General features: G+C 69.2%; 110 protein-coding genes and 3 tRNA genes (1 of these 113 only partly in view). 78 read left to right on the forward strand and 35 right to left on the reverse strand.

Annotation, left to right across the window (positions count from 1 at the left end):
- From tuf to JMO03_RS03155, 31 genes are all read left to right on the forward strand, one after another.
- Positions 1–1,191 carry an elongation factor Tu gene (gene tuf, locus JMO03_RS03005; protein WP_202840109.1) on the forward strand — a complete coding sequence of 397 codons (1,191 nt, stop codon included), beginning with the start codon at positions 1–3 and terminating at the stop codon, positions 1,189–1,191.
- A 545-nt stretch (positions 1,192–1,736) separates the two neighbouring features.
- Entirely contained in the window at positions 1,737–2,048 is a 312-nt protein-coding gene (gene rpsJ, locus JMO03_RS03010) for a 30S ribosomal protein S10 (RefSeq protein WP_005408208.1), read from the forward strand.
- A gap of 10 nt (positions 2,049–2,058) precedes the next feature.
- A complete protein-coding gene (gene rplC, locus JMO03_RS03015) occupies positions 2,059–2,712 on the forward strand; it encodes a 50S ribosomal protein L3 (RefSeq protein ID WP_149104201.1) in 654 nt (217 codons plus the stop codon).
- A 12-nt stretch (positions 2,713–2,724) separates the two neighbouring features.
- Positions 2,725–3,330 (forward strand): 50S ribosomal protein L4, encoded by a 606-nt coding sequence (gene rplD, locus JMO03_RS03020; RefSeq protein WP_202840111.1) that lies wholly within the window; start codon positions 2,725–2,727, stop codon positions 3,328–3,330.
- Positions 3,327–3,626 (forward strand): 50S ribosomal protein L23, encoded by a 300-nt coding sequence (rplW, locus tag JMO03_RS03025; protein ID WP_149104203.1) that lies wholly within the window; start codon positions 3,327–3,329, stop codon positions 3,624–3,626. Before rplD ends, rplW begins: the two co-directional genes overlap by 4 nt.
- A 10-nt stretch (positions 3,627–3,636) precedes the next feature.
- Positions 3,637–4,464 (forward strand): 50S ribosomal protein L2, encoded by an 828-nt coding sequence (gene rplB / locus JMO03_RS03030; RefSeq protein ID WP_202840113.1) that lies wholly within the window; start codon positions 3,637–3,639, stop codon positions 4,462–4,464.
- A 6-nt stretch (positions 4,465–4,470) separates the two neighbouring features.
- Complete coding sequence (rpsS, locus tag JMO03_RS03035; RefSeq protein WP_149104205.1) at positions 4,471–4,740, forward strand: 30S ribosomal protein S19; 270 nt, start codon at positions 4,471–4,473, stop codon at positions 4,738–4,740.
- A gap of 10 nt (positions 4,741–4,750) precedes the next feature.
- Positions 4,751–5,143, forward strand: a complete 393-nt coding sequence (gene rplV / locus JMO03_RS03040) for a 50S ribosomal protein L22 (protein WP_238345857.1) — start codon at positions 4,751–4,753, stop codon at positions 5,141–5,143.
- Positions 5,144–5,896: a 30S ribosomal protein S3 gene (rpsC, locus tag JMO03_RS03045; protein ID WP_149104206.1), complete on the forward strand. Its 753-nt coding sequence runs from the start codon at positions 5,144–5,146 to the stop codon at positions 5,894–5,896.
- A gap of 3 nt (positions 5,897–5,899) precedes the next feature.
- Positions 5,900–6,313, forward strand: a complete 414-nt coding sequence (gene rplP / locus JMO03_RS03050; RefSeq protein ID WP_149104207.1) for a 50S ribosomal protein L16 — start codon at positions 5,900–5,902, stop codon at positions 6,311–6,313.
- Complete coding sequence (rpmC, locus tag JMO03_RS03055) at positions 6,313–6,501, forward strand: 50S ribosomal protein L29 (protein WP_149104208.1); 189 nt, start codon at positions 6,313–6,315, stop codon at positions 6,499–6,501. The genes rplP and rpmC overlap by 1 nt, the downstream gene beginning before the upstream one ends.
- Positions 6,502–6,512: 11 nt before the next feature.
- Positions 6,513–6,776, forward strand: a complete 264-nt coding sequence (gene rpsQ, locus JMO03_RS03060; RefSeq protein ID WP_149104209.1) for a 30S ribosomal protein S17 — start codon at positions 6,513–6,515, stop codon at positions 6,774–6,776.
- A gap of 15 nt (positions 6,777–6,791) precedes the next feature.
- Positions 6,792–7,160 (forward strand): 50S ribosomal protein L14, encoded by a 369-nt coding sequence (gene rplN / locus JMO03_RS03065; protein WP_202840115.1) that lies wholly within the window; start codon positions 6,792–6,794, stop codon positions 7,158–7,160.
- Between the two features lie 16 nt (positions 7,161–7,176).
- Positions 7,177–7,488 carry a 50S ribosomal protein L24 gene (gene rplX, locus JMO03_RS03070; RefSeq protein ID WP_149104210.1) on the forward strand — a complete coding sequence of 104 codons (312 nt, stop codon included), beginning with the start codon at positions 7,177–7,179 and terminating at the stop codon, positions 7,486–7,488.
- A gap of 26 nt (positions 7,489–7,514) precedes the next feature.
- Positions 7,515–8,057 carry a 50S ribosomal protein L5 gene (gene rplE / locus JMO03_RS03075; protein ID WP_202840117.1) on the forward strand — a complete coding sequence of 181 codons (543 nt, stop codon included), beginning with the start codon at positions 7,515–7,517 and terminating at the stop codon, positions 8,055–8,057.
- A gap of 9 nt (positions 8,058–8,066) precedes the next feature.
- Entirely contained in the window at positions 8,067–8,372 is a 306-nt protein-coding gene (gene rpsN / locus JMO03_RS03080) for a 30S ribosomal protein S14 (protein ID WP_149104212.1), read from the forward strand.
- A gap of 228 nt (positions 8,373–8,600) precedes the next feature.
- Positions 8,601–8,996 (forward strand): 30S ribosomal protein S8, encoded by a 396-nt coding sequence (rpsH, locus tag JMO03_RS03085; protein WP_202840119.1) that lies wholly within the window; start codon positions 8,601–8,603, stop codon positions 8,994–8,996.
- A 13-nt stretch (positions 8,997–9,009) separates the two neighbouring features.
- Entirely contained in the window at positions 9,010–9,537 is a 528-nt protein-coding gene (gene rplF, locus JMO03_RS03090; RefSeq protein WP_202840120.1) for a 50S ribosomal protein L6, read from the forward strand.
- Between the two features lie 32 nt (positions 9,538–9,569).
- Positions 9,570–9,923 carry a 50S ribosomal protein L18 gene (rplR, locus tag JMO03_RS03095; protein ID WP_149104215.1) on the forward strand — a complete coding sequence of 118 codons (354 nt, stop codon included), beginning with the start codon at positions 9,570–9,572 and terminating at the stop codon, positions 9,921–9,923.
- A 278-nt stretch (positions 9,924–10,201) separates the two neighbouring features.
- On the forward strand, positions 10,202–10,741 hold the full coding sequence (gene rpsE, locus JMO03_RS03100; protein WP_202840122.1) for a 30S ribosomal protein S5: 540 nt from the start codon (positions 10,202–10,204) through the stop codon (positions 10,739–10,741).
- Positions 10,734–10,931 carry a 50S ribosomal protein L30 gene (rpmD, locus tag JMO03_RS03105; protein ID WP_202840124.1) on the forward strand — a complete coding sequence of 66 codons (198 nt, stop codon included), beginning with the start codon at positions 10,734–10,736 and terminating at the stop codon, positions 10,929–10,931. The genes rpsE and rpmD overlap by 8 nt, the downstream gene beginning before the upstream one ends.
- A 5-nt stretch (positions 10,932–10,936) precedes the next feature.
- Complete coding sequence (rplO, locus tag JMO03_RS03110; RefSeq protein ID WP_238345858.1) at positions 10,937–11,380, forward strand: 50S ribosomal protein L15; 444 nt, start codon at positions 10,937–10,939, stop codon at positions 11,378–11,380.
- A gap of 184 nt (positions 11,381–11,564) precedes the next feature.
- Positions 11,565–12,890 carry a preprotein translocase subunit SecY gene (gene secY, locus JMO03_RS03115; protein ID WP_202840583.1) on the forward strand — a complete coding sequence of 442 codons (1,326 nt, stop codon included), beginning with the start codon at positions 11,565–11,567 and terminating at the stop codon, positions 12,888–12,890.
- A gap of 447 nt (positions 12,891–13,337) precedes the next feature.
- The gene (gene rpsM / locus JMO03_RS03120; protein WP_202840126.1) at positions 13,338–13,694 is read left to right on the forward strand and encodes a 30S ribosomal protein S13; all 357 of its coding nucleotides are present in this window, start codon (positions 13,338–13,340) and stop codon (positions 13,692–13,694) included.
- Positions 13,695–13,709: 15 nt separating this feature from the next.
- Positions 13,710–14,105: a 30S ribosomal protein S11 gene (gene rpsK / locus JMO03_RS03125; RefSeq protein ID WP_149104221.1), complete on the forward strand. Its 396-nt coding sequence runs from the start codon at positions 13,710–13,712 to the stop codon at positions 14,103–14,105.
- A gap of 15 nt (positions 14,106–14,120) precedes the next feature.
- The gene (gene rpsD / locus JMO03_RS03130) at positions 14,121–14,756 is read left to right on the forward strand and encodes a 30S ribosomal protein S4 (RefSeq protein WP_202840135.1); all 636 of its coding nucleotides are present in this window, start codon (positions 14,121–14,123) and stop codon (positions 14,754–14,756) included.
- Between the two features lie 153 nt (positions 14,757–14,909).
- The gene (locus JMO03_RS03135) at positions 14,910–15,908 is read left to right on the forward strand and encodes a DNA-directed RNA polymerase subunit alpha (RefSeq protein WP_149104223.1); all 999 of its coding nucleotides are present in this window, start codon (positions 14,910–14,912) and stop codon (positions 15,906–15,908) included.
- 264 nt (positions 15,909–16,172) lie between these two features.
- Positions 16,173–16,547: a 50S ribosomal protein L17 gene (gene rplQ, locus JMO03_RS03140; RefSeq protein ID WP_202840137.1), complete on the forward strand. Its 375-nt coding sequence runs from the start codon at positions 16,173–16,175 to the stop codon at positions 16,545–16,547.
- A gap of 180 nt (positions 16,548–16,727) precedes the next feature.
- On the forward strand, positions 16,728–17,225 hold the full coding sequence (locus JMO03_RS03145) for a disulfide bond formation protein B (RefSeq protein WP_202840139.1): 498 nt from the start codon (positions 16,728–16,730) through the stop codon (positions 17,223–17,225).
- Between the two features lie 82 nt (positions 17,226–17,307).
- A complete protein-coding gene (locus JMO03_RS03150) occupies positions 17,308–18,702 on the forward strand; it encodes a class II 3-deoxy-7-phosphoheptulonate synthase (protein WP_202840141.1) in 1,395 nt (464 codons plus the stop codon).
- Between the two features lie 141 nt (positions 18,703–18,843).
- Positions 18,844–19,938: a methyltransferase gene (locus tag JMO03_RS03155; RefSeq protein WP_202840143.1), complete on the forward strand. Its 1,095-nt coding sequence runs from the start codon at positions 18,844–18,846 to the stop codon at positions 19,936–19,938.
- A 21-nt stretch (positions 19,939–19,959) separates the two neighbouring features.
- On the opposite strand, the gene JMO03_RS03160 is transcribed toward JMO03_RS03155, so the two are convergent.
- Positions 19,960–20,544 carry a 2'-5' RNA ligase family protein gene (locus tag JMO03_RS03160; protein ID WP_202840145.1) on the reverse strand — a complete coding sequence of 195 codons (585 nt, stop codon included), beginning with the start codon at positions 20,542–20,544 and terminating at the stop codon, positions 19,960–19,962.
- Positions 20,541–22,370 carry a translational GTPase TypA gene (typA, locus tag JMO03_RS03165; RefSeq protein ID WP_202840147.1) on the reverse strand — a complete coding sequence of 610 codons (1,830 nt, stop codon included), beginning with the start codon at positions 22,368–22,370 and terminating at the stop codon, positions 20,541–20,543. The genes JMO03_RS03160 and typA overlap by 4 nt, the downstream gene beginning before the upstream one ends.
- 118 nt (positions 22,371–22,488) lie before the next feature.
- Between typA and JMO03_RS03170 the strand changes: the two genes are divergently transcribed.
- The 4 genes from JMO03_RS03170 (at position 22,489) to prpE (ending at position 27,543) form a co-directional block, all read left to right on the forward strand.
- The gene (locus JMO03_RS03170; protein WP_202840149.1) at positions 22,489–22,983 is read left to right on the forward strand and encodes a peptidylprolyl isomerase; all 495 of its coding nucleotides are present in this window, start codon (positions 22,489–22,491) and stop codon (positions 22,981–22,983) included.
- 203 nt (positions 22,984–23,186) lie between these two features.
- Positions 23,187–24,371, forward strand: coding sequence for an aminotransferase class I/II-fold pyridoxal phosphate-dependent enzyme (locus JMO03_RS03175; RefSeq protein ID WP_238345859.1), 1,185 nt, complete (start codon positions 23,187–23,189; stop codon positions 24,369–24,371).
- Between the two features lie 132 nt (positions 24,372–24,503).
- Complete coding sequence (locus JMO03_RS03180) at positions 24,504–25,490, forward strand: malate dehydrogenase (protein WP_202840153.1); 987 nt, start codon at positions 24,504–24,506, stop codon at positions 25,488–25,490.
- 154 nt (positions 25,491–25,644) lie between these two features.
- On the forward strand, positions 25,645–27,543 hold the full coding sequence (prpE, locus tag JMO03_RS03185; RefSeq protein ID WP_202840156.1) for a propionate--CoA ligase: 1,899 nt from the start codon (positions 25,645–25,647) through the stop codon (positions 27,541–27,543).
- Positions 27,544–27,576: 33 nt separating this feature from the next.
- Here the strand turns inward: prpE and JMO03_RS03190 are convergent, their stop codons facing one another.
- The 7 genes from JMO03_RS03190 to JMO03_RS03220 form a co-directional block, all read right to left on the reverse strand.
- A complete protein-coding gene (locus JMO03_RS03190) occupies positions 27,577–28,035 on the reverse strand; it encodes a cell wall hydrolase (protein ID WP_202840158.1) in 459 nt (152 codons plus the stop codon).
- Positions 28,036–28,352: 317 nt separating this feature from the next.
- The gene (locus JMO03_RS03195) at positions 28,353–30,392 is read right to left on the reverse strand and encodes an NADPH-dependent 2,4-dienoyl-CoA reductase (RefSeq protein WP_202840160.1); all 2,040 of its coding nucleotides are present in this window, start codon (positions 30,390–30,392) and stop codon (positions 28,353–28,355) included.
- A 105-nt stretch (positions 30,393–30,497) separates the two neighbouring features.
- Positions 30,498–31,121: a membrane protein YczE gene (yczE, locus tag JMO03_RS03200; protein ID WP_202840162.1), complete on the reverse strand. Its 624-nt coding sequence runs from the start codon at positions 31,119–31,121 to the stop codon at positions 30,498–30,500.
- Positions 31,122–31,223: 102 nt separating this feature from the next.
- Positions 31,224–32,240 carry a zinc-binding alcohol dehydrogenase family protein gene (locus JMO03_RS03205; protein WP_202840585.1) on the reverse strand — a complete coding sequence of 339 codons (1,017 nt, stop codon included), beginning with the start codon at positions 32,238–32,240 and terminating at the stop codon, positions 31,224–31,226.
- A 5-nt stretch (positions 32,241–32,245) separates the two neighbouring features.
- Positions 32,246–33,112 (reverse strand): PhzF family phenazine biosynthesis isomerase, encoded by an 867-nt coding sequence (locus tag JMO03_RS03210; RefSeq protein WP_202840164.1) that lies wholly within the window; start codon positions 33,110–33,112, stop codon positions 32,246–32,248.
- 23 nt (positions 33,113–33,135) lie between these two features.
- Positions 33,136–34,191 carry an aldo/keto reductase gene (locus tag JMO03_RS03215; RefSeq protein ID WP_202840166.1) on the reverse strand — a complete coding sequence of 352 codons (1,056 nt, stop codon included), beginning with the start codon at positions 34,189–34,191 and terminating at the stop codon, positions 33,136–33,138.
- Between the two features lie 25 nt (positions 34,192–34,216).
- The gene (locus JMO03_RS03220) at positions 34,217–35,422 is read right to left on the reverse strand and encodes an MFS transporter (RefSeq protein WP_202840168.1); all 1,206 of its coding nucleotides are present in this window, start codon (positions 35,420–35,422) and stop codon (positions 34,217–34,219) included.
- A gap of 95 nt (positions 35,423–35,517) precedes the next feature.
- Between JMO03_RS03220 and JMO03_RS03225 the strand changes: the two genes are divergently transcribed.
- The 4 genes from JMO03_RS03225 to cgtA all read left to right on the forward strand — a co-directional run bounded on the left by JMO03_RS03225 (position 35,518) and on the right by cgtA (position 38,505).
- The gene (locus JMO03_RS03225; RefSeq protein ID WP_202840170.1) at positions 35,518–36,462 is read left to right on the forward strand and encodes a LysR family transcriptional regulator; all 945 of its coding nucleotides are present in this window, start codon (positions 35,518–35,520) and stop codon (positions 36,460–36,462) included.
- Positions 36,463–36,551: 89 nt separating this feature from the next.
- Positions 36,552–36,869 carry a 50S ribosomal protein L21 gene (gene rplU / locus JMO03_RS03230; protein WP_202840172.1) on the forward strand — a complete coding sequence of 106 codons (318 nt, stop codon included), beginning with the start codon at positions 36,552–36,554 and terminating at the stop codon, positions 36,867–36,869.
- 12 nt (positions 36,870–36,881) lie between these two features.
- Positions 36,882–37,142 (forward strand): 50S ribosomal protein L27, encoded by a 261-nt coding sequence (gene rpmA, locus JMO03_RS03235; protein WP_202840174.1) that lies wholly within the window; start codon positions 36,882–36,884, stop codon positions 37,140–37,142.
- Between the two features lie 298 nt (positions 37,143–37,440).
- A complete protein-coding gene (cgtA, locus tag JMO03_RS03240; protein ID WP_202840175.1) occupies positions 37,441–38,505 on the forward strand; it encodes an Obg family GTPase CgtA in 1,065 nt (354 codons plus the stop codon).
- Positions 38,506–38,734: 229 nt separating this feature from the next.
- Here cgtA and rpsT read toward each other — a convergent pair whose 3' ends face one another.
- The gene (gene rpsT, locus JMO03_RS03245) at positions 38,735–39,004 is read right to left on the reverse strand and encodes a 30S ribosomal protein S20 (RefSeq protein WP_149104244.1); all 270 of its coding nucleotides are present in this window, start codon (positions 39,002–39,004) and stop codon (positions 38,735–38,737) included.
- 200 nt (positions 39,005–39,204) lie between these two features.
- Between rpsT and murJ the strand changes: the two genes are divergently transcribed.
- The 9 genes from murJ to ispH all read left to right on the forward strand — a co-directional run bounded on the left by murJ (position 39,205) and on the right by ispH (position 50,896).
- Entirely contained in the window at positions 39,205–40,806 is a 1,602-nt protein-coding gene (gene murJ, locus JMO03_RS03250) for a murein biosynthesis integral membrane protein MurJ (RefSeq protein ID WP_273544218.1), read from the forward strand.
- A gap of 114 nt (positions 40,807–40,920) precedes the next feature.
- Positions 40,921–41,874 (forward strand): bifunctional riboflavin kinase/FAD synthetase, encoded by a 954-nt coding sequence (locus JMO03_RS03255; protein WP_202840176.1) that lies wholly within the window; start codon positions 40,921–40,923, stop codon positions 41,872–41,874.
- A gap of 62 nt (positions 41,875–41,936) precedes the next feature.
- A complete protein-coding gene (gene ileS, locus JMO03_RS03260) occupies positions 41,937–44,717 on the forward strand; it encodes an isoleucine--tRNA ligase (protein ID WP_238345880.1) in 2,781 nt (926 codons plus the stop codon).
- 79 nt (positions 44,718–44,796) lie between these two features.
- Positions 44,797–45,300: a signal peptidase II gene (gene lspA, locus JMO03_RS03265; protein ID WP_202840178.1), complete on the forward strand. Its 504-nt coding sequence runs from the start codon at positions 44,797–44,799 to the stop codon at positions 45,298–45,300.
- 101 nt (positions 45,301–45,401) lie between these two features.
- The gene (locus tag JMO03_RS03270; protein ID WP_202840179.1) at positions 45,402–47,597 is read left to right on the forward strand and encodes a TonB-dependent siderophore receptor; all 2,196 of its coding nucleotides are present in this window, start codon (positions 45,402–45,404) and stop codon (positions 47,595–47,597) included.
- 55 nt (positions 47,598–47,652) lie between these two features.
- Positions 47,653–47,985, forward strand: a complete 333-nt coding sequence (locus JMO03_RS20970; protein WP_238345861.1) for a DUF3649 domain-containing protein — start codon at positions 47,653–47,655, stop codon at positions 47,983–47,985.
- 25 nt (positions 47,986–48,010) lie between these two features.
- A complete protein-coding gene (locus tag JMO03_RS03280; RefSeq protein WP_202840185.1) occupies positions 48,011–49,570 on the forward strand; it encodes a PepSY-associated TM helix domain-containing protein in 1,560 nt (519 codons plus the stop codon).
- Between the two features lies 1 nt (position 49,571).
- Positions 49,572–49,844 (forward strand): DUF3325 family protein, encoded by a 273-nt coding sequence (locus JMO03_RS03285; protein ID WP_202840187.1) that lies wholly within the window; start codon positions 49,572–49,574, stop codon positions 49,842–49,844.
- 101 nt (positions 49,845–49,945) lie between these two features.
- Positions 49,946–50,896 (forward strand): 4-hydroxy-3-methylbut-2-enyl diphosphate reductase, encoded by a 951-nt coding sequence (gene ispH, locus JMO03_RS03290; protein WP_202840189.1) that lies wholly within the window; start codon positions 49,946–49,948, stop codon positions 50,894–50,896.
- A gap of 199 nt (positions 50,897–51,095) precedes the next feature.
- Here the strand turns inward: ispH and JMO03_RS03295 are convergent, their stop codons facing one another.
- The 4 genes from JMO03_RS03295 to JMO03_RS03310 are packed head-to-tail and all read right to left on the reverse strand — an operon-like array spanning position 51,096 to position 52,589.
- Positions 51,096–51,314, reverse strand: coding sequence for a hypothetical protein (locus JMO03_RS03295; protein ID WP_202840191.1), 219 nt, complete (start codon positions 51,312–51,314; stop codon positions 51,096–51,098).
- Positions 51,315–51,332: 18 nt separating this feature from the next.
- Positions 51,333–51,602, reverse strand: coding sequence for a hypothetical protein (locus JMO03_RS03300; RefSeq protein WP_238345862.1), 270 nt, complete (start codon positions 51,600–51,602; stop codon positions 51,333–51,335).
- A gap of 11 nt (positions 51,603–51,613) precedes the next feature.
- A complete protein-coding gene (locus tag JMO03_RS03305; protein ID WP_238345863.1) occupies positions 51,614–51,919 on the reverse strand; it encodes a YkgJ family cysteine cluster protein in 306 nt (101 codons plus the stop codon).
- 7 nt (positions 51,920–51,926) lie between these two features.
- Positions 51,927–52,589: a class I SAM-dependent methyltransferase gene (locus tag JMO03_RS03310; protein ID WP_202840195.1), complete on the reverse strand. Its 663-nt coding sequence runs from the start codon at positions 52,587–52,589 to the stop codon at positions 51,927–51,929.
- Between the two features lie 214 nt (positions 52,590–52,803).
- Between JMO03_RS03310 and JMO03_RS03315 the strand changes: the two genes are divergently transcribed.
- Positions 52,804–53,070 (forward strand): hypothetical protein, encoded by a 267-nt coding sequence (locus JMO03_RS03315; protein WP_149104254.1) that lies wholly within the window; start codon positions 52,804–52,806, stop codon positions 53,068–53,070.
- A gap of 224 nt (positions 53,071–53,294) precedes the next feature.
- Here JMO03_RS03315 and JMO03_RS03320 read toward each other — a convergent pair.
- Positions 53,295–53,370 (reverse strand) — tRNA-Thr (locus JMO03_RS03320).
- Between the two features lie 209 nt (positions 53,371–53,579).
- Positions 53,580–55,280: a GMC oxidoreductase gene (locus tag JMO03_RS03325; RefSeq protein ID WP_238345864.1), complete on the reverse strand. Its 1,701-nt coding sequence runs from the start codon at positions 55,278–55,280 to the stop codon at positions 53,580–53,582.
- Between the two features lie 205 nt (positions 55,281–55,485).
- On the opposite strand from JMO03_RS03325, the gene radA reads away from it, so the two are divergent.
- Both radA and JMO03_RS03335 read left to right on the forward strand, forming a co-directional pair.
- Positions 55,486–56,862 carry a DNA repair protein RadA gene (gene radA, locus JMO03_RS03330; protein WP_202840197.1) on the forward strand — a complete coding sequence of 459 codons (1,377 nt, stop codon included), beginning with the start codon at positions 55,486–55,488 and terminating at the stop codon, positions 56,860–56,862.
- Between the two features lie 50 nt (positions 56,863–56,912).
- Positions 56,913–57,443 carry a hypothetical protein gene (locus tag JMO03_RS03335; RefSeq protein ID WP_202840199.1) on the forward strand — a complete coding sequence of 177 codons (531 nt, stop codon included), beginning with the start codon at positions 56,913–56,915 and terminating at the stop codon, positions 57,441–57,443.
- A gap of 59 nt (positions 57,444–57,502) precedes the next feature.
- Here the strand turns inward: JMO03_RS03335 and JMO03_RS03340 are convergent, their stop codons facing one another.
- Positions 57,503–58,663, reverse strand: a complete 1,161-nt coding sequence (locus JMO03_RS03340; RefSeq protein WP_202840201.1) for a PLP-dependent cysteine synthase family protein — start codon at positions 58,661–58,663, stop codon at positions 57,503–57,505.
- A 179-nt stretch (positions 58,664–58,842) separates the two neighbouring features.
- On the opposite strand from JMO03_RS03340, the gene JMO03_RS03345 reads away from it, so the two are divergent.
- A complete protein-coding gene (locus tag JMO03_RS03345) occupies positions 58,843–59,472 on the forward strand; it encodes a hypothetical protein (RefSeq protein ID WP_202840203.1) in 630 nt (209 codons plus the stop codon).
- 24 nt (positions 59,473–59,496) lie between these two features.
- Here JMO03_RS03345 and JMO03_RS03350 read toward each other — a convergent pair whose 3' ends face one another.
- Positions 59,497–60,285 carry a cytochrome C assembly family protein gene (locus tag JMO03_RS03350; RefSeq protein ID WP_202840212.1) on the reverse strand — a complete coding sequence of 263 codons (789 nt, stop codon included), beginning with the start codon at positions 60,283–60,285 and terminating at the stop codon, positions 59,497–59,499.
- Positions 60,286–60,427: 142 nt separating this feature from the next.
- Here JMO03_RS03350 and ffh point away from each other — a divergent pair, with 142 nt between their 5' ends.
- The 7 genes from ffh (at position 60,428) to JMO03_RS03385 (ending at position 66,126) form a co-directional block, all read left to right on the forward strand.
- Entirely contained in the window at positions 60,428–61,798 is a 1,371-nt protein-coding gene (ffh, locus tag JMO03_RS03355) for a signal recognition particle protein (protein WP_202840214.1), read from the forward strand.
- A 194-nt stretch (positions 61,799–61,992) separates the two neighbouring features.
- Positions 61,993–62,799 (forward strand): aminotransferase class IV family protein, encoded by an 807-nt coding sequence (locus JMO03_RS03360; protein ID WP_202840216.1) that lies wholly within the window; start codon positions 61,993–61,995, stop codon positions 62,797–62,799.
- Positions 62,800–62,888: 89 nt separating this feature from the next.
- Positions 62,889–63,149: a 30S ribosomal protein S16 gene (rpsP, locus tag JMO03_RS03365; protein ID WP_149104264.1), complete on the forward strand. Its 261-nt coding sequence runs from the start codon at positions 62,889–62,891 to the stop codon at positions 63,147–63,149.
- 34 nt (positions 63,150–63,183) lie between these two features.
- Positions 63,184–63,696, forward strand: a complete 513-nt coding sequence (gene rimM / locus JMO03_RS03370) for a ribosome maturation factor RimM (RefSeq protein ID WP_202840218.1) — start codon at positions 63,184–63,186, stop codon at positions 63,694–63,696.
- 246 nt (positions 63,697–63,942) lie between these two features.
- Positions 63,943–64,692: a tRNA (guanosine(37)-N1)-methyltransferase TrmD gene (gene trmD, locus JMO03_RS03375; RefSeq protein ID WP_202840220.1), complete on the forward strand. Its 750-nt coding sequence runs from the start codon at positions 63,943–63,945 to the stop codon at positions 64,690–64,692.
- Between the two features lie 379 nt (positions 64,693–65,071).
- Positions 65,072–65,491 carry a 50S ribosomal protein L19 gene (rplS, locus tag JMO03_RS03380; RefSeq protein ID WP_202840222.1) on the forward strand — a complete coding sequence of 140 codons (420 nt, stop codon included), beginning with the start codon at positions 65,072–65,074 and terminating at the stop codon, positions 65,489–65,491.
- Between the two features lie 227 nt (positions 65,492–65,718).
- The gene (locus JMO03_RS03385) at positions 65,719–66,126 is read left to right on the forward strand and encodes an RNA-binding S4 domain-containing protein (protein ID WP_425491767.1); all 408 of its coding nucleotides are present in this window, start codon (positions 65,719–65,721) and stop codon (positions 66,124–66,126) included.
- 67 nt (positions 66,127–66,193) lie between these two features.
- On the opposite strand, the gene katG is transcribed toward JMO03_RS03385, so the two are convergent.
- From katG to mutS, 5 genes are all read right to left on the reverse strand, one after another.
- A complete protein-coding gene (gene katG, locus JMO03_RS03390) occupies positions 66,194–68,449 on the reverse strand; it encodes a catalase/peroxidase HPI (protein ID WP_202840223.1) in 2,256 nt (751 codons plus the stop codon).
- A gap of 153 nt (positions 68,450–68,602) precedes the next feature.
- The gene (locus tag JMO03_RS03395; RefSeq protein WP_202840595.1) at positions 68,603–69,808 is read right to left on the reverse strand and encodes a BaiN/RdsA family NAD(P)/FAD-dependent oxidoreductase; all 1,206 of its coding nucleotides are present in this window, start codon (positions 69,806–69,808) and stop codon (positions 68,603–68,605) included.
- Positions 69,809–69,914: 106 nt separating this feature from the next.
- Positions 69,915–70,550: a DUF937 domain-containing protein gene (locus tag JMO03_RS03400; RefSeq protein WP_202840225.1), complete on the reverse strand. Its 636-nt coding sequence runs from the start codon at positions 70,548–70,550 to the stop codon at positions 69,915–69,917.
- 60 nt (positions 70,551–70,610) lie between these two features.
- Positions 70,611–73,910 (reverse strand): AAA family ATPase, encoded by a 3,300-nt coding sequence (locus JMO03_RS03405; protein WP_202840227.1) that lies wholly within the window; start codon positions 73,908–73,910, stop codon positions 70,611–70,613.
- 50 nt (positions 73,911–73,960) lie between these two features.
- Positions 73,961–76,516 carry a DNA mismatch repair protein MutS gene (gene mutS, locus JMO03_RS03410; protein ID WP_238345881.1) on the reverse strand — a complete coding sequence of 852 codons (2,556 nt, stop codon included), beginning with the start codon at positions 76,514–76,516 and terminating at the stop codon, positions 73,961–73,963.
- 424 nt (positions 76,517–76,940) lie between these two features.
- Between mutS and JMO03_RS03415 the strand changes: the two genes are divergently transcribed.
- From JMO03_RS03415 to JMO03_RS03480, 15 genes are all read left to right on the forward strand, one after another.
- The gene (locus tag JMO03_RS03415) at positions 76,941–79,601 is read left to right on the forward strand and encodes a TonB-dependent receptor (protein WP_202840231.1); all 2,661 of its coding nucleotides are present in this window, start codon (positions 76,941–76,943) and stop codon (positions 79,599–79,601) included.
- Positions 79,602–80,313: 712 nt separating this feature from the next.
- Positions 80,314–80,817, forward strand: a complete 504-nt coding sequence (locus tag JMO03_RS03420) for a CinA family protein (RefSeq protein ID WP_202840233.1) — start codon at positions 80,314–80,316, stop codon at positions 80,815–80,817.
- 31 nt (positions 80,818–80,848) lie between these two features.
- Positions 80,849–82,531: an ABC1 kinase family protein gene (locus JMO03_RS03425; RefSeq protein WP_202840597.1), complete on the forward strand. Its 1,683-nt coding sequence runs from the start codon at positions 80,849–80,851 to the stop codon at positions 82,529–82,531.
- Between the two features lie 146 nt (positions 82,532–82,677).
- Entirely contained in the window at positions 82,678–83,319 is a 642-nt protein-coding gene (lexA, locus tag JMO03_RS03430) for a transcriptional repressor LexA (RefSeq protein ID WP_202840235.1), read from the forward strand.
- A gap of 160 nt (positions 83,320–83,479) precedes the next feature.
- Positions 83,480–84,517: a recombinase RecA gene (gene recA / locus JMO03_RS03435; RefSeq protein WP_202840600.1), complete on the forward strand. Its 1,038-nt coding sequence runs from the start codon at positions 83,480–83,482 to the stop codon at positions 84,515–84,517.
- 8 nt (positions 84,518–84,525) lie between these two features.
- The gene (locus JMO03_RS21455; protein WP_337926348.1) at positions 84,526–85,032 is read left to right on the forward strand and encodes a DUF3224 domain-containing protein; all 507 of its coding nucleotides are present in this window, start codon (positions 84,526–84,528) and stop codon (positions 85,030–85,032) included.
- Positions 84,986–85,102 carry a DUF3224 domain-containing protein gene (locus tag JMO03_RS21340; RefSeq protein WP_337926349.1) on the forward strand — a complete coding sequence of 39 codons (117 nt, stop codon included), beginning with the start codon at positions 84,986–84,988 and terminating at the stop codon, positions 85,100–85,102. The genes JMO03_RS21455 and JMO03_RS21340 overlap by 47 nt, the downstream gene beginning before the upstream one ends.
- A gap of 97 nt (positions 85,103–85,199) precedes the next feature.
- Positions 85,200–85,586, forward strand: a complete 387-nt coding sequence (locus JMO03_RS03445) for a TfoX/Sxy family protein (RefSeq protein ID WP_202840237.1) — start codon at positions 85,200–85,202, stop codon at positions 85,584–85,586.
- Positions 85,587–85,662: 76 nt separating this feature from the next.
- Positions 85,663–85,965, forward strand: a complete 303-nt coding sequence (locus tag JMO03_RS03450; RefSeq protein WP_202840239.1) for a putative quinol monooxygenase — start codon at positions 85,663–85,665, stop codon at positions 85,963–85,965.
- A complete protein-coding gene (gene recX, locus JMO03_RS03455; RefSeq protein ID WP_202840241.1) occupies positions 85,962–86,450 on the forward strand; it encodes a recombination regulator RecX in 489 nt (162 codons plus the stop codon). The genes JMO03_RS03450 and recX overlap by 4 nt, the downstream gene beginning before the upstream one ends.
- A 272-nt stretch (positions 86,451–86,722) precedes the next feature.
- Complete coding sequence (alaS, locus tag JMO03_RS03460; protein WP_202840243.1) at positions 86,723–89,377, forward strand: alanine--tRNA ligase; 2,655 nt, start codon at positions 86,723–86,725, stop codon at positions 89,375–89,377.
- A gap of 152 nt (positions 89,378–89,529) precedes the next feature.
- Positions 89,530–89,736, forward strand: a complete 207-nt coding sequence (gene csrA, locus JMO03_RS03465) for a carbon storage regulator CsrA (protein WP_149104278.1) — start codon at positions 89,530–89,532, stop codon at positions 89,734–89,736.
- 79 nt (positions 89,737–89,815) lie between these two features.
- Positions 89,816–89,908: transfer RNA gene (locus JMO03_RS03470), tRNA-Ser, on the forward strand.
- Positions 89,909–89,986: 78 nt separating this feature from the next.
- Positions 89,987–90,063, forward strand: a tRNA-Arg gene (locus tag JMO03_RS03475).
- A 393-nt stretch (positions 90,064–90,456) separates the two neighbouring features.
- The gene (locus tag JMO03_RS03480) at positions 90,457–92,118 is read left to right on the forward strand and encodes a NosD domain-containing protein (protein WP_202840245.1); all 1,662 of its coding nucleotides are present in this window, start codon (positions 90,457–90,459) and stop codon (positions 92,116–92,118) included.
- 48 nt (positions 92,119–92,166) lie between these two features.
- On the opposite strand, the gene JMO03_RS03485 is transcribed toward JMO03_RS03480, so the two are convergent.
- Positions 92,167–92,877: a class I SAM-dependent methyltransferase gene (locus JMO03_RS03485; protein WP_202840247.1), complete on the reverse strand. Its 711-nt coding sequence runs from the start codon at positions 92,875–92,877 to the stop codon at positions 92,167–92,169.
- A 516-nt stretch (positions 92,878–93,393) separates the two neighbouring features.
- Between JMO03_RS03485 and JMO03_RS03490 the strand changes: the two genes are divergently transcribed.
- Complete coding sequence (locus tag JMO03_RS03490) at positions 93,394–94,506, forward strand: glycosyltransferase family 4 protein (RefSeq protein WP_202840249.1); 1,113 nt, start codon at positions 93,394–93,396, stop codon at positions 94,504–94,506.
- Positions 94,507–94,521: 15 nt separating this feature from the next.
- Here JMO03_RS03490 and JMO03_RS03495 read toward each other — a convergent pair whose 3' ends face one another.
- On the reverse strand, positions 94,522–95,910 hold the full coding sequence (locus JMO03_RS03495; protein WP_337926350.1) for a pyridoxal-dependent decarboxylase, exosortase A system-associated: 1,389 nt from the start codon (positions 95,908–95,910) through the stop codon (positions 94,522–94,524).
- Positions 95,911–96,033: 123 nt separating this feature from the next.
- Between JMO03_RS03495 and JMO03_RS03500 the strand changes: the two genes are divergently transcribed.
- The gene (locus tag JMO03_RS03500) at positions 96,034–97,692 is read left to right on the forward strand and encodes a hypothetical protein (protein ID WP_202840253.1); all 1,659 of its coding nucleotides are present in this window, start codon (positions 96,034–96,036) and stop codon (positions 97,690–97,692) included.
- Positions 97,689–99,509 carry an FG-GAP repeat domain-containing protein gene (locus JMO03_RS03505; RefSeq protein ID WP_202840255.1) on the forward strand — a complete coding sequence of 607 codons (1,821 nt, stop codon included), beginning with the start codon at positions 97,689–97,691 and terminating at the stop codon, positions 99,507–99,509. Before JMO03_RS03500 ends, JMO03_RS03505 begins: the two co-directional genes overlap by 4 nt.
- 33 nt (positions 99,510–99,542) lie before the next feature.
- On the opposite strand, the gene JMO03_RS03510 is transcribed toward JMO03_RS03505, so the two are convergent.
- On the reverse strand, positions 99,543–100,688 hold the full coding sequence (locus tag JMO03_RS03510) for a hypothetical protein (protein ID WP_202840257.1): 1,146 nt from the start codon (positions 100,686–100,688) through the stop codon (positions 99,543–99,545).
- 346 nt (positions 100,689–101,034) lie between these two features.
- On the opposite strand from JMO03_RS03510, the gene JMO03_RS03515 reads away from it, so the two are divergent.
- Entirely contained in the window at positions 101,035–102,159 is a 1,125-nt protein-coding gene (locus JMO03_RS03515) for a glycosyltransferase family 2 protein (RefSeq protein ID WP_202840259.1), read from the forward strand.
- 21 nt (positions 102,160–102,180) lie between these two features.
- Here the strand turns inward: JMO03_RS03515 and JMO03_RS03520 are convergent, their stop codons facing one another.
- The 9 genes in view from JMO03_RS03520 to JMO03_RS03560 are tightly spaced (at most 53 nt apart) and all read right to left on the reverse strand, a layout consistent with a single transcriptional unit that may run on beyond the window.
- Positions 102,181–103,182 carry a glycosyltransferase family 2 protein gene (locus JMO03_RS03520; protein WP_202840262.1) on the reverse strand — a complete coding sequence of 334 codons (1,002 nt, stop codon included), beginning with the start codon at positions 103,180–103,182 and terminating at the stop codon, positions 102,181–102,183.
- Between the two features lie 27 nt (positions 103,183–103,209).
- Positions 103,210–103,989: a polysaccharide deacetylase family protein gene (locus JMO03_RS03525; RefSeq protein ID WP_202840264.1), complete on the reverse strand. Its 780-nt coding sequence runs from the start codon at positions 103,987–103,989 to the stop codon at positions 103,210–103,212.
- 53 nt (positions 103,990–104,042) lie between these two features.
- A complete protein-coding gene (locus tag JMO03_RS03530) occupies positions 104,043–105,245 on the reverse strand; it encodes a hypothetical protein (RefSeq protein WP_238345866.1) in 1,203 nt (400 codons plus the stop codon).
- Positions 105,242–106,450: a glycosyltransferase family 4 protein gene (locus JMO03_RS03535; protein WP_202840266.1), complete on the reverse strand. Its 1,209-nt coding sequence runs from the start codon at positions 106,448–106,450 to the stop codon at positions 105,242–105,244. The genes JMO03_RS03530 and JMO03_RS03535 overlap by 4 nt, the downstream gene beginning before the upstream one ends.
- Positions 106,447–107,100, reverse strand: a complete 654-nt coding sequence (locus JMO03_RS03540; protein ID WP_238345867.1) for a polysaccharide deacetylase family protein — start codon at positions 107,098–107,100, stop codon at positions 106,447–106,449. Before JMO03_RS03540 ends, JMO03_RS03535 begins: the two co-directional genes overlap by 4 nt.
- Positions 107,097–108,254, reverse strand: coding sequence for a glycosyltransferase family 4 protein (locus JMO03_RS03545; protein WP_202840268.1), 1,158 nt, complete (start codon positions 108,252–108,254; stop codon positions 107,097–107,099). The genes JMO03_RS03540 and JMO03_RS03545 overlap by 4 nt, the downstream gene beginning before the upstream one ends.
- Positions 108,251–109,360 (reverse strand): glycosyltransferase, encoded by a 1,110-nt coding sequence (locus tag JMO03_RS21460; protein ID WP_202840270.1) that lies wholly within the window; start codon positions 109,358–109,360, stop codon positions 108,251–108,253. The genes JMO03_RS03545 and JMO03_RS21460 overlap by 4 nt, the downstream gene beginning before the upstream one ends.
- Complete coding sequence (locus JMO03_RS03555; RefSeq protein WP_202840272.1) at positions 109,357–110,712, reverse strand: phenylacetate--CoA ligase family protein; 1,356 nt, start codon at positions 110,710–110,712, stop codon at positions 109,357–109,359. The genes JMO03_RS21460 and JMO03_RS03555 overlap by 4 nt, the downstream gene beginning before the upstream one ends.
- Positions 110,709–111,750: the 3' portion of an oligosaccharide flippase family protein gene (locus JMO03_RS03560; RefSeq protein ID WP_202840274.1), read on the reverse strand. Its footprint extends 509 nt past the window's final position; the window shows 1,042 of its 1,551 coding nt (coding positions 510–1,551); its start codon lies off the right edge, out of view; the stop codon is at positions 110,709–110,711. The genes JMO03_RS03555 and JMO03_RS03560 overlap by 4 nt, the downstream gene beginning before the upstream one ends.

Below are 111,750 nucleotides of genomic sequence, written 5' to 3' on the forward strand. Positions count from 1 at the left end.
ATGGCAAAGGGTAAGTTCGAGCGCACCAAGCCCCACGTGAACGTGGGCACGATCGGCCACGTGGACCACGGCAAGACGACGCTGACGGCGGCGCTGACGAAGATCGGTGCCGAGCGTTTCGGTGGCGAGTTCAAGGCCTACGACGCGATCGACGCGGCGCCGGAGGAGAAGGCGCGCGGGATCACGATCTCGACCGCGCACGTGGAATACGAGTCCCCGAACCGCCATTACGCGCACGTGGACTGCCCGGGCCACGCCGACTACGTGAAGAACATGATCACCGGTGCGGCGCAGATGGACGGTGCGATCCTGGTGTGTTCGGCCGCGGACGGCCCGATGCCGCAGACGCGCGAGCACATCCTGCTGGCGCGCCAGGTGGGCGTGCCGTACATCGTGGTCTTCCTGAACAAGGCGGACATGGTGGACGACGCTGAGCTGCTGGAGCTGGTGGAGATGGAAGTGCGTGAACTCCTGTCCAAGTACGAGTTCCCGGGCGACGACACCCCGATCATCCACGGTTCGGCGCTCAAGGCGCTGGAAGGCGACCAGAGCGAGATCGGCGTGCCTGCGATCATCAAGCTGGTGGAGGCGCTGGACAGCTGGATCCCGCAGCCCGAGCGCGACATCGACAAGCCGTTCCTGATGCCGGTCGAGGACGTGTTCTCGATCTCGGGCCGCGGCACGGTGGTGACCGGGCGGATCGAGCGCGGCGTGATCAAGGTGGGCGAGGAGATCGAGATCGTCGGTATCCGCGCGACGCAGAAGACGACGGTGACGGGCGTGGAGATGTTCCGCAAGCTGCTCGACCAGGGCCAGGCGGGCGACAACGCGGGCCTGCTGCTGCGCGGCACCAAGCGCGACGAGGTCGAGCGCGGCCAGGTGCTGTGCAAGCCCGGTTCGATCAAGCCGCACACCGAGTTCGAGGCGGAGGTGTACGTGCTGTCGAAGGACGAGGGTGGCCGTCATACCCCGTTCTTCAAGGGCTATCGTCCGCAGTTCTACTTCCGCACGACCGACATCACGGGCGCGGTGACGCTGCCGGAGGGCACCGAGATGGTGATGCCGGGCGACAACGTGAAGATGGTGGTGTCGCTGATCAACCCGGTGGCGATGGACGAGGGCCTGCGCTTCGCGATCCGCGAGGGCGGCCGTACGGTCGGCGCCGGCGTGGTGGCGAAGATCATCAAGTGACCTGACACCCCGTGCGCGCCAAGGCGCGCACGGCTGGTGGAAGGTCATCCCGAGCGCAAGCGAGGGATCTCCCCCGGCCCCGGTCCCCGACCGGAACCGGACAGGCAAGGGCGAGGCGGCGAAAGCCGCCGTCGCCTTCACCGGCACCCACGCGATTGCGGGTTGTCCGGGGCAAAAAAGCGGCTGCGCCCCTTGCATCGGGCCGGTGAAGGTTTCATAATATTCGACTCTTCACGGGTGGCAGGCTTCATGGCCGCCCGCGAAACCGCGAAATGAGGTGCAGGATGCGCCTCGTCTTCGCCAGACAGGGACCATGTCGCGCGGCATGCGCTTCGCCCGTTCCGGAGGTCTCCGGGGCACATAGGCGGGGCGTTTCGTTGCGCTCGCTGTTCCCTCTCTGGGCGGACCGGGCGACCGGTCTGCCCTGATTTTTGCAGTCGCCCGAAACTCCCGGGGTCGGTTCTTCCCGGGAGGTCGAAGGTTCAACGGGGTCCTGCGCACCCAGCCGCAGGGCCTGTCGCTCTTTCAACGTAAGGAATTCCGTCATGGCGGACCAGAAAATCCGGATCCGGCTCAAGGCGTTCGATCACCGCCTGATCGACCGTTCGGCCAGCGAGATCGTCGAAACGGCCAAGCGGACCGGCGCGCAGGTGCGCGGCCCGATCCCGCTGCCGACCAAGATCGAACGCTACACCGTGCTGGTGTCGCCGCACGTCGACAAGGACGCGCGCGACCAGTACGAGACCCGCACGCACAAGCGCGTGCTCGACATCGTCGACCCCAACGACAAGACCGTGGACGCGCTGATGAAGCTCGAACTCGCGGCTGGCGTCGACGTCCAGATCAAGCTGACCTGAGGACGCCACCATGACCGCGAAGATCCATTCGTTGGGCATCGTCGGCCGCAAGGCCGGCATGAGCCGGGTGTTCACCGAAGACGGCAAGTCCGTGCCGGTGACGCTGATCGAAGCCACCCCGAACCGCATCACCCAGGTGAAGACGGTCGCGACCGACGGCTACAGCGCCGTGCAGGTCACCGCCGGCGTCAAGCGCGCCTCGCTGCTGACCAAGCCCGAGGCCGGTCACCTGGCCAAGGCCAAGGTCGAAGCCGGCCGCGGCCTGTGGGAACTGCGCGTGGCCGACGACAAGATCGCCGATTTCGAAGTGGGCGGCGAGATCAAGGCCGACATCTTCGAGGTCGGCCAGATCGTCGACGTCCAGGGCGTCACCAAGGGCAAGGGCTTCCAGGGCACGATCAAGCGCTGGAACTTCAAGATGGGCGACGCGACCCACGGCAACTCGCTGTCGCACCGCTCGCCTGGCTCGATCGGCCAGCGCCAGACGCCGGGTCGCGTGTTCCCGGGCAAGAAGATGTCCGGCCACATGGGCGCGGACACGCAGAGCACGCAGCGCCTGCAGGTGGTGAAGGTCGACGCCGAGCGCGGCCTGATCGCCGTCAAGGGTGCTGTGCCGGGCGCACCCGGTGGCGACGTCATCGTGCGTCCCTCGAGCAAGGCATAAGGAGAGATGACGATGGAACTCGCCATCAACGGTAGCAACGACAAGCTGTCCGTCTCCGACGCGATCTTCGGCCGCGAATTCAGCGGCGACCTGGTCCACCAGGTCGTCGTCGCCTATCGCAATGCCGGTCGCGCCGGGACCAAGGCGCAGAAGACCCGCGCCGAGGTCAACGGCACCACCAAGAAGTCGAAGAAGCAGAAGGGCGGCGGCGCCCGCCACGGCGCGCTGACCGCGCCGATCTTCGTCGGCGGCGGCGTGACCTTCGCGGCCAAGCCGCGCAGTTTCGCGCAGAAGGTCAACCGCAAGATGTATCGCGCCGCGATGGCGGCGATCCTGTCCGAGCTCAATCGCCAGGGTCGGATCACGGTGGTCGAGTCGTTCGACGTCGACGCCCCGAAGACCAGCGGCCTGATCTCGAAGCTGAAGGATTTCGAACTCGGCCGGCGTCCGCTGATCGTGACCGAGGACGCCTCGGAGAACCTGTACCTGTCCGCGCGCAACCTGCCGTACGTCGAAGTGCGCGACGTGCAGGGCCTGGACCCGGTGTCGCTGGTCGGTGCCGACAGCGTGCTGGTCACCACCGGTGCGGTGAAGAAGATCGAGGAGTGGCTGGCATGAACGACGCCAAGCTCTATGAAGTGATCCGTGCGCCGCGCGTGTCCGAGAAGACCGCGCGCCTGCAGGAAGTATCCAACCAGTACGCGTTCGAAGTGGCGAAGGATGCGACCAAGGCCGACATCAAGGCCGCGGTCGAGAAGCTGTTCGACGTCAAGGTTTCGGCCGTCAACGTGGTCAACGTGAAGGGCAAGAGCAAGTCCTTCCGTTTCCGCCAGGGCAGCCGCGGCAACTGGCGCAAGGCGTACGTGACGCTGGCCGAGGGCCAGTCGATCGACGTCATCAACGCGACGGCCTGAGGAAGCTCCCATGCCTTTGATGAAATTCAAGCCCACGTCCCCCGGTCGCCGCTCCGCGGTCCGGGTGGTGACGCCCGACCTGCACAAGGGAGCGCCGCATGCCGCGCTCGTCGAGCCGCAGGGCAAGTCCGGTGGCCGCAACCACCATGGCCGCATCACCACGCGCCACATCGGTGGCGGCCACAAGCAGCACTACCGCATCATCGACTTCAAGCGCGACAAGGAAGGCATCCCGGCGCGCGTGGAGCGGATCGAGTACGACCCCAACCGCACCGCGCACATCGCGCTGCTGTGCTACGTCGACGGCGAGCGCCGCTACATCATCGCGCCCAAGGGCCTGAAGGCCGGCGACCAGGTGATCGCGGGCAACGATGCCCCGATCCGCGCCGGCAATACCCTGCCGCTGCGCAACATCCCGGTCGGTTCCACCGTGCACTGCATCGAGATGAAGCCGGGCAAGGGCGCGCAGATCGCGCGCGCCGCCGGTGCCGGCGTGCAGCTGGTCGCGCGCGAGGGCGTCTACGCGCTGCTGCGCCTGCGCTCGGGCGAGATGCGCAAGGTGCCTGCCGAGTGCCGCGCCACGATCGGCGAGGTCGGCAACGTCGAGCACAACCTCGAGAAGCTGGGCAAGGCCGGCGCCAAGCGCTGGCGCGGCATCAAGCCGACCGTCCGCGGCGCGGCCATGAACCCGGTCGACCACCCGCACGGTGGCGGCGAGGCGAAGGCCGGCCAGGGCAACCCGCACCCGGTCACCCCGTGGGGCGTGCCGACCAAGGGCTACAAGACCCGCAAGAACAAGCGGACGCAGCAGTTCATCGTGCGCGACCGCAGGAGCTGATAGACCATGGCACGTTCACTGAAGAAGGGCCCGTTCGTCGACCACCACCTGATCAAGAAGGTGGAAGTGGCGGGCAACACCAAGAAGCCGATCAAGACCTGGTCGCGCCGCTCGATGATCCTGCCGGAAATGGTGGGCTTCACGATCGCCGTCCACAACGGCCGCAACCACATCCCGGTACTGGTCAACGAGAACATGGTTGGCCACAAGCTCGGCGAATTCGCGTTGACGCGGACCTTCAAGGGTCACGGCGGCGACAAGAAGTCGGGCAGGTAAGGAGCGCACGATGGACAAGGCAAAACGAGCCAAGCACGAAGAGGCCAAGCGCGTGCGCACCGAGGCCAACAAGCGGACCGCCGTGCTGCGCACGGCCCGCATCTCGCCGCAGAAGGCGCGCCTGGTCGCCGACCAGGTCCGCGGTCTGCCGGCGGAGCGGGCGGTCAGCCTGCTGAAGTTCTCGGACAAGAAGGCGGCCGCGATGATCAAGAAACTGGTCGAGTCGGCGATCGCCAACGCCGAGAACAACGCCGGCGCCGATATCGACGAGCTGAAGATCGCGACGATCACGGTCGACGAAGGTCCGACGCTGAAGCGCTTCATGGCGCGTGCGAAGGGCCGCGGCACGCGCATCCTCAAGCGCACCAGCCACATCACCGTCGTCGTGGGAGAGGGCAAGTAAATGGGTCATAAAGTTCATCCCACCGGCATCCGTCTCGGCATCGCCAAGGACTGGAACTCGAAGTGGTATGCCGGCAAGAAGGAGTACGCCGACTACCTCGTCGCCGACCTCAAGGTCCGCGAGATGCTGCGCAAGCGGCTCGCCGCCGCCGGGATCAGCAAGATCCTGATCGAGCGCCCGGCCAAGACCGCGCGCGTGACCATCCACACCGCACGCCCGGGCGTGGTGATCGGCAAGCGAGGCGAGGACATCGAGAAGCTGCGCAAGGACGTCAGCACCATGATGGGCGTGCCGGCGCACATCAACGTCACCGAGGTCCGCAAGCCCGAGCTCGACGCGCAGTTGGTGGCCGAGTCCATCGCGCAGCAGCTCGAGCGCCGCATCATGTTCCGTCGCGCGATGAAGCGCGCCGTCGGCAACGCGATGCGCCTGGGCGCGCTGGGCATCAAGGTCAACGTCGCCGGCCGCCTGAACGGCGCCGAGATCGCGCGCTCGGAGTGGTACCGCGAAGGTCGCGTGCCGCTGCACACATTGCGCGCCGACGTCGATTACGGCTTCGCCGAGGCCAAGACGACCTACGGCATCATCGGCATCAAGACCTGGATCTACAAGGGCGAGATCTTCGATTTCAGCCAGGTGGGCCAGGAGAAGCAGGACGATTCGCCGCGCGGCAACGATCGCGGCGACCGTGGCGATCGCGAGCGTCCGCGCGGACCGCGCCGCGACCGTGGCGACCGCGAGGCGAGGGACTAAACCATGCTGCAACCCAAGCGAACCAAATACCGCAAGATGCACAAGGGCCGCAACGACGGCCTGGCCTGGAGCGGAAACGCCGTCAGCTTCGGCGAGTACGGACTGAAGGCCACCGCGACCGGCCAGCTGACCGCGCGTCAGATCGAGGCAGGCCGTCGTTCCATCAGCCGCCACGTCAAGCGCGGCGGCAAGATGTGGATCCGCGTGTTCCCCGACAAGCCGATCACCAAGAAGCCGATCGAAGTCCGCATGGGCTCGGGCAAGGGTGGCGTGGAGTACTGGGTCGCGCAGATCCAGCCCGGCCGCATGATCTACGAGATCGAGGGCGTCGACGAAGCCGTGGCGCGCGAGGCGTTCCGCCTGGCCGCCGCCAAGCTCTCGGTCACCACCACTTTCGTGACCCGGACGGTGCGCTGATGGCGACGATCAAGGAACTGCGCGGCAAGTCCGCCAACGAGCTGCAGAGCCACCTGTTGGAGCTGCAGAAGGAACGGTTCGCGCTGCGCATGCAGAAGGCGACCGGCCAGCTGACCAAGACCCACGAGGCACGTCGGGTGCGCCGCGAGATCGCGCGCGTGAACACGCTCCTCGGGTCGAAGAAGTAAGGCACACGACCATGAACAACAGCGAAAAGAAGCAGAACACGGTCCAGGGCCGGGTGGTCAGCGACAAGATGGACAAGACCGTGACCGTTCTGGTCGAGCGCAATGTGAAGCATGCGCTGTACGGCAAGTACATCCGCCGCTCCACCAAGCTGCACGCGCACGACGCCGACAACGCCGCGAAGGAAGGGGACATCGTCCGCCTGGTGGAAGTGGCCCCGATTTCGAAGACCAAGAACTGGCGCGTGGTCGAGATCGTCGCCCGCGCGGCCGAGTAACGAGGAGGCACTGAAATGATCCAGATGCAGAGCCACCTCGACGTGGCGGACAACTCCGGTGCCAAGGAAGTGATGTGCATCAAGGTGCTCGGCGGCTCCAAGCGCCGGTACGCCGCGATCGGCGACATCATCAAGGTATCGATCAAGGACGCGATCCCGCGCGGCAAGGTCAAGAAGGGCGAGGTCTACGACGCCGTCGTGGTGCGCACCCGCAAGGGCGTGCGTCGCGCGGATGGTTCCCTGATCCGCTTCGACGGCAACGCCGCGGTGTTGCTCAACAACAAGCACGAGCCGATCGGCACGCGAATCTTCGGGCCCGTGACCCGCGAGCTGCGGTCCGAGAAGTTCATGAAGATCGTCTCGCTCGCACCCGAAGTGCTGTGAGCGGAAGGACATAGACATGGCCAATCGAATCAAGAAGGGCGACCAGGTGGTCGTGATCGCCGGACGCGACAAGGGCAAGACCGGCGACGTGGTACGCGTGCTCGGCGACAAGGTCGTCGTCTCGAACATCAACATCGTCAAGCGCCACACCAAGCCCAACCCGCAAGCCGGCCAGCCCGGCGGCGTGATCGAGCGCGAGGCGCCGATCGATGCTTCGAACGTGATGCTGTTCAACCCTGCCTCCGGCAAGGGCGAGCGCGTCGGTACCAAGGTGCTCGAGGATGGACGGCGGCTGCGCGTGTTCCGCTCGAGTGGTGAGGCGGTCTGACCGCCTGATCCTGAGGAATCAAGAAAATGACGACCCGTCTGGAACAGTTCTACAAGGAAGAAGTGGTGCCGAAGCTGATGAAGCAGTTCGGCTACACCAATCCGATGCAGGTGCCGCGCCTGAGCAAGATCACGCTCAACATGGGCGTGGGCGAGGCCGCCGCCAACAAGAAGGTGCTCGAGAACGCGACTGCCGACATGGCCAAGATCAGCGGCCAGAAGCCGCTGGTGACCAAGTCGCGCGTCTCGGTGGCCTCTTTCAAGATCCGCGATGGCTGGCCGATCGGCTGCAAGGTCACGCTGCGCCGCAACCGCATGTATGAGTTCCTGGACCGTTTGGTCAACGTCTCGCTGCCGCGCGTGCGCGACTTCCGTGGCGTGTCGGGCCGGTCGTTCGACGGCCGCGGCAACTACAACATGGGCGTGAAGGAGCAGATCATCTTCCCGGAGATCGATTTCGACCAGGTCGATGCGATCCGCGGCATGGACATCGCCATCACCACCACCGCCAAGACGAATGCGGAAGCCAAGGCGTTGCTCGAAGCCTTCCGCTTCCCGTTCCGCAACTGAGGAAAAGACATGGCGAAGACCTCCATGGTCAACCGCGAGACCAAGCGCACCAAGCTGGTCAAGAAGCACGCCGTCAAGCGCGCCGAGCTGAAGAAGGTGATCAGCAGCCAGACCGCGAGCTACGAGGAAAAGATCGAGGCCGCGACCAGGCTGCAGAAGCTGCCCCGCGACTCGTCGCCGGCCCGGCAGACCACGCGCTGCGCGCTGACCGGTCGTCCCCGTGGCGTGTATGCCAAGTTCGGCCTGGGCCGCAACAAGCTGCGCGAGGCCACCATGCGTGGCGACGTGCCGGGCCTGCGCAAGGCAAGCTGGTAGGAAGCGGGAACCGCCTCCGGTCGCGTTCGCGCGTGCGGGGCAGCGCCCGGTGCCGGTTCGCGCCAGGGGATGTGATGGCAGCCGACGCCGTCCATGCGGCGCCTGGCTGGTATACAATGTGCGGCTCGCCGGCTTTTCGCGGCGGCTCGCAGCAAGCCCGGCCCGGCCGGGGACAACCTGAACAGATTTTCGCGAAAGCGGATATCGGTGCACTCATAAGGAATTTCCATGAGCATGACTGATCCCATCGCCGACATGCTGGTCCGCATCCGGAATGCGGCCGCGGTCGGCAAGCCGACGGTGAAGATGCCGTCCTCCAAGACCAAGGTCGCGATCGCCAACGTCCTCAAGGACGAGGGCTACATCGCCGCCCTGCGCGTGACCGAGAACGGCGCCAAGGCCGAGCTCGAGATCGAGCTCAAGTACTTCGAAGGCCGTCCGGTGATCGAGCAGCTCAAGCGCGTCTCGCGCTCGGGCCTGCGCCAGTACCGCGGCAAGGACGCATTGCCCAGGGTCCTCAATGGCCTCGGCGTCGCCATCATCTCCACCTCGAAGGGCATCATGACCGATGCGCAGGCGCGCCAGCAGGGCGTCGGCGGTGAAGTCCTGTGCTTCGTGGCCTAAGGGAGTAACGCACATGTCCCGCATCGCCAAGAAGCCGGTCGCCCTCCCGAAGGGCGTCGAGCTGAACGCCCAGGCCGAGTCGATCAGCGTCAAGGGCCCGAAGGGCACGCTCTCGATCGCCAAGCCGGCCGACATCCAGGTCAGCATCGAGGACGGCAACGCGTTGCTGTCGGCGAACGATCCGGCCCGGATCGCCCTGACCGGCACCCTGCGCGCGATCGTCGCCAACATGGTTCACGGCGTCGCCCACGGGTTCGAGCGCAAGCTCGAGCTGGTCGGCGTCGGCTACCGCGCCGCCGTCCAGGGCAAGGACCTCACCCTTTCGCTCGGCTACTCGCATCCGGTCGTGTTCAAGGCGCCCGAAGGCATCACCATCACCGCGCCGACGCAGACCGAAGTGATCGTCGCCGGCGCCGACAAGCAGCTGGTGGGCGAAGTCGCCGCCAAGATCCGTGGATTCCGTCCGCCGGAGCCCTACAAGGGCAAGGGCGTGAAGTACTCCGACGAAACCATCATCCGCAAGGAAGCCAAGAAGGCCTAAGGGCCGATCCGCTTCCCGCCAGAGAACAGACCATGGACAAGAAAATCGCCCGCCTGCGCCGCGCCAAGTCGACCCGCGCGCACATCCGCGAACTCGGCGTGCCGCGCCTGTCGGTGCTGCGCACCGGCCAGCACGTCTACGCCCAGGTGTTCAGCGCCGACGGATCGAAGGTCCTGGCTGCGGCCAGCACCACCCAGTCCGACGTGCGCGAAGGCCTGACGAGCGCCAAGAACGCCGAGGCTGCCGCCAGGGTCGGTCGCGCCATCGCCGAGAAGGCGCGGGCCGCCGGCGTGGAGAAGGTGGCCTTCGACCGTTCCGGCTACCGCTACCACGGTCGCATCAAGGCGCTGGCCGATGCCGCCCGCGAGGGTGGCCTGCAGTTCTGATGGATCGGCGGGGGCTTGCCCCTGTCGCTTGAAAATCCGGTCATGGACGCCATCCATGGCGGAACACTGTCCCTTCCGGACAGTCCGGCCCGGCCATCCATGGCCGGGCGTTCGCCAGGGCAGCGCGGCGGTGCCGCGCTGAGCGTGCCTCGACTCACCCTGCCGGTGCGGGCTGCACCGGACGCCCCGCGGCTTCTGCCCGCGGACGCGGGCCACCGCTCCAGACCACAACCATAAGCGGCCAAGCCGCAATTTCCTTCCAAATACGAGACATGGCAATGGCAGAACAACGTGAATCCCGTGGACGCGACCGCAATCGCGATCGCGAAGAGATGGACGACGGCATGATCGAGAAGCTGATCGCGGTCAACCGCGTCAGCAAGACGGTCAAGGGCGGTCGCCAGTTCACCTTCACCGCGCTGACGGTGGTGGGCGACGGCAACGGCAAGGTCGGCTTCGGCTACGGCAAGGCGCGCGAAGTGCCGGTCGCGATCCAGAAGTCGATGGAGTACGCGCGCAAGAACATGAGCAACGTCGACTTGAACGGCGCCACCCTGTGGCACACGGTCAAGGCCGGCCACGGCGCGGCGCGCGTGTTCATGCAGCCCGCGTCCGAGGGTACCGGCGTGATCGCCGGCGGCGCGATGCGCGCCGTGCTCGAGGCGGTGGGCGTGAAGGACGTGCTGGCCAAGGCCGTCGGCTCGCGCAACCCGATCAACCTGGTGCGCGCCACGGTCAAGGGGCTGGAGTCGATGCATTCGCCCGGCAAGATCGCGGCCAAGCGCGGCAAGAAGGTGGAGGACATCGTCCATGGCTAAGACCGGAAACAGCGACGGCACCGTCAAGGTCCGTCTGGTCAAGGGCCTGCGCGGCTCGCAGGCGAAGCACCGCCTGTCGGTGCGCGCGCTCGGCCTCAACAAGCTCAACGACGTCCGCGAACTGAAGGACAGCCCCCAGGTCCGTGGCCTGATCAACAAGGTCCACTACCTGGTCCGGGTCGAGGAGTAATCAAGATGAAGCTCAACACGCTCAAGCCCGCCGACGGCGCCCGCAAGGAGCGCACCCGGGTCGGTCGCGGCATCGGTTCCGGCCTCGGCAAGACCGCCGGCCGCGGCCACAAGGGTTCGTTCGCGCGCGCCGGCAAGGGCAAGATCAAGGCCGGCTTCGAAGGCGGCCAGATGCCGATGCACATGCGTCTGCCGAAGGTCGGCTTCCGCTCGAAGCTCAAGACCGATACCGCGGAAGTGTTCCTGTATCAGCTCGACAAGCTCGAAGGCGACGTCGACCTCGCCGCGTTGCGCGCCGCCAAGCTGGTGCCGCGCATCGCCAAGAAGGCCAAGATCGTCAAGAAGGGCGAGATCTCGAAGAAGCTCGTGCTCAAGGGCCTGCTCGCCACGGCCGGCGCCCGCGCGGCGATCGAGGCCGCGGGCGGCAAGGTCGAGGGCGATCCGGCATAAGCCGGCGCGGCATTGCCGCGCCATGCCGGTGAGCGCCCGGCCATGGATGGACGGGCAGGGCGGTCCGAAGCCCGAAGGGTTGCGCCACGGACGGCGGACACTATGGTTGGCGAAGCTGGGAAACAAGTAAGCGTGCGAATCGATCGATACATTGGAGCGCCTGATGTCACGCAGCAGTAGTGCGATGGGCGGACTTGCGGGCGCAGGCAAGTTCACCGAACTGCGACAGCGCCTGCTGTTCGTGCTCGGTGCGCTGATCGTCTACCGCATCGGCTGCTTCATTCCGGTGCCGGGCGTGAATCCGGACGCGATGCTGCAGTTGATGGAGCAGCAGCAAGGCACCATCGTGGACATGTTCAACATGTTCTCCGGTGGCGCACTGGAGCGCTTCAGCCTGTTCGCGCTGAACGTGATCCCGTACATCTCCGCCTCGATCGTCATGCAGCTGATGGTGCAGATCGTGCCGAGCCTGAAAGCCATCCAGAAGGAAGGCGAGTCGGGGCGGCGCAGGATCACCCAGTGGTCGCGCATCGGCGCCATTCCGCTCGCGATCTTCCAGTCTGCCGGCATCGCGGTCGCGCTGCAGAGCCAGGGCGCCGGGACCGGCATCCCCGTGGTCTATGCACCGGGCCCGGGTTTCGTGGTGACCGCGATCATCGCCCTGACCGCCGGTACCATGTTCCTGGTCTGGCTGGGCGAGCAGGTGACCGAGCGCGGCATCGGCAACGGCGTGTCGCTGATCATCTTCGCCGGCATCGTGTCCGGCCTGCCGAGTGCGGTGATCGGCACGGTCGAAGCCGCACGCAGTGGCGACATGAGCCCGATCGCGGTGATCGTGATCGCGGTGCTGGTGCTCGCCTTCACCTACTTCGTGGTGTTCGTCGAGCGCGGACAGCGCCGGATCACGGTGAACTACGCGCGCCGGCAGGGCGGCCGCAACGCGTACATGAACCAGACCTCGTTCCTGCCGCTCAAGCTCAACATGGCGGGCGTGATCCCGGCGATCTTCGCATCGTCGATCATCATGTTCCCCGCCACCGCGACCACCTGGTTCGGCCAGGCCGGTTCGGCGCAGTGGCTGCAGCGGGTGGCGCAGGCGCTCTCGCCCGGCGAGCCGCTCTACATCCTGCTGTACGCGGGCCTGATCGCCGGCTTCGCGTTCTTCTACACCGCGCTGGTGTTCAACTCGCAGGAAACCGCCGACAACCTCAAGAAGTCCGGCGCGCTGGTGCCGGGCATCCGTCCGGGCAAGGCCACCGCCGAGTACATCGACGGGGTGCTGACGCGGCTGACCGCGGCCGGCGCCGCCTACCTGGTCCTGGTCTGCCTGCTGCCGGAGTTCATGCGCGCGGAGATGGGGGTGTCGTTCTACTTCGGCGGCACCTCGCTGCTGATCGTGGTTGTGGTGGTGATGGACTTCATCGCCCAGATCCAGGCCCACCTGATGTCGCACCAGTACGAAAGCCTCCTGAAAAAGGCGAACCTGAAGGGCGGAGCGAGGACGCGCTAGCGCGGCATGCCGCGCTGTCCTCGCGGAGCGCCCGACCATGGATGGTCGGGCCGGACCATCCGAAGCCGCCATGGCCCCGCCATGGATGGCAGCGGCGTCAAAGACCGAAGCGGTGCCCATGGCGCGCCTTCGGTGGACATGGAAGCCACAGAGAATTCACGCCGGCGCGGAGCCCAGCCTCCCCCGGCACGATGGGCGACCCGTGCGGCAGTCCCGCGCATGGGTGGATCCGGGCCGATTCGCGCACCAGAGTAGTGCGCGTGGCCGGGCGGGGGTAACCCCGTTCAGCCAGCCGGGATCCGTCGCCGGAGCATGGGCACACTCCCCATGCCGGGCCGGGGGCGCTTGCGCCTCCGGCTTCCAACGAAGCCGGGACCCTGTTAGAATTTCGTGTTCACTTCGCCGGGATCAACCGTCCCGGACGACCAACCAGTTGGAGATCCGCGCATGGCGCGTATTGCAGGTGTCAACCTGCCTGCCCAGAAGCACGTCTGGGTCGGGCTGCAAAGCATCTACGGCATCGGCCGTACCCGTTCGAAGCAGGTCTGCGAAGCCGCGGGCGTGTCCTCGAACATCAAGATCCGCGACCTGTCCGAGCCAGACGTCGAGCGCCTGCGCGCCGAAGTCGGCAAGTTCGTGGTCGAGGGCGACCTGCGTCGTGAGGTCGGCATCGCCATCAAGCGCCTCATGGACCTGGCCTGCTACCGCGGCCTGCGCCACCGCCGCGGCCTGCCCCTGCGTGGCCAGCGCACCCGGACCAACGCCCGTACCCGCAAGGGTCCGCGCAAGGCCATCAAGAAGTAATCGAGGACATCCGAAATGGCCAAGCCGGCAGCTGCCAACAAGCAGAAGAAGAAGATCAAGCGCGTCGTCACCGACGGCATCGCGCACGTGCACGCGTCGTTCAACAACACCATCATCACCATCACCGACCGCCAGGGCAACGCGCTCTCGTGGGCGACCTCGGGCGGCGCGGGCTTCCGCGGCTCGCGCAAGTCGACCCCGTTCGCCGCGCAGGTCGCCGCCGAGAAGGCGGGCAAGGATGCGCTGGACTACGGCGTGAAGTCGCTGGAAGTCCGCATCAAGGGCCCGGGTCCGGGCCGTGAGTCGGCCGTGCGTTCGTTGAACAACGTGGGCTACAAGATCACCAACATCATCGACGTGACGCCAATCCCGCACAACGGGTGCCGTCCGCCGAAGAAGCGCCGCGTCTAAGGGGGCGAAAAGAACATGGCTCGTTATATCGGTCCCACCTGCAAGCTCGCGCGCCGCGAAGGCGCCGACCTCTCGCTGAAGTCCCCGACCCGTGCGCTCGACTCCAAGTGCAAGCTGGAGCAGAAGCCCGGCCAGCACGGCGCCGGCACCGGCGCGCGTCGCAGCAAGCTTTCCGACTACGCCCTGCAGCTTCGCGAGAAGCAGAAGGTCAAGCGCATCTACGGCCTGCTGGAGCGCCAGTTCCGCAACTACTACAAGAAGGCGTCCACCAAGAAGGGCAACACGGGCGAGAACCTGCTGCAGCTCCTCGAGACGCGCCTGGACAACGTCGTCTACCGCATGGGCTTCGCGATCACCCGCCCGGCCGCCCGCCAGCTGGTTTCGCACCGCGGCGTCACGGTCAACGGCAAGCCGGTGAACCTGCCTTCCTACCAGGTCAAGGCCGGCGACGCCATCGCCCTGTCCGAGAAGGCGCAGAAGCAGATGCGCGTGCAGGAAGCGCTGAACGTCTCGTCCAGCATGGACCTGGCGCCGTCGTGGATCGAGGTCGACCAGAAGAAGTTCAGCGGCGTGTTCAAGGCGGTCCCGGATCGCGGCGACCTGCCGGCGGACATCAACGAAGCGCTGATCGTCGAGCTGTACTCGAAGTAAGGACTGGCGGCGGGTCGTCCCGCGGCACCAGAGCAACAACTCCCCCGGTCCGTGCCCGCGCACGGGCCACCCCTTGCCAGCAGGCAGGGGGCTCGAAACACCTAGAGCCATCGTGTCGACGGATGCGATGGCGCTGCAGGAGACGCTATCAACATGACAGTTACCGCCAACCAGGTCCTGCGCCCCCGTGGTCCCCAGATCGAACGCCTCGCCGGCAACCGCGCGAAGGTGGTGATCGAACCCCTCGAGCGCGGTTATGGCCACACCCTCGGCAATGCGCTTCGTCGCGTGCTGCTCTCGTCGATCCCCGGTTTCGCGATCACCGAGGTCGAGATCGACGGCGTGCTGCACGAGTACAGCACGATCGAGGGGCTGCAGGAGGACGTGCTCGAAGTCCTGCTCAACCTCAAGGACGTGGCGATCCGCATGGGCACCGGCGAGAGCTCCACGCTCACGCTGAGCAGGTCCGGCCCGGGCGTCGTCACCGCCGCCGACATCAAGACCGACCACAACGTCGAGATCCTCAATCCCGACCACGTGATCGCGCACCTCACCAAGGACACCCAGCTCAACATCCGGCTGAAGATCGAGCGCGGCTTCGGCTACCAGCCGGCCGCCGCCCGTCGCCGTCCGGACGAAGAGACCCGTGCGATCGGCCGTCTGATGCTGGACGCGTCGTTCTCGCCCGTGCGCCGGGTTGCCTATGAAGTCGAAGCGGCCCGCGTCGAACAGCGCACCGACCTCGACAAGCTGGTGCTCGACATCGAGACCAACGGCACGATCGACGCCGAGGAAGCCGTGCGCACCGCCGCCGACATCCTCACCGACCAGTTGAGCGTGTTCGGCGACTTCACCCACCGCGACCGCGGCGGCCAGAAGGCGGCGACCCCGGGCGTGGATCCGATCCTGCTGCGCCCGATCGACGACCTCGAGCTGACCGTGCGTTCGGCCAACTGCCTCAAGGCCGAGAGCATCTACTACATCGGCGACCTGATCCAGAAGACCGAGGTCGAGCTGCTCAAGACCCCGAACCTGGGCAAGAAGTCGCTCACCGAGATCAAGGAAGTCCTCGCCCAGCGCGGCCTGTCGCTCGGCATGAAGCTCGAGAACTGGCCGCCCGCCGGCGTCTCGCAGCACGGGATGCTGGGGTGAGTGGGCGCCGCACAGCCGTTGCCATCAGGCAACGGCTGGCGACCACGAACGCCCGGCGCGCTGCGCCGGGCCGGGAGTGCAAGCGCGGCGCAGCCGCGGCTTCAAGTTGTTGACGTACACCATATGAGTTTCGCCGACGAACCCGAGTTCGCGGCACCCCCGGCAACGGATGCCGGACCGGACCAGCGCAGTCCAATTTCCAACGCCAGGATGGCGACAGCGATACCCAAGGCCTCACACTTCAACCGATAAGGATCCACGACCATGCGCCACCAGAAAGCCGGTCGCAAGTTCAACCGCACCAGCGCGCACCGCGATGCGATGTTCAGCAACATGGCCGCGTCGCTGTTCAAGCACGAACTGATCAAGACCACCCTGCCCAAGGCCAAGGAGCTGCGCCGCGTCGCAGAGCCGCTGATCACCGTCGGCAAGGTCGACAGCGTCGCCAATCGCCGCCTCGCCTTCTCGCGCCTGCGCGACAAGGAAGCGGTGGGCAACCTGTTCACCACGCTCGGTCCGCGCTATGCCGGCCGCCCGGGTGGCTACCTGCGCATCCTCAAGTGCGGCTTCCGCGCCGGCGACAATGCGCCGATGGCGTACGTCGAACTGGTCGACCGCCCGCAGGCCGACGCCGAGTAAGCCGCGCCCTCGGGGTAGCGGTGTAGCAAGCGAAGCCCCGGCCTGACCGGGGCTTTTGCGTTTGGCCGACCTCACCGGTCGGCATGGGGCGGCGACGACCGCCGTCCTGTGGCGGCCCGGCGGTCGAGCGCATGGCGGGCGACGGGGGATAATGTCCACCCGTCCGTCCAACGAGCCCGCATGAATCCCTTCCGCTGGTCGTTCCGCTTCCAGATGCTGTCCGCCGCGACGATCTGCCTCGCACTGATCGGCTTCGCGATCTACAGCCAGTTCGCCTGGGGCCTGAAGCCGTGCCCGCTGTGCATCTTCCAGCGCATCGCATTCGCGGCGCTCGGCCTGGTCCTGCTGCTGGCGGGACTGCATGCGCCGCGAGGGCCGGCCGGGCGTCGCACCTGGGGGGTGCTCGCGCTGGCCGCAGCGATGGCGGGGATCGGTGTCGCCGCGCGGCATGTCTGGCTGCAGATGTTCCCCCCCGAAATTCCTGCGTGCGGCGCACCGTTCGCGTTCATGCGCGAGACCATGGATACCCCCGGACTGATCCGGCAGGTGCTGATCGGCACCGGCGACTGCGGCGCGGTGGACTGGACCTTCCTCGGCCTGTCGATGCCCTGGTGGAGCCTGGTCTGGTTCGTGGTGCTGGCCGCATGGGCGCTGTTCGCCGCGTTCCGGCGGCGCTGAACAAGTTCGCGCGTAGGTTGCAGCTGAAATTGACGCGTCGCAGCAACGGGCGCAACATCCTGCGATCCATCCGAGCACCTCCATGACCAGGCACGACCGACCCCTGCAGGCAGTGAACCTCCCTTCCGAATGGCATCCCGGCAGCTGGCGTTCGCGCCCTGCGCTGCAACTGCCGACCTATCCGGACGCGGACGCGCTCGCCGAGGTGCAGGCCGAACTGCGCTCGCTGCCGCCGCTTGTGACTTCGTGGGAGATCCTCGCGCTCAAGCAGCAACTGGCCGAGGCCCAGGAGGGCAGGCGCTTCCTGCTGCAGGGCGGCGATTGCGCCGAGAACTTCGGCGAATGCAGCTCGGACATCATTTCCAACCGGCTCAAGGTGCTGCTGCAGATGAGCCTGGTGCTGGTGCACGGGATGAAGCTGCCGGTGGTGCGGGTGGGTCGTTTCGCAGGCCAGTACGCCAAGCCGCGCTCGGCAGACACCGAGGTGCGCGACGGCGTTGAACTGCCGAGCTACCGCGGCGATATCGTCAACGGACCCGCGTTCACCGCGCAGGCGCGCGTGCCCGACCCGCGGCGCATGATCAAGGCGCACGCCCGCTCGGCGATGACGATGAACTTCGTCCGCTCGCTGATCGACGGCGGCTTCGCCGACCTGCACCACCCCGAGTATTGGGGCCTGGGCTGGGTGAAGCAGTCGCCGCTGGCGGGCGAATACCAGAAGATGGTGGCCGGCATCGGCGACGCCGTGCGTTTCATGGAAACGCTGGCCGGCGCGCAGGTGCACAACCTCAACCGGGTCGACTTCTACACCTCGCACGAGGCGCTGCTGCTGCCCTACGAGGAAGCGCAGACGCGCCAGGTGCCGCGGCAATGGGGCTGGTTCAACCTCAGCACCCATTTCCCCTGGGTAGGCATGCGCACCGCCGCCCTCGACGGCGCGCACACCGAGTATTTCCGCGGCATCCGCAACCCGATCGCGGTCAAGGTCGGCCCATCGGTGACGCCGGACCAGTTGCTCAGGCTGATCGATGTGCTGAACCCGGACGACGAGCCGGGCCGGCTCGGCCTGATCCACCGCATGGGCGCTGCCCATGTGGCGGCGAAACTGCCCGCGCTGCTCGAGGCGGTGAAGCGCGATGGCCGCCGGGTACTGTGGATCTGCGACGCGATGCACGGCAACACCGAGTCCACCAGCAACGGCTACAAGACGCGCCGCTTCGACAACATCCGCAGCGAGATCGAGCAGTCCTTCGACATCCACGCCGCAGCGGGAACGCGCCTGGGCGGCGTGCACCTGGAACTGACCGGCGAGGACGTCACCGAATGCACCGGCGGCGCCCGCGACCTGACCGAGGTCGACCTGGAGCGTGCCTACCGCTCCGCCGTCGACCCGCGTCTGAACTACGAGCAGGCGCTGGAAACAGCAATGCTGATCGTGCGCAAGCACGCGCAGCTCAATCCTCCGGTCAGCGCCTGAGCGTCGGTTGCCGACGGTCCCCGGGGTGGGGTGGTGTCCTTCCGGCGTCCCAGAGCAGGGCGCCGCGGAGGGGCGAATCCGGGGTCGCAGCGTGTTGAAATAGGCGCATGCCGGCCCCGATCCGGCGAACCGGACATGCGCATGGATCGCCTCAAGACCTGGATCTACCGCAACCGCCGCCACGCCAAGCGATTGCTCGTTGCCGCGGGCAGGGTGTTTCCGGTGCCGCTGACGCGCCGGTTGCGTGCCCTTGCCGAGCAAGTCGCCTACCGCGTGGTGCCGGAGTACCAGGGCGACACGCTGCCGCCGATCTTCGGCTACTGGGCCGGGCGCCACGTGCAGCCCTGCGCCGAGCGCATCGGCATGCCGTCGCCGGACGCGCTGTACTACGCCGAAGCGAAGGCGGTGGCGCTTCGCAAGGGCCAGGTGTCGATCGCCAGCATCGGTTCGGGCGCCTGCTCGCTCGAACTCTCGCTGCTCGAGCGTCTGCGCGGCGAAGGGGTCGACGCGCGTATGCTGTGTGTCGATTTCAATGTCGCACTCATGGAAATGGCGCTGCAGGCGGCGCGCGCGAGGGGTCTGGACGAGTGGTTCACGGTGGCGACGCTCGACTGCAATCGCCCCTTCGCGCTCGAGCGCCGCGACGTCATCGTCGTCAACCAGTTCTTCCACCATGTCGAGGAGCTGGAGACGTTCGCGGCCAGCCTGCGCGACAGCCTCGAGTCCGAAGGCGTCCTGCTGACCTCGGACGTTATCGGCCGCAACGGGCACGTGTTGTGGCCGGCGGTCGACGTGGTGGTGCAGGAATTCTGGCAACGGCTTCCGCAGGACAAACGCTTCGATCGCTATCACTCCGCCCGCCGCGACCGATACGTGTCGGTCGACCACGCCGCGTACTCGAACGAGGGCGTGCGCGCCCAAGACGTGGTCGCCAGTCTCATGGCGCAGTTCGAGTTCGAGCGCTTCCTGACCTTCGGTGGCGCGATCATGCCGTTCGTCGAACGCAGGATCGGGTTCAACTTCGATCCCGGCTCGCCCGAGGACCGCGCCTTCATCGACGAGCTTGCGGCGCTCGACCTGGCCCGGATCGAAGCCGGCGACTACCCGGCGTCCAACATGATCGCGGTGCTCAGGCACAAGGGCAAAGCCGGCGCCCGCAGCTTCGTTCCGGTCAGTCCGGAGCAGCACGTGGCGTCGACGCGGCGCCAGCTCGCGCTTTGCCGGGCTGCACGTTGACGCTTCAGTCCCCGCGGTCGCTCACAGCAGCGAGGCTTGTCGCGGTTCCACCGCAAGCGCGATACCAGTCAGTCGCCACTGTGCCAGCGCTTCGTAGCGGCCGCCGGGATTGAACAGCAGTTCGAAGCGGTCGACGCGCAGCGGTTCGCCCGTACAGTCGATGCCGGCCAGCCAGGGCTGCTCGTCCAGGCCGCGGTCGAGGTAGGCGAGCGTGACGTGCGGCTGGGTCGTGACCTGCGCCGGACGGATGCCGCAACGACGGATGGCGTCGCGCGTCGCATCGCACAGCGCCTGCAGTTCGGTGCAGGCGTGGGGCAGGGCGACGACCGCGCCCGACTGGCGCCAGTAGGCGATGCGCTCGACGGTGAATGCATGCGGGGGGATACGCATCGCCGCGTCGGCGAAGGCGTCGAGCAGGGCGGGCGTGACGAGATGGCGCAGGTCGTAGCCGATGAAGCACAGCGTCGCGTGCCACTGGTCGGGGCGGCGCAGCTGCAGCTTCGGCGCGCCATCCGGACGCGCCGCGACAAGGCCTGCGATGAGCGCTGCAAGCCGTTCCCGCCCATGGGCCTCCGGCCGCCAGCCCGGGAACAGCGCCTGGCTCACGCCGCGCGGCTGGCCCGCTTGCGGTCGCTCTCGGTGAGCATCTTCTTGCGCAGGCGGATTTCCTTCGGCGTCACTTCCACCAGCTCGTCGTCCTCGATGAAGTCGAGCGCCTGCTCCAGCGAATACTTCAGCGCAGGCGTGAGCTTGATGGCATCGTCCTTGCCCGAGGCGCGGACGTTGGTCAGCGGCTTGGGCTTGATGACGTTGACGGTGAGATCGTTGTCCTTCGAGTGAATGCCGACCAGCTGGCCCTCGTAGACATTGTCGCCTTCCGCCGCGAACAGGCGGCCGCGGTCCTCCAGCGGTCCCAGCGAATACGCCGGCGTCACGCCGGGGGCGTTGGCGATCATCACGCCGTTCTGGCGCTTGGCGATCGCGCCGGTTTCCTTCGGGCCGTAATGGTCGAAGACATGGAACAGCAGGCCCGAACCCTGGGTGAGCGTGCGGAATTCGTTCTGGAAGCCGATCAGGCCACGCGCAGGAATCATGTAGTCCAGGCGCACGCGACCCTTGCCGTCGGGCTCCATGTTCTTGAGCTGGGCGCGTCGCGTGCCGAGCTTCTCCATCACACCGCCCTGGTGCTGCTCCTCGATGTCGACCACCAGCTGTTCGACCGGTTCCATCAGCTGGCCGTCGATTTCCTTGATGATGACTTCCGGGCGCGATACCGCCAGCTCGAAACCTTCGCGCCGCATGTTCTCGATCAGCACCGACAGGTGCAGTTCGCCACGGCCGGAGACCAGGAACTTGTCGGCGTCCCCGGTCTCCTCGACCTTGAGCGCGACGTTGTGCAGCGTCTCGCGCTCGAGCCGCTCGCGCAGCTGGCGGCTGGTGATGAACTTGCCGCCGGAGAATTCCTTGTGCCCGGCGAACGGCGAGTTGTTGACCTGGAAGGTCATGCTGATCGTCGGTTCGTCGACGGTCAGCGCCGGCAGCGCCTCGGGCGTGTCCAGCGCGCAGATGGTGTCGGAGATGCTGAGGTCCTGGACGCCGGCGATGGCGACGATGTCGCCGGCTTCGGCCTGCTCGGCGTCGATCCGCTCCAGGCCCAGGAAGCCCAGCACCTGCGCGATCTTGCCCTGGCGCTTCCGGCCCTCGCGGTCGACCACGCTGACCGGCATGTTCTTCCTGACCTTGCCGCGCTGGATGCGGCCGATGCCGATCAGGCCGACGAAGTTGCTGTAGTCGAGCTGGCTGATGCGCATCTGGAACGGGCCATCGGGATCCACCGACGGCGCCGGGACGTGCTGCATGATCGCCTCGTACAGGGGCGTCATGTCGCCCTCGCGCACGCTGTCGTCGAGGCTGGCGTAGCCGTGCAGCGCCGAGGCGTACACGATCGGGAAGTCGAGCTGTTCGTTGGTCGCGCCGAGCTTGTCGAACAGGTCGAACACCTGGTCGATCACCCAGTCCGGGCGCGCGCCGGGGCGGTCGATCTTGTTGACCACCACGATCGGGCGGAAGCCCATCGCGAACGCCTTCTGGGTCACGAAGCGCGTCTGCGGCATCGGCCCGTCCATCGCGTCGACCAGGATCAGCACCGAATCGACCATCGACAGCACGCGTTCGACCTCGCCGCCGAAGTCGGCGTGCCCGGGGGTGTCGACGATGTTGATGCGGTTGCCCTGCCAGGTGATGGCGGTGTTCTTGGCCAGGATGGTGATGCCGCGTTCCTTCTCCTGGTCGTTGCTGTCCATCACGCGCTCGGCGAGCACGGTGCGCTCGCTGAGCGTGCCGGACTGCTTGAGCAGGCAATCGACGAGGGTGGTCTTGCCGTGGTCGACGTGGGCGACGATGGCGATGTTGCGCAGGCGTTCGATGGACATGTCAGCGGGGATCGTGAAGGACGCACCCGCTGCCGGAGGGCAGGGCACGAAGTGGGAAAGGGAAGCCCGGTATTATAGCCGGCCTACCGGCCAGTCCGGCCATCTGGAGCTGAATCCCATGAGCCTTTTCGCCACTTTCGACACCGACCGCGGCGCCATCAAGGTCGAACTGCACGCCGACAAGGCCCCGCTGACGGTCGCCAACTTCGTCAATCTGGCCCGCCGCGGCTTCTACGACGGCCTGGCCTTCCACCGCGTGATCCCGGATTTCATGATCCAGGGCGGCTGCCCCGAGGGCTCCGGCCGCGGCGGCCCGGGCTACCGGTTCGAGGACGAGACCGGTAACGGCGTGAAGCACGACCGCGGGGTGCTGTCGATGGCCAATGCGGGCCCGAACACGAACGGCAGCCAGTTCTTCATCACCCACATCAAGACCGACTGGCTGGACGGCAAGCACACCGTGTTCGGCAAGGTGGTGGAAGGACTCGATGTGGTCGACGCGGTGAAGCAGGGCGACGCGATCCGCTCGGTGAAGATCGAGGGCGACGCCGCGTCCGTGCTGGCGGCGCAGGCCGACCGCGTGGCGGAGTGGAACAGGATCCTGGCCGCCTGAAACCCGTACGCCGGGACGGTTCACCGCCCGGCGCGCCCGATCGGCGGCGGGCGATCGCCAGCCGCCGCCGGACCCCCGGCGGCAGCTGCAACTGCCTGCCCATGTTAAGATTTCGCGCTGCAGCACGGCCGGACCAGGCGTCCTGCGAAGCGTGTGTCCCACCCACCTCAGGTCCGTCGCAGATGCCGCAACTCGCCCGCCGCATGGGTCGTGCCAAGCCGAGCGCGATCATGCTCGTCGCCGAGAAGGCGCGGCAGCTCAAGGCGCAGGGGCGCGACATCATCAGCTTCTCGATCGGGGTCCCGAACTTCCTGCCGGGCGCCCATGTCTACGAGGCCGCGCGCATCGCGCTCGAACGCGACAGCGGGCAGTACGGCAGCAATCGGGGCACCGATGCGCTGCTGGATGCGTTCCTGAAGCACATCGAATCCGCGGGACTGACCGGCTACACCCGGGCCCATTGCGCCACCGGCATCGGCGCCAAGCACGTGCTCTACAACCTGTGCGAGGCGCTGCTCGACGAGGGCGACGGTTTCGCCTTCGCCACGCCCTACTGGACCACCTACGTCGACATCGGCGAGATCGTGGGTGCCCGCATCCAGTTGCTGCCGTGTCCGCCGGAGCAGGAGTACAAGCTGGTACCGGACCAGCTCGAGGCCGCGCTGGCGTCGAAGCCGAAGGTCTTCCTGTTCAACAATCCCGCGAACCCGACGGGCATGGTCTACACGCGCGACGAGATCTCCGCGCTGGCGGATGTCGTCGCCCGGCACCCGGACATCTGGGTCGTCACCGACGACATCTACCACCGCATGGTGTTCGACGGCGTGGGCTACCACCATTTCCTGCACGCGCGTCCCGAGCTGCGCGATCGCGTGATCTTCGTCGACTCGCTGTCCAAGACCTACGGCATGCCGGGCTGGCGGGTCGGCTTCATGGCCGGGCCCGAGGTGGTGGCCAGGGCGGTGACGACGCTCAACTCGAACCACATCACCAACGTGCCGGAAGTGGCGACGGCCGCGGCGATCGCCGCGCTCGCCGGGCCGCAGGACGTTCCCGCCGGCAAGGTCGTCGAGTTCCAGGCCAGGCGCGACCAGGTGATGGCGGCGCTGGAAGCGATCCCCGGCCTGGTGTGCCCGGTGCCGCGCGGCGCGTTCTACGCTTTCCCCGACGTCAGCGTCGCGTTCGGCCGGACGCACACGCCCACCGGCCTGCGGATCGAGAGCGACATCGACCTGTGCAATGCGCTGCTCGAAGCCAAGGGCGTCGCCTGCGTGCCGGGTTCGGCCTTCGGCGAACCGCGCGCACTGCGCATCTCCTACACCTGCCCGGAAGCGCAGCTCGCGCCCGGGCTGCAGCGCTTCCGCGAATTCTTCGCGGAACTGGCCTGAGCCGGAGCGGCCGGTGCGCGTCGTGAACCGACCGTCGGCGGGGCTCGCAGGCGCTGCCGCCATCACTCACCCAGTCGGGCCGCCGCGTGTTCCGCGGCGGTCCCGCATTCCACCTTGCAAGAGGACATCGTCATGAAAGCTCCCGTTCGAGTCGCAGTCACCGGCGCCGCCGGCCAGATCGGCTACGCCCTGCTGTTCCGCATCGCCTCCGGCGAAATGCTGGGCAAGGACCAGCCGGTCATCCTGCAGTTGCTGGAACTGCCGATCGACAAAGCCCAGGCCGCGCTCAAGGGCGTGATGATGGAACTCGAGGATTGCGCGTTCCCGCTGCTCGCGGGGATGGTCGGCACCGACGATCCGGAAGTCGCGTTCAAGGACGCCGACGTCGCGCTGCTGGTCGGCGCGCGTCCGCGCGGCCCGGGCATGGAGCGCAAGGACCTGCTGCTGGAGAACGCCAAGATCTTCACCGCGCAGGGCGCGGCGCTGAACAAGGTCGCCAGCCGCGACGTCAAGGTGCTGGTGGTCGGCAACCCGGCGAACACGAATGCCTATATCGCGATGAAGTCGGCGCCGGACCTGGCTCCGGAGAACTTCACCGCGATGCTGCGCCTGGACCACAACCGTGCACTGAGCCAGCTGGCGAACAAGGCCGGCGTGGCGGTGGGAGAGATCGAGAAGCTGGTGGTGTGGGGCAATCACAGCCCGACCATGTACCCCGACTACCGCTTCGCCACCGTCGGCGGGGCTTCGCTCAAGGACCGGATCGGCGACGACGACTGGAACGCCAACGAGTTCATCCCCAAGGTGGGCAAGCGCGGCGCCGCGATCATCGAGGCGCGCGGCCTGTCCTCGGCGGCGTCCGCCGCCAACGCCGCGATCGACCACGTCCGCGACTGGCTGCTGGGCAGCGACGGCAAGTGGGTCACGATGGGCATCCCGTCCGACGGCTCCTACGGCATCCCGGAAGGCGTGATCTTCGGATTCCCGGTGATCACCGACAACGGAAAGTACACGATGATCAGGGACCTTCCGATCGACGCCTTCAGCCAGGCGGCCATCGACAAGACCCTGGCCGAGCTCGAGGAAGAGCGCGGCGGCGTTGCGCACCTGCTGGGTTGATCGGGACGGTCAACCCGGTTGATCGCCTCGATCAACCTGTGCGGAAAAGGCTGCATTTCCCGGCCTTTTCCGCGTTTTGCGAGGAATCAGACCAAGGTCTTAACGCATTCCGCGCACTGGAGTCCTAGCCTTGCGGGACAACCGGGAGGCAGCCATGCGCTACGAAGACCTGTACCGGCGCTCGATCGAGGCGCCGGAGGATTTCTGGGCCGAGCAGGCCGGCGCCATCGACTGGCACAGGCCGCCGCACCGGATCCTCGACGATTCCAATCCACCGTTCCGCAAATGGTTCGTCGGCGGCGAGACCAACCTCTGCCACAACGCGGTCGACCGCCACCTCGAAGCGCGCGGCGACCAGCTCGCGCTGGTCGGGTACTCGACCGAGACCGGCAACATCCGCGAGCTCAGCTATCGCGAGCTGCATCGCGAGGTGAACGTCTTCGCCGCGGCGTTGCGGTCGCTCGGCGTCGACAAGGGCGATCGGGTGGTGATCTACATGCCGCATACGGTCGACGCGGTGATCGCGATGCTGGCCTGCGCGCGGATCGGCGCAATCCACTCGGTGGTGTTCGGTGGCTTCGCCGCGCTCAACCTCGCGATGCGCATCGACGACGCGCAGCCACGCGTACTGGTGACCGCCGACGCCGGCATCCGCGGCGGCAAGGTGATCCCGTTCCTGCCACTGGTGAACGAGGCGCTCTCGCGGTGCGAACATCCGCCGCAGCAGGTGCTGGTGATCGACCGCGGTCTTGCCGGCCCATTGCCGCTGCGGGAAGGGCGCGACGTCGACTATGCGCAACTGCGCATGGCGCACGAGGACGCGAACGTTCCGGTGGTCTGGCTGGAATCGAACGAGCCCAGCTACATCCTCTACACCTCCGGCACGACCGGCAAGCCGAAGGGCGTGCAGCGCGATGTCGGCGGCTACGCAGTGGCGCTGGCGCTGTCGATGTGGTCGGTGTACGACATCCGCGCCGGCCAGGTGATGTTCTCGACGTCCGACATCGGCTGGGTGGTCGGGCATTCCTACAACGTCTACGGGCCGCTGATCGCCGGCGCCACCTCGATCATCTACGAAGGCCTGCCGACCCATCCCGATGCCGGCATCTGGTGGCGCATCGTCGAGCGCTACGGCGTGCGCACGATGTTTTCCTCGCCGACCGCGCTGCGGGTGTTGAAGAAGCATGATCCGTCATTCATCACCGATCGCGACCTGTCGAAGTTCGAGCACCTGTTCCTCGCCGGCGAACCGCTGGACCAGCCGACCGCGCGCTGGATCTCGGACGTGCTCGGCAAGCCGGTGATCGACAACTACTGGCAGACCGAGACGGGCTGGCCGGTGCTCACGCTGCTGCCAGGCCTGGACATGAAGCCGGTGCGCTTCGGCTCGCCGGGACTGCCCAACCTCGGCTACCACCTGCGCGTGATCAACGAGGTCACCGGCGAGGACGCACCGGCCGGCGAGAAGGGCGTGCTGGTGATCCAGCCGCCGCTGCCGCCGGGCTGCATGACCACGGTCTGGCGCAACGACCAGCGCTTCGTCGACAGCTACTTCAGCCACTTCAAGGAGCTGCTGTACAGCTCGCTCGACTGGGCGATCCGCGACGAGGACGGTTACACCTTCATCCTCGGCCGCACCGACGATGTGATCAACGTCGCCGGCCATCGCCTGGGCACGCGCGAGATCGAGGAATCGGTGTCGAGCCACCCGGAGGTGGCGGAAGCGGCGGTGATCGGCGTGCACGATGCGGTCAAGGGCCAGGTGCCGATCGTGTTCGCGACGCTCAAGCGGGCGCAGTCGGGCGAGGAGGCGAACGAGACCGCGGCGCAGATGCAGAAGGTGGTCGTCGAGCAGCTCGGCGGCGTGGCCAGGCCCGCGCGCGTGTACGTGGTCAATGCGCTGCCGAAGACGCGTTCGGGAAAGCTGCTGCGGCGTTCGCTGCAGGCACTGGCCGAGGAGCGTGATCCGGGCGACCTGTCGACGCTCGACGATCCCAATGCGCTGGAGGAAGTCAGGCGCGCGCTGCTGCGGGGGCCCGAGGCGGGTGGTTGACGCAAGCCGCGCGCCTCCGGCGCACGTCGCGACTCAGCCCTTGCGCGGCTTGAGCTTCTGCACCTTGAGGAAGGTGTGGTCGCCGATCGTCGCGACCTGATAGGCATTGCGCCAGCTCGGCGCCGCGATCGCGTGCGCCATGAAATGACTCGCGCCGGGCACGATCTCGTTGCGCTCGCCGGCAGGCAGCGCCCAGTTGCGTTCGGACTCGATCGCGATGCTGACCGCCTGCGCCCAGGCCTCGGTGTTGTGCATGCGCGTGCGCGGCGAGACGATGGTCGGTGCGAACTGCTTGCGCGCGGTCACCACCTCGCACATCGAATCGCCCCACAGCCCGCTTTCCTCGCGCCGCAGCGCAACCTCGGCCACGGCCTGCTGGCCACGGACGGACTGGTTGCGGGCTTCCAGATACAGGGTGGTGCTCAGGCAGAGCGAATCGGCGGCTTGCGGCGACATCAGCGAGGCCAGCCACAGGATCCAGTCCAACTTCATCGGGGAACTCCTTGCTGCGTTGCGCCCGGTCGCTGCCGGGCCGTTCCCCTGCAGGGGAACAACGCCATCGGCGGCGATGGTCGGACATGGCGTATTGGGGAGGGCAGCACTCTGAGGCGCTTTTGCCCGGGCACCGAAGTCCGCGGAAGCGCGGGCCGGGCCGGTCCCGCCAGTCTGGGCGGGAGAAGGTGCGCGCACGGTACGGGCGCAAGCCCCAATCGTTCCTGAATGATGTCGGGAAGTGGATGATTCGATTGGGGTTTTTGTCGCGTAAGTGCTTGTTGCGGTGCCGCAAATCAATGGCTTGCCGCCGACTCCTACAGCGTCGCGGCCAAGCGGCTGGCCTGCGCGATCGCGCGCTTGGCATCGAGTTCGGCGGCGACATCCGCGCCCCCGACCAGGTGCACGCTTCGGCCAGCTGCCTGCAGCGGCTCCAGCAGGGCGCGGTCGGGCTCCTGGCCAGCGCAGACCACGATATGGTCGACCGGCAGCGTCTGCGGCTGGCCGTCGATGCGCAGATGGAAGCCTTCGTCGTCCAGCGCGACGTACTCCACGCCGCCGATCATGCGCACGCCCTTGTGCTTGAGCGTGCTGCGATGGATCCAGCCGGTGGTCTTGCCCAGGCGCGCGCCGGGCTTGCCGGGGCTGCGTTGCAACAGCCAGACCTGGCGCGAAGGCGGAGCGACGCGCGGTGGCGCCAGTCCGCCGGCGCTCTCGAAGGCCGGATCGACGCCCCATTCACGCATCCACGCCGCGACATCGAGCGTCGGCGACGGCGCTTCCTGCACCAGGAATTCGCCGACGTCGAAGCCGATGCCGCCGGCGCCGACGATCGCCACGCGTCGTCCCGGCACTACCGTTCCGCGCAGCACATCGACGTAGCTCACGACCGCGGGATGGTCGTGCCCGTCGAACGACACCGCGCGCGGCGTGACGCCGGTGGCGAGCACCACCTCGTCGAACTCCGACAGCGCTTCGGGGGTCGCGTCGGTGGCCAGCCGCAGCTCGACGCCGGTCTCGCCGATGCGGTACCCGAACCAGCGCAGGGTTTCGTGGAATTCCTCCTTTCCGGGAATGCGCTTGGCGAGGTTGAACTGCCCGCCGATCGCATTGGCGCGATCGAACAGCACCACGCGGTGGCCGCGCTGCGCGGCGACCGTGGCGCAGGCCAGGCCGGCTGGACCCGCGCCGACGACCGCGATTCGTTTCGGCGCGGTCGTCGGCAGGTAGTTGAGTTCGGTTTCCGCGCAGGCGCGCGGGTTCACCAGGCAGCTTGCGGTCCTGCGCTGGAACACGTGGTCCAGGCAGGCCTGGTTGCAGGCGATGCAGGTGTTGATCGCCTGCGGCATGCCCGCGCGCGCCTTGTCCACCCACTGCGGATCGGCGAGCAGCGGCCGCGCCATCGATACCATGTCGGCGCCGCCCGCGGCGAGGATGCGTTCGGCCACGTCGGGCATGTTGATGCGGTTGGTCGCCACCAGCGGCAGCGCCACGTGCGGGCGCAGCTTGGCGGTGACGCCGGCGAACGCGGCGCGCGGCACCGAGGTCGCGATCGTCGGCACGCGCGATTCGTGCCAGCCGATGCCGGTGTTGAGGAGCGTCGCGCCGGCCGCCTCGATCGCCTTGGCCTGCTGCACGATCGCGTTCCAGTCGGAGCCTTCCGGCACCAGCTCCAGCATCGACAGGCGGTAGACGATGATGAAGTCGCGCCCGCAGGCCTCGCGCACGCGACGCACGATCTCGGTGGCGAAGCGCATGCGTTGCGACACGTCGCCGCCCCAGGCGTCGTCGCGGCGGTTGCTGCGCGCGCTGAGGAACTGGTTGATCAGGTAGCCTTCCGATCCCATGAGCTCGACGCCGTCGTAGCCGCCATCGCGCGCGAGCTTCGCGGCGGTGGCGTAGGCGTCGATGGTGCGTTCGACGCCGCGCGCCGAGAGCCGCCGCGGCGTGAACGGCGTGATCGGCGCCTTGATCCGCGACGGCGCCACCGACAAGGGGTGGTAGGCATACCGACCCGCGTGCAACAACTGCAGGCAGATGCGTGCGCCGTGCGCGTGCACCGCGTCGGTCACCTGGCGATGCTTGCGCGCTTCCCACGGCCAGGCGAGGCGGCTGGCGAACGGCGTCAGCCAGCCTTCGAAGTTGGGCGAGAAGCCGCCGGTGACGATCAGCGCCACGCCGCCTGCGGCGCGTTCGGCGAAGTACGCGGCGAGCTTCGGGAAGTCGCGCTTGCGATCCTCGAGCCCGGTATGCATCGAGCCCATCAGCACCCGGTTGCGCAGCGTGGCGAAGCCCAGGTCGAGCGGCGCGAACAGGTGCGGGTAGGGCGGGGGCGTCGCGGGGCTGGCGGCCGTCATGGTCGGATACGCTGGCGTATGGAGTGCGCACGATGCCGCGAAAGCGGGGCGCGGGCAAGGGCGCGCGGGCGCAAGTGCGACCGCCCGTCGCGCCGGTCGCTGCGCTCAGGCCGGGCTGGGCTGCGGCGCGGCGGCCGGCAGGCGGGTATCGAGCCACGGCAGGGTCCTGCCAACCATCGGCCCGATCAGCAGGGCGAAGGCGAGCGTGCCCAGGCCGACGGTGCCGCCCATCCACAAGCCGGCCAGCAGCACCGAGCCCTCGATCGCCGTGCGCACCATCCAGATCGGCCAGCCGAAGCGCGCGTGGAGGCCGGTCATCAGGCCGTCGCGCGGACCGGGACCGAAGCGCGCGCCGATGTACAGCCCGGTGGCCACGGCCAGCAGCCACAGGCCCGCGGCGAACACCAGCACCTGTTGCCACCAAAGCGCGAAATCCGGCAGCAGCCACAGCCCGAACTGCGCGCTGGGCCCGATCAGCAACACGTTGAGCACCGTGCCCAGGCCCGGCTTCTGCCGCAGCGGCCACCACAGCAGCAGCACCGCCACGCCGATGAAATTGGTCAGCAGGCCGAAGGACAGGCCGGTGAGGTTCGCCGCGCCCTGCGTCAGGACATCCCACGGCGCCACGCCCAGGCCCGCGCGCACCATCAGGCTGATCGCGATGCCGTAGAGGAACAGGCCGGCCAGCAGCTTGGACAGTCGCAGCGGCAGCAGGCGTGATGGGGTCATGTCGCGATTGTCGACCGGATGCGGCGTGCGCGGTGGCGCGGTTCCCGCTCCACAGTGTTCCGGCAACCGGGCGAAGCGTCGCGTGCGTTGCGTGCCGCCACGCTACCAGCCCGCCAGCGCCAGCTTGCCGATGCTGCGACCGGACTCGAGCCGGCGATGCGCCTCGCGCAGGTTGGCGGCGTTGATCGGCGACAGCGTCTCGCGCAGCGTGCCCCGCAGCCGGCTGGCGTCGACCAGCCCCGCCACGCGCGCGAGGATGCGTCCCTGCTCGTCCATGTCGGTGGTACGGAAGCGCGGCCGCGCGAACATCATTTCCCAGTGGATGCCGATGCACTTGGCCTTGTAGGGGTCGCCGATCTTCAGCGCGCCGGCGGGCTCCACGATCAGGCCGACATGGCCCTGCGGGGCGAGCAGCTCGCCCAGCTCGTCCCAGTAGCGGTCGGTGTCGGCGAGGTTGAGCGCGGCATCGACCTGCGCGAAGCCGAGTGCCTGCAACTGCGGCGCGAGCGCATGTCGGTGGTCGATCACGTGGTCGGCGCCGAGTTCGCGGCACCAGGCGATGGTGGCTTCTCGCGATGCGGTCGCGATGACGGTGAAACCCGCCAGCTTCGCCAGCTGGATCGCGATCGAACCGACGCCGCCCGCGCCGCCGATCACCAGTAGCGCCTTGCCATCGCCGCCACCGTCGATCGCGTAGGGCATGCGTTCGAACAGCAGTTCCCAAGCGGTGATCGTCGTCAACGGCAGCGCTGCGGCTTCGGCGAAATCGAGCGACGCCGGCTTGCGCGCGACGATGCGCTCGTCCACCAGTTGCCACTGCGCATTGCTGCCCGGGCGGGTGATGTCGCCGGCGTAGTAGACCGCGTCGCCGGGACGGAACAGGGCGACGTCCGGGCCGACGGCCTCGACCACGCCGGCCGCGTCGTAGCCGAGCACCTTCGGTTGGGGCTCGACCTGGGGCTTCGGCGCGCGCACCTTGGTGTCCACGGGGTTAACCGAGACTGCTTCCACCCGGACCAGCAGGTCGCGTGTACCTGGGACCGGCCGGTCCAGTTCGACGTCGACCAGCGCCCCGGGATCGTCGATGGGCAGGTAGCGGGTCAGGGCGACGGCTTTCATGGTGCTCACGGGGACTCTCCTGGCGGTGATGCATCCGGGATGGCAACGGCATGGCCGGAGACGGCAATTCCTCCATCGGCCGGAACATCGACCTGGATCCGGCCGGGTCGACCCATCGCCTCGCCTTGATACACCGTCAGGCGGGCGGGCGCGGAAAGCAGCCCGGCATCGCGCAGGTACCCGCCCAGCGCGGCGGCCGCGGCGCCGGTCGCCGGGTCCTCGACCACACCGCCGACGGGAAACGGATTGCGTGCGTGGAACACCGTCCCGCTCTCGCGCCACACCAGCTGCAGCGTGGTCAGGCCGTCGGCCAGCATCGCGGCCTTGAGCCGCGCGAAGTCGTAGTCCAGCGCAGCCAGTCGCCCGGCGTCCCTGGCCGCGAGGACCAGGTGCCACGCGCCGGCGTAGGCGCGCGCGGGGGGAAGCGCCGGGTCGAGTTCATCCTCGCGCCAGCCGATCGCGGCCAACGCCTCGAGCAGCAGCGGGCGCGGCGCCGGTTCGTGGCGCGGGGCGACGGACACCAGGGTGGCCATGCGCGCGCCATCGTGCGTCGAAACGGTCACCGCGACGTCGCCCGCCGCGGTCGCGAACACATGGCCACCGTCGCCGTCCCGCTCGCCCAGCGCGACGCCGGCGGCGATCGTGGCATGGCCGCAGAACGGGACCTCGGCTTCCGGGCTGAAGTAGCGCACCGGCCGCCGGCCATCGGTATCCGGCGCGGCGACGAAGGCGGTTTCGGAATCGCCGACCTGCGCGGCGATGCGCTGCATGTCGGCCGGGGCGGGCAGCGCCTCGCCAAGCCAGACGCCGGCAGGGTTGCCACCGGCGGGAGTGCGCGAGAAGGCTGCGTAGCGAAGGGGTCGGGGTGTCACGGGAAGGCCCTCGTGCATGGCGTTCAGGAGGTGGCCTCGCCTTGCGCGGCCACTGGCGGTGGGGCGAGTTCGGAAAACATGCCGTTCCAGTACGGATAGTAGGGATACGGCGGCGTGACGTGGCTGGCGGCATCCAGGCGCGCGATCTGTTGCGGCGACAGCGACCAGCCGGCCGCGTCGAGGTTCTGTTCGAGCTGTTGCTCGTTGCGCGCGCCGATCAGCACGGTCGCCACCGTCGGCCGCTGCAGCAGCCAGTTCAGCGCCACTTGCGGCACGCTCCTGCCGGTTTCCCCGGCGACGGCATCGAGTGCGTCGACGACGCGGTACAGCCGTTCCTCGTCGACCGGCGGCGCGAACGCCGCGGTCTCGTGCAGGCGGCTGCCGTCGGGCAGCGGTTGTCCGCGCCGGATCTTCCCCGTCAGCCGTCCCCAGCCCAGTGGGCTCCAGACCACGGCGCCCACGCCCTGGTCGATCCCCAGCGGCATCAGTTCCCATTCGTAGTCGCGGCCGATCAGCGAATAGTAGGCCTGGTGCGCGACATGGCGCGCGTAGCCGCGCCGGTCGGCGATCGCCAGCGATTTCATCAGTTGCCAGCCGGAAAAGTTGGACGCACCGAGGTAGCGGATCTTGCCGGCGCGCACCAGTCCGTCCAGGGTCGACAGCGTCTCCTCGACCGGCGTGCGCGCATCGAAGGCATGCAGTTGCAACAGGTCGATGTAGTCGGTGCCGAGCCGCACCAGCGACGCATCGACCGCCTTGAGCAGCCGTGAACGCGATGCGCCGACGTCGTTCGGGCCGTCGCCGAGCCGCAGCGTGGTCTTGGTCGACACGATGATCTGGTCGCGGCGACCTTTGATCGCCGCGCCCAGGATCGATTCGGACGCACCGTCCGAATACACATCGGCGGTGTCGAAGAAGTTGACGCCCGCGTCGAGGGCGATGTCGATCAGCCGTGTCGCCTCGGCCACGCCGGTGTCGCCCCAGGCCGAGAACAGGGGTCCCTTGCCGCCGAACGTGCCGACGCCGAAGCCGAGCGCCGAGACCTTCAGTCCCGATGCGCCGAGGAAGCGGTATTCCATGGAAGGTCTCCTTGATGAAAGGGAATCAGGCCGCGTTCGCGCATACAGGCGGGTCGTCGCGCTCGCGCCTGCCGCCGATCGCGAACCAGGCCACCGCGAACGCGGATGCAGGAACGAGCGCCGCGACCCAGGGCAGCGCGGTGAAGCCAAGGCCTTGCGAGATCACCACGCCGCCCAGCCATGCACCCGACGCGTTGCCGAGGTTGAAGGCCCCGATGTTGAGGCTCGAAGCAAGGCTCGCCGCGCCGTCCGCTTTCTGCAGCACCCAGAGTTGCAGCGGGGAGACCGTGGCGAATGCGGTTGCGCCGAGCAGGCCGGTGAACACCACCATGCCCACCTGGCTGTGCAGGACGAACGTCATCAGGCCCATGACCAGCGACAGAGCCGCCAGCGTGCCCAGCAGTGCAGCGGGCAGGCGCTGGTCGGCAAAGCGACCGCCGAGCAGGTTGCCGATGACCATGCCGACACCGAACACCAGCAGGATCGGCGACACGGCTGCGTCGGCGAATCCGGTCACCTGGGTCAGCAGCGGCTGGATGTAGGTGTAGACGGTGAACATGCCGCCGAAGCCGAGCACCGTCGTCAACAGGCCCAGCAGCACCTGTGGGCGGGCGATGATGCGGATCTCTTCACACAAGGCGAGCGGGGTGGGCGCGCTGCGATCGGCGGGGACCAGCGTGGCGATCACCACGCTGGCGAGGATGCCGATGGCGGTCACGGCCCAGAACGTCGCGCGCCAGCCGTATTGCAGTCCGAGCCAGGCGCCCGCGGGCACGCCGAGCAGGGTGGCGACGGTGAGGCCGGTGAACATGATCGAGATCGCCGACGCCTTGCGGTCTTCGTCGACCAGTCCGGTGGCGACCACCGCGCCCACGCCGAAGAACGTGCCGTGCGCCAGCGCGGTCGCGACGCGCGCGACCATCAGCCATTCGTATCCGGGGGCCAGCGCGCAGGCGAGATTGCCGAGCGTGAACAGCACCATAAGCGCGACCAGCACCGCCTTGCGTGGCAGGCGACCGGTGGCGGCGGTCAGCAGCGGGGCGCCGACGAAGACGCCCAGTGCGTAGCCGGAGATCAGCATCCCGGCCGCCGCGATGGACATCTGCAGGTCCGCCGACACCTGCATCAGCAGCCCCATGATCACGAATTCCGTGGTGCCGATGCCGAAGGCGCCGGCGGTCAGGGCGTAGAGCGCCAGCGGCATGCGGGGGCGCGAAGGGGAAGCGGGCATGTGCGGACCGATCGATGGCGTGCTGCAAGGGTGGTGCTTTCTTCGCCTTTGAAAAACAGAGAAAATATCGAATCACTATCAACTAAAGTTTGATAATGGACCGGATCGGCGACTTGGCCCTGTTCCTGCGCGTGCTCGACCTCGGGTCGATCACGGCCGCGGCCCGTAGCCTGGACCTGTCGGTGGCGGTCGCCAGCCAGCGGCTGAAACGGCTGGAGAAGGACCTCGGTGTCCGGCTGCTGCACCGGACGACCCGGCGCCTGCACCCGACCCCGGAAGGCATCGCGCTGGCATCGCAGGGTCGGGTGCTGGTGGAAGAAATGGAGTCGCTCGGCGCCGGGCTGCGCGAAGCCGCGCGCGAGGTCGCCGGGACATTGCGGGTCACCGCGTCGGCCTCCTTCGGCCGGCAGTACATCTCGCCGCTGCTGCCGGACTTCCTTGCGGCGCATCCGCGCCTGCGGGTCAGCCTGGACCTCGACGACCGCGTGACCGACCTGGTCGGCGCCGGCTTCGATCTCGCGATCCGGATCGGCGCGTTGCGCGATTCGACGCTGGTGTCCAGACAGCTGGCGGTCAATCGCCGGGTGCTGTGCGCATCGCCGGATTACCTGCGGCGGCGCGGGGTGCCGCGGGTGCCGGCAGATCTCGCAGCGCATGATTGCGTGTTGCTGACCGGGCGGGATGGTCGCCAGGACGGATGGCGCCTGACCGACCCCGACGGACTGCCGGTCGAGGTCCGGGTGGCCGGCCGGTTCGAAAGCAACTACGGCGAGGCCCTCCGGGACGCGGCGGTCGCCGGGCTGGGCATCGCGCTGCACTCGGTGTGGCACGTCCACCAGGACCTGCGCGAGGGGAGGCTGCAGGTCGTGCTGCCCGACCATCCTGTGCCCGCGTCGGGGATCCACGCGGTCATGCCCGAGCGCCGGCTGGTGCCGCCGCGGGTGCGCGCGTTCGTCGACTACCTGGCGGATCGGTTCGCGCCGCCGCCGTGGGAGGCCGCGGAGCGGCAGGACGGACCCGGCTTGCGGGTAAGTCGCTGAATCCCCTATAATTCCGCTTCTGTCCGCCCTCGATGGCGGCCAGGACCAAGAATAACTACAGAATCAACATCGATATCGAGAGGCTCCACATGTACGCAGTACTGGTCACCGGCGGTAAGCAATACCGCGTGGCGCAGGGCGAAACGCTCCGCGTCGAGAAGCTCGAGGCCGAAGCCGGCAACGAGATCACGTTCGACAACGTGCTGATGCTGGGCGACAGCGACGGCATCAAGATCGGCGACGCGCTCAAGGGCGCCAGCGTCACCGCGAAGGTCGTCGGCCACGGCCGCGCCGACAAGGTCCGCATCATCAAGTTCCGCCGCCGCAAGCACCACATGAAGCGGCAGGGGCATCGCCAGCATTACACCGAAATCGAGATCACCGGCATCGCCGGTGGCGACAAGTAAGGAGAAGCAGTCATGGCACACAAGAAGGGCGTAGGTTCCTCGCGCAACGGCCGCGACTCCAACCCGAAGTACCTGGGCGTCAAGATCTTCGGCGGCCAGGCGATCGATGCCGGCAACATCATCGTCCGCCAGCGCGGCACCCAGTTCCATCCGGGTCCGGGCGTGGGCCTGGGCCGCGACCACACCCTGTTCGCGCTGGTCGACGGCAAGGTGGAGTTCTCGGTCAAGGGTCCCAAGAAGCGCCGCACCGTCAGCGTGCTCGCCGAAGCGTAAGCCTCGCGCCGCACCGAGCGAAAGCCCCGCCGCGTGCGGGGCTTTTCGTTTGGAAGCGGTCCGGGAGCGGGTGTCCGGGATCCAGAGGGGCGCTCGCCTTCGACGTCGCGATGATCGCGATGACCTGGAGGTTGTCATCCCGAGCGCAGCGAGGGATCCCGTGTCCGGTCGCTGCAAGGCGGGATCCCTCGCTGCGCTCGGGATGACAACCCGTTAGGCTTTCCCCGGTCCGCCGTCCCTGCTTCTCCCGCTCTCGCTGTTCGAAACCCCAGACCTCAATCCCCGGTCCCTCAATCCCATGAAGTTGGTCGACGAAGCTGAAATCACCGTCACCGCCGGCAACGGCGGCAACGGCTGCGTGGGCTTCCGCCGCGAGAAGTTCATCCCGATGGGCGGGCCGGACGGCGGCGACGGCGGCGATGGCGGCAGCGTGTGGCTGGAGGCCGACGAGAACCTCAATACCCTGGTCGATTTCCGCCACCAGAAACAGTTCCGCGCCCAGCGTGGCGAGAACGGCATGGGCCGGCAGATGTACGGCAAGGGCGGGCAGGACGTGGTGATCGCGGTTCCCGTCGGCACCGTCGTCCACAACGTCGACACCGACGAGGTCATCGGCGACCTCACCGCCCATGGCGATCGCCTGCTGGTCGCGCGCGGCGGCAAGGGTGGGCTCGGCAACATGCACTTCAAGAGTTCGACCAACCGCTCGCCGCGACAGTCGACGCCGGGCACGGCAGGCGAAGAACGCGCGTTGCGGCTGGAGCTGAAACTGCTGGCCGACGTCGGCCTGCTGGGTTTCCCCAACGCCGGCAAGAGCACCTTGATCCGTGCGGTCTCGGCGGCCACGCCGAAGGTCGCCGACTATCCCTTCACCACGCTCTACCCCAACCTCGGCGTGGTCAGCGTGGAGCCGGCGCGCAGCTTCGTGATCGCCGACATCCCGGGCCTGATCGAGGGCGCGGCCGACGGCGCCGGCCTGGGCGCGCTGTTCCTGCGCCATATCCAGCGTACGCGGCTGCTGCTGCACCTGGTGGAGATCGAGCCGCTCGACGGCAGCGATGCGGTCGAGCAGATCCGCACCATCGAGCGCGAGCTGGCGAAGTTCGACGCCGGCCTGCTCGACAAGCCGCGCTGGTTGCTGCTCAACAAGGCCGACCTGATCCCGGCCGACGACGCGCGCGAGCTCGGCGAACGGATCGTGTCCGAACTCGGCTGGACCGCACCGTGGTTCATCGTCTCCGGCCTGGCGCACACGGGCACGCGCGAGGTGATGATGAAGGTGCAGGCGCACCTGGACGAGATGGGGCGCGAGGAACGCGAGGCCGGGGAAGCGGGCGACGCGGATGCGTCCGATGCAACCTGACGGGGCCGTAACAGCTAGCTCCCGGCATCCGGCGGGCCGGCGGAAAGCCCCCCTGTCATTTCGACCGCAGGGAGAAATCTCTTTCCCCGGCGTCGGACAGCAGATTTCTCCCTGCGGTCGAAATGACAGGGGTTGCTTTTCGTTGTTCCCCGGATCCGGACCGGCTGGGGAATCGACAAAAAAACCGGCTCTCGCCGGGTTTTTCGAAGCGACCGCCTTGGAGCGCGGATCAGGCGGCCTTAAGCGCCTTGATGCGGGCGGTCAGGCGGCTCTTGTGGCGCGAGGCCTTGTTCTTGTGGATCAGGCCACGCGAACTGAAACGGTCGAGCAGCGGCTGGGCGACGGCGAAGGCGGCTTCGGCGCCGGCGGCATCGTTGGCGTCGAGCGCCTTGATCACCTTCTTGACGGCGGTGCGCAGCTGCGAGCGCTGGGCCGTGTTGCGCGCGTTGCGCACGACGGTCTGCTTGGCGCGCTTCTTGGCGGACTTGATGTTGGCCACGGTGGGATCCTGGAAACCTGTATGGAGTTGAACGTCGAACACCGGCGAGGGCCGGGTTTCGGGAAAACGGAGCCGGAAATTATGGGGGTTTCAGGCACTTGGGTCAACAAGGCCGGCCGCCGGGGGATTTCAGGGTGAGCGAGCCCGATCCAGCCCTTCCCCCCGGGCAGGGCGCTGCCGCGCCGCCGCGCCGCGCGGGGCTGCTGCGTTCGACCGCGGTGTTCAGCGCGATGACGTTCATCTCCCGGATCTCCGGGCTGGTCCGAGACCAGGTCTATGCCGCGGTATTCGGCGCCAATCCGGCCATGGACGCGTTCCTGGTCGCCTTCCGCATCCCCAACTTCCTGCGTCGGCTCTCCGCGGAGGGCTCGTTCTCGATGGCCTTCGTCCCGGTGCTGTCCGAATATCGGGAACGCCAGGACCACGCCGCGGTGAAGGCCCTGGTCGACCGCGTCGCCGGCACCCTGCTGGCGGTGCTGCTGGTGCTGACCGCGGCCGCGGTGCTGGCCGCGCCCTGGGTGATGCGCGTATTCGCTCCCGGCTTCGACGCCGAAGGCGAGCAGGGGCGGCTGGCCGCGGACATGCTGCGCATCACCTTCCCCTACCTGCTGTTCATCTCCATGGCCTCGCTCGCCGGCGGGGTGCTGAACAGCTACCAGCGATTCGCCGTCCCGGCGCTGTCGCCGGTGCTGCTGAACATCTCGATGATCACCGCCGCGCTGGCCTTGGCGCCACGGATGGACCAGCCAGTGATGGCGCTGGCCTGGGGAGTGCTGGCGGCTGGTGTGCTGCAGTTCGCCTTCCACCTGCCGTCGCTGGCGCGGCTGGGCCTTTTGCCGCGGCCGCGCTGGGGTGCGGCGCACGAGGGCGTCAGGCGGGTGATGCGGCTGATGGTGCCGACCCTGTTCGGCTCCTCGGTCGCGCAGCTCAACCTGCTGCTCAACACCGTGGTCGCCTCGATGCTGATCGGCGGCAGCGTGACCTGGCTGTACCTGGGCGACCGGCTGCTCGAGTTCCCGCTGGGCATGTTCGGCGTGGCCATCGGCGCGGTGATCCTGCCGCACCTGTCGCGGCGCCACGCAGCGGCCGACCCAGACGGATACTCGAAGGCGCTGGACTGGGGCCTGCGGCTGTGCCTGATGATCGCGGTCCCGGCCTGCCTGGGGCTGATGCTGTGCGCCGAGGCGCTGGTGGCGACCCTGTTCCAGCACGGCCGCTTCACCGCCTACGACACGCAGATGGCGCGGCTGACGGTGGTTGCGCTGTCGACTGCGCTGCCCGCCTTCCTGCTGGTGAAGGTGCTGGCCCCGGCCTTCTACGCGCGGCAGGACACGCGCACGCCGGTGAAGGCGGGTGTGATGGCGGTGGTCGTGAACCTGGTCGCCACGGTGCTGTTCCTGGGGCTGGCGCTGGCGTTCACGGAGGCCGGGCGCGAGGCCTGGGCGCTGGGCGGCGGGCAGGTGCGCGCGGCGCTGAAGGCGCTGCCCGGCACCCACGCCTGCCTGGCGCTCGCCACGGCAGCCGCCGGCTGGACCAATGCGCTGCAGCTGTGGTGGTACCTGCGACGGGCGCGGGTGTTCCGCAGCGAGCCGGGCTGGAGCCGGTTCGCGCGGCAGTTGCTGGTGGCGAGCGCGGCGATGGCGGCGGTGGTGCTGGCCCTGCTCGCGGTCTGGGACGACTGGAGCGCATGGCACTGGAGCGAGCGCGCCTGGAAGTTGGCGCTGGTCGTCGGCCCCGCGGCACTGGTCTACGCCGGCGCATTGGGGGCACAGGGCATCCGCCCGCGTCACCTGCGGCACTGAGGGCGTGGGAACGCGCCACCGCGGACGTGCGCGCGCGCCGCACCGCTATACTTTTCCTGCGCAATCTTGCGTCCGGTCCGCCCCGTGCGCCGCCGGACACCCAACCGAGCATCCATGAGCAGGCTGTTTCGCGACGTCGACGGCGGGCCGTTGTGCCCCAACGGCAGTGTGGTCTGCATCGGCGCCTTCGACGGCCTCCACCTGGGCCATCGGGCGCTGGTGCGGCATGCGGTCGAGCGTGCGCGCGTGCTCGGCGTGGCGGCGGTGGCGCTGAGTTTCGAACCGCTGCCGCGCGAGTTCTTCGCGCCTGGCAATCCGCCGCCGCGGCTGAGCCTGGCGCGGGCGAAGTTCGAGGGCCTGCGCGATCTGGGCGCCGACGTGGTCGGCCTGCTGCGTTTCGGCGACCGGCTCGCGGCGATGTCGCCGGAGGCGTTCGTCGAGCGGGTGCTGGCGCAGCGGCTGCGGGCGCGCGAGGTGTGGGTGGGCCCCGAATTCCGTTTCGGCCACCGGCGCGCGGGCGATCTCCATGTGCTGCACCGCGAGGGCCTGCGTCACGGCTTCGTCGCCGGCGAGATCGAACCGTTGCTGCACGAGGGCGAGCGCGTGTCGAGCACGCGTATTCGCCAGGCCTTGGTGGATGGCGACTTCGACGCCGCCGCCCGCCTGCTCGGCAAGCCCTACGCGATCTCGGGCAGGGTGGTGCGTGGCCGGCAGCTGGGCCGCACGCTCGGCTATCCCACCGCCAACCTGCGCTTCGGCGGCAAGGTGCCGGCGCTGCGCGGGATCTATGCCACGCGCGTCCATGGGGTCGCGGACCTGCCATGGCCGTCGGTGTCGAGTTTCGGCACGCGGCCGACCGTTGGAGGCGTGGAGCCGCTGCTCGAGGCGCACCTGTTCGATTTCGAGGGCGATCTGTACGGAAGCCGGATCGAGATCGAGTTCGTCGCGCGCCTGCGCGACGAGGAGAAGTACCCAGACCTGCCGACCCTGGTCGCGCAGATGCACCGCGATGCCGCCCAGGCGCGTCGCCTCCTGCAACAGCACACCCCACGGCGGGCCACTGCGTGACCGAAACCGACGACAGCCAGCGCTACAAGTCCACGATCCTGCTGCCCGCGACGGAATTTCCGATGCGCGGCGACCTGCCCAGGCGCGAGCCGGGCATCCTCGAGCGCTGGGAGAACGAAGGCCTGTACGCGCAACTGCGCGAGAACGCGAAGGGTCGTCCGCTGTTCGTGCTGCACGACGGCCCGCCGTATGCCAACGGCGCGATCCACCTCGGCCACGCGGTCAACAAGATCCTCAAGGACATCATCGTCAAGTCGAAGTACCTGGCCGGCTTCGACGCGCCCTACGTGCCGGGCTGGGACTGCCACGGCCTGCCGATCGAGATCGCGATCGAGAAGAAGTGGGGCAAGGTCGGGGTGAAGCTCGACGCGGTCGAGTTCCGGCAGAAGTGCCGCGAGTACGCGCAGTCGCAGATCGAGCTCCAGCGCAAGGACTTCAAGCGCCTGGGCGTGCTCGGCGACTGGGACAACCCGTACAGGACCTTGGATTTCCGTTTCGAGGCCAACGAGATCCGCGCGCTGGCGAAGATCGTCGACAACGGGCACCTGACGCGCGGCGTGAAGCCGGTGCACTGGTGCTTCGACTGCGGCTCGGCGCTGGCCGAGGCCGAGATCGAATACGCCGACAAGGTCTCGCCGGCGGTCGACGTGGCCTATGTCGCGCGCAGTCCGCAGGCGGTGGCGCGCAGGTTCGGCGTCGAAGTGCCGGAGGACGTCGAGGTCGCGGTGCCGATCTGGACCACCACGCCGTGGACGCTGCCGGCCTCGCTGGCGATCTCGCTGGGCGGCGAACTCGAGTACGCCTTGGTCGAAGGCCCCGCGCACGGCGGCAAGCGTCGCTGGCTGGTGCTCGCCGATGCGCTGGCGGACAGCGCGTTGAAGCGCTACGGCGTCGACGGGGTGGTGGTGCTGGGCCGTGCGAAGGGGGAGCTGCTGGAAGGCCTGCTGTTCGCGCATCCCTTCTACGACGAACGCGACATCCCGATCCTGCTCGGCGACCACGTGTCCGCCGAGGACGGCACCGGCGCCGTGCATACCGCGCCCGGCCATGGCCAGGAGGACTATGCGGTCGGCAAGCAGTACGGGCTGCTCGAGAAGTACACCGCCGCGCAACTCAACCCGATCGATGGTCGCGGTGTCTACCTGCCGTCGACGCCCGCCGCGCACGGCACCGAACTGGCCGGCTTGCACATCTGGAAGGCCAACGACGAGATCGTGGAAGCATTGCGCAGAGACGGCACGCTGCTGGCGCTGCGCAAGCTCGAACACAGCTATCCGCACTGCTGGCGGCACAAGACGCCGATCGCGTTCCGCGCCACGCCGCAATGGTTCATCTCGATGGAGCAGGCGAACCTGCGCGCCGATGCGCTCGAGGCGATCAAGACCGTCGGCTGGTTCCCGCAATGGGGCGAGGCGCGCATCGCCGGGATGGTCGAAGGACGCCCGGACTGGACGATCTCGCGCCAGCGCACCTGGGGCGTGCCGATCGCGCTGTTCGTGCATCGCGAGACCGGCGAACCGCACCCGCGCGCGACCGAACTGATGCGTGCGGTGGCCGATCGCGTCGAACGCGAAGGCGTCGACGTCTGGTACACGCTGGATGCCACCGAGCTGCTCGGCAGCGAAGCGGCCGACTACGACAAGATCACCGACATCCTCGATGTCTGGTTCGACTCCGGCGTGACCCACGAGGCCGTGCTGCTCGAACGCGGGCTCGGCAAGCCGGCCGACCTGTACCTCGAGGGGTCCGATCAGCACCGCGGCTGGTTCCAGTCCTCGCTGCTGACCGGCGTGGCCATCGACAAGGTCGCACCCTACCGGCAGTGCCTCACCCATGGGTTCACGGTGGACGAGCATGGCCGCAAGATGTCCAAGTCGCTCGGCAACGGCATCGAGCCGCAGGACATCATGAAGACGCTGGGCGCGGACATCCTGCGCCTGTGGATCGCCAGCGCCGACTACAGCAACGAGATGTCGCTGTCGCAGGAGATCCTCAAGCGCAACGCCGACGCCTATCGCCGCTTGCGCAACACCGCGCGTTTCCTGCTCGGCAACCTGCACGGCTTCGATCCGGTGCGCGACCTGCGCCCGCTGGACGACATGGTCGCGCTGGATCGCTGGATCGTGCATCGCGCCTGGGAAGTGCAGGAGAAGGTCAAGGCCGCCTACGAACGCTACGATTTCGCCGAGATCGTGCAGGCGCTGCTGAATTTCTGCAGCGTCGACCTGGGCTCGCTCTACCTCGACGTGACCAAGGATCGCCTGTACACGATGCGCGAGGATTCGCGCGGGCGGCGCAGCGCGCAGAGCGCGATGTATCGCATCGCCGAGGCCTTGACGCGCTGGATCGCGCCCGTGCTCAGCTTCACGGCGGACGAGATGTGGAGCTATCTGCCGGGCGAGCGCGCAGCGAACGTGCTGTTCGCGACCTGGTACGACGGCCTGGCGCCGTTGCCGGCCGAGGCGCCACTGGGCGCGAACGATTTCGACCGGCTGCTTGAACTGCGCGAGCAGGTCGCCAAGGTGCTCGAGCCGATGCGCGCCAGCGGCGAGATCGGCGCGGCGCTCGAGGCGGAGATCGAACTGCATGCCGGCACGGCCGACCATATCCGCGTCGCGCCGCTGGTCGACGAACTGCGCTTCCTGCTGATCAGCGGCGACGTCACGGTGGTGCCGTTCGATGGCCGGGAGTCGCGCATCGTGGCCACGCCGACGAAGAAGACCAAGTGCGTGCGTTGCTGGCACCATCGCGCCGATGTCGGCCGCCATGCGGCGCATCCGCAGCTGTGCGGACGCTGCGTGTCGAACGTCGAGGGTCCGGGCGAGGACAGGCAGTGGTTCTAGCGCAGCAGGACGAGCCGGGCCGACGGCCCGCGGCAATGGCGACGGTTCGCGCCGGTGTGCGCTCCCGCAGGACATCGACATGACCTCTCCCAAACCCAATGCGCTGGTGTGGCTGTTCGTCTCCGCGCTCGTCATCGCGCTCGACCAGCTGAGCAAGTGGTGGGTGCTCACCAGCCTGCCCGAGTACACCCCGGTCCCGGTGATCGAGGGTTTCTGGAACTGGTACCGCACCTACAACACCGGCGCCGCGTTCAGTTTCCTCGCCGGGGGCGGTGGCTGGCAGAAGTGGTTCTTCACCGTGCTCGCGGTCGGCATCAGCGGCCTGCTGGCGTTCTGGCTGTCGCGGACGCCGCGCGGCGACTGGCGCACGGCGCTGCCGTTCGCCCTGGTGATCGGCGGCGCGCTGGGCAACATCATCGACCGCCAAGTGCATGGGCACGTGGTCGACTTCATCCAGTGGTACTGGAACGACTACTACTGGCCGGCGTTCAACATCGCGGACTGCGCGGTGGTGGGTGGGGCGATCGGAATCGCATTGTTCGGCGTTCTCGGCGCCAGGGGCGACCCGACACGGGGCTCGTAAACGAAAGGGGATGCATTTGCAGGCGCTAATGAATCTCATTACGCTATTGCATCCCGGCGGCGCATGCCGCCGGTCCCCACGTCAATCCGAGATCGACCCGCATGTCCCAGCCTTCCTATCGGGTGCGCACCCGCGCGCCCAGCGGCCGCCAGCTGCTGTCCCTGGCCTGCGCCCTGGCGCTCACCACCGGCGCTGTCCCGGCCCTGGCCGCCGGCGAGGCCGGCGTCGCGACCGACGACAGCGTGGCCGTCGATGCCGTGCTCGCCGATCCGACGACCCTGGACCGGGTCGAGGTCAAGGGCACCCGCGAGGCCGGCTACGTCGCCCCGGCCTCCAGCGCCGGCACCGGCCTGGTGCTGACCCCCCGCGAGACCCCCCAGTCGGTCAGCGTCCTGACCCGCGACCAGCTCGACGACTTCGGCCTGGACAACCTCAACGACGCGCTGGAGTCGACCACCGGGATCGTCGTCGAGCGGGTCGAGACCAGCCGCACCTACTACACCGCGCGCGGCTTCGACATCACCAACTTCCAGTTCGACGGGCTCGGCGTGCCTCTGCCCTACGGCATCCAGAACGGCGACGTCGATACCGCCATGTTCGACCGCATCGAAGTGCTGCGCGGCGCCAACGGCCTGATGTCGGGCACCGGCAACCCGTCGGCCACGGTCAATTTCGTGCGCAAGCGCCCGGGCGAGGCCTTTGAAGGCGCGGCGCACGCGACCTTCGGCAGCTGGGACCGCCGTCGCGTCGACGCCGACCTCTCCGGCCCGCTGGGCAGCGGCGTGGTCCGCGGGCGCGTGGTCGGTGCGTACGAGGACGGCGACAGCTACCTCGACCGCTATTCACTCGAGAAGTCCGTTGTCTACGGCGTGCTCGAGGCTGACCTGGGCGACGACACCCTGCTCACCGCCGGCATCTCGCGCCAGGACAACAACGCCGATAGCCCGCTGTGGGGCGCGCTGCCGCTGTATTACAGCGATGGTTCGCCAACGGACTACGGCCGCGGCACCAGCACCGCCGCCGACTGGTCCCACTGGGATACCCGCGACACGCGCGCCTTCGCCGGCATCAGCCATGCCTTCGGCAACGGCTGGGTGCTGCGCGGCGAGGTGAACCACCACGAGAAGGTGGAAGATGCGGAAATCTTCTTCGTTACCGGCGTGCCGGATCGCGAAACCGGGCTCGGCCTGTTCTCGTATCCATCCGCTTATGACAACACGGTGCGCTCGACCTACGCCGACGTCCGTGCCAGTGGTCCATTGCAGCTCGGCGGCCGTCGCCACGAGCTGGTGTTCGGCGCCAGCTGGGCGGAGACCGGTGTCCGGGAACGCTCGCTTTACAGCAGCGACCTGGGCACCGCGTTGCCGCCGCTGGAACAGTTCGGCGGGCGCTATCCTAGGCCGGTCTGGCTGCCCGGCTCGGAGGCCACAAGCTCCGACTTCGACTTCCGCCGCGATTCGGTATACGCGAACGCCCGCTGGGATCTTGCCGAGGATCTCAAGCTGATCACCGGCGCCAACCATTCCAGAGTACGGATGGACGGCATGGGCTACGGCACCCCGAAATCGTCCGATGCCTCGAAGACCACGCCCTTCGTCGGCACGGTGTGGGACTTCGCGCCTGCCTACGCGCTGTACGCGGCCTACGGCGGCATCTTCGCCCAGCAGACCGAGCTCGACGAGAGCGGCTCGCCGCTGGATCCGATCGAGGGGCGCAACGTCGAAGCCGGCATCAAGGGCGAGTGGTTCGATGGACGGCTGAACGCCTCGGCATCCGCGTTCCGCGTTCGCCAGGACAATCTGGCGCTCTACCTGGGTTTCAACCAAGAGACCGGCGATTCGATCTACACCGGCCAGGATGCGCGCTCCGAAGGCATCGAACTGGAAGTCGCTGGCGAACTCGGCGACACCTGGTCGCTGTCTGCGGGATGGACCCGGCTCGACATTGAGGACGCGCAGGGCAACGAAGCCCGCACCTACGTGCCGCGTTCGGTGCTGCGCGCCTCGGCCGTTGCCCGCATCTCGGCGGTCCCCGGATTGCGGCTCGGCGGCTCGTTGCGCTGGCAGGACGACATCCATCGCGATGCCTTCTTGGCTGATGGCTCGGCGATCGAGATCCGCCAGGACAGCTACGCTGTGCTCGGCCTGATGGCGGGGTACCGGGCCGGCAACGGCTGGGAGGCGACCCTGAACCTCGACAACCTCACCGACGAGAAATACATCGCCAGCCTGTACTGGGAACAGGGCTACTACGCCTCGCCGCGCAGTGCGTCGCTGACCATCGGCTACCGGTTCTGATCGGGGCGGGCCCGAATCAGCGCGCGCGTTGCAGCGCACGGACACAGGAAACACCATGACGACCCAGGCCGCGACCCAGGCATCCCCGAAACCTCCGTCCACCCGCTGGCGCCATGCCGGCGAGGTGCTCCTGCGCACGCTGGCCGCCGTGTTCGGCGGCTACTTCCTCGCCCACGCGTTTTCTGCGCTGTCGGCGTCGGTGCTGCCGTTCGCGCGGCCCGACCGCGTGGTGGCCGGCGCGCTGCTCGCGTTCCCGGTCTGGTGCGCGGCCGCGGTGTACGCGTTCGGCGCGCGCGACTGGAAGCGCGCCGTCGGGATCCCGCTGGTGCTGGCGCTGGCCATGCTCGGCCTGGCGGCGTTGCTCGCGGAACAGGCGGTGCGTCCATGAATCCGGTCGGGCGGAGGCGTAGCCGATGAAGAACTCGCTGCGCCAGGCGATGGCCTGGCTCCACACCTGGTCGGGCCTGCTCGCGGGCTGGCTGCTGTTCGTGATCTTCGTCGGCGGCACGATCGCGTGCTTCGACCGCGAGCTCGACGACTGGGCGCGACCATCGCTGCATGATCTGTCCGGCCCGCAGCCGACCCGATTCGACGCCGCGTTCGCGCGCGTGCGCGAACAGGCGCCCGATGCGCACGTGTGGTGGGCGCACGTGTCGGGCGAACGCAAGCGCGGCATGGAGGCGTTCTGGTTCAACGACGACGGCAGCCAGGGCCACGTGCTGCTCGATCCGCGCGACGGCGGCGAAATTCCCGCCTCCGGCCCCGGCCAGTTCTTCTTCGAACTGCATTACGACCTGCATGCGGGTCTGTGGGGCATGTATCTCGTCGGTTTCACCGGAATGCTGATGATGGTGGCGCTGGTCGCGGGCGTGATCACCCACAAGAAGATCTTCAAGGACTTCTTCATGCTGCGCTGGCGCGGCGGCGGCCAGCGCGCCTGGCTCGACGGCCACAACCTGGCCGGTGTGCTGGGCCTGCCGTTCCACCTGATGATCGCGTACACGGGCGTTGCGATCTTCGCCGCCAGCTACATCTTCGGCGGCACCCAGGCCGCGTACGGCGGCGATGTCGAGAAGTTCTACGAGGAAGCCGGCGGCTTCTACGAGCGGCCCGAGATCGGCATGCCGCTGCAGTCGCTGCATTCGGTCGACGCCCTGGTTGCGGATGCGCAGCGGCGCATGGGCGTGCCGGTCGACTGGGCCTCGATCCACCATCCGGCCGACGCCAGCGCCATGATTTCCTTCGGTACCGAGCATTCGCGCCGGGTCGCCTGGGACATGCAGCAGGTGCATTACGACGCCGCCACCGGCGCGTTCGTGCACCAGTCGACGCCGGCGACCGCCGGCTACGACACCTACGCCTTCCTCGGCGGCCTGCACATGGCCCAGTTCGGCGGTGCGCCGCTGCGCTGGCTGTACTTCATGCTCGGCCTGTCGGGCTGCGTGATGCTGGCCACCGGCATGCAGGTGTGGGTACGCAAGCGCGAGCAGCGCGTGGCCGCGGCTGGCGCGATCAGCGGCTACGGGCTGGTGCGCGCGCTGAACGTGGGCGTCGTCGCCGGCATGCCGTTCGCCTGCGCGGCGATGCTGGTGGCCAACCGAATGCTCCCGGTATCGCTCGCCGACCGCGCGGGCGCGGAAGTCACGGTGTTCTGTGCCGCCTGGATCACGGCCGCGGCGTGGGGGGCGGTGCGCGAACGTTACGGGCGTGGATGGCGCGACCTGTTCGCCGCGACCGCGGTGGCGATGGCCGCGATCCCCCTTGCCAGTTTCGCCACCGCGCCGCACAGCCACCTGATCGCCACCGTGGCGCGCGGCGAGTGGACGCTGGCCGCGGTCGATCTGGTGGCGGTCGGGTTCGCGCTCGCATTCGCCGCGCTGGCACGGCAGGCGCAGAAGGCCCGGGTCGCGATGCCGACCACGAAGGCGTCCACCGCGGCGCGCGGCGGCGTGGCCACCCATGGAGGCGCCTGAGATGGTCGCGATCGGAACCGTGCTGATTTTCGCCGGCTGGTGGTTGCTGGCGGTCGCGATGGCACCACGCACCGGCTCACCCTCGCGGCGCCGCGCGCTGCGACTCGGGGGCGGCGCGGCGTTCGTCGCGAGCCTGGCCAGTTACATCGTCGCGATCGGGGTCGAGCAGGGGCCGGTGTTCTGGACCGCGGTGCTGATGCTCGGCGCGCTCGCGGTGGCGCTGCTGCGCGCGATTGCGGGCGTCGACGGCGGCGCCGGTCGTGGACGCCGCTGACGCCGCTGGCGGGTCGACCGGGCAGGACGACGCTGGCGCAGGCGCATGCCGCGACGCCGCGTTCCACCGGCATTGCCCGCCGGAGCGCTAGAATGCGCGCCATGGACATCGTCCTGGCCAATCCCCGCGGCTTCTGCGCCGGCGTCGACCGCGCGATCGAGATCGTCAAGCGCGCCATCGAGACGCTGGGCGCGCCGATCTACGTGCGCCACGAAGTGGTGCACAACCGCTTCGTGGTCGAAGACCTGAAGCGGCGCGGCGCGATCTTCGTCGAGGAGCTCGACGAGGTGCCGGATGGCAACACGGTGATCTTCAGTGCGCACGGGGTGTCGAAGGCCGTGCGGGACGAGGCGGCGCGGCGCGGGCTCAAGGTGTTCGACGCGACGTGCCCGCTGGTGACCAAGGTGCATTTCGAGGTCGCCCGGCATTGCCGTGCAGGACGCGACGTGGTGCTGATCGGCCACGCCGGGCATCCCGAGGTCGAGGGCACGATGGGGCAGTGGAGCGCCGAACGCGGCAGCGGCCGGATCTATCTGGTCGAGGACCTCGAGGACGTCGCCTGGCTCGATCCGGGCCAGCCCATGAACATGGCCTACACCACCCAGACCACGCTGTCGGTGGACGACACCCGCGACATCATCGCCGCGCTGCGCGCGCGCTTCCCCGCGATCCAGGGGCCGAAGCACGACGACATCTGCTACGCCACCCAGAACCGCCAGGATGCGGTGCGCGAACTCGCGCAGCAGTGCGACCTGGTGCTGGTGGTCGGCTCGCCGAACAGCTCCAACTCCAACCGCCTGCGCGAGCTGGCCGAGCGCGACGGCGTGGAGGCCTACCTGATCGACGGCGCCGCGGAGATCGATCCGGACTGGATCGTCGGCCGCCGCCATGTCGGCGTCACCGCCGGCGCTTCCGCGCCGGACGTGCTGGTGCAGGGCGTACTGACGCGCCTGCGCGAGCTCGGCGCCGGCCCCGTGCGCGAGCTGCACGGAGAACCGGAGAGCATGGTGTTCGCGCTGCCCAAGGAACTGCGGCTGCAGCTGCTCGACTGAGCGCAGGCATGGCACGTCCCCCTGCGCAAGCCGCACGGACGCGACGCGGGCGCAGCGCCCGCCACCGCGCGAGGCGGCGGTGGCGGGACCGGCGACCCGATCGCCCAGCGGCTGAGGCGGCCTGCGCGGCCGCTGTCGGATGACATCACCAGCGGCGCCAGCGGCGTGCCGCGCGATGCCGGTTCGGATCGGACCCGCTCTACGTAGCCGGTCGACGATGGATACGCGGGCCGGCCGGCGTCTCGGCCGCGTCCGATGCCTGCGGCGCATCCGTCGCAGCCGGTTCGGGCGAAGGCGAATCCTGCGGCGGCGCGGATGATTCGCGCGCTTCGCGCTTGCGCGCGTCCTTCGCGTCCTGCTTCTTCTTCTTGGCCAGCTCGCGCTGGCGCTTTTCGAACGAGTAGTTGGGCTTTGCCAAGTGGGTCCTCCTGGGATCTCAGCGGTTGGGTTTGGCAGGCGCGACCGGCGCCGCCGCGGGTGAGGCGTCACCGGCCTCGGGATCGATCTTCTTCAGCGAACGCGTGGTGCCCAGCACCTCGATGTGCCCGCCCGACTCGTGGAAGGCCTCCAGGTCGTCGGCGATCCGCTCGCTGGTGAGGGCGGGGCGCTTCTTGCTGTCGCGCTGCGAGAACAGGTGGGTCGTCCTGGACGGCGCGATCGGGGAGGGCGCGGCGCCCGGCGCCTTTGCCTTGGTGCTACGTGGCATGTTGTCTCCGGTCAGTAGAGCCGCAGCGGGATGCCTTGGCGGGTGCGCTCGCTGTAGTCGGCGCGGACTTCGAGGCAATACGGCCCCGCCATCGCGAACCGGCGGCAGACTTCCGGGCGCGTTTCGTAGTACGAGCAGCGCATGTGCGCGGAATCCAGCGCCACGCACCAGCCCTCCTCGTCGCGTGCCATCACCTGCAGCCCTCCCTGGGTGGTGGTCATGTGCTGCGGAATGCGGTCCTCGGGCTGCAGCACCACGGTCAGCCGGCAACACACCGCGTCGCATCTCCCGCACAGGGGAACCTGGTCGTCGGTCATCGAGCCACTATTCCCGGCTTCCGCGGCGATAGTGCAGCAGGCTGCCACGGTGCGGCGGCTCGTCGCCATCGTTCATCGGGCAGCGCTCCTGCCGAACCTCGAATCCCTGGCTTTCGAGCAGCTTGCTGAAGCGCGCGCTGTTGCCGCGGCCGGGATCGGTGACCACCACCTCCGCCTCGGGCAGCGCATGCCGTTCGACCACGGCCGCGAGCAGCTCGGCGTGGCCGCGTTCGTACAGCACGTCGCTGGCGATGATCGCGTCGAAGCGACCGAGCGCCGGCAACGGCGTGTCCCAGCGCAGCTCGCGGTAGCGCAGTGCCGGCAGGCTGTTGAGCGCGGCGTTGTAGGCGAGGAAGACCTCGGTCAGCGGATGCGCGTCCGACGCCACGATGTGGGCGCCGCGCTGCTGCAGCACCAGGCTCGCCAGGCCGATGCCGCAACCGAGTTCCAGCATGCGCTTGCCCTCGATGTCGAAACGCTGCATGGCCTGCGCCAGCAACCGGCTCGCAGGCCAGACCTGCCCGAACAGGCTCCATTGCGAGGAAGAGATGCCGATGCGCGCGCTGTGCCCGTCCGGATCGGCGAATTGCTGCGTATCGCTCAGTACGCGCAACCGGTACACATGGCCGCCGACGGCGTGCCTGGTCTCGCGGATCTGGTAACCCGGCATGGGCGCTCCCGCAACGGCGTCGCCACACAACTTGGGCGTTAACGCGTGGAGACAAGCGCAGCGAGCGACGGCGACGGCGGTCGGACGGGACGCACGAGACAGCTGTTGAACGAAGGCCATGTTACGCGATCGGGCCTGCGCCTGCCGTGAACGCAGGCGTCCGCCCGCCGCATCGGCTTTGGGCGCATACTCGAAACTCCACTAAGGAGTCCGCATGGCGAACTACCAGATCGCGCTGTTCACGTTCACGCTGTCCGGCGACCGCAGCATCGGGCCGACGGCGTTGACGGAACTGTGGATGCGCGCCTGCGGGACCAGCGACGTCGGCGTCGATCGCAAGGAGTCGCATCGCGAGGGGCGGCCGGTCTACACGCTCTACGCGTCCCGGAACCTGGCCGACCTGCAGGGCGTGGAAACGCGCCTGCGTACGCTGCTGGAGTCCGCGCACCTGAATGCGTCGATCAGTCCCGTCTACCGTTGACCGCGAAGCGCGGCGGGAACATCGACGCGATCCACGGCGGCAGCCGAAACGCTTCCCGCACAAAAATGCCATCCCCGGCGCCGTTGCCGGTTCGCGCGCACCGGGCCACGTTCGGGCCCGGACCATGCCGGCGTAGTCGATGCCCGGGCTGCAGAGCATCCGGATCCGTCTTGCTCCGGCTCCCGCGGCTCGTGCCTGATCGAGCCTGGTGCCGGACATGAGCTTGGTGCCGGAAATAGGAATCGAACCTACGACCTACGCATTACGAATGCGCCGCTCTACCAACTGAGCTATTCCGGCAAGGGCCGCAAATTCTAGGGGCTGGGGCCGGTGCGGTCAAAGGGAATGCGCCGGGCGTCCGGTCCGCCGGCGGCGCGGCGCCGGCGGTCGTGCCCTCGCTGGCGCAGGAACGACGCGTAGCGGGGCTCGAGGTCCGTCGAAACCGCGGAATCATGCGCTCACGGGGCGCGTGCGGCGCCGGGCGGAGCGGGGAACACCACAGGCGAAGCTCACAGCATGCCGGTCGGCCAGGATGTGGCCAGTGTCGTCACCGCTGCGATCCGCGCATGCAGTTCGTCGGCCAGGCGCGTCGCCAGGGCGACCACGGTCAGCGTCGGGAAGCTCCAGCCGCCTGTCGGGAACACCGAGCTGCCCGCCACGTACAGATTGTCGATGCCATGGACCCGGCACTGCAGGTCGACGACCCCTTTGCCGGGCGACGATGCCATCCGCGTCGTGCCCATGTGGTGCGCCGTCGCCTGCACCCGGGGGGTCGCGCTGGTGTCGTGCAGCCAGTCGGCCGGTTCGAAGTCGCACTTGAAATGCGCGGCCACGTCGCTGGCCATCAGGGTGGCGGCGGTCCGGATGCTTCGCTCGTCGAGCGTGCCCAGGCGCCAGTCGACCTTGACCTTTCGCAGTCCCAGCGCGTCCCGCTGGTCGGACAGCGCGACCCGGCTGTCGCGGTTGGGCGCCTGTTCGAAGTAGCCCACCATTTCGATGCGATCGGTGGCCACCGTCGGGCTGCGGACCAGCTTCCGGCATCCGGCATGGACCAGGTGGCCGCCATGCCGGAGCGTGCTCAGCGCCAGCCGGACCCGGCCCGGGTCGGGCGCGGGGGGCGGGAGCCGGGCTGGCAGGTCCTGGTCCAGCGCGTCGAGCAGCTGGCGTTCCACGCACCGGCTTTCGTCGGCGGGATTCGCCGGCCTGCGCAGCGAGGCCCGCAGGGATCGCAGCGCACGCACGCCCGGAGGCGCCGGGCGCTCCACCAGGAACGGCCATGCCCGGGCGGCCAGCAGCCGGTGCGTCCGCTGCGCATGGTCCGACAGGCTCAGCTGGCGGTGCGCGCGCGCCGGCGCATGGTCCAGGGGCCAGGCATAGCCCCGGGCCAGCCGATCCAGCCCGCCGCCGTGCAAGGTCCCCAGACCGCAGCGTGGGTGATCCATGAAGTAGCGTCCCACCAGGTCGCGGTCGTTGCCGAGCCCGTTGCGCGCGACCTGGTCCGACAGCAACAGCAGCCGCGCATTCTCCAGCCCGCCCGCGGCCAGCACGAACAGGCGCGCGCTGACCCGGCCACGACGACCGTCGAGGCCCCCGATCGCTGCGCCGAGCACCGCGGCGGCATCCTCGGCGACATCCAGCCGCATCAAGTTGGCATGCAGCACCAGCTCCAGGTTGGGCGCGGCACGCAGCAGGTCCAGGTGCGTGCTCGCGTAATCCACCGGGCTGATGCGGAAGGTCCGGTCGCTCAGGTTCACGGAGGGTGGCGCACGCCTGGCGGCGCCTCGTGGCGGCACGAAGCTCCCGTCCTCGATCCCTCCGGGCTCCACCCGGCAGGCCCTGCTTGCGCGCGCGTAGTACGGAGCGAGTTCGTTCCAGCCGATCGGCCAGCCGCTGTCGGGCACCCATTCGCGCGCCGCCATCTCGAGCGAACTGAGCGGGATGCAGCCACCGCCCCAGAGCCGGGCGGCACCGCCGAGGGCACGCAGGCGGCTGATCCCGGGATCGAGCATGCAGGGGCCGACCGACTCCCCGTCGCTCAACGCCTGGCTGGCGTGCTCGCTGTGCAGGCCGCCGCTTTCGAGCAGGCACACCTTCCACCGCGTGTTGGCGAACTCGGCCGCGATGGTGAGGCCGGCCGGCCCCGCACCGACGATGCACAGATCCGCCTCGAACCTGTCGGGGCAGTCCGGCGCGCGAAAGTCCTTGATCATCCGGCATCCCTGGATGGCTGCTGAAACAGGCCGTCCCGGTCCCGGGCGGGCCCCCGGCAGGCGTCGACCGGATCAGAGCATGTTTACGCAAGGGGGCGCGCGGCCCGGACAGGGGCGCCGGAAGCGCTAGAGCGTGGCGGACCCGGTCTCGTCGCCCGCGACGGCGAGCGGCTAGAGTAGCCGCTGGCCGAACCACCCCCGGATCATGGCGAAGACCCGCACGGCATATGTCTGCAGCGAATGCGGCGCCGATTTCAGCAAGTGGCAGGGACAGTGCGGCGCCTGCGGCGCCTGGGACACGCTGTCGGAAATCGTGCTGGAGACGGCTGCCGCGGCGAAGTCGCCCGCGGCGCGGCGGAGCGGCTGGGCCGGCAAGGTCGATCCGCCGAAGGTCACCGCGCTTCGCGACGTGCAGCAGGGCGAGGACGTGCGCGTGTCGACCGGCATCGGCGAGTTCGACCGCGTGCTGGGCGGCGGCCTGGTGCAGGGTGCGGTGGTGCTGGTGGGCGGCGATCCGGGCATCGGCAAGTCGACCCTGCTGCTGCAGGCGGTGGCGTCGATGGCGGCGAGCCTGCCGGGCCTGTACGTCACCGGGGAGGAGTCGCTGGCGCAGGTGGCCGGGCGCGCGGCGCGCCTGGGCCTGCCGCTCGAGGGCCTCAACGCGCTGGCCGAGACTGGGATCGAACGGATCCTCGAACAGGCCGCGCAACTGCGCCCGCGGATCATCGTCGCCGACTCGGTGCAGACGCTGTGGACCGATTCGCTGACCGCGGCGCCCGGCTCGGTGAGCCAGGTGCGCGAGAGCGCCGCGAGGCTGGTTCGCTACGCCAAGGAGACGGGCACCGCGGTGTTCCTGGTCGGCCACGTCACCAAGGAAGGCGGCATCGCCGGCCCGCGCGTGCTCGAGCACATGGTCGACGCGGTGCTGTACTTCGAAGGCGATTCCGGCAGCCGCTTCCGCGTGCTGCGCGCGTTCAAGAACCGGTTCGGCGCGGTCAACGAGCTGGGCGTGTTCGCGATGGGCGACAAGGGCCTGAAGGAAGTCCCGAATCCATCGGCGATCTTCCTGTCCGGTGGCAATACGCCGCAGCCCGGCAGCTGCGTGATGGTCACGCGCGAGGGCACGCGTCCCCTGCTGGTGGAGGTGCAGGCGCTGGTGGATGCCTCGCCGCTGTCGAATCCGCGGCGGGTCGCCGTGGGGCTCGAAGGCAACCGGCTGGCGATGCTGCTCGCGGTGCTGCACCGGCACGGCGGCGTGGTCACCGGCGACCAGGACGTGTTCGTGAACGTGGTCGGCGGCATCCGCGTGCAGGAAACGGCGGCCGACCTGCCGGTGCTGCTGTCGGTGCTCTCGTCGCTGCGCGACGCGCCGCTGCCGGAGAAGACGGTGGCGTTCGGCGAGGTCGGGCTCGCGGGCGAGATCCGCCCGGTCCCGAATGGCGAGGAGCGGCTGAAGGAAGCGGCGACGCACGGCTTCCGTCGCGCGATCGTGCCCAAGGCGAACGCGCCGAAGGCCGGCAGCTACAAGGGCATGGAGGTGGTGGCGGTCGAGCGCCTGGCGGACGCGCTGGAACAGGCGTGAATCGCGCTCCTGCCGAGGGTCCGCGCCGGGGCTTCGCGCGCGCGATGTCCGTGGCCCTGCATCCCTTCGCGGTCCTGGGCGCGCTCGCGCTGCTGATGGCCTGGCGGCTGGATCCGGCCGGGCTGCCGCGCACCGCGATCGGGATCGGCGTGGCCATCGCCATCGTCTGGAGCTTCGTGCTGCAACGCCGCCGCGCGGGGCACTGGCAGACGGTGGACGCCTCGCGCCCGCAGGAACGGCCGCTGCTGTACCTGCTGGCGCTGGTGGTGGCGGGCATTTTCTGGTGGTGGACGGGCGGGCGCGCATCGCCGACGTCGACCGGCGTGCTGGCGGCGATGGCGATGCTGTGCGCGGCCGCCGTGGCCAACCGCCGGATCAAGCTGTCGCTGCACGTGGCGAGCCTGGCGTTCGCAGGAGTGGTGTCGCTGGCGACCTGGCCGCTCGCCGGTGGCGTGTTACTCGTGCTGCTACCGCTGCTCGGTTGGGCGCGGCTGCGCATGGCGCGGCACACCTTGCCGGAAATTGCGGGCGGCGCGCTGCTCGGGCTGGCGTTCGGCGCCTTGCCACTGGTACTACGCTAGCGCGGCGTTCCTGGCGCCTCCGCAAGTTGCCTCCGCAAGCGTGGATCCGCGCGCAGCCGCTATCGGTCGGACGCGCCGCCGACGTGCCGCGACACCGGCGCCAGGTCGGGCAGCCCGCCATCGCCGTCGGCGGAAAGCGCGATCACGCGGTCGGCGTCGTCGATATCGATGCCCTGCGTGGCGTACCACTCCGCGTCGTAGTAGCTGTGTACGTAACGCTCGCCGCCGTCGCAGAGGATGGTGACGATCGAGCCCTGCTCGCCGCGCGCGCGCATCGCCTGCGCGAGCCGCAGCACGCCGACGAAGTTGCTGCCGGTGGAGCCGCCGACCCGCCGCCCCAGGCGTGCGTTGATGTAGCGCATGGCCGCGAGGCTGAGCGCGTCGGGCACCTTGACCATGGCGTCGACGCAGCCGGGAATGAAGCTGCGTTCGACGGTGGGACGGCCGATGCCTTCGATGCGCGACGCGGGCATCGTGGCCTCCGGTGGCGGCCGACCCTGCGACAGCGCGGCATAGTGCGCGTGGAAGGCGGAGTATTCCGGATCGACGCACAACACGCGCGTGGCCAGGCCGCGGTAGCGCGCGTAGCGACCGATGGTGGCGCTGGTGCCGCCGGTGCCCGCACTGCACACGATCCACGCCGGCACCGGGTGCGGCTCCTGCTCCATCTGCCGGAAGATCGACTCGGCGATGTTGTTGTTGGCGCGCCAGTCGGTGGCGCGCTCGGCGTAGGTGAACTGGTCCATGAAATGACCGCCTGCGTCGCGCGAAAGCCGCTCCGACTCGGCCGCGATGTCGCAGGCGTTGCGGACCAGGTGGCAGCGTCCGCCGTGGAACTCGATCGCGGCGATCTTTTCCGGCGAGGTCGAGGCCGGCATCACCGCGACGAACGGCAGGCCCAGCAACCGCGCGAAATACGCTTCCGACACCGCGGTCGAACCGCTGGAGGCCTCCACCACGGTGCTGCCCGCATGCAGCCAGCCGTTGGCCAGCGCGTACAGGAACAGCGATCGCGCCAGCCGGTGCTTGAGGCTGCCGGTGGGATGGCTCGATTCGTCCTTGAAGTAGATGTCGATGCCGGGGAACCCCGGCAGCGCCAGCGGGATCAGGTGGGTATCGGCGGAGCGGTTGAAATCCGCCTCGATCCGGCGGATCGCCGCGGCCGTCCAGGCGTGCTGGCGCGTGCAGGCGATACGGCAGGAGTCTTCGATGAAGGGCATGGCAGGCCGCGCGACGCATGGGGAAAGCGCATTTTCGCCGATTCCCGCAGGTCCCGCTGGCGTCGGCGGGCTGGTGCGTTCGCCGACGCCGGAAGGGGGCGGAAGATGCATGGCCACTGCTTGTGCGCACCGGTGGCAGCCGGCACACTGGACCGGTCACGCAAACGGAGATTGCACGCATGTCGAAGGGAATCGCGCGTCCTGCGCGCGCCGGGGGATGCTGGCTGGCGCTGGTGCTGATGCTGGTGGCCGGGGCGCCCGTGGTGGCCCGGTCGGCCGAACCGGTGGAGCGGCTTTCCGTCCCCGGTCCGCTGCGGCTGGATGGCCAGGGGTACCACTTCGCGTGGAGCAGCCATCCCACGCCGGATTTCTACAAGCAGGAATACCTGCCGGCCGGGCAGACGCTCGATCGTTACCGGCAGATGCTGGTGCTCGACCTGCTGGCCGTGGACGCGACTCCGGCCCAGCTCGCGGCGGCGAAGATCGCGGAACTCAAGGCACGCAAGCAGGCCGATCCGCTGGTCAACCACGACCTCGTCGTCAAGCAGGACGGCTCCGCCGCGCTGCTGGATTTCGTGCTGTCGGCGCCGGATGCGCAAGGCGACCTCGTGGTCGAGTGGAATGCCTACCGCTACCAGGCCCTGCCGGAGGGCGTACTGCTGTTCGGTATCAGCCGGCGCGCCTATGGCCACGAGGAGGCGCGCCGTTTCCTCGGCGAGGAACTCAGGCAGAACCGGTCGCGCTGGATCGACGAGGTCGCCGGGCTCGACATGCCCGCGATTTCGCTCCGCCCACCGTCGCAGCCTTGACGGGGGGCGGGTGCGTCATCGGGCCTAGGGGCGGCGCAGCACCAGCTCGTAGACGAACTTGCTGCCGAAGAACGCCAGCACCAGCAGCGCCATCGCCGTCAACGTCCAGCGTACCGCCTTCGCGCCGCGCCAGCCGTAGCGCCAGCGGCCGAACAGCAGGGCACCGAACACCAGCCACGACATCAGGCTGAGCACGGTCTTGTGCGACAGCCGCTGGGCGAAGAAGTCCTGGACGAACAGCATCCCGGTCAGCAGGGTCGCGGTGAGCAGGACGAAGCCCACCGCGATCGTGCGGAACAGCAGCGTCTCCAGTTCGGTCAGCGGCGGCAGGACCCGCACCCAGCCGCGGAACTCGTGGCGGCGCAGGGCGCGCTCCTGCAGCCAGAGCATGATCGCCAGCAGTGCCGCGATCGCCAGCGACGCGTAGGCCAGCAACGCCAGCCAGGCGTGCAGTTCCAGCCGCCAGTCCAGATCCCTGGCCACGTGCGGGCCCGCGAACGCGTAGCCGACCAGGGCCGCGGCCGCGATCGGATAGACCAGCACGCCCAGCGCGCCGAGCCGGCCGGTGGCGGCATAGGCGCTGGTCAGCGCCGCCATGCCGAGGCCGACCAGGGACAGCGCGGCGAAGAAGTGCAGGTCGAAACCGCCGCCGTGGCGCCAGCACAGGTAGTGGAACAGTCCATGCAGCGCCACCGCGCTCACCGCGGTCAGCAGCCAGAAGCCGGCGCCGGCGCCACCGTCGGCCAGCAGGCGGCGCACGACCAGCCAGGCTGCCAGCAGATACAACGCCGCGGCAATGAGAACGATTGACATCGGGAAAGTGTCGCACACGGCTGCGCGCGCGGGGCGTCCGCCCGACGCCGGGCAGGAGCGCGTCGGCCTGCCCGCTTCGACCACGCGGGACACGGCGGACCGCCCGCTATAATCGCGAGCCGCTCCGCACCGGTGTTTTCCCATGTTCGAATCGCTCACCCAGCGCCTGTCCGGCACCATCGAGCGCCTGCGCGGCCGGGGTCGGCTGACCGAGGAGAACATCCGCGAGGCCACCCGCGAGGTCCGCATCGCGCTGCTCGAGGCCGACGTCGCCCTGCCGGTGGTACAGGCCCTGGTCGAGCGGATCAAGGTGCGCGCGGTCGGGCAGGAAGTGCTCCGCTCGCTGACCCCCGGCCAGGCCCTGATCAAGGTCGTCCGCGACGAACTGACCGCGGTGATGGGCGCGCAGGCGAGCGAGCTCAACCTCAACGTGCCCGCGCCGGCGGTGATCCTGATGGCCGGCCTGCAGGGCGCGGGCAAGACCACCACCGTGGGCAAGCTGGCCAGGCTGCTCAAGGACAAGCGCAAGAAGAAGGTGTTGGTGGTCAGCGCCGACGTCTATCGTCCGGCCGCGATCGAGCAGCTCAGGACGCTGGCCACCCAGACCGGAGTGCTGTTCTTCCCCTCCGACGCGGGACAGAAGCCTGAAGAGATCGTGCGCGCCGCGATCGCCGATGCGCGCAAGTCGTTCGCCGACGTGCTGATCGTCGATACCGCCGGTCGCCTGGCCATCGACGAGGCGATGATGACCGAGATCAAGGCGCTGCACGCCGCGGTCGATCCGGTCGAGACGCTGTTCGTGGTCGACTCGATGACCGGCCAGGACGCGGCCAACACCGCGAAGGCCTTCGGCGAGGCCCTGCCGCTCACCGGCGTGGTGCTCACCAAGACCGACGGCGACGCCCGCGGCGGCGCCGCGCTCTCGGTGCGCTACATCACCGGCAAACCGATCAAGTTCATCGGTACCAGCGAGAAGTCCGACGGCCTCGACGTGTTCCATCCCGATCGCGTCGCCAGCCGCATCCTCGACATGGGCGACGTGCTGTCGCTGGTCGAGCAGGTCGAGCAGCAGGTCGACAAGGACAAGGCGCAGAAGCTGGCCGAGAAGGTCGCCAAGGGCAAGAAGTTCGACCTCAACGACATGCGCGACCAGCTCGAGCAGATGCAGAGCATGGGCGGCATCGGCAGCCTGATGGAGAAGCTGCCGGGACTGGGCCAGGTGCCCGAACACCTCAAGCAGCAGGTCTCGCAGGGCAGGGAGGTACCGCGCATGATCGCGATCATCAGTTCGATGACGAAGAAGGAACGGCGCAACCCGGCCCTGCTCAACGGCTCGCGCCGTGCGCGCATCGCCGCCGGTTCCGGCACCCACCCGTCCGACGTCAACAAGCTGATGAAGCAGTACCAGCAGATGGAAAAGATGATGGGCAAGATGGCCCGCGGCGGCATGAAGGGCATGATGCGCGGCCTGCAGGGCATGATGGGCGGCATGGGGCGGATGCCGTTTCGCTGATCACATCCGGATGGCGTTTCGCGTCTCCTGGCGTGTCCGAATATCATCCGGGCTCGAGATGTCATCCGGGCGCGAGATGTCATCCCGAGCGCAGCGAGGGATCTTGCCCCGTGGCCATCGGAAACAGGATCCCTCGCCGGGCTCGGGATGGCAGCTTCCGGGCTCGCGCCGGCGACACGCTCTGGAGTGAACCCATGACCCGAGCCTTCCTTGATGGCCAGCCCGCCGCCGCCGCCGAACTGCAGCCCCTGGCCTTGGCCAACTACGGCCACTTCACCTCGATGCAGGTGCGCGGACGCGCGGTGCGCGGCCTCGACCTGCACCTGCAGCGGTTGAAGGCGGCGACCCGCGAGCTGTTCGACACGAGGATCGAGGACGAGCGCCTCCTCGCCGCCATCCTCGCCGCGCTCGATGCCGACGGCGTGGACGATGCCAGCGTGCGGGTCACCGTGTTCTCGCGCGCCTTCGACTACACCCGGCCGGACGCCGTCGTGCCGGTCGACGTGCTGGTCTCGCTCACGGCGCCGCGCGAGGCCGACCCGAAGCCGGCCTGGGTGAAGACCTTCCCGTTCCAGCGCCCGCTGCCGCAGATCAAGCACGTCGGCACCTTCCCCCTGTTCCAGTCGCGGCGGCAGGCGCGGCGCGACGGCTTCGACGATGCGCTGTTCGTCGACCCGAAGGGCCGGATCAGCGAGGGCTCGGTCTGGAACATCGGCTTCTGGGACGGCGCGCAAGTCATCTGGCCGCAGGCCGAGGCCCTGCGCGGCACCGAAGAGCGGCTGCTGCAACTGGGGCTGGCGGAGGTCGGCGTGGCCCAGCGCCACATGCCGGTGGAGGCTCGCGCCCTGGGCGGCCTGCGGACCGCCTTCGCGGCCAACGCCACCGGCATCTGGCCCATCGCGGGCATCGACGACACCGCGCTGCGGCCCGATCCACAGCTGATGGAGCGGCTGACGGCCGCCCGGGCCACCCAGCGCTGGCAGCCGCTGGGCCCGCGGTAGGGCGGGTGGGTTTCGCACCCCCGATCAATGGCTTACAATATCCGGCTTACCTCGCCATCCTGGCGACTGGGCAATACCGGGAACGCACCATGGTCAAGATCCGCCTCACCCGCGGCGGCGCGAAGAAGCGCCCCTTCTACCACATCATCGTCACCGACTCGCGCAGCGCGCGCGACGGCCGCAACATCGAGCGCGTGGGTTACTACAACCCCGTCGCCCAGGGCGCCGAGCAGCGCATCGTGCTGGACACCGCGCGCGTCGACCACTGGGTCTCGCAGGGCGCGCAGCTGACCGACAAGGTCCGCAACCTGTACCGCGAAGCCGCCAAGGCCGCCGCTCCGGCCGCCTGACGCGCGGCCGCGCGATCGCGTGGCCAGCGACACGATGAACGAACCGACGCGCCGTATCCTCATGGGCAGGATCCACGGCGCGTTCGGCGTGCGTGGCGAACTGAAACTCGAATCCTTCAGCGATCCGCCGGAAGCGATCTTCCGCTACCGCCCATGGATCCTGCGCGACGCGCAGGGGGGCGAGCGCGAACTGGAAGGCGCCCACGGACGCAGCACCGCCAAGGGCATCGTGATGCGGCTGCCGGGCATCGAGGACCGCGATGCCGCCGAGGCGATGCGCGGCGGCGAGATCCTGGTGCCGCGCGCGGCGCTGCCGCCGCCCGGGCCGGGCGAGTACTACTGGGTCGATCTCGAAGGCCTGCGCGTGGTGAATGCCGAAGGCGTCGATTTCGGTACGGTGTCGCACCTGTTCTCCACCGGCGCGAACGATGTGCTGGTCGCGCGGGGCGAGCGCGAGCGGATGATCCCGTTCGTCGAGCCGGACTACGTGGTATCGGTGGATTTCGAAGCCGGCGTGGTGACCGTCGACTGGGATGCGGACTTCTGACCCGATCGCCGGGTATTCATCGTCGGTGCGGTGAGGTCGGCTCCGCGCCCCGATCGTTGACGGGATATCGACGGAATGCGTCACGCCATGGCGGCCAGCGGCGGGACGGTCACCGTGGAGATCCCTCGCTGTGCTCAGGATGACAAGGTCTCGGGCTGTCCATTGCCTAATCCAGAAGCGCTTCACGACGTGTCGCACGCCGGTCATCCCCAATCCCCAATCCCCAGTCCCCAATCCCGGTCCCCAATGCGCATCGACATCATCAGCCTGTTCCCCGAGTTCGTCGCCCTGTGCGCCGGCTTCGGCGTGGTCGGGCGCGCGCAGGAGCGCGGGCTGCTGTCGATCCATGGCTGGAATCCGCGCGACTACGCGCAGGGCAACTACCGGCGGGTCGACGACCGCCCGTTCGGCGGCGGCCCGGGGATGGTGATGCTGATCGATCCGCTGCGCGCGGCGATCGATGCCGCGCGTGCCGCAGACCCGATCCGGGGCCGGGTCGTCTACCTGAGCCCGCAGGGGCGGGCGCTGACCCAGGCACGGGTACGCGAGCTCGCGGGGCAATCCAGGATCATCCTGCTGTGCGGACGCTACGAGGGCGTCGACGAACGGCTGCTCGCCGCCGAGGTCGACGAGGAGCTCTCGATCGGCGACTACGTGCTGTCGGGCGGCGAACTGGCCGCTGCAGTGGTCGTGGACGCAGTCGCGCGACTGCAGGAAGGCGTGCTCAACGACGCCGGTTCGGCCGTGCAGGACAGCTTCGAAGGCGACGGCCTGCTCGATTGCCCGCACTACACGCGACCGGTCGAGCACGCGCTGGGTGCGGTGCCGGAGGTGCTGCTGTCGGGCAATCACGCCGAGATCGCCCGCTGGCGTCGTCGCCAGGCGCTGCTGCGCACGCGCGAGCGGCGCCCGGACCTGCTGGCCGCTGCCGGCCTGAGCGCGGAGGAGGCACGATGGCTCGAAGCGCAGGATGGAACCGGGGACGAGGCGGGCTGACTTCTGGAGCCGACCCAGCGTCCCGCTCCGCGTGCGGCCGTGGCGGGCGGCCTGGAACGGGAGCGGGGCGTCGGAACCGGGGACATCCGGGCCGCGGCGGCGGGGCCAAGGACCCTTGGCGGTGGGATGGGCTCGGGCACGGGCACGGGCAGGCGTTGGGGAGCCCCCCGGGTGCGCTGCGCTTACCCGGGCTACGGGTCGGGGAGGGGGCGGGGTGTGCAATGCGCTGGCCTGCCGGGGCGCCCGGGGGCGGTGGCCGAGGGGGCAGTTTCCCGCTATCATGCGCGGCTGACCTGCCCTGAGCAGGCACATGCCAAGAGCGTGCGTCCACGTGCACCACGCCTACAACGACTCCAACAGGCTCCGCCGAGATACCGCCATGACCACCAAGCCGTCCCTGAACACCCTGCTGCAGCAGTTCGAGAGCGAACAGGTGCAGCGCAAGCTTCCCGACTTCGGCCCGGGCGACACCGTCGTCGTCAACGTCAAGGTCAAGGAAGGCAACCGCGAGCGCATCCAGGCCTACGAGGGCGTGGTGATCGGCAAGAAGAACGCCGGCCTGAACTCCTCGTTCACCGTGCGCAAGATCTCGCACGGCTACGGCGTCGAGCGCGTGTTCCAGACCCACAGCGCCACCATCGACTCGGTCGACGTGAAGCGCCGCGGCGCGGTGCGCGCCGGCAAGCTGTACTACCTGCGCGGCCTGGAAGGCAAGAAGGCGCGCATCAAGGAAGACCTGTCCGCGCACGCCAAGGCGAAGGCCGCGGCCGCGGCCGCCGCTGCGGAAGCCGCCGAGTAAGGCTGCGCCCGCGCTGTCCCGCGACGGCCGCCGCAGGGCGGCCGTTTGCGTTGGTGGTGAATCGGATGCCCGCGTAGGTAGGGACGCAAGCGGAGGTCGCGGACATCGCTGCCGGCGCCGTTGATGCCGGGCGGGCATTGCCCCGGCCCTGCTGGGCGTATCCGGGCGGTTTCGCGGTCTCCGTGGCGTGGCCGGAGCGCGCATCGCGCCCGCTACAATCGACGGCCATGACATCCATGCACGATCCCGGGCAGCGTATCCGCCTCGACGTCTGGCTGTGGGCGGCGCGCTTCTACCGGACGCGCGCGCTGGCCCGGCAGGCGGTGGATACCGGCAAGGTCGAGGTCGATGGCCAGCGCGCCAAGCCCGCGAGGGCCGTGCGCGTGGGCGAGACGATGCGGATCGAGCGGTCCGGCGAGACTTTCGAGATCGAAGTGTGCGGACTGTCGGACATACGCGGGCCGGCACCGGTGGCGCAGGGTCTGTACTCGGAATCGGAGGACTCGCGCGCGCGGCGCGAGTCCGCCCGTGAACTGGCGCGCGCCGGACGCAACGGCTACCGCCCGCCGGAGAAGAAGCCGGACAAGCGTGCACGGCGCCTGATCCGCGCGCTCGGCGACATCGACGCGAGCTAGCCGCGGGACACGGGAAGGAAAACGCCGGCACGTGGCCGGCGTTTCCGCGTTTCGTGACGCCTGCGCCTCAAGCGAGGTCGAAGCGGTCCAGCTCCATCACCCGGGTCCAGGCCGCGACGAAGTCGCGCACGAACTTCTCCTGGCCGTCGTCGCTCGCGTACACCTCGGCCAGGGCACGCAATACCGAGTTGGAACCGAACACGAGGTCCACCCGGGTGCCCGTCCACTTCTTCTCGCCGCTGCTGCGGTCGCGCCCCTCGAACAGGTCGGCGGCCTTCGACGTCGCCTGCCATTGCGTGCCCATGTCGAGCAGGTTGCGGAAGAAGTCGTTGCTCAGCGTGCCGGGCCGGTCCGTGAACACGCCATGCGCGCCACCGTCGTGGTTGGCGCCGAGCACGCGCAGGCCGCCGACCAGGGCGGTCATCTCCGGCGCGGTCAGGGTCAGCAACTGCGCGCGGTCCACGAGCAGATGCTCGGCCGGCACCGCCGAACGGCCCTTGGCGTAGTTGCGGAAGCCGTCGGCGAACGGTTCCATCACCGCGAACGATTCGACATCGGTCTGGTCCTGGCGCGCGTCGGTGCGGCCGGGACGGAACGGCACGGCAACCTCGAAGCCCGCGGCCTTCGCCGCCTGCTCGACGCCCACCCCGCCAGCCAGCACGATCAGGTCGGCCAGCGAGATCTTCGTGCCGCCGCCCGCGTCCAGGTTGAATTCCATCTGGATGCGTTCGAGCGCCTTGAGCGCTTTCGCCAGCTGGGCGGGCCGGTTCACTTCCCAGTCCTTCTGGGGCGCCAGGCGGATGCGCGCGCCATTCGCGCCGCCGCGCTTGTCGCCACTACGGAAGGTCGAGGCCGAGGCCCAAGCGGTGGAGACCAGTTCGGCGACCGACAGTCCGGAATCGACGATCTTGCGCTTCAAAGCATCGATGCCGGCCGCGTCCACCAGCGGATGGTCGACCGCGGGCACCGGATCCTGCCAGACCAGTTCCTCCTTCGGCACTTCCGGGCCGAGGTAGCGCGAGCGCGGCCCCATGTCGCGATGGGTCAGCTTGAACCAGGCGCGGGCGAAGGCCTCGGCGAACGCCTGCGGGTTCTCCAGGAAGCGTTTCGAGATCGGTCCGTAGATCGGATCGAAGCGCAGCGACAGGTCGGTGGTGAGCATGCGCGGACGATGCTTCTTCGAGGGATCGTGCGCGTCGGGGATGTCATCGGGCGCGTCCTTGGCGACCCACTGGTGGGCGCCGGCCGGCGACTTCTCCAGTTCCCATTCGAAGCCGAACAGGTTCTCGAAGAACTTGTTGCTCCACAGCGCCGGGGTCTGGGTCCAGGTGACCTCGAGGCCGGAGGTGATGGTGTCGCCGCCCTTGCCGCTGCCGTAGCGATTGAACCAGCCCAGGCCCTGCATCTCGATCTCGGCCGCTTCCGGTTCCGCACCGACATTGTCGGCCGGACCGGCGCCGTGGGTCTTGCCGAAGCTGTGGCCGCCGGCGATCAGGGCAACGGTTTCCTCGTCGTCCATCGCCATGCGGGCGAAGGTGTCGCGGATGTCCTTGGCGGCGAGCAGCGGATCGGGATTGCCGTCGGGGCCTTCGGGGTTGACGTAGATCAGGCCCATCTGCACCGCGGCCAGCGGGTTCTCCAGCTTGCGCGAGTGCACGTCGCCATCGGCATCGTCGTCGGAGACCAGCACGCCTTCGTCGGCCGGCTTCTCGACGCCCTCCGAACCGTGCGCATAGCGCACGTCGCCACCGAGCCAGGTGGTCTCGCGGCCCCAGTACACGTCGAGGTCGGGTTCCCAGGTGTCCTCGCGCCCCGCGCCGAAGCCGAAGGTGCGGAACCCCATCGTCTCCAGCGCCACGTTGCCGGTGAGGATCATCAGGTCGGCCCAGGAAATGGCCTGGCCGTACTTGCGCTTGATCGGCCACAGCAACCGCCGCGCCTTGTCGAGGCTGACGTTGTCGGGCCAGCTGTTGAGCGGCGCGAAGCGCTGCTGACCGCGGCCGCCGCCGCCGCGTCCGTCGCCGATGCGGTAGGTGCCGGCGCTGTGCCAGGCCATGCGCACGAACAGGCCGCCGTAATGGCCGAAGTCGGCCGGCCACCAGTCCTGCGAGTCGGTCATCAGCTCGCGCAGGTCCTTCTTCAGCGCATGGTAGTCGAGCTTGTCGAACGCTTCGGCGTAATCGAAGCCTTCACCGAGGGGATTGGAGCGGGTCGAATGCTGGTTCAGCAAGTCGAGCCGCAGTTGCTGCGGCCACCAGTCGCGGTTGCTGGTGCCGCCTCCGGCGGTGGCGTGATGGATCGGGCACTTGGCTTCGCTGGACATCGCTGGAGCGCTCCTTCGGCGGATGATTCAGGAACACCACCCTACGCCCCCGTGATGAATAGATGAAATCGAATTAAGCGAAGGCACGCATAGCCTCAAGCTATCGCGATCGGCTCTGATGCAGTGCATCAATCGATGCGTGCAGCGGCCCGCTCAGGCGGCCAGGCCAGCCGCGTGGCCCGACGCCCAGGCCCACTGGAAGTTGTAGCCGCCGAGCCAGCCGGTCACGTCCACCACTTCGCCGATGAAAAACAGGCCGGGCACATGCCTCGACATCATGGTGGTCGAGGAGAGCCCCGCCGTGTCGACGCCACCGAGCGTCACTTCGGCGGTCCGGTAACCTTCGGTGCCGCTGGCCACGAGCGGCCAGGCGCCGAGCACGTCGGCGACCTGGCGCAACTGCGCCGGGGTGTACTGCCGCATCGGCCGGCTCGGCAGCCAGACCTCGCACAGGCGCTGCGCGAAGCGGCGCGGCAGCACGTCGCCCAGCACCGTGCGCAGCTCGGTGGCGGGGCGGTCGCGCTGCTGTGCGGCCAGCCAGGCGGGGAGGTCGTGGCCGGGCAGCAGGTCGAGCCGCAGCTCATCGCCCGGCTGCCAGTACGAGGAGATCTGCAGGATCGCCGGTCCGCTGACCCCGCGATGGGTGAGCAGCAGTCCGTTGCGGAAGCTCGCGCCATCGCAATGCGCTTGCACCTCGAACGCGACGCCCGACAGGTCCTGCAGACGCTCGAGGTGCTTGCCGCTCAAGGTCAGCGGCACCAGTCCCGCGCGCGTCGGCAGCAGCGCGTGGCCGAAGCTCCGTGCGAGCTCATGGCCGAAGCCGGTCGCGCCCATGCTCGGGATCGACAGGCCACCGGTGGCGACCACCAGGGACCCGCACTCGATCGTGCCCAGCGTGGTCTGCAGGCGAAAGGGGCCGTCGTCGGGGCGCTCGATCGTGTCGACGCTGCAGTGGGTGCGCACGTCGACGCCGACCGACGCGGCTTCCTCGAGCAGCATGCGCACGATCTGCTTCGACGAGTCGTCGCAGAACAGCTGCCCCAGCTCCTTCTCGTGCCAGGCGATGCGGTGGCGCTCGACCATCGCGATGAAGTCCGCCGGCGTGTAGCGGGCGAGGGCGGACTTGCAGAAATGCGGATTGGCCGAGAGGAAGTTCTCCGGCGTGGTGCCGGTATTGGTGAAGTTGCAGCGTCCGCCGCCGGACATCAGGATCTTCTTGCCGACCTTGTTGGCATGGTCCAGCACCAGCACGCGCCGCCCGCGTCCACCCGCGGTGATCGCGCACATCAGCCCGGCGGCGCCGGCGCCGAGGACGACGACGTCGGCTTCGGGCGTGGAAGGCGGTGCGTGCTCGTGCATCATGCGGCACCCCGGCCACCGCAGGCGCGTCGCATGCGAGCGCCGGACGCGAACACGGCGGGCCCTGCCCGCCGTGTCCGTCGTGCAGAAAGGGAACGCAACCGGGTCAGCGCTTGTCCCCCAGCGACCCGCCGCCGATCTTCAGGATGTCGCCCAGGCCGAACTGCCCATCGCCATCCTGGTCGAGGACCGCGCCGAGCAGGCCGCCGCTCAGCCCCCCTTGCTGGCGGACCTGCTGCTGCTCCTGGCCGAGGATCGAACCGAGCAGTTGCGCGCTGGGGTCGCTCTCCGCCAGCGTACCCGCGCCCTTGTTCTGGAACATCTGCCGCGCGAGGAATGCGAGTACGATCGGCGCGAGGATCTTCATCAATTGCCCGGCCTTGTCGCCGCCCAGCCCGGTCGCCTGACCGAGACCGGCCTCGGCGCGTGGCTGTCGCCCGTCGAACACGTGGTCGAGGATGCCTGCACCATTGGTCTGTCGCGACTGCGCGCCGCCGAGCACCGCGCCGAGCAGTCCGTCGAGGTCGCCGGCGCCGGCGAAATCCTTCTGCAGCGCCCCGTACAGCGCCTCCGCGCCCTGCGGCTGGCTGGCGTTGCGGCCGAGCGCGCCGAGCAGCAGCGGCAGCGCCGCGCTGATCGCGCCGGCGGTCTGCGCCTGGCCCACGCCGAGCTGGCTGGAGATCCGCTGCAGCGGTGCGCCGCCGAGCTGCTCGAACAACTGGTCGGTCAATGGGCTGGCCATGGTCTGTCCACGGTGAGGATGGGCGGCGCGGACGACTACTGTAGCGCTCCGGTGCCGGCACTAGCGCATGATGTCGAAGTCGCCCGCGAGCACGCGATCCAGCCGGCCGCTGCGCCAGCCGCGGCGGGTATCGCGCACCAGTGGCGAAGGCTCGCCGCGGTAGCGTCGGCAGATCGGCGGCGCGGCCGCGGACGATGGATCGTCCGGTTCCGCATCCGCGCCGTCCGGGCGGGTGGGCGACACCACGACCTGCACCGACAGGCGCTCGGTCGCGCCGCGTTCGTCGTCGATCTCCAGCACGTGCAGGCCGGCTTCCGCTGCGAGCAGGTGGAATGCGCCGAAGCCGGAAACCGACAGCCGCGCACGGCAGCGCTGCGCATCCTGCTCGACGAGTTCGACCTGCATGCCGCGCCGCTCGCTCCAGCCCAGGTACATGCCCAGCAGGCGCTGCCACCATTGCCGGACGTCCGCGGCGCGACGCGTGAGCTCCGCTTCGCTGGCGCTCAGAACGAGTTCGGCGTCCTGGGGCCGCCCCTGCGCGAGGTCCGCGATCGCGATCTCCAGCAGGAACAGCAACTGCGCCAGCCGGGCCGACAGCGTGCGGTCGGCGCCGCGGCGCAGCCGCTCGAACATGCGCGCCGCGCCGCCGAGCGCGCTTTCGATGCGGTCGCGGCGCTCGATGCGGTCGAGGATCCGGAAGCGGCCGGGGTCGGTCCAGAAGCCGGCATCGTTCATTGCGGCGAAATCCGCGTCGCGCGCCTCGCTCCAGGCGGTGTCCTCGATGCGTGCCGACAGCGCCAGCAGGGCCGGTTCCAGCGCGGCGGCGGGGAGCGGCGCGTCCTGGGCCGCGTCGACCAGCGCCCGCAGGTCGGCGCCCGATGCGGGCGCGGGCGCCTCGCCGGCAGGCGCGTCCGGATCGATGAACTCCACGTCCAGGCGGTCGCCCGCGCCGCGCACGAACAGGAATTGCCCGCCCTCGGGTGCGCGATGTTCGACGATGCTGCGCGCCAGCGGCGCCAGCAGGTGATCCTCGATCGCGCGGCGCAGCGGCCGCGCGCCGAGGTCCGGGGTGAAGCCGCGGTCGAGCAGGAACTCGATCGCGGAGGGTTCCCATTCCACCGCCCAGTCGCGGCTGCGCAGGCCGCGGCGCTCGAGCGCGCGCGCCAGTTCCTTGTGCAGGATGCCGCGCATGGCCGCGCGGTCGAGCGGGCGGAACAGCACCACGCGGTCGAGCCGGTTGAGGAACTCGCGGCGGAAGGTTTCGTACAGTGCCTTTTCCACCACGCTGCGCGAATAGCCGCCGGCGCTGGCGGTGAAGCCCGGCCCGGCGCCGCGGGCGATCGTCGAGCCGACGTTGCTGGTGAGGATGATGATGCTGTGGCGGAAATCGGCGGTGTTGCCGTGCTGGTCGCTGAGCCGGCCGTCGTCGAACACTTGCAGGAACAGGTCCCAGACGTTGGGATGCGCCTTCTCGAACTCGTCGAGCAGCACCACCGAGAACGGCTGCTCGCGGATCCGCGACACCAGCGAGCGCGCACCGTCCGCGTCGCGACCGCCGGCGATCAGGCGGTAGGCCGAATCGGGCGACTGGAACTCGCTCATGTCCAGCCGCAGCAGCCGCTCGTCGCTGCCGAACAGCAGTTCGCCCAGCGTCTTGGCCAGTTCGGTCTTGCCGGTGCCGGTCGGGCCGGCGAACAGGAACACGCCGATCGGGCGGCGGCTGTCGGTCAGGCCGGCCTTGAGCATCGCGATGCGGTCGACGAGGCACTCGATCGCCTCGTCCTGGCCGACGACGCGTCTGCGGAAGACGTCGCGCAGCCCGTCGAGCGAAAGCCGCTGGCGCTGGTCGACCACGTCCATCGGCAAGCCGCTGCGCTGGCCCACGGCGAGCAGCAGCGTGTTGCCGTCGATCGGCAGGGCGGGCGGTTCGTGCTGGCGCGCGAGCGCGAGCGCGTCGTCGAGCAGGCGCAGGCTGCGTCCGGGTTCGAACTGGTCGGGAAAGTACTGCGCGGCGATGCGCAGCGCTTCGGTCAGCGCGCCGGCATGGATCGCGTCCTGACCGCAGCGTTCGCGCGCCGCCTGCGCCCACTGGCCGGCGATGTCCGCCAGCGCCGCCTCGCCGGGGGGCGACAGCAGGTGCAGGTCGAACAGCCGTGCCACCGTGGGACGGGAGAGCAGCAGGCGCGCCTGCTGCTGTGGGGTCAGCTCGCCGACCAGCAGCAGCTCGCCGCGTTCGACCGCGGGCAGCACCAGGTCGAGGATGCCCCGCGGGTCGTTGGAATGGCTGCCCTTGTGCAGCAGGTCGAAGAAGTCCGGTACGCGCCACAGCGCGCGCGGGCGCTGCAGGGCGCCGAGCATCTCGCGCAGCCGTCCCTCGAGCTCTCCGATGTACTTCTGCCCGGCCAGCACGTCGGCGGCCGAGGCTTCGAACACCAGCCAGCCTTCGTCTTGCAGGCGCGCGCACAGCAGGTCGAGCAGGGCGGACTTGCCGGTACCGGGTTCCCCGACCAGCAGTTGCGGTCGAGGTGCGGGTTCGGCCAGGCGTTCGTGCAGTTCGTCGATCGCATCGTGCAACGCATCGTGACCGAACCGGGGCGCCGAAGCCGCGCGCGCACCGAGCCGGCCGATGCCGCCGAGCACGCGCCGCTCGCGCAGTCCGGCGAGCGCGGCGGCGATCGCATCGATCGACGGCTGCAGGACCGGTTCGCGGAAGCGCTCGAGCGTGGCCCTGATCTCCTCCAGGCGCGACTCGTCGGCATCCGCGGGTGCGGCCGGCGTCGCGTCGCCGGATGGCAGCGTGGACGCATGGCGCAGGTAGCGGCGGATGTCGTCGCGGATGCCGCCGTAGTCCCACCACCATTCGCGCGCGGCCATCGCGACCTCGGGCAGGGTGGCCGCATCCGGCAGCGTCTGCAGGTAGTCGAGGACGAAATGCAGGGCATAGGCGCCCAGTTGCGGGACGGCGGCAGCGACCGCGCTCGGATCGATATCGTCGCGCTGGCGCAGGGCGGCGCCGGCCATCGACGGCAGCACGTAGCCCTGGCTGGTGAGGCATTCGAGCACGCGTGCGGCGCCGAAAGCCGGGCCTGCGAGCAACGCCGCGCCCTCGTCGAACCCCGGCTGCTGCTGCAGGTCGGCGGGGCGCTGGATGGCGTCGTCCCTGGCTTCGACCGCCTGCTTGAGCGCCTGCAGCCGGTGTTCCGCCGAGGCCTGTGCGGTGGCCGGATCCGCAGTCGTCGCCTCGCCGGACGTGGGCTCCGCAGAAGGTGTGGAGGTGGTCGCGAAGCGCGCGTGTCGCGACCACGCGAACACGGCCAACGCCCCGGCGGACACGCCGGCGGCGAAGAGCAGAAACTCCATGGATGTTCCCCGCTTGGCCCGCCCGCAAGTCTAGACGAGGCGGCCCCGGCTCACGACAGCGCCTTGAGCCGGTACAGCGCCTCGAGCGCCTGTTTCGGCGTGAGCTCGTCGGGATCGAGCGAGGCCAGCGCTTCCAGCGCGGCCGAGGATGCGGCGAACAGGCCGAACTGCTGCGGCTGGTCGATGCGCTCGGCCGACATCGGTGCCGGGGCCGGCGCGTCGTGGCTGCGCCGTTCCAGTTCGGCCAGGCGCGCGCGCGCATCGCGGATCACGGCCCTGGGCAGGCCGGCGAGCGCGGCCACCTGCAGGCCGAAGCTGCGGTTGGCCGGGCCGTCCTTCACCGCGTGCATGAACACCAGGGTGTCGTTGCCCTGGCCGTCGTGGTGCTCCACCGCGTCCAGGTGCACGTTGGCGATGCCGCTGCCGGGTCCGGCGAGCGCGGTCAGTTCGAAGTAGTGGGTGGCGAACAGCGTGTAGCTGCGGTTGCGCTGGGCCAGGTGGCGCGCGCAGCCCTCGGCCAGCGCCAGGCCGTCGTAGGTCGAGGTGCCGCGTCCGATCTCGTCCATCAGCACCAGCGACTGCTCGCTGGCATGGTGCAGGATGTAGCTGGTCTCGGCCATCTCGACCATGAAGGTCGACTGCCCCTTCGCCAGGTCGTCGCCGGCGCCGATGCGGGTGAGGATGCGGTCGATCGGGCCGATCGTCGCGCTCGCCGCCGGCACGAAGCTGCCGATGTGCGCGAGCAGCACGATCAGCGCGTTCTGGCGCATGTAGGTGCTCTTGCCGCCCATGTTCGGGCCGGTGATCACCAGCATCCGACGCTCGTCGCCCAGCACCAGGTCGTTGGGCTCGAACGGTTCGTCGCGCACCGCCTCCACCACCGGGTGGCGGCCGCGTTCGATGCGGATGCCGGGCTCGGCGGACAGTTCCGGGCGCGACCAGTCCAGCGCCTGCGCGCGTTCGGCGAAGGCCGCGAGCACGTCGAGCTCGCTGAGCGCGGCGGCGCAGCGGCGCAGCGGTTCGAGGCGTTCGCCGAGCGCGTCGAGCAGATGTTCGTAGAGCAGCCGCTCGCGCGCCAGCGCGCGTTCGCGCGCCGACAGCACCTTGTCCTCGAACTGCTTGAGCTCCTCGGTGATGTAGCGTTCGGCGCCGGTGAGCGTCTGTCGCCGGGTGTAGTGCGCGGGCGCCTTCGACGACTGGCCCTTGCTGATCTCGATGAAGTAGCCGTGGACGCGGTTGTAGCCGACCTTCAGCGTGGCGATGCCGGTGGCCTGCTTCTCGCGCGCCTCGAGTTCGACCAGGAAGCCGTCGGCGTTGCTGCTGAGCTGGCGCAGTTCGTCGAGTTCGCCGTCGTGGCCGTCGGCGAACACGCCGCCGTCGCGCGCCAGTACCGGTGGCTGCTCCACCAGCGCCTGCGCCAGCAGGGTCGCCTCGGCCGCGTGTTCGCCGAGTTCGTCGGACAGTTCGCGCAGGCGCGGCGAATCCAGCGGGGCCAGCGCCTCGCGCAGCGCCGGCAGCATCGCCAGGCCGTCGCGCAGGGTGGACAGGTCGCGCGGCCGTGCCGAACGCAGCGCGATGCGCGAAAGGATGCGTTCGAGGTCGCCGAGCGCGCGGAAGCGTTCGCGCAGTGCCTCGTCGCCGCGATGGTCGATCAGCGTCGCGACCGCGGCGTGGCGCTTGCGCACGATCGCGTGCTCGCGCAAGGGACGATGCAGCCAGCGCCGCAGCAGGCGTCCGCCCATCGGCGAGACCGTGGTGTCGAGCACGCCGAGCAGGGTGTGGCGGGTGTCGCCGTCGACGCGGGTGTCGAGTTCGAGGTGGCGACGGGTGGCCGCGTTCATCGCGATCGCGCCGTCGCCGCTTTCCACGGCGATCGATGCCAGATGCGGCAGGCGCTGCTTCTGGGTTTCCTCGACGTAACCGAGCAGGGCGCCCGCGGCGGCGATCGCCAGCGGCCGGTCCTCGATGCCGAACCCGGTCAGATCGTGCAGGTTGAAGAACCGCAGCAACTGCCGGCGCCCGGCATCGGCATCGAACAGCCACGGCGCGCGTCGCCGCAGGCCGCTGCGCTCGCCGACGAAGCCGGGCCAGCCTTCCTCGTCCGGCAGCAGCACCTCGGCCGGCTCCAGGCGCGCGAGCTCGGCTTCGAGCTGCGCTTCGCCGGCCACCTCGTTGACCAGGAACCTGCCGCCGGCGAGATCCGCCCAGGCCAGTCCATAGCCGGCCTTGCCGCGGGCGACCGCCAGCAGCAGCGTGTCGCGCCGCTCGCTCAGCAGCGCCTCGTCGGTCACCGTGCCGGGGGTGACGATCCGCACCACCTTGCGTTCGACCAGTCCCTTGCTGGCGGCCGGGTCGCCGATCTGCTCGCAGATCGCCACCGATTCGCCCAGCGCGACCAGCCGCGCCAGGTAACCTTCTGCCGAATGGTGCGGCACGCCGGCCATCGGGATCGGCTGGCCCGCCGAACTGCCGCGCTGGGTCAGCGTGATGTCGAGCAGCCGCGCCGCCTTGCGGGCATCGTCGTGGAACAGCTCGTAGAAGTCGCCCATCCGGAAGAACAGCAGCACGTCCGGATGCTCCGCCTTGGCAGCGAAGTACTGCTTCATCAGCGGCGTGTGTTCGGACGCCTTGCCCGGGGTGGCGGCGCGGTCGGGTTCGGGGCGCTGCAAGAAGTTGCCTCGGCGATGGGGAACGGAAAGTGTATGGGAAGGGCGCGGACGGGTTGCGGCGCTGGCCATCGAAAGCCAACCGGGCGTGGACGGCTCGGCTCGCCCGCGAACCGCCCGCAGGTGCCCTGCCGCGGACTGTCCCGGTCGGCGCGACGCCCTGCTCACGAGGGCGGACAGACGTTCCGAAAGTATGTTAGGTTTTCGTTGTCATACGTCCACGGCGGCGCCGGCCAGTCCCCCACACAGGCCCGTGCCACCGCGTTCCGATGCCGTCCGCAGGCGGCGCAGGAACGCGCTCCGTTGCACGCTCGACTGTCGATACATCAACCACTTCTTTTTGGTTCTTCTTGGGGGACATACCATGGCGTCAGGCCATCCGCAGCGCAGTGTTCTCGCCATCGCCCTGTTCTCGGCGATCGTTTCCATGGCCGTACCCGCGGCTGCCCAAGATGCGGCGGCGCCCGGCGCGGAGGACGAGCCCCGGACGCTCGCCACCATGGTGGTCACCGCGCAGAAGCGCGAAGAACAGATGCAGGACGTGCCGATCTCGGTCACCGCGCTGGACGAACAGCTGCTGCGCGACAACAACGTGAGCGACATCAAGGACATGCAGATCCTGGTGCCCGGCCTGACCGTGACCAGCACCCAGAACGAGGCGATCACCACCGCCCGCATCCGCGGCATCGGCACGGTCGGCGACAACGTCGGCCTGGAGTCCTCGGTCGGCATCGTCATCGACGGCGTCTACCGGCCGCGCAACAGCGTCGGCTTCGGCGACCTCGGCCAGCTCGAACGCATCGAGGTGCTCAAGGGGCCGCAGGGCACCGTGTTCGGCAAGAACACCTCCGCCGGCGTGATCAACGTGGTCACCCGCCGTCCGAGCTACACCCAGAGCGCCGAGGCCGAGATCACCGCCGGCAACTACGGTGCGCTGGGCGTGTCCGGCGCCTACAATGACGCCTTCAGCGATACCGCGGCCTTCAGCGTCTATGCCGCCAAGCGCAAGCGCGATGGCTGGATGGATGTCGAAACCGGCAACGGCCCGCGCACACTGGACGAGGACTACGACCAGAACTTCCACACCGTCCGCGCCAAGCTGCTGTTCGAACCGGCCGAGACGCTCGACATCCTGCTCTCGGCCGACTACACCAGTCGCGAGGAGAACTGCTGCACCGCGGTCCAGACCACCGTCGGCGGGACCGCCGCGATCCTCAACGCGCTGGCGGGCGGGCAGGCCGTCGCCGCGCCCGGCGACGATCCGTTCGACCGCGTCGCCTACAGCAACCGGCCGACCGACCAGGACATCAAGGACAAGGGCGTTTCGGCCGAGATCAACTGGGACATGTCCGGCCTCGGCGGCGCCACCCTGACCTCGATCACCGCCGCGCGCGAATGGCAGGCGATCAACGGCCTGGACTACGACTTCAGCACCGCCGACCTGATCTACCGCAACGGCACCGAGGACGAGTCGTTCACCGGCTTCGAGACCTTCAGCCAGGAGTTCCGGCTGACCGGCGCGACCGACCGACTGGACTGGATGGTCGGCATGTTCTATTCCGACGAGGACCTCACCCGCAACGAGAGCTATCGCGTCGGCGCGCATTACGAACCCTACGTGTCCACCCTGGTGTACACGCTGGTCGGTCAGAGCCTGGCCGCGGCCGGCGTGCCGCTGGATAATCCGCTGGGGATTCCGCCGGCGGCCTTCCTGTCGCAGGTGGGCGGCACGCCGTACGGCACCGGCTTCACCGGCCTCGGCGCGCTGGACCGCTACGAGCAGAACGCGAAGAGCCTGGCGCTGTTCACCAACAACACCTGGCACGCCACCGATGCGCTCGACCTCACCCTGGGCCTGCGCTACACCCGCGAGGACAAGGAACTGACGTCGGACTACAGCAATCCGAACGGAAGCCTCGCCTGCACCGGCGCGCTGACCGACCAGAACCCGCTCAATCCCGCGCGCTACGCCCGCCTGCGCGCGGCGCTGGCCTCGCGCAGCACCGCGTTCGCCGGGCTGCCGGGTCCCGTGCAGGACGCGATCATGGCCTCGGCCGGCCCGCAGATCGCCGGCTACATGTGCCTGCCCTGGGCCAACGCGCTGCACAACGGGCGCAGCACCTACCAGGAAAGTGAGGAGACGGAGTGGTCGGGCACGCTGAAGGCCGCCTACCGCTGGAACGAGAACGTGATGACCTACGCCTCCGCCGCGCGCGGCTACAAGGGCGGCGGCTTCAACCTCGACCGGGTGCAGTCCGCCGATGGCGACTCGGCCAGCGGGGCCGGCATCACCCCGGTCGCCGATACCTCGTTCCCCGGTGAGTTCGTCGACAGCTACGAGCTCGGCGCCAAGACCACCTGGGCCGGCGGCTCGCTGCTGCTGAACGCGACGCTGTTCCACCAGGAGTACGAGGACTTCCAGCTCAACAGCTTCCTCGGCACCAGCTTCGTGGTGCGCTCGATTCCGAAGGTCACGTCCAAGGGCCTCGATGCCGAGATCCTGTGGCAGCCGCAGGCCGTGACCGGCCTGATGCTGCAGGGCGGCCTGATGTACGCCGACACCACCTTCGGCGACGACATCCCCGGCGGCGACTTCGTCGAACGCACCCCGCTCAGCACCTCCGGCGCGCTCTACAAGCTGCCGGGCGCGACCATGCCGTTCGCGCCCGAGTGGTCGGGCTCGATGGCGGTGACCTACGAATGGGACTTCAGCAGCGATCTGGTCGGCCGCTTCAACATCGGCGCCAAGTACATGGGCGACTACAACACCGGCTCCGACCTCGACGTGGAGAAGGCGCAGTCGTCGTACACGGTGGTCAACGCCAGGGTCGGCTTCGGCGCCAGCGACAACCGCTGGATGGTGGAACTGTGGGGCACCAACATCACCGACACCGAGTACGTGCAGGTGGGCTTCGATGCGCCGCTGCAGGGCCTGTTCCCGGATCCGGGCAATCCGTTGAACACGTTCAATGCCTTCCCCGCCGCGCCGCGGATGTACGGCGTGACGCTGCGCGTCCGCTACTGAGGTCGGTCGCCGTGCCTGGGCCCGCGCATCTTCGGATGCGCGGGCCTTTTGTTTGGATCTTCTGCAATGTGGGAAGTGGAAGTTTTCTCGGAGATGGTAACGGGCTTGCGGCCGGGGTCGTCCCGGAGCGGGGATTGCTCCTCGGCCCGGTCAGCCCGCTGCGCGGTCCGGCTCGGCGCATCGCGCCGCGCGTTCGCGCGGACGCGCGGCTGTGCCGCGCAAGACGTCCGCGCTCGCCCATGGCTGACTCGCCGCCGCAGCGCATCCATGCGCTGCTTTCCGCAACCCCCGACCCGGAACGCCCATCGGCCGACCATTGGCGTGGCTTCGAAGGCCAGGCCACCGGGCCATCGCGGCCAAAGCAACGGTGAGCCGCGTCCTGGCGCCCGGGGATCGCGGCAAGCAAAAACATGGATGTTTTGCGCGCGAGTCAGGGCACGATGCCCTGACCGAGCGGAAAGCGATCCCCGGGCGCCGGGGCGCGGCGTCCATCCGAAGTCCTGACAGGGACTTCCCCATCGCGGACCATTTCTCCCTCACATGGGAGAAGAACCTTTTTTTCTTTGGCCTGAACGACAACGCCTCGCTTGAGACACTGTCGGCCCAGGTCGGGTCCATCCGCATACCAATGCGCGGGCTAGCGCGTGGCAGCGGCAGCGCGATCCCGCGGATTGGGTTAAAAAGGGCGGCACGATTCCCCTTTGCACCCCGAATGCCGAACGCGATCCCCAGCGACGAAGACCTGCACCGCCTCGCCAGCGAGACCGGCGAACGCCTGCGCGCCACGCACCACATGCTGGTCACCGCCGAGAGCTGCACCGGCGGCTGGATTGCCAAGGTGGTGACCGACATCGCCGGGTCCTCGGAGTGGTTCGACTGCGGCATGGCGGTCTACAGCTACGAGGCCAAGCAGGCGATGCTGGGCGTGCAGCCGCAGACGCTGGAGGTGCACGGCGCGGTCAGCCGCGAGACCGCGATCGAGATGGTGTCCGGCGCGCTGGTGCACTCGGGCGCCAGCGTCGCGGTCGCGGTGACCGGCATCGCCGGGCCCGGCGGCGGCAGTGCGGACAAACCGGTCGGCACGGTGTGGATCGCGTGGAAACGGCGCGGCGGCTACGCGCGCGCCGAACTGTTCCAGTTCGGTGGTGACCGTGAGGCGGTGCGGCGCCAGACGGTGGCCGCCGCATTGCGCGGCCTCGAAGCTACCCTGGCGTGACGGTCATGGCCGCCGCAGGGAGGGCAGGGTGATGTGGGAAGCACTCGGCACCGTCCGCGATCTCGGCCGCCTGCAGGACATCGCCACCGTTCTGGTGCGCTATGGCTTCGGCGACATGGTCCGTCGCATCGGCCTGGCGGGCGCGCTCGAGCGCGCCGGGCGGCTGGTGCACTGGCGCGGCGCGGAAGACGGCCTTCTGCAGCTCGAGGTGCCCGAGCGCGTGCGCGCCGCGCTGCAGGATCTGGGGCCCACCTTCGTCAAGCTGGGCCAGGTACTGGCCACGCGCGTCGACCTGCTGCCGCCGCGCTGGATCGAGGAACTGTCCGAGCTGCAGAACGCGGTGCCGGCAGTCGGGTTCGAGGACATCCGGCCGCAGCTCGCCGAGGACCTCGGCGCCGATCCGGAAACCGTCTTCGCCGCGCTCGAACACGTGCCGATGGCGGCCGCGTCGCTGGCGCAGGCGCATCGCGCGCGACTCCACGACGGCACGCCGGTGGTGCTGAAGGTGCGCCGGCCAGGCATCCGCGACGTGGTCGAAGCCGACCTGCGCCTGCTCGCGCACCTGGCCACGATCGTCGAAAAGCAGATGCCGGAGCTGCGGCGTTACCACCCCTCCGACATGCTGCGCCAGTTCGCCGCCTCGCTGCGGCGCGAACTCGATTTCGCCGCCGAGTGCCGCAACGCCGAACGCATCGCGCGCAACTTCGAGGGTCGTGCGGACATCGTCATCCCCACGGTGTACTGGGCCTGGACCTGCGAGCGGCTCAACGTGCAGGAACGCCTCGACGGCATTCCCGGCCGAGACCTGGCCGCGGTCGATGCCGCCGGCCTCGACCGGGTGCAACTGGCGCGCACCGGTGCCGGCATCGTGCTCAAGATGGTGCTCGAGGACGGTTTCTTCCACGCCGATCCGCACCCGGGCAACATCTTCTACATGCCCGGCGGGGCGATCGGCGTGATCGATTTCGGCATGGTCGGGCGCGTCTCCGAACCACGGCGCCACCAGATCGTGCAGCTGTTGCATGGACTGGTGGACCAGGATCCGGCGTCGGTCACCGACGTGCTGGTCGACTGGACCGGGGACAGCCCCGACATCGACGAGTCGCGCCTGCAGGAATCGGTCGACCGCTTCGTCGACCAGTACCGTGGCGTGCCGCTGAAGGACCTGCGGATGGGCGCCATGCTCACCGACGTCGCCGCGATCCTGCGCGAGCACGGCCTCACCCTGCCGCCCGACCTCGCGCTGATGATCAAGGCGTTCCTCACGCTCGAAGGCATGGGACGCCAGCTCGATCCCGGGTTCGACATGGCCGGCGAGGCGCGCCCGTTCCTGGAACGCGCGATGCTCCAGCGCTACCTGCCCTCGGCGCTGGCGCGGCGCGGCAAGCGCACGATGATGGGCGTGTTCGACCTGGTGCGGGACATGCCCAAGGACCTGCATCGCCTGTTGCAGGCAGCGCGGCGCGGCAGGCTGCGGGTGCAGGTCGAGGTCGAGGCGCTCAAGACCTTCGGCGACCAGGTCGACCGGGCGGTCAGCCGGCTGACGATGGGGGTGGTGACCGCGGCGCTGATCGTCGGCTCCTCGATCGTGCTCAACAGCGCCGGCGGCGTGACCAGCGGCGCGCTGCGCGTGCTGGGTACCGTCGGGTTCGTCGGAGCCGCGCTGGGCGGGCTCTGGGTCCTGTTCTCGATCTGGCGGGGCGGGAAGCGCTAGGGGCGGCTGCAGCGGCACCGCCAGGCGCCGCCGCGGTCGACCAATCGGCTGCACCAGGCGGCGTGGCGACATCCTTTCCGCCGGGCGGCCGCGGGCTCCCCTTCGAGGGTTGACCGCCGGAAAGGTTAGTAGTATTACTACTAACCATGAAGCTGACCGACACCCAGCGAGCCATCCTCACGCTGATCGCGGAGCGGATCGAAGCCGAAGGCGTCCCGCCGTCCCAGGCGGAGATCGCCCGTGCTTTCGGTTTCAGCGGGGTGCGCGCCGCGCAGTACCACCTCGAGGCGCTCGAGGCCGCCGGCGCCATCGAACGCGTGCCGGGGCGTGCGCGCGGCATCCGCGTGCTGCAGCCGGTGCCGTCGGCGCAGCAGGCGTTCGACCTGGCGGCCGGCAACGACGATGCGCTGCGCCTGCCGGTGCTGGGCCAGGTGGCTGCCGGCCTGCCGATCGGCGCCGACATCGGTTCGGACGACTACGTCGTGCTCGACCGGGTGCTGTTCTCGCCTTCGCCCGACTATCTGCTCAAGGTCAAGGGCGACTCGATGATCGACGAGGGCATCTTCGACGGCGACCTGATCGGCGTGCACCGCACCGGCGATGCCCGCAGCGGCCAGATCGTGGTCGCGCGCGTGGACGACGCGATCACCGTCAAGCTGCTCAAGCTCGGCAAGGACCGCATCCGCCTGTTGCCGCGCAATCCGGATTACGCGCCGATCGAGGTGCAGCCGGACCAGGACTTCGCCATCGAGGGCCTGTACTGCGGCCTGGTGAGACCGAACCGGTGAGCCTGGCGGGGAGTTTTCCGACAGTCGCCACCCGCGGCGCCCGGCATCCGTGGCGCCGTCGCTCCGGCAATCTTGGCCCCGGCGCCCTCGTCGCAGTCCGTGCGATGGACGCCTGCAAGGATGCACCCAACCCGAATTCACCATGACAAGGACCACCACGATGGACGAGAACAAGAAGCGCGCCCTTTCCGCCGCCCTGAGCCAGATCGAGAAGCAGTTCGGCAAGGGTTCGGTGATGCGCATGGGCGACGGCAGCGTCGAGGCGGCGGAAGTGATCGGCACCGGTTCGCTGATGCTGGACATCGCCCTGGGCATCGGCGGCCTGCCCAAGGGGCGGGTGGTCGAGATCTACGGTCCGGAATCGTCCGGCAAGACCACGCTCACCCTGCAGACCATCGCCGAATGCCAGAAGGCCGGCGGCACCGCGGCCTTCATCGACGCCGAGCATGCGCTGGACCCGGGCTACGCGCAGAAGCTGGGCGTCAACATCGACGACCTGCTGGTCTCGCAGCCCGATACCGGCGAGCAGGCGCTGGAGATCGCCGACATGCTGGTGCGCTCGAACGCGGTGGACATGGTGGTGGTGGACTCGGTCGCCGCGCTCACCCCCCGCGCCGAGATCGAGGGCGAGATGGGCGACCAGCTCCCCGGCCTGCAGGCGCGCCTGATGAGCCAGGCGCTGCGCAAGCTGACCGGCAACATCAAGCGCAGCAACTGCATGGTGATCTTCATCAACCAGCTGCGCATGAAGATCGGCGTGATGATGCCCGGCCAGAGCCCGGAAACCACCACCGGCGGCAACGCGCTCAAGTTCTACGCCTCGATCCGCCTCGACATCCGCCGCATCGGCGCGATCAAGAAGGGCGACGAGATCATCGGCAACCAGACCCGGATCAAGGTGGTCAAGAACAAGATGGCGCCCCCGTTCAAGCAGGTCATCACCGAGATCCTGTACGGCGAAGGCATCAGCCGCGAGGGCGAGTTGATCGACATGGGCGTCGACGCCAAGCTCGTCGAGAAGGCGGGCGCCTGGTACAGCTACGGCAGCGAGCGCATCGGCCAGGGCAAGGAGAACGCGCGCAACTACCTCAAGGAGAATCCGGAGGTGGCGAAGCGGCTGGAAGCGCAGCTGCGTGAGACGTTCAAGCCCGCCGAGGCCAAGCGCGATGGCGACGGCGATGCGGTCGCCGGCGACTGAGTCGCTCCATGATCTTCGCGGCCAGGGATGGCCTTTCCATGGCGACCCTCTCCGGGGACGGGGAGGGTTGTTTTCTGCGATCGACGACGATCGGGAGGCTCATGGAACCGCTGCGTCGGGTCATGCTGGCCGGACTGGCGCTCATGGCGCCCGCTGCCGCCATTGCGCAGGAGGGGCGGATGACGAAGACGGCCAGGGGTGAGTTCACGGTGTCGCTGGAGCCGCTCGAACTGGAAGGCGTGGAGTCGGCGGACAAGCGAGGACGGATGTCGATCGACAAACGGATCACAGGCGATCTGGTGGCGACCACCCATGGGCAGATGCTGACCGCGATGTCGGATGTACAGGGATCGGCGGTGTACGTGGCGATCGAACGGGTCACCGGAACGCTGGATGGCCGCGACGGATCGTTCGTATTGCACCCACCGGGGCGTCATGGAGCGCGGGCAATCGTCGCTATCGGTGTCCGTGGCACCGGACTCCGGCACGGGCGGGTTGGCCGGCATCGCCGGTGACTTCCGGATCGTCCTCGAGGGCGGCAGGCATGCCTACGAGTTCGCCTATTCGTTGCCGGGCGCCGATTGAACCAGAGCCGGAACGGTCCGCGCGCCGTGTCGGGTCTCGGCCCGCCATTGCGGACCTCTTGCGGCATCCGGTAAAAGGTCCCGCTGGAGTTGTTCACATGTCCACCGACACCGACTTCATCGAATACGTCCACGAACAGGCGGCGCTCGGTCCCCGGCTGTCGCACAAGAGGATGTTCGGCGAGTACGCGCTGTACCTGGATGGCAAGGTGGTGGCATTCGCGTGCGACAACAGCTTGCTCCTGAAGCCGACGCAGGAGGGCAGGGCCGTGTTGCCGTCGGTGACGCTGGGCAAGCCGTATCCCGAGGCGAAGGACTACTTCGTGCTTGACGAGTTTCTGGACGATACGGAACTGCTGCGGCGCGCACTCCAGGCGACGGCGGAGGTATTGCCGGCGCCGAAGCCGAAGACGCCGGGGAAGGCTTCGAAATCGGTGCAACGCACCCGCGGGCGCAAGCGAGGAGCCGATGACAACGCGACGTGACCTGCTCGTTTCCGCCGGTGCAATCCTGTCCATGGTCGCGTTCCCGGCCATTTCTGCAAACACCAGCGGAGCATCCATGTTCGGATTGATCGGCAACATGAAGGCGGTGGCGGGGCAGCGCGAAGCGCTGTTGGCGATCCTGATGGAGAACGTCGGTGGCATGCCGGGTTGCCTGAGCTATGTCGTGGCGGAAGACCCCCGGGATCCCGACGGGGTCTGGATCAGCGAAGCCTGGGACAGTGCGGACAGCCACAAGGCATCGCTGTCGATCCCCGCGGTTCGCGATGCCGTCGAACGCGCCAGGCCGCTGATCGCCGGCTTCGGCCAGTACATCGAGACGCGGCCGGTCGGAGGCCATGGTTTGAAGGCGCGTGCGTGAGCGACGACGTGCGCCCCCGGCGGAAGCGTCCCCAGCCCACCGCCACCCAGCGTGCGCTGGGCCTGCTGACGCGCCGGGAGCACTCGCGCAAGGAACTGACGCGCAAGTTGACGATGCGCGGGGTGGACCCGGGTGAAGTCGAGGCGGCCGTGGAGCGACTGGCGGGCGAGGGCTGGCAGGACGATGCGCGCTTCGCCGAATCGCTGGTCCGCGGTCGCGCCGCGAGCGGATACGGCCCGCGCCATGTCCGCGCGGAACTGGGCACGCACGGGCTCGATGGAGACGCCATCGCTGCCGCGATGGGCGCTTTCGAAGCCGACTGGACCGAACTTGCCCGCGATCTGGTCCGCCGCCGCTTCGGCGATGCCGGCCCCCGCGACCCGGTGCAGCGTCGCAAGGCCGCCGAGCTGCTGATGCGCCGCGGCTTCGATGGCGACTGCATCCGGGTCGCCACCCGCTTCGACCCGGACGACCCGGGCGAGTAGGGAAGCTTGCCGGCGCGTCCGGTCGTGGCCCGGCGCCCCTGGCCGGAGGCGCAGCGCCGGCACACGGGTAGGAGGGGGGGCGGCGGATCGCGCCAGCAGATGGCCTTGGGGCGCCTCCCGCGCCCCGTAGCGTCCTGCGCGCGAAAAACCGGCGACTGGAACCGGCCGGTTTGCTAATCTGGCGTTTTCGCTGGGTTGTCTGCTCTGGCCATGGGCCTCATCTTGGGGTGGCGCGGGAGGGATCAGGCCGCCCGCTTGTTGCCAGGCCATCGATGACCAAGCCGACCCCCTACACCACCGCGCGGATCCGCAGCGACTTCCTCGAGTTCTTCCGCGGCAAGGGCCACGAGATCGTGCCCTCGGCCCCGCTCGTCCCGGCGAACGATCCGACGCTGCTGTTCACGAACTCGGGCATGGTCCAGTTCAAGGACGTGTTCCTCGGCGCCGAGAAACGCGCCAATCCGCGTGCGGCGGACGTGCAGCGCTGCCTGCGCGCCGGCGGCAAGCACAACGACCTCGATTCGGTCGGTTACACCGCGCGCCACCACACCTTCTTCGAGATGCTGGGCAACTGGTCGTTCGGCGATTACTTCAAGAAGGACGCGATCGCCTGGGCCTGGGAATTGCTGACGGGAGTCTGGGGCCTGCCCAGGGACCGCCTGCTGGTCACGGTCTACCACACCGACGATGAGGCCTATGCGCTGTGGCACGAGATGGTCGGCATCCCCGCCGAACGCATCGTCCGCATCGGCGACAACAAGGGCGCGCCCTACGCCTCCGACAACTTCTGGCAGATGGCCGACACCGGACCCTGCGGCCCGTGCACCGAGATCTTCTACGACCACGGCCCGGAACACTTCGGCGGCCCGCCGGGATCGCCGGACGAAGACGGCGACCGCTACATCGAGATCTGGAACCTGGTGTTCATGCAGTTCGACAAGCAGCCCGACGGCACCCTGGTACCGCTGCCGGCGCCGTGCGTGGACACCGGCATGGGCCTGGAGCGCCTGGCCGCGGTACTGCAGCACGTCCACAGCAATTACGAGATCGACCTGTTCGACGCGCTGATCCGCAAGGCCTCCGAACTCACCGGTACAGCGGACCTCGAAAACAAGTCGCTGCGCGTGATCGCCGACCACATCCGCGCCTGCAGCTTCCTGATCGTCGACGGCGTGCTGCCGTCCAACGAAGGCCGCGGCTACGTGCTGCGCCGGATCATCCGCCGCGCACTGCGTCACGGCTGGATGCTCGGAACCCGCGAGCCCTTCTTCCACAAGCTGGTCGGCACGCTCGACACGCTGATGGGCGAGGCCTACCCGGAACTGGGCGCGAAGCGCGAACTCGTGGAGAAGGCCCTGCTGGCCGAGGAAGAGCGTTTCGCCGAAACCCTCGATGCGGGCATGAAGATCTTCGACGACGTCGCGGCGAGGTCGGGCGGCAAGTCGATCCCGGGCGCGGATGCCTTCCGCCTGTACGACACCTACGGCTTTCCGCTCGACCTCACCCAGGACATCGCGCGCGAACGCGGCATGACGGTCGACACCGCCGGTTTCGACGCGGCGATGGAGAAGCAGCGCGAAACCGCGCGTGCCGCCGGCCGCTTCGGTGGCGGCGTGCAGTTGCCGGCAGACCTGGTCGCGCAATTGCAGCCGACGCGCTTCCTGGGCTACGACGCCCTGCAGGCCGAGGGCCTGAAGGTGCTCGCGCTGCTCAAGGACGGGCGTCCGGTCGAAGCCATCGACGCGGGCGACGAGGCCATCGTCATCCTCGACCGTACCCCGTTCTATGGCGAGTCTGGCGGCCAGGTCGGCGACACCGGCGCGCTCGAGGGCCTGGACACGCGCTTCGCGGTTTCCGATACGCAGAAGCTCGCGGGCCAGTTCCATGGCCACTCAGGCAGGCTCGAAGCCGGCATCCTGCGTCGTGGCGATACGCTGGCCGGCGCGGTCGACGGCGAGCGCCGCGGCAATATCGTCCTCAACCACAGCGCCACCCACCTGCTGCACGGCGCGCTGCGCGGCTTGCTCGGCACCCACGTGGCGCAGAAGGGCTCGCTGGTCGCGCCGGACCGGCTGCGCTTCGACTTCTCGCACTTCCAGCCGGTGGACGGCGAAGCGCTGGCCGAGATCGAGCGCCGGGTCAACATCGAGGTCCGCGCCAACCACCCGGTGGCGATCCGCGAGATGGGCATGCAGGAAGCGCTGGACGCGGGCGCGATCGCCCTGTTCGGCGAGAAGTACGGCGAGCGCGTGCGGGTGGTGAAGATGGGCGACTCGGTCGAGCTGTGCGGCGGCACCCATGTGGGCGGCACCGGCGAGATCGGGCTGTTCAAGCTGGTGTCCGAGGGGGGCGTCTCCGCTGGTGTCCGCCGGGTCGAGGCCCTGACCGGGCAGGCGGCGCTGGACCATGTCCTGGCCGAGGAACGGCGCCTGCGCGAGGTCGCGGGCCTGCTCGGCGGCACGACCCTGGAAGTCACTGATAAACTGCGCGGGTTGCTCGAGCGGCAAAGGCGGCTGGAGCGGGAAGTCGAGACACACAAGGCCATGGCCGCCAGTGGGGCGACCGCGGACCTTGCGCAGCAGGCCGTCGAGGTCGACGGCGTGAAGGTACTGGCAGCGCGCGTGGAGGGACTGGACGCCAAGGCGCTGCGCGACGCGATGGATCGCCTCAGGCAACAGCTCGGTGACGCGGTGATCGTGCTCGCGGGCGCCAGCGACGGCAGGGCCGCGCTGGTCGCCGGTGTCTCGGGGGCCGCTGCCGGGCGCGTGGGGGCGGGGGAACTCGTCGCCTTCGTCGCCGGTCGTATCGGAGGCAAGGGTGGTGGACGTCCCGATATGGCGCAGGGTGGGGGCCCGGACGGGCCCGGGCTGCAGGATGCACTGGCGGAGGTCCCGTCCTGGGCCGCCGCGAAGCTGGGTTCCGCCTGACGCCGGATAGCTGCTCCATGACCAACGTCGGTTGACCGCGCGTCCCGTCCCCGACATTCTTCACGTTTGTTCAGTTTGAAACGGCGAGGCGGCCGGTCCGAGGTCGCCACGGCGTTTCGACAGCAGGCCACCGGCCTACGGAGATTCCCAAGATGTTGATTCTGACCCGCCGCGTCGGCGAGACCCTGATGATCGGCGATTCGGTCACCGTGACTGTGCTCGGCGTCAAGGGAAACCAGGTGCGCATCGGCATCACCGCGCCCAAGGACGTAGCCGTCCATCGCGAAGAGATCTACCAGCGCATCCGTCGCGGCGACGAGGTCGAGCCCGCGCGCGAGCCGGAAACCGGAAGCGGCTGATTTGCCGCATCGGCCGCGACTCCGGTATCCTTCGCGGCCTGTCGCGCATGGTGCGTTCCGCATCCGGCGCGATCTTCCCGGAGACTTGCCCGAGTGGCCGAAGGGGCTCCCCTGCTAAGGGAGTATGGGGTCAAAAGCTCCATCGAGGGTTCGAATCCCTCAGTCTCCGCCAGTTGTCGCCCGCACCGCCAATCGTCGACGCCGCATTGACGACGACCCCGCGGTTTGGGCACAATTCCGCTTCTGCACTGCGCCCGTAGCTCAGCTGGATAGAGCACCAGGCTACGAACTTGGGGGTCGGAGGTTCGAATCCTTCCGGGCGCGCCAGCGGATTCTTCGAAAGGCCAATGGGTTTGCCCATTGGCCTTTTTTTTTTCCTGGTCGGCACCACGCGGGGCCGTCGGCGCGTCCAGCAGCGCACCACGTCCCGCGCACGCGCGCCCGGTTCCCTGACGCGGACGCGCGGCCCACCAGGGGTCGGCCTGGGCGTCGGATCCTGGCGTGGTCGGGGTCGGGGTCCGGGCACGCCGCGCCGCCACGGATCGCCGTCACGCCCGCGGGCCGACAGGGGTCCGGATCCGGACTTGACCGCCTGCGCGAACCGGCGGGCGTTCATGGCGCGGACGGATTCGCGGCCCGGTCGGGTGTCTAATATGTCGACTTGCATGCCAGGGACCCGGCGGCAGGACAGGGGATCCTCGTTTCCACCGGAGTGACCGAATGTCTCGTGTCCTGTTCCGTGCCGCCGCGGCCTGTGCCTGCCTGGCGCTGCCCTCGTTCGCCTACGCGGCGACGTATACCGTCGGCCCCTCGGGCCGCCAATACACCCAGCTGTCGACGCTGGTCGACAGCGTCGACCTCGGCCCCGGCGACATCGTCCTGGTCGACGGCGGCGCGACCTACAGCGGCAACATCGTCGTGCGCAGCAGCGACGGCGGCGCCGCCGGCAATCCGGTGACGTTCCGCTGGAACCGCTCGGTCGGCGCGACCCGGCCGGTCCTGAGCGGCGGCGCGCACACCATCAAGTTCCAGCAGTCCAACCACGTGGTGTTCGAAGGCTTCGACGTGCGCGGCGGAACCTCGTCGTGCCTGTTCAGCGAGGCCCACGACGTCACCGTACGCGACACCATCATCCGCGACTGTCCGTCGCACGGCATCCTCGGCGCTGACAACAATTCCGGATCCTTCACGCTCGAATACAGCGAAGTGTTCAATTCCGGATCGGGCACGCACCGCCACCCGATCTACATGCAGTCCGACCAGGTGGCGTATCCGGGCTCGGTGTTCCTGATGCGCTACAACTACGTGCACGACGGCAACGGCGGCAGCCTGCTCAAGAACCGCCACGAGCGCGCGCTGATCTACTACAACTGGTTCGAGAACTCGGCCTACCAGGAGCTCGAGCTGATCGGCCCCGACTGCGAGACGCAGCAGTCCGGCTGGTCGCCGAACCTGCGGCGCGAGGACGTCGACCTGGTCGGCAACGTGATCGTGCACACGTCTTCCTGGCGCAACGCGATCCGCACCGGCGGCGACCTCAACGGCCGTAGCCAGGGGCGGCTGCGCATGGTCAACAACACCATCGTCTTCAACCGCCCCGGCATCGCCAACGCGGTCCTGGTGCAACTGGGCCAGGAGTCGCTGGAGATGCACAACAACGTGATCTTCCAGACCGGTTCCGGCGCGGCGCCGAACGTCCTGCGGGTGCACGAGGCGTCGGAAGTGGAAACTCCGTATTGCGCGCCCACCAGTCGCGAGCCCTGGACCAGCGGGCGCAAGGTGGCCGGCTCCAACAACTGGATCCAGAGCTCCGCGACCCTGGTCCCGCCCGAGTTGACGGGCACGCTGCGCGGTGCCGATCCGGCGTTCGCCGGCATCGGCCAGTTCCAGTTGCGACCGACGGCGAACAGCCCGCTGGTGTCCGCCGGCAACCCGCAGCCACCGTCGCCCTCCGCGTTCCCGTTCCCGTCGCCGCTGCTGTTGCCGCAATTCGATCCGCCGCTGCGCGCGAAGCTGGCGATGGGCGCGCAGGTCGCGCGCGTACTTGGCGCACGCATCGACATCGGCGCGCTGGAAAGCGCGGGAGGCGGTGGCGCACGCCTGCGCCGCAACGGCTCGGCGCCGCTGGCTCCAGCCGGAGCGTCCGCCTCCGCGGGCGCGTCCGCGCCGCGCGCGACGGTCGGCCACGGGTCCCGGACGCAGGCCGCCAGCGCGGTCGGCGAGTCGACGCAAGCCCGGCCTGCAGGCGCGCACGCGCCTGCGAGCGCCCGTCTGGACGCCCGGCGCACGGATGTCCGGATCACGCCGCCGGTGGTGATGCTCTGGCAGCGATTGAGCGGTTGGTTCGGCGACCTGCCGGGTCGCGACGCCGCGCGGCGCTGAGGGCCGGCGGGACAGGGCCGGCAGTCGCCCACGTCCGCGCGCGAGCGTTCAGTCTTCGCGTCGCGCCAGGAACAGCGGATAGGGCGCCGTGTCCACGAGGCCGAGCGCTTCGCCAGCCACTTCGAATGCGCCGTTGACGATGTCCGCGAGGTTGCGACGCGCCTCGAACGGCGGATCGTAGAACGCCTTGCGACGCAGGATCGAGAAGCCGTGCCGTTCGAGCAGCGAAGCGGCGTCGGCCGCGTCGTGGTGGCGGATGCCCGGTGCGGGGTTGCGGTCGCGGTCGCGTTGGCCGCTCATCCGCATCCACACCCGCGGCAGGAACTGCGAGGTCTTGGTGGCGATGATCAGATGGCCGCCGGGTCGCAGCACGCGCCGCAGCTCGGCCACGTAGGCCTCGTCGTCCGGAACGAACGGCAGGACCACGATCGACAGCACGATGTCGAAACTGGCGTCGGCGAAATCGACGCCATCCGGCCGGCACCGGTCGAACGGGATCGGCGCGTACTGCTGGCGGGCGAATTCGACCCGCCGTTGCTCGACGTCCACGGCGTGCAGGTCGGGGTGGGTCTTCGCCGCCGCCCAGGCGATGTCGCCCCAGCCGAAGCCGTAGTCGAGAACGCGCCCCGGCGGAAGTTCGCGCAGCAGCGAGAGGACCGCCTGGTGGCGCCGGCGCTGGTGGGCGTCCTGCGGTGCATCGCGATAGAAGTGGCGCGGTATTTCGGTGCTCACGCGTACGGGTTCGATCACTGCATCCATGGGTCGCTTCGATTCGTTGTCGCCGGGCGCACCGGTCCACGTCGCGATGGAGCCGGGCAGGGCTGGAGTTACCGGGCTGATACGGGTTAAGCGCGAGGATTCGGCCACGTGCCGGGCGGGTGGGGCGGGCGTGGGGACGGAACAGGGGGCGGGCTTGCGGGTACGTGGCCGATTCCGGGTCCATCCACCGTATCAGCTACTGTTCGCCGTGCTTGCATGGGACCCGGCAGCGGGTCGACGGCGCGAAAACCCCATCAGATTGGATACGAATGAGTGTTGTTGTCGCAGGATGCCGTGGTCCGGTCGCAGTCTCGCCAGGGGCCATCGTCGATGCGCCGGACCGGTCGTGAGTTCGATGCGGTTGGTCGCGAGGCCGGGGCCAGAGTCCCGTGGCCCGACGATCGGCGGGCGGCCGCCACCCGCACCGGCTGGCGGCCGCTGTTCCGTCGCCAGCCTGCGCGCGTCGAATCCGGGACGCCGTGGAGCGCCACGCGTCGCTCTGGACCGGGTCAGACCATGAAAGTGCTGCACCTGACCCTCTCCTACAGCCACGGCGGACGCCGCGAGGCGATCGCCGCACTGGCGGCGGGTCTGCGCGAACTGGGCGTCGACAGCCATCTGGGTTGCCTGGATGCGTTCGGTTCCGAGGCAGGCGAACGCGCGCTGTTCGCCGGCAGCTTCAACCTGGACCGCCATGGCCTGTTCGACCGCGCGGCCTTGCGGCGCCTGCGCGACTATTGCCGCGAGCACGCCATCGACGTGGTGCACGCGCACGACGCCGCCAGCGAGGCGATGGCCGCGCTGGCGATGCCGGACAAGGGTCCGGCACTGCTGATGAGTTTCCATCGCACGCGCGGCCTGGAAACGGCGCGCCTGCGCGACCGTGTACGCAACGCGCTGGTGGGTTTGCGGGTGGGTGCGGTCGTCACCGCGTCGCAGGAGCGGCTGCGGCACTACATCGACAACAACTATGTGGATCCGGCGAAGGTGTCGTGCATCCCGCTGGGCATCGATCTCGAGCGTTTCCGGCCTGATCCGGCGGCGCGCGCGCGCACGCGGCGACACATCGGCGCCGCCGACGCGACGCTGGTGGTCGGAACGGTGGGCCATTTCGGCCCCGAGAAGGGCGTCGATCTCGCGATCGGCGCGTTCCACGAATTCATGCGTCGCGAACCGGAGCGCGATGCGCGACTGCTGGTGCTCGGCCAGGGCGATGCGTCGCAGGAAGCGAAGCTGCGCTCGATGGTGGCCGCGGATCTCGCCCACCGCGTCCATTTCTGCGGCTTCCAGGCCGACCCCGAGCACTGGTTCCCGGGCTTCGACGTGTTGCTGCATGGCGCGCGCGACGAAGCGTTCGGGTTGGTGCTGGCCGAGGCGCAGGCCTGCGGCGTGCCGGTGGTGGCGGCGCGGGTCGGCGGTATCCCCGAGGTGGTGCTCGACCGGCGCACCGGACGCCTCGCGCCGGTGCCGGAGGTGGACTCGCTGGCGGATGCGCTGCAGCAGGTGATCGCCAGCACCGCATACCGGGCCGAACTGGCGCGGCAGGCGGTCGAACACGCGCGCCACCAGTTCAGCCGCCAGCGCTACGCAGGCGAATTCCTGCAGATCTACCGTCGCCTGCTGCGCTGAGGCCGGGGACGGGCGTCAGACCAGCGCTTCGACCACGTCCGGATGCCCTAGAAACTGGCGCGGACTGGCCGAGCGTCCGTAGGCGCCGGACTGGAACACCACCACCAGGTCGCCCGGCGCGGCGCGGTCGAGCTCGACGTCGTCGCCCAGCAGGTCCAGCGGCGTGCACAGCGGGCCGACGACGGTGGCCTTCTCGCGCTCGCCGCCACCGCCGTTGATCGCGATCGGATAGTTGCGGCGCATCACCTGCCCGAAGTTGCCGGATGCGGCGAGGTGCTGGTGCATGCCGCCGTCGGTGACGAGGAACACCTTGCCGCGCGAGCGCTTGCGATCGACGACACGGCAGACGTAGATGCCCGCTTCGCCGACGAGATAGCGGCCCAGTTCGACCACCAGGCGCGCCTGCGGTCCGAAATCGACGGCGGCGCGCGCGGCGAGGGCATGCAGCGATTCGATCACCGGGCCGGTGTCGAGCGACTGGTCGCGGGCGCTGTAGGGGATGCCGAAGCCGCCGCCGAGGTTGAGCCAGCGCAGCGGAGCGGGGAACTGGTCCAGCCATTCGCGGACCAGCGCGTAGCTGCGCTGCTGCGCTTCGACGATCGCGTCCGCGCGCAGGTTCTGCGATCCGGCGAAGCAGTGGAATCCCTCGAACGCGAGCCCGGCTGCGGCGATCCGTTGCAGCAGCGCCGGGACCTGGTCGTCGTCGACGCCGAACTGCCGGGCGCCGCCGCTCATCTTCATGCCTGAGGACTTGAGTTCGAACGGCAGGTTGACGCGCACCGCGACCCGCGCCGGCGTGCCGTTGCGCTCCGAGGCGCGGGCGAGGATGTCGATCTCGCGGAACGATTCGAGGTTCACCACGATCCCGGCCGCCTGCGCCCGCTGCAGTTCCGCTTCCTGCTTGCCCGGTCCGGCGAAGCTCACGTGCTCGCGGTCCATGCCCGCGTCCAGCGCGATGCGCAGTTCCCCGGCGGAGGCGACGTCGAAACCGTCGACATGCCCCGCCATGAATCCCACCAGCGCCGGCATCGGGTTCGCCTTGATCGCGTAGTGCAGCAGCACGCCGGGCGGAAACGCGCTTCGCAACCGGCGTGCACGTTCGGCCAGGCGGGCGCGATCGTAGAGGTAGCAGGGCGTCGCGCCGAGTTCGTCGACCACGCGCGACAGCGGTCGGCCCGCCACGAGCCACTCGCCGTCCGGCCCGCGGGGCCAGCGCGCGTCCGGACCTGCATCACCTTTCGCGGCGGACGACGCGACGGGAGCGGTATTCGTCGCAATTGGAGCGGTCTCAGACATGTCTTCAACAAACCCTTGATTTGCAATAGGATACGCCGGATCCGGAGTGGCCAGCGCCCACCGGGCTCGCGCCACCTGTCCGGTTCCTGACCGCGGGATGTGACGCATTGCCCCGCTGGCTGCCTCAGGGGGCCGGAGACGCGACCCTATGCCACAGCCGCTCGAACGGGAACCGCCCCGCGCAGCGGATTGTGCCAGGGCGCCTCACGACGCCTGCCCGGAGACACGCCCATGCCGTTACCCCGCCTTGCCCGTCGCCGCGCGTTCGCGTTCGCGCTCGCGACCTGCGTATTGGCATCGCCCGCGCTGGGCGGCTGCGCCGAGCGGGCTCCGGCGGCGTCGGCCACGACGACTGCGACGGCAGGGGCTGCGGACGCGGACGCCTCCGGGCAGGGGCTGCCGCAGACCATCACGCTGACCCCCAATGGCGACGTCGGCGCCAGCGAGCCGGTGACCCTGGGCATCCCGTTCGCGCAAGGCGCGCTGACCGACGCCGGACAGGTCCGCATCCTCGACGCCCGGGGCGACGAAGTGCCGGCCTTCGTCCGGCCGACGCTGCGCTGGCATTGGACCGACGACAGCATCCGCGCCGTCAAGGTGCAGTTCGTGGCGGACCCGGAAGGAGCCTATCGCTTCGACACCTCGGGTCCGCGCACCCACTCGATCGAAGAACTTCCCTACGACCGCGGCACGCGCGCCGGCAAGATGGACGCGCCGGTGCCGCGCCTGCTCGCCACGCTGGATCCGGCCTGGCTGGTGCATTCGGGCATCGCCGGCCCGCAGCTGGCGCACGATCCGAAGCGCCGCTACGACCGCTACGTGGACCGTCAATGGCCCTGGGCCAAGGACGCGCCGTATTCCGGCGCGCACGCCTTCCTGTTCGACCGGGCCGCGGTGCTCGGCCTGCAGTACGTGCGCAGCGGCCGTCCCGACGTGTTCGCGGAGTTCTACAACTCGGCCACGTTCTACCTGTCGAAGATCAAGCGCGGCGGCAACGGCGGCGGCTGGCCGGACTGCACCGGCGGCTGGGAGTTCGACGACGTCAATGCCTGCGACCCGAAGTACAGCTACGTCGCTCCGCACCTGCTGCTGGTGGCGCTGGCCGGGGACGACAGCCGCCTCGGTCCCGAAACCGTCGCGCACATGGTCGTGAACCAGGTGAAGGGCGGCTGGAGCATGCCGATGGGGCCGTACACAGGAGGCGGCCAGGCCTGGACCGAGCGCCAGGTCGGGCTGGCGCTGGAGCATCTGGTTTCGGCCTACGAGCTGACCGGGGCGGCAGACACCAGGCGCCACATCCTGGACCTGATCGGCTGGTTGCATGCTCATCAGCAGACGCCACCGGGCGACGACCCGGCGACCGGGGCCTGGACGCACTCCTGGCAGGCCCATGAAGGCAGCGACCGCGATCCGGCCACCGACGTGCGCGGGGCCTCGCCGTGGATGAGCGCCAACCTCGTCGGCGGCCTGTGGCGCGCCTGGCTGGTCACGCGGGACGAACGGATCCCGGTGATGCTGCGCGACTTCGGCCGTTACCTCGAACAGCACGGCTTCGTGCCCGACGCGCTCGCCGGCAACTGGCGATCGGCCTGCAATCCCGGCGGCACGATCGGCTGGTACTTCTCATCGGGCATCGCCCCGCAGGCGCCCATCGTGGCGATCCAGGACAGCGAGGGCTGGGGCTCGGACGCCCACAACCCGGAGCTGCTGATGGCGGTCGCCGCCGCGCGCCATTTCGAAACCGACCCGCAATGGCGGGACAGGCTTTCCAGGCGCGCCGACCGGCTCGCCCTCTATCTCAATCCCGACTGCGCAGCGCTCTCGCACACGCCGCGCGCTTTCAACTGGCAAAATCGCAACCCGGAGTTCGCATGGCTACTCGCGCAATGAACCGATCCCGCGCCCTGGCGCTGGCGCTGCTGCTCACCGTCGCCGGCGCCGGCCTGGCCGACCAGCGCGGGACGATGCCGGCGCGCGCGGCGGGGGGCGCGGTGGAGAAGGCGGCCGGCCCGCTCACTTTCGTCAACGAGGCCGCGCAGCGGGTCGACTCGATTCCAGACTCGCAGTACCGCTTCGACGCGTTGTTCGTCGACTTCAACAGCGATGGCTGTCCCGACGCGTTCGTCGTCTCGCACAGCGACTGGGGTGCGACCACGCGCCTGTGGAACAACCGCTGCGACGGCAGCGGCACGTTCCAGCACGTGCCCAGCAGCCAGACCAACCACTATGTCGCCGGCCAGCCGCTGATCTCCGGCTGGGTTACTCGGCTGGATTTCAACGGCGACGGCAAGCAGGATTTCTGGGGCCGGCACGGCGGCGCGATGAGTGCGCGCTACCGCAATGGCTCGACCAGCGGTGCGTACTTGCCGCGCTTCGCGGCGAAGGAGAACGGTTGCGAGGGCTATTGCGCCTTCGCCGACATCACCGGCAGCGGCAACCTCGAGGTCGTCACCGATACCCGGCAGGTCCTGAACATGGGCGGGCAGCAACTGCGGCCGGCATCGGGCAGTCCCGCCCAGCAGGTGGTCGGCGACGTCACCGGCAACGGCTGGCCCGACATCGTGCAGCCGGCGCGCGGCGGCTACTGGCGCAACGACGGCGGCACGCTGACATGGGTGGCGGTCCCGGCGTTCGTCGGCGGCAGCTTCATGCAGATGCTGCTGGCCGATTTGGACAACGACGGCGACCTGGACCTGTTCTACCTGGACGGCAACCAGTTCAGCGCCAGCAACCGCGGGCTGCTCTACCGCAACAATGGTTCGGGTGGTTTCAGCGACGTCTCGTCCGCGTCCGGCCTGTCCGGCATCGCCGCGAGCGACTACGGCAACATCATCGCCGCCGACTTCGACAACGACGGGCGGCAGGACCTGATGGTGTCGGGCGTGGGCGATTCGGTGCGGATCTACCGCAACAACGGCAACATGACGTTCAGCGCATCCACCACCACCAATTTCGGCCAGGCGTCGGGAGACGCCGCAGGCGGCTGGCAGTCGGGAAAGCCGCGCGCGGACGTCGCCGACTTCGACAACGACGGCCGGCTCGACATCGTCAAGACCCAGTTCCAGAGCAACCTCGGCCTGTGGCGCAACACCACCAACACCGACGGCAACCGCTGGATGAAGGTGCGCGTGCGCGGTACCGCGGGCAACAGCGACGGGGTCGGCGCCAGCGTGCGCTGGTACCGGCCGGGCACCAGCCAGCTGGTCGCGCACATGCCGGTACTGGTGGGCGAACAGCACCCGCAGACCCACCTGCACACCGGCCTCGGCAACAATGCGACCGTGGACCTGGAAGTGCGCTTCCCGAACGGCGGGCCGACGCACCGCTTCGCGAACGTCGCCAGCAACCAGGAAGTGATCGTCTACCGCAACGGCTGCAAGCTGGACAACTGGCGCCCCGGCAACGGCTGGCCGATGGACGCGCCCGCGAACTGCTCCTTCGCCAGCGCACCCCGGCGTCGCAACGGGAGGGCGCCACTGGTGCCCGGCGACACCCAGGGCGCCGCGCCTGCCCAGGCGGCGGCGCAGACGCCACGCGAGGCGTCCGCGCCGGTGGCCGCGTCACGACCTGTACAACAGGCCGCGGCCGTGGCGGCGTCGTCGACGCGCCCGCCGCAGCCGCAGGTCCTGCGCATCACGCCGGCCGCGCTGGTGCTCTGGCGCAGGTTCCAGCACTGGTGGGGCAGTGTTTTCCCCGCAAGGGAGTGATCGGCGGCGCCGCGAGGCTCCGGGTGCGCGGCGTCAGCCCGACGCCTTCCGCTTCAGCTTCCTGAGCGCGCCGCCCAGCCAGAGTTCGTCGATCTGCTTGAGCAACTGTTTCTCGCGGTAACGCCGCAACCGTTTGCCAAGCTCGCGTGCGGCGGTGGCATTGCCCATCGCCTGCGCCAGCCGCAGGTTGTCCTCCCAGTCCAGGTAGTGGGTGGGGCTGTCGATCGGCGCCAGGTCGAGTTCCGAGTAGTCGGTGAACGGTTCGAAGTTGCGGCTGCGCAGCCCGGCCAGGGTGAGCGCCATGCGGAAGCGCAGGCATTTCTCGCACTTGCCGCAGTTCAGGCCCTGGTCCTGCCAGCAGACGCGGATGCGCTGCAGCAGGAAGTCGTCCCTGGCCACCTCCAGCAGTTTCTCGTGCCGGCGCGCCTCGCAGCCGATATGGTCGATGCGGACCCGGTCCGACGAACACAGCGGGTCGGTGAGTGGATGCGAACCCTGCGGGCCCAGATCGTCGTAGGCCGCGCTGGAACTGATGCAGGTCAGCGGCATGCCGAGCACGTTCGCCAGGCTGCCAAGTCCGCAGCCCTGGGCCACGCCCCAGCCGATCCCGGAACGCGAGACCTTGCGGATGAAGAACCGGACGTTGCTCTCGATCGCCACCAGCTTCTTGTCGTAGGCTTGCGCGATCTCGAGGTTGCTCTGCAGGCATTCCCGGTAGAGCGCCTCGTCGTCGAGCTGCATGTCGATGCCGCGGACGTAGATCAGGGTGTCGATCCTCGAGCCGTACTTCTGCAGGCTGTGGCAGGCGTCCAGCCCGCCGGAGAAGAACAGCCCGCGGCCGCGTCCGGTGGCCGGCGCTTCGCCCGGCCTGGTTTCGACCCGGATTGCCACCTTGCGGAACGCGGGATACCAGACGGCGTAGATGTCCTGCAGCCGGTCGAGGTTGGCGAGGAATTCAGCGGATGCCGTGAGGCCATCGGCAACCACGATGTCGCGGCCCTGTTCCATCGCCGGCACCAGCATGGCGCACAGGAACGGTTCGGCACCGAGCACCAGACCAAGGTCCGAATCGGTCCGGAAATACAGCTCCACGCCATCCACGTGGCCCGAGAGGATCGTTCCCGCAGACTCCTGCCTGAGCCCGGGATCCTGGAGGCTCAGCGGCCGTGTCGTGGTCATGGCGCGCCGTGTCTTCCGCGAGGCAGTGAGTCCGGCGATTATGGCACGCTGCGCGCGGCGCCATGGCGGGGCCCGACGCGACATTCCCTGTGGGCTGCGCACCGGCTCGGCGTACGACTCCGGCCCGTCGCCGGGGAAGCGCAGCCCCGGAGGTGCTGACCACGGCCTTGCCTGCGACCCCTGGCGCGGCAGGTCCGGATTCCGCCACGAAACGCGTTCTGCAACAGGGGCGAAGGCACGCCCGGACGTGCCCGACGCGGGATCGCCCGGCAGCCGGTTGCGCAGGTCGCGTGCCTGCCGCGCAGACGTCCATCTCCCAGCCAAAACGGATGCCGCCCGGACCCTTATGCTCGCCATCTCCGTGTTCTGGATCGCCGCGCTGCTGCTTGCCTACACCTATGTCGGTTACCCGGCGCTGGTCGTCGCCCTGGCGCGGATCAGGCCGCGACCGATCCGGCGCGGGGATTCGCGTCCGCCGGTGACCGTGGTGATGACGGTGCACAACGGCGCCGCAGACCTCGCCGCCAAGCTCGACAACCTCTCGGCGCTGGACTATCCGCCCGGACGCGTGGACATCGTCGTGGCATGCGATGGCTGCAGCGACGCCTCGGCCGCGATCGCCCGCGGCCATACCGCGAGCCCGGTGACGGTCCTCGAGTTCGCCGAGCGTCGCGGCAAGGCCGCCTGCCTCAACGATGCGGTGGCGGTGGCGACCGGCGAACTGCTGTTGATGGTCGACGTGCGGCAGCGGGTGGAGGCGGACGCGCTGCGGCGGCTGGCGTCCTGCCTCGACGATCCGTCCGTCGGCGTCGCCGCCGGGGAACTGCGTTTCGAGGATCCGGAAACGGGATTCGCGGCCAGCGTGGATGCGTACTGGAAGTACGAGAAGGCGATCCGCCTGGCCGAGAGCGCCAGCGGTTCGGCGATCGGCGTCAGCGGCGCGCTCTATGCGGTGCGGCGGAGCCTGTTCCCGACGATGCCTCCGGGCACGGTTCTGGACGACGTGTACGTGCCGATGCACGTGGTGCGCGGTGGCCATCGCGTGGTGCTGGAGGAAGGGGCCGTGGCCTGGGACCGGCCGTCGCCCGGCAGCGCCCAGGAGCGCAGCCGCAAGCTGCGCACGCTGGCCGGCAACTTCCAGTTGGTGTCGCTGGCGCCGTGGCTGCTCGTGCCCGGGGCCAACCCCGCGTGGTTGCGTTTCGTCAGCCACAAGCTCCTGCGCCTGCTGTCGCCGTGGCTGGTGCTGGGGTTCGCGATCGCCAGCGTGATGCTGGCCCGATCGCATGGGATCTACCTGCTCGCCAGCGCCGGCCTGGCGGTGTTCGTGGCGCTGCTGGCGCTGGCGCGGGTCGCGCCAGCGATGGCGAGGCTGTTGCCGGTGCGGCTCGTCACCGCGTTCGCGCACATGAACCTGTACGCCGCGCAGGCACTGTTCGCCTGGGTCGGCAACCGCAGGCTGCACCTGTGGTGAGGTGCGGCCCCGGGGGTCGGATCAGCTGAGCTCGTGGCTGCGCTGGGGCGGAACGCCGCCGGCCAGCAGCGGGCGTGCGGCCGCATCCGGGTCCGGCAGCGGATCCCAGTCCCTGCAGAACAGCTTTTTCGCGACCCGGGTCGCGCGGTTGGCGATGCCGATCGGCGCGCCCAGCCAGCGCGAGACCAGGAACGCCTTGCGCCGCACCACCCAGTTGTACATCGCCTGCTCGGAATAGAAGTTGTAGCCCCAGCGCCGCTCGAACAGGCGCGACGACGGGCGCGTCAGCTTCGGCCCCCAGCGGTAGAAGAAGAAACGCATGTCCGACAGGGCCATGCGCGTACCGAGGTTGTCGAAGTGGATCACCGACTTCGGTTCGACCACCATGGTCCTGTCCATCGCCGCGACCTGCAGCGAGATGTCGAGGTGCTCGCGGATGACCATCGACGGCAGTTCGATGCGCCTGAACACGTCGCCATCGAACATCACGCAGTGCAGTTCGAAGGTCCCGGTCGCGGCGCGTTCTTTCGGCAGCTCGGGCACTTCGGTGCGACGGAAATGCTTGTGCTCGATCAGGTAGGGCGTGCCCTCGACGTCGACGACGCGCAGCTCGCCGGTGTAGAGGTGGTTGCGCAGCGGCGCGCCGCGGTCCACGCCTTCGCGTTCCAGGATCAGCGGCGTGACCACCGCGTGGCCGTCGGCCATGGCCTCGAGCAGCGGCGGCAGCCAGCCCTCGGTCACGCGCGAGTCGTTGTCGAGCAGGACCACGGTCGCGGTGTCGACCAGCGGTTGCGCCTCGCGCAGCGCGTCCATCGGCGTGCGCAGGCCGAGCTCGAAGAAGCGGACTTCCGGGCGGCCCTGCAATTGCCTGCGCACCGGATCGATGATCGATGCGGGGTAGTCGAGGTCCATGATCCACAGCCGGAACGGCTGCGGCGTATACCGGTAGACCGCGTCGACGCACTCGCCGAGCCCGGTATAGCGGTCGCGCGGAGTGATGATGATGGTGACAGCCTGTTCCATCGCGTGCTTCCTGTATCCGGTTCGTACCTAGGTTCCGCCGAAGCTGCGTCGCCTGAGCCAGCGGTACGCCGGGCCGGCCCAGCGCTTCGCCGGCTTCTTGATGTTCCACAGCAGCCATTGGCGCTGCCGTGCGGTGCCGGTGCCCCGGGCGAAGGCCACCACCGTGTCGGTGTCCGTGTCGCGCTGCAGCGCGTAGCGGCCGATCAGCAGGGCCTGGCCACGGGCGACCACGGTGGTGGTGGGTTCCGACGTGAACAGATAACGGATTCCGCAGCCGATGGCGGCCGCGGCCACCTCGCGCGAGTAGAAGCCGCCGGGGATCGAAGCCACCTCGACGGGCGCGCCGAGCACGTCGGCCAGGCGCTGGACGCTGTCGCGCCATTCTGTCGAGATCGCCGTCGCGGGCAGGCGCGAGATGTCCGCTGGGTGGGTGTGGGAATGGCTGCCGACGACGTGTCCGGCGGCCGCGAGCGCGCGCAGGTCCGCCTCGGTGACGAAGCCGGGCGTGCCGATCCGGGCGCCGGTGATCAGGAAATGGCCGACCATGCCGTGCGCGTCGAGCCTGCGCGCCGCCGGCAGGGTGCTGGCGCCGCCGTCGTCGAAGGTCAGCAGGCAGCCTCCGGGCGCGAACGCGCGCGGGTCGTCCACGCGCGGGAACCGCAGTCCGGTGGCGGCCAGGCGCGCGAGCTGGGCTTCGTACTCGCACCAGTGGAGCTTGTAGGACGCGGCGGAAGGGCCCGGGAACCCGCTCTCGTCGTCGGCCCCGGGCGCGACCACGTCGTGGTACATCAGGCTGGCGATCTTCAAGGGCGCGCCTCCTGCCTGCGGTTGTGGACGACCTGTGCCGGTGCGCCCGATGCTCACGACGCCGCGCGCACCGTGCCCGTCGCGCTGCGGTTGGGAGGCGGCGGCAGGATGAAGTCGCGGTAGTCGTTCGGGTCGCCGCCGTGGCCGGCCTCGGCCGCCTTGACGATGTTGAAGACCTCGCGCGCGTTGACGTAGTGCAGCACGTGGCGCTCGCCGTCGTTGTAGTGCTGCTCGAGGTGGCTGAACATCGCGTCGACCGCCGGGCCGAGCACGACTTCGGCTTCCTTCTCGGGGGCGCCGTGGGTGTGGATCTTGATGAAGATCCACTCCGGCCGGCCCTCGACGTGGATGCCGGTCTCCACCCAGCCGTCGACCCGCGCGGGCGTCGGCGGGTAGTTGGCGCGGATGTCGGCGTTCTCCACCCGCGGCACGAAGCCGTGCCGGCGGTCGCGCCAGTTCAGCCCGACCGGGCCCTGCACCAGCAACAGGTCGCCGCTGGGCGTGCCGCCGGCGCGGACCGGGACGCCGCGGTCGTGCGATTTCGGTCGGAGGGGGTCGTCGGTGGCGTAGTAGATCGAGTTGACCGTACTGGTCTGGGTGTCGCTCGGCGCCGAGGGCATGGTGAAGTCGGCATAGCAGCCCAGTTCGCGCAGCAGGATCAGTTCGTTGTCCAGCCCGCACCAACGGCCGTCGGGACGCGAGTTGTCCAGGCACCAGTTGCCGTGGATGAAGCCGAACATGATCTCGCCGGTGTCCGGGTGCCGGGGCAGGGCGCCGTGCCGTTCGTGCAGCAGCTGCTTGAAGCGCGCGATCGACTCGCGGAAGTTGGCTTCGGTGTCGTTGTCGTGGTGCAGGTGCACCTCCAGCTCGCCGTAGCCGTCGCGGCACAGCGCTTCGAGCTTGGCCAGGTGCTCCTCGAGGTATTCCTCCTCGGGATAGAAGAAGCCGTGCTGCGGCCGGCGGCCATCGGCGTCGCGGTGGCGGTCGGCGAGCGCACGGTAGTCGCGGCACCAGCGGTCGACGCGGGCGCGCTGCACCTCGAGGTCGGGGCGGCCGTGCATCGGTTCGTAATGGTCGACGAAGCAGAACATCACATGGGTCGGGCCAGCGTGCTTCGCGCGCGGCTTGCGGCGCACGTACTGGGGCAGCCAGAGCTGCATGTTGCGTGCGCGGATGAAGCGCGCCACCACCAGCACGATCGCGAGAGCGATCGCGGCCAGGATGGCGGCGAGCCACCAGAGGGCGGAGTTGCTCATGCCTGGCGCTCCTGCGGCAGCAGCGACAGCAGTTGCTCGGCGTTGTTGCGCCAGCGCCGTTCGCGTTCGATGTAGGCGCGCGCCGCGGCGCCGACGCGCTCACGCTCCTGCGCGCGATCGCACAGGGCGATCACCTGGTCGACGCAGGCCTGCATGTCCTTGCGCGGGAACAGCCAGCCGGTGGCGTCCGGTTCGATCACCTCGGCCACGGGCTCGTAATCGGGCGCGACCACCGCGACGCCCATGGCCATCAGCTCGAACAGCTTCATCGGCGAGCCGTACTCGTTGGAGTCGGGCAGGAACGCGTAGTCCATGCAGGCAATCCACTCGGGGATCTGGTGGTGGGGCACGCGCCCGGGCAGGCGGATGCGGTCTTCCAGGCCCCGGGCCTGGACTTCGCGACGCACCGCCGGCAGGTCGGCGCCGTCGCCGACCACCAGCAGGGTCAGCGCGGGGGTGTCCTGCAGCCGGTCGATGATCGTCTCGACGAAGCCGGGCACGCCGTGCCAGCGGGCGAACACGCCCATGTGTCCACACACGACGCGACCGTCCAGTCCATGCAGCCGGCGCAGCGCGTCGCGGTCGTAGCGTTGCGGATCGAAGCGGGCGTCGACCGCGTTCGGCGACACCACCGATGGCGGCAACCGGCCGTAGTGCGTCGCCAGGAGCTCGCGGAAATAGGTGGAGATGAACACGATGCCGGTCGCCTGGGTCAGGCACCAGGCCTCGATCCGCCGCGCCAGCGACTTCAGCCACAGCGGCCGCAGGCGCTGGACGACCGCGGAGTCGTTGATCTCGAGGATGATCGGAATGCCGTGGCGGCGCGCGAGCCAGACCGTCATGAACAGGAACAGCGAGTAGCGCTCGTAGATGAAATCGGGGCGGTTGCGCGCGATCTCCGCGCGGATCCGCCACCAAGTGACGAGGTTGTAGCCGATCTCGGCGAACTCGAACAGCACGCCGGGCAGGCGGCTGACGAGGGTCGCCAGCCGGCCCTTCTCGTCGCCGGTGGGCGCTGCCGGCGCGGTCGATCCCTTCGCCGTGGCCGCTGCGGACGCCGTCGCGGGCTCGGCCTCGGGATCCGCGCCGGGGAACGAGATCACGCGCACCTCGCAGCCGAGTTCGCGCAACGCATTGGCCACGCCGCGGATGTGGACGCCCTCGACCCGGCGGCCCTGGGTGCGGTGGTGGTAGAGGACTTTCATCCGCGACCCCGCGGCATGGCCCGGACCTCGAAGCCCTCGTCGCGCCATCGCGGCAGCAGCGCGGCCAGCAACTGCACGGTCGCCTCGGTGTCGTCGTGCATCAGCAGCGTGTCGCCGCTGCACGGTGGATCGGCCTGCATCTGCGCGAACAGCGTCGGCGCCGGCAACTGCTGGTAGTCGTGGCTGTCGTACGACCAGAAGGCGACGGTGCGGCCGATGCGCGCGAAATGCAGCAGCAGGTTCGGCGGCAGTACCCCGCACGGCGGGCGGAACGGATGCGTGCCGCTGCCGTCGTAGCGCGACAGGGCCGCGTCGGTGCGCTCGATCTCCGCGAGCTGCTGCGCAAGCGGCAGCTCGTCCATCCGTGGATGGCTCCAGGAGTGGTTGCCGAGCGCATGGCCGTCGGCGACGATCCGACGCACCAGCTCGGGGTACTGGTCGATGCGCTCGCCGATCAGGAAGAAGGTGGCGGTCGCGTCGTGCGTCCGCAGCAGGTCGAGCACGCGCGGGGTGAACTCGGGATGCGGGCCGTCGTCGAAGGTCAGGAACAGGGTCTTGCGGGTCGCCCGCACGCGGGTGATGACCAGCCGCGACGGCAGCAGGCCGAGTGCGCGGGTCTTGCGGGAACGCGGCTGGATGGCTCGATTCATGCGTTTGCGGGCCTGGCTGCGTCGACCAGGATGCGATCGAGGCGGCGCACATTATCGTCCCAGCGGAAACCGGCGGCGTGTTCGAGGATCGCCTCGCGCGACCAGTCGCGTCCGAGCGCGTCGCCGAGCGCCCATCCGAGCGCCGCGCGATCGTGCGCCGGCACCAGGATGCCGGCGTGGGCGGGCAGGACCTCGGGGATGCCGCCGACCGCGGTCGCGACCACCGGCAGGCCGCAGGCCATCGCCTCGAGTACGACGTTCGGCACTCCCTCGTTGTGGCTGGGCAGGCTGAGCAGGTCCGCGGCCTGCATCCACAGGGCCAGTTGCTCGTGCGGACGCGCGCCGGCGAGCAGCACCATGTCGGCGATCCCGAGCTGCTGCGCGCGTCGCGACAGGGTCGCCGCGGCCGCACCCGACCCGACGAAGGCCAGGCGCGCTTCGGGCTGGCGCGCCACCACGGCCGGGAACGCCTCCAGCAGATCGACGCAGCCCTTGCTTTCCTTCAGGTTGCCCACGTACAGCACCAGGGGCCCCTCCGGCGCCAGCGCCAGCGCCTGGCGGGCGGCTGCCCGGTCGCCGGGACGGAACCGTTCGCCATCCACGCCGTTGTAGAGCAGGTGGACGCGTCCGGGCTCGACGCCCAGTGCGCGCGCCTTGCCGACGAGCGCGTCGCTGACCGCGACCACGGCGCGGGCGCCGCGCAGCGCGGCGGCGATCTGCGGCCGGTGCGACGGCTGCTCGGCCTGCACGTTGAGGTCGCTGCCGTGCACCTTGACCACGTAGGGCAAGCCCAGGCGCTTCGCGAGACGCGCGGTGCCGATCGCATCCGGGTACGCCCAGCTGGCCAGCAGCAGGTCGTAGCGCCCGTCGCGCAGCATCCTGCGGCGCTGCGCGAGCAGCGAGGCGTACCAGGCCAGCCCGTGCAGGCCGCGGCCGATGCGCGGCGGGTACCAGAACGTGAAGTCCGTAGCGCGCGCGTGCCGGAGCACCGGCGCAGCGCCGCGCGGACCGCGCAGGCGGTCGCGGAAGTCGACCGCGACCATCACGTCCAGCTCGTGGAACTCGGCCAGCCTGTCGAACTGCTGCCGGTTGAAGCTGGCGCGAAGCGGATCCCAGGCGGTCGGGAACAGGTTGGTGAGCGCGAGGATCCTCATGTCCGGTCGTTCGCGTAGACGTCGAGGTAGCGCGCGGCCATGACCTCGAAGGTCGAGTTCGCCAGGAGCCAGGCGCGGCCCGCGCGTCCCATGTCGGCGGCGCGCTGCGGATCGTCGAGCAGGCTGACGATCGCGTCGGCGAGCGCGTCGGGGTCGCGCGGCGGCACGACGAGCCCGTTGACGCCGTCGGCGACGATCTCGGCGTTGCCGCCGACCCGGGTCGCCACGATCGGCAGCGCGCAGGCGCAGGCTTCGAGCAACGCGATCGAATAGCCTTCCGAAATCGACGACATCGCGAACATCGAGAACGCGGGCAGCAGTTGCGGCACATCGCTGCGATCGCCGAGCAGGAACACCCGATCGGCAATGCCCGCCTGCGCGATCGCGGCTTCCACCGCGCCGCGCTCGCCGCCTTCGCCGGCCAGCACCAGCGCCACGTTCTCGCGGCGCGCATGGACGAGGGCGAAGGCATCGACCATGGTGCCCAGGTCCTTGGCCCAGTTCAGCCGCCCGACGAAGCCCACCAGTTCGGTCCCGGGGGCGAGTCCGAGGCTGGCGGCCAACTGCGCGCGCAGTTCCGGGTCGCGCTGGCGGAAGGCGTCCGCATGGATGCCGTTGGGCAGCACGTGCAACTTGTGCGCAGGGACCAGGCCGGTCTCGGTCAGCCGTTGTCCGGCCGCTGCGGAGACCGCCACGGCCGCGTCCGTCCAGCGCATCGACTGGCGGAACAGCCACTCCCGCCGGCTGGTGGGGCTCACGTCGCCCATGCCGTGCCGGGTGTTGACCACCCGGCGCAGGCCGAGCCCGAGCGCGGCCACCCTCGCGTGGTAGTGCGCAGTGCCGTTGTGGCTGTGCAGCACTTCGGTGCGTTGCGAGGTGAGCGCGCGGCGCAGGCGCAGGATAGCGCGCAGGTCGGCGCCGTCGCGCTTGCCGCAGGCGATCACGCGGATCCCGTGCGAGACGAGTTCCGGCGCCAGCGAACCCGCCTCGAACAGGCAGATGACCTGGCAGTCGTGGCCCGCGGCCACCTGCGCCCTGGCGAGGTCGATGACTACCCGCTCGAGACCGCCGCGGTTGAGGTTTTCGACGACGTGGCTGATCCTCACGGCAGCCTCGACACGGTCACGCGCAGCTTGCCGCTCGCGGTGAGCGGGATGTCGTCGACGCGCTGCAGGTCGAGGCTGGCGTCGTCGCCCAGCACCTTCGACACCTCGCGCCGCACGTAGGCTTCCTGCTCCACGCCGAATTCCGGACCCGGCACGATGTTCAGCGTGAAGCGTTCGAGACTGTCCTGCACCACCTGGAAGCGGCGCACGCCGGCGACGTCCTTGAGCATGTGCGGGAAGAATTCGCCCGGCAGCACGCGACCGTCTGGGGTACGGATGGCGTCGAGGCGGCGTCCCTCGATGCGGCTCAGGCGCGGCAGCCCGCGCCGGCCGGTGCTGTGCCACGGGGCCTTGCGGCTGGCGACGTCGCCGTTGACGTAACGGATGAAGGGCATGCCCAGGTTGTGCAGGTCGGTAATGGCGAGTTCCCCGGTCTCGTTGCCGTCGCCGGCTTGCGTTGCGTCCGCCAGTTCGACCACCAGGTGGTCGGCGTTGATCAGCAGCCCGTCGCGATCCTCCGCTTCGCAGGCGATCAGCATGAATTCGCGGCAGCCGTAGGTGTTGTAGGCCCTGGCGCCCGGGAACGCGGCTTCGATGATCGGTCGCTGGAAATCGTGCAGCGCCTCGGCGGCGCCCAGCACCGACACCACCCCCGGGATGCTGCGGCCCTGTGCGAGCAGCCACTTCGATAGACGCACGATGGGGTCGACATAGGCCACGATCACTTCGGGCCGGTATGCCGCGATGGCGTCGGCGTAGGCCGCCATGTTGTCGTCGCGCATCAGGAAGCTGTTGAGCATGCGGCGGTGGAACGCGGCGTGGTACAGACGCTCCTTCAACTGCGTGGTGCGGCCGGGATCGCCCACCGCACCGCCCCACAGGAACAGGGTGCGGCGTCCCATCCTGGCGCCGGTCCAGCCGTAGCCGCGCCACATCACGGCGGAACGGCGGTCGTTGCTCTCGCGGGTGTAGCCGAAGCGCAGCGGCTCGCCGGTGGAGCCGCCGGTGGCCTTGTACAGCAGCCCGTCGCGCAGCGAGCGCGCCTTGAGATCGTCGCCATGGGCGCGGATGTCGGCCTTGGTCAGCACCGGCAGGCGCGCGTAGTCCTGCATCGACTTGAGGTCGCCCGGTTCGAATCCCTCGGCCTGCCAGCGCGCCCGGTAGAACGGCACCTCGCTCCAGCAATGCGCGACGAGCGCCTGCAGCTTGGTCCACTGGATCTGCGCGATCTCATCGGGCGAGCGCCACTGGTTGGCTTCGTACTCGGCCAGGTAGCCCAGCGTGCGGCGTCCCCGCAGCGACTCGTACGTCGGGAACAGGAGGTGCCGGAACGCGTGTTCGTACAGGCTCATGCCGCGGCTTCCGCGCGGCGCGCCGCCCAGACGAGGATGCGGCCCACGAAGGCGGGACGCCCCTTGCCAAAGCGCGCATGCATCTGCTGGAAATGCTGCAGGTCGGCCGCGCTCCAGAAGCCGAGCAGCACGGTCGCGATGGCGTACAGCGCCGCGAGCAGCGCCCCGCCGATCGCCAGCGTCGGCACCGGCGGAAGATGGCCACGGACCGGCCATGCGGCGCCCGCCGCGGCCGTCGCCGCCAGCAGCACCCGCGCGATGCGCGACCATTCCAGGCGCGCCCCGCTGTAGTGCAGTGCGAGGCCGATCACCAGCGATCCCGTCAGCACGCTGGTGGCGGCGAACGCGGCGATCGCGCCGTTCAGCCCGTGGCTGCGGATCAGCGCGACATCCAGCCCCACCTTGACCAGCGAACAGGCCAGCACCGCGATCATCAGTGCGCGCTGCCGGTCCGATCCGAGCAGGTAGCCCGATGCCGCCTGCGACAGCATCGGGATCGCCCCGGCCGCGAGGCAGCACGCGAACAGGAAGGCGGCCGGGGCGAACGCCGCGCCGTAGAGCAGCCTGATGATCTCGTTGGCGAACACCACGCCGAACGCCACCAGCGGTGCCGCCAGGGCGGCCAGGTAGGTGGTGGACATCGCCAGGCGCCGGCTCGCGACCTCGCGGCCCTGGGCCAGCGCATTGGCCATCATCGGCAGCAGCAGGGCGCCGAAGACGCCCGGCACCAGCAGCAGCGCGCCGCTGGCGAGCTGGAAGGCGACCTTGAACTGGCCGGCCGAGGCGGAGGAGTCGAACAGGGTCAGGAACAGCACCTCGACCTCGCTCGCGGTCACGAAGCTGACCGCCACCGTGACCGCGACCAGCGCGGTGTAGCTGCGCAGGCGCCTGCGCGTGTCCTGGTCGAGCGGCTGGCGCGTGGCCCGCGGCGGCAGCAGCGGCGCGACCTGGCGGCGCGAGATCCACCAGAACACGAAACTCGAGAGGGTGAACGTGCCCAGGAACCATTCCATCGGGCCGTCGAGCCACCACACCAGA

It is taken from the genome of Luteimonas saliphila (assembly GCF_016774335.1).
In the GTDB taxonomy this organism is placed as follows: Bacteria; Pseudomonadota; Gammaproteobacteria; order Xanthomonadales; family Xanthomonadaceae; genus Luteimonas; species Luteimonas saliphila.

Excerpts from the sequence above, each read along its gene's own strand:
- tuf (WP_202840109.1), top strand. The coding sequence starts at position 1 with ATGGCAAAGGGTAAGTTCGAGCGCACCAAGCCCCACGTGAACGTGGGC.
- rpsJ (WP_005408208.1), top strand. The coding sequence starts at position 1,737 with ATGGCGGACCAGAAAATCCGGATCCGGCTCAAGGCGTTCGATCACCGC.
- rplC (WP_149104201.1), top strand. The coding sequence starts at position 2,059 with ATGACCGCGAAGATCCATTCGTTGGGCATCGTCGGCCGCAAGGCCGGC.
- rplD (WP_202840111.1), top strand. The coding sequence starts at position 2,725 with ATGGAACTCGCCATCAACGGTAGCAACGACAAGCTGTCCGTCTCCGAC.
- rplW (WP_149104203.1), top strand. The coding sequence starts at position 3,327 with ATGAACGACGCCAAGCTCTATGAAGTGATCCGTGCGCCGCGCGTGTCC.
- rplB (WP_202840113.1), top strand. The coding sequence starts at position 3,637 with ATGCCTTTGATGAAATTCAAGCCCACGTCCCCCGGTCGCCGCTCCGCG.
- rpsS (WP_149104205.1), top strand. The coding sequence starts at position 4,471 with ATGGCACGTTCACTGAAGAAGGGCCCGTTCGTCGACCACCACCTGATC.
- rplV (WP_238345857.1), top strand. The coding sequence starts at position 4,751 with ATGGACAAGGCAAAACGAGCCAAGCACGAAGAGGCCAAGCGCGTGCGC.
- rpsC (WP_149104206.1), top strand. The coding sequence starts at position 5,144 with ATGGGTCATAAAGTTCATCCCACCGGCATCCGTCTCGGCATCGCCAAG.
- rplP (WP_149104207.1), top strand. The coding sequence starts at position 5,900 with ATGCTGCAACCCAAGCGAACCAAATACCGCAAGATGCACAAGGGCCGC.
- rpmC (WP_149104208.1), top strand. The coding sequence starts at position 6,313 with ATGGCGACGATCAAGGAACTGCGCGGCAAGTCCGCCAACGAGCTGCAG.
- rpsQ (WP_149104209.1), top strand. The coding sequence starts at position 6,513 with ATGAACAACAGCGAAAAGAAGCAGAACACGGTCCAGGGCCGGGTGGTC.
- rplN (WP_202840115.1), top strand. The coding sequence starts at position 6,792 with ATGATCCAGATGCAGAGCCACCTCGACGTGGCGGACAACTCCGGTGCC.
- rplX (WP_149104210.1), top strand. The coding sequence starts at position 7,177 with ATGGCCAATCGAATCAAGAAGGGCGACCAGGTGGTCGTGATCGCCGGA.
- rplE (WP_202840117.1), top strand. The coding sequence starts at position 7,515 with ATGACGACCCGTCTGGAACAGTTCTACAAGGAAGAAGTGGTGCCGAAG.
- rpsN (WP_149104212.1), top strand. The coding sequence starts at position 8,067 with ATGGCGAAGACCTCCATGGTCAACCGCGAGACCAAGCGCACCAAGCTG.
- rpsH (WP_202840119.1), top strand. The coding sequence starts at position 8,601 with ATGAGCATGACTGATCCCATCGCCGACATGCTGGTCCGCATCCGGAAT.
- rplF (WP_202840120.1), top strand. The coding sequence starts at position 9,010 with ATGTCCCGCATCGCCAAGAAGCCGGTCGCCCTCCCGAAGGGCGTCGAG.
- rplR (WP_149104215.1), top strand. The coding sequence starts at position 9,570 with ATGGACAAGAAAATCGCCCGCCTGCGCCGCGCCAAGTCGACCCGCGCG.
- rpsE (WP_202840122.1), top strand. The coding sequence starts at position 10,202 with ATGGCAGAACAACGTGAATCCCGTGGACGCGACCGCAATCGCGATCGC.
- rpmD (WP_202840124.1), top strand. The coding sequence starts at position 10,734 with ATGGCTAAGACCGGAAACAGCGACGGCACCGTCAAGGTCCGTCTGGTC.
- rplO (WP_238345858.1), top strand. The coding sequence starts at position 10,937 with ATGAAGCTCAACACGCTCAAGCCCGCCGACGGCGCCCGCAAGGAGCGC.
- secY (WP_202840583.1), top strand. The coding sequence starts at position 11,565 with ATGGGCGGACTTGCGGGCGCAGGCAAGTTCACCGAACTGCGACAGCGC.
- rpsM (WP_202840126.1), top strand. The coding sequence starts at position 13,338 with ATGGCGCGTATTGCAGGTGTCAACCTGCCTGCCCAGAAGCACGTCTGG.
- rpsK (WP_149104221.1), top strand. The coding sequence starts at position 13,710 with ATGGCCAAGCCGGCAGCTGCCAACAAGCAGAAGAAGAAGATCAAGCGC.
- rpsD (WP_202840135.1), top strand. The coding sequence starts at position 14,121 with ATGGCTCGTTATATCGGTCCCACCTGCAAGCTCGCGCGCCGCGAAGGC.
- JMO03_RS03135 (WP_149104223.1), top strand. The coding sequence starts at position 14,910 with ATGACAGTTACCGCCAACCAGGTCCTGCGCCCCCGTGGTCCCCAGATC.
- rplQ (WP_202840137.1), top strand. The coding sequence starts at position 16,173 with ATGCGCCACCAGAAAGCCGGTCGCAAGTTCAACCGCACCAGCGCGCAC.
- JMO03_RS03145 (WP_202840139.1), top strand. The coding sequence starts at position 16,728 with ATGAATCCCTTCCGCTGGTCGTTCCGCTTCCAGATGCTGTCCGCCGCG.
- JMO03_RS03150 (WP_202840141.1), top strand. The coding sequence starts at position 17,308 with ATGACCAGGCACGACCGACCCCTGCAGGCAGTGAACCTCCCTTCCGAA.
- JMO03_RS03155 (WP_202840143.1), top strand. The coding sequence starts at position 18,844 with ATGGATCGCCTCAAGACCTGGATCTACCGCAACCGCCGCCACGCCAAG.
- typA (WP_202840147.1), bottom strand. The coding sequence starts at position 22,370 with ATGTCCATCGAACGCCTGCGCAACATCGCCATCGTCGCCCACGTCGAC.
- JMO03_RS03170 (WP_202840149.1), top strand. The coding sequence starts at position 22,489 with ATGAGCCTTTTCGCCACTTTCGACACCGACCGCGGCGCCATCAAGGTC.
- JMO03_RS03175 (WP_238345859.1), top strand. The coding sequence starts at position 23,187 with ATGGGTCGTGCCAAGCCGAGCGCGATCATGCTCGTCGCCGAGAAGGCG.
- JMO03_RS03180 (WP_202840153.1), top strand. The coding sequence starts at position 24,504 with ATGAAAGCTCCCGTTCGAGTCGCAGTCACCGGCGCCGCCGGCCAGATC.
- prpE (WP_202840156.1), top strand. The coding sequence starts at position 25,645 with ATGCGCTACGAAGACCTGTACCGGCGCTCGATCGAGGCGCCGGAGGAT.
- JMO03_RS03190 (WP_202840158.1), bottom strand. The coding sequence starts at position 28,035 with ATGAAGTTGGACTGGATCCTGTGGCTGGCCTCGCTGATGTCGCCGCAA.
- JMO03_RS03195 (WP_202840160.1), bottom strand. The coding sequence starts at position 30,392 with ATGACGGCCGCCAGCCCCGCGACGCCCCCGCCCTACCCGCACCTGTTC.
- yczE (WP_202840162.1), bottom strand. The coding sequence starts at position 31,121 with ATGACCCCATCACGCCTGCTGCCGCTGCGACTGTCCAAGCTGCTGGCC.
- JMO03_RS03205 (WP_202840585.1), bottom strand. The coding sequence starts at position 32,240 with ATGAAAGCCGTCGCCCTGACCCGCTACCTGCCCATCGACGATCCCGGG.
- JMO03_RS03215 (WP_202840166.1), bottom strand. The coding sequence starts at position 34,191 with ATGGAATACCGCTTCCTCGGCGCATCGGGACTGAAGGTCTCGGCGCTC.
- JMO03_RS03220 (WP_202840168.1), bottom strand. The coding sequence starts at position 35,422 with ATGCCCGCTTCCCCTTCGCGCCCCCGCATGCCGCTGGCGCTCTACGCC.
- JMO03_RS03225 (WP_202840170.1), top strand. The coding sequence starts at position 35,518 with ATGGACCGGATCGGCGACTTGGCCCTGTTCCTGCGCGTGCTCGACCTC.
- rplU (WP_202840172.1), top strand. The coding sequence starts at position 36,552 with ATGTACGCAGTACTGGTCACCGGCGGTAAGCAATACCGCGTGGCGCAG.
- rpmA (WP_202840174.1), top strand. The coding sequence starts at position 36,882 with ATGGCACACAAGAAGGGCGTAGGTTCCTCGCGCAACGGCCGCGACTCC.
- cgtA (WP_202840175.1), top strand. The coding sequence starts at position 37,441 with ATGAAGTTGGTCGACGAAGCTGAAATCACCGTCACCGCCGGCAACGGC.
- JMO03_RS03255 (WP_202840176.1), top strand. The coding sequence starts at position 40,921 with ATGAGCAGGCTGTTTCGCGACGTCGACGGCGGGCCGTTGTGCCCCAAC.
- ileS (WP_238345880.1), top strand. The coding sequence starts at position 41,937 with ATGCGCGGCGACCTGCCCAGGCGCGAGCCGGGCATCCTCGAGCGCTGG.
- lspA (WP_202840178.1), top strand. The coding sequence starts at position 44,797 with ATGACCTCTCCCAAACCCAATGCGCTGGTGTGGCTGTTCGTCTCCGCG.
- JMO03_RS03270 (WP_202840179.1), top strand. The coding sequence starts at position 45,402 with ATGTCCCAGCCTTCCTATCGGGTGCGCACCCGCGCGCCCAGCGGCCGC.
- JMO03_RS20970 (WP_238345861.1), top strand. The coding sequence starts at position 47,653 with ATGACGACCCAGGCCGCGACCCAGGCATCCCCGAAACCTCCGTCCACC.
- JMO03_RS03280 (WP_202840185.1), top strand. The coding sequence starts at position 48,011 with ATGAAGAACTCGCTGCGCCAGGCGATGGCCTGGCTCCACACCTGGTCG.
- JMO03_RS03285 (WP_202840187.1), top strand. The coding sequence starts at position 49,572 with ATGGTCGCGATCGGAACCGTGCTGATTTTCGCCGGCTGGTGGTTGCTG.
- ispH (WP_202840189.1), top strand. The coding sequence starts at position 49,946 with ATGGACATCGTCCTGGCCAATCCCCGCGGCTTCTGCGCCGGCGTCGAC.
- JMO03_RS03300 (WP_238345862.1), bottom strand. The coding sequence starts at position 51,602 with ATGCCACGTAGCACCAAGGCAAAGGCGCCGGGCGCCGCGCCCTCCCCG.
- JMO03_RS03305 (WP_238345863.1), bottom strand. The coding sequence starts at position 51,919 with ATGACCGACGACCAGGTTCCCCTGTGCGGGAGATGCGACGCGGTGTGT.
- JMO03_RS03310 (WP_202840195.1), bottom strand. The coding sequence starts at position 52,589 with ATGCCGGGTTACCAGATCCGCGAGACCAGGCACGCCGTCGGCGGCCAT.
- JMO03_RS03315 (WP_149104254.1), top strand. The coding sequence starts at position 52,804 with ATGGCGAACTACCAGATCGCGCTGTTCACGTTCACGCTGTCCGGCGAC.
- JMO03_RS03325 (WP_238345864.1), bottom strand. The coding sequence starts at position 55,280 with ATGATCAAGGACTTTCGCGCGCCGGACTGCCCCGACAGGTTCGAGGCG.
- radA (WP_202840197.1), top strand. The coding sequence starts at position 55,486 with ATGGCGAAGACCCGCACGGCATATGTCTGCAGCGAATGCGGCGCCGAT.
- JMO03_RS03340 (WP_202840201.1), bottom strand. The coding sequence starts at position 58,663 with ATGCCCTTCATCGAAGACTCCTGCCGTATCGCCTGCACGCGCCAGCAC.
- JMO03_RS03345 (WP_202840203.1), top strand. The coding sequence starts at position 58,843 with ATGTCGAAGGGAATCGCGCGTCCTGCGCGCGCCGGGGGATGCTGGCTG.
- JMO03_RS03350 (WP_202840212.1), bottom strand. The coding sequence starts at position 60,285 with ATGTCAATCGTTCTCATTGCCGCGGCGTTGTATCTGCTGGCAGCCTGG.
- ffh (WP_202840214.1), top strand. The coding sequence starts at position 60,428 with ATGTTCGAATCGCTCACCCAGCGCCTGTCCGGCACCATCGAGCGCCTG.
- JMO03_RS03360 (WP_202840216.1), top strand. The coding sequence starts at position 61,993 with ATGACCCGAGCCTTCCTTGATGGCCAGCCCGCCGCCGCCGCCGAACTG.
- rpsP (WP_149104264.1), top strand. The coding sequence starts at position 62,889 with ATGGTCAAGATCCGCCTCACCCGCGGCGGCGCGAAGAAGCGCCCCTTC.
- rimM (WP_202840218.1), top strand. The coding sequence starts at position 63,184 with ATGAACGAACCGACGCGCCGTATCCTCATGGGCAGGATCCACGGCGCG.
- trmD (WP_202840220.1), top strand. The coding sequence starts at position 63,943 with ATGCGCATCGACATCATCAGCCTGTTCCCCGAGTTCGTCGCCCTGTGC.
- rplS (WP_202840222.1), top strand. The coding sequence starts at position 65,072 with ATGACCACCAAGCCGTCCCTGAACACCCTGCTGCAGCAGTTCGAGAGC.
- JMO03_RS03385 (WP_425491767.1), top strand. The coding sequence starts at position 65,719 with ATGACATCCATGCACGATCCCGGGCAGCGTATCCGCCTCGACGTCTGG.
- katG (WP_202840223.1), bottom strand. The coding sequence starts at position 68,449 with ATGTCCAGCGAAGCCAAGTGCCCGATCCATCACGCCACCGCCGGAGGC.
- JMO03_RS03395 (WP_202840595.1), bottom strand. The coding sequence starts at position 69,808 with ATGCACGAGCACGCACCGCCTTCCACGCCCGAAGCCGACGTCGTCGTC.
- JMO03_RS03400 (WP_202840225.1), bottom strand. The coding sequence starts at position 70,550 with ATGGCCAGCCCATTGACCGACCAGTTGTTCGAGCAGCTCGGCGGCGCA.
- JMO03_RS03405 (WP_202840227.1), bottom strand. The coding sequence starts at position 73,910 with ATGGAGTTTCTGCTCTTCGCCGCCGGCGTGTCCGCCGGGGCGTTGGCC.
- mutS (WP_238345881.1), bottom strand. The coding sequence starts at position 76,516 with ATGAAGCAGTACTTCGCTGCCAAGGCGGAGCATCCGGACGTGCTGCTG.
- JMO03_RS03415 (WP_202840231.1), top strand. The coding sequence starts at position 76,941 with ATGGCGTCAGGCCATCCGCAGCGCAGTGTTCTCGCCATCGCCCTGTTC.
- JMO03_RS03420 (WP_202840233.1), top strand. The coding sequence starts at position 80,314 with ATGCCGAACGCGATCCCCAGCGACGAAGACCTGCACCGCCTCGCCAGC.
- JMO03_RS03425 (WP_202840597.1), top strand. The coding sequence starts at position 80,849 with ATGTGGGAAGCACTCGGCACCGTCCGCGATCTCGGCCGCCTGCAGGAC.
- lexA (WP_202840235.1), top strand. The coding sequence starts at position 82,678 with ATGAAGCTGACCGACACCCAGCGAGCCATCCTCACGCTGATCGCGGAG.
- recA (WP_202840600.1), top strand. The coding sequence starts at position 83,480 with ATGGACGAGAACAAGAAGCGCGCCCTTTCCGCCGCCCTGAGCCAGATC.
- JMO03_RS21455 (WP_337926348.1), top strand. The coding sequence starts at position 84,526 with ATGATCTTCGCGGCCAGGGATGGCCTTTCCATGGCGACCCTCTCCGGG.
- JMO03_RS03445 (WP_202840237.1), top strand. The coding sequence starts at position 85,200 with ATGTCCACCGACACCGACTTCATCGAATACGTCCACGAACAGGCGGCG.
- JMO03_RS03450 (WP_202840239.1), top strand. The coding sequence starts at position 85,663 with ATGTTCGGATTGATCGGCAACATGAAGGCGGTGGCGGGGCAGCGCGAA.
- alaS (WP_202840243.1), top strand. The coding sequence starts at position 86,723 with ATGACCAAGCCGACCCCCTACACCACCGCGCGGATCCGCAGCGACTTC.
- csrA (WP_149104278.1), top strand. The coding sequence starts at position 89,530 with ATGTTGATTCTGACCCGCCGCGTCGGCGAGACCCTGATGATCGGCGAT.
- JMO03_RS03480 (WP_202840245.1), top strand. The coding sequence starts at position 90,457 with ATGTCTCGTGTCCTGTTCCGTGCCGCCGCGGCCTGTGCCTGCCTGGCG.
- JMO03_RS03485 (WP_202840247.1), bottom strand. The coding sequence starts at position 92,877 with ATGGATGCAGTGATCGAACCCGTACGCGTGAGCACCGAAATACCGCGC.
- JMO03_RS03490 (WP_202840249.1), top strand. The coding sequence starts at position 93,394 with ATGAAAGTGCTGCACCTGACCCTCTCCTACAGCCACGGCGGACGCCGC.
- JMO03_RS03495 (WP_337926350.1), bottom strand. The coding sequence starts at position 95,910 with ATGCGTCACATCCCGCGGTCAGGAACCGGACAGGTGGCGCGAGCCCGG.
- JMO03_RS03500 (WP_202840253.1), top strand. The coding sequence starts at position 96,034 with ATGCCGTTACCCCGCCTTGCCCGTCGCCGCGCGTTCGCGTTCGCGCTC.
- JMO03_RS03505 (WP_202840255.1), top strand. The coding sequence starts at position 97,689 with ATGAACCGATCCCGCGCCCTGGCGCTGGCGCTGCTGCTCACCGTCGCC.
- JMO03_RS03510 (WP_202840257.1), bottom strand. The coding sequence starts at position 100,688 with ATGACCACGACACGGCCGCTGAGCCTCCAGGATCCCGGGCTCAGGCAG.
- JMO03_RS03515 (WP_202840259.1), top strand. The coding sequence starts at position 101,035 with ATGCTCGCCATCTCCGTGTTCTGGATCGCCGCGCTGCTGCTTGCCTAC.
- JMO03_RS03520 (WP_202840262.1), bottom strand. The coding sequence starts at position 103,182 with ATGGAACAGGCTGTCACCATCATCATCACTCCGCGCGACCGCTATACC.
- JMO03_RS03530 (WP_238345866.1), bottom strand. The coding sequence starts at position 105,245 with ATGAGCAACTCCGCCCTCTGGTGGCTCGCCGCCATCCTGGCCGCGATC.
- JMO03_RS03535 (WP_202840266.1), bottom strand. The coding sequence starts at position 106,450 with ATGAAAGTCCTCTACCACCACCGCACCCAGGGCCGCCGGGTCGAGGGC.
- JMO03_RS03540 (WP_238345867.1), bottom strand. The coding sequence starts at position 107,100 with ATGAATCGAGCCATCCAGCCGCGTTCCCGCAAGACCCGCGCACTCGGC.
- JMO03_RS03545 (WP_202840268.1), bottom strand. The coding sequence starts at position 108,254 with ATGAGGATCCTCGCGCTCACCAACCTGTTCCCGACCGCCTGGGATCCG.
- JMO03_RS03555 (WP_202840272.1), bottom strand. The coding sequence starts at position 110,712 with ATGAGCCTGTACGAACACGCGTTCCGGCACCTCCTGTTCCCGACGTAC.